This is a genomic window from Pseudomonas graminis (assembly GCF_013201545.1).
GTDB lineage: Bacteria > Pseudomonadota > Gammaproteobacteria > Pseudomonadales > Pseudomonadaceae > Aquipseudomonas.
This window is the reverse complement of sequence record NZ_CP053746.1, coordinates 3,535,514-3,648,744: the sequence shown is the minus strand read 5'-3', so window position 1 is coordinate 3,648,744 and position 113,231 is coordinate 3,535,514. Positions and strand designations below refer to the sequence as shown.

Below are 113,231 nucleotides of genomic sequence, written 5' to 3'. Positions count from 1 at the left end.
CCAAGTGACCGAGCTCGGCGATGATTTCAAAATAGGTCAGGTCACGCAGGTCCATATATCAACCAAAGTTATCAATTCATGATTATTAGAAAATAGACTTGATCGATTGCGCTGTCGATACTGGGCGTCATTGGAAAACACCTATCAGGAAACGCCAATGCTCTGGAGATCCGCGTTGCCACGCCCCACCTCGTTCGCCCTCGCCCGCCAGCACCCGCTCATCCAATGGTTGCTGCTCATCCTCATGGCCGGTAGCGCCGGCCAACTGTTCAAATACTTTCACGTACCCGCCGCGCTGTTTCTCGGGCCCATGCTGGTGGCGATCGGCTTCGGCGTCGCCGGGGCCAGCATTCGCCTGAACAAGCACGTGTTCCGTCTCGGTCAGGGCACGGTCGGGGTGCTGGTCGCCCATTCCATGACGGTCGGCGTACTGCTGGCGGCGATGCAGTCGTGGCATGTGATGGTCTTCGCCACCTTGCTCACCGTCGCGCTGAGCGCGGTGGTCGGGATTGCCATGGCGCGGTGGGGCGGCATTCAGAGCAGCACCGCGGCGTGGGGCACTTCGCCGGGCGCAGCGTCGGCGATGGTTGCGATGTCCGAGGATTACGGCGCCGATTCGCGGGTGGTCGCCACCATGCAATACGTGCGGGTGGTCTGCGTGGTAATGGTCGGCGCGCTGGTCAGTCGGCTGCTCGGCGCCGATGCTGGCGGTTCGGAGGCTCACAGCACGGACGCACTGCTGCACGGGATGAACCTGCTCAATCTGGGATTGAGCCTGCTGGTGATCGGGGTCGGCGTGACGCTCGGCAGTCGCTTGCCAGCCGGGGCGTTGCTGGTGCCCTTGTTGCTTGGCGGCGCGTTGCAGCTGAGCGGCGTGCTGCAGATCACCCTGCCCACTTGGGTACTGGCGATTGCCTACGGCGCGATCGGCAGTTACATCGGCTTGCGCTTTGATCGGGTGACCATCAGCTATGTCTGGCGGCGGCTGCCGGCGATGATCGTCGGCGCGCTGGTGCTGATTCTGCTCTGCGCCCTGTCGGCCTGGGGCATCGCGGAAATCATGGGCAAGGACTTTCTCTCGGTGTATCTGGCCACCAGCCCCGGCGGCCTTGATGCCATGGCGATCATTGCCATCGACACCCACTCGGACGTCGGTTTCGTGCTGGCGATGCAGACCCTGCGGCTGTTCGCTGTGATCGTGACGGGCGCGTACATCGCCCGGCAAGTGATTCGTGTGTCGCAACGCTTCGCCTGAATGAACCCAGGCAAATCCAGCGGCACGCACGCCGATGGAATCTTCAGCGATCCGGCGACCTCCAACGCTGCACACTCATTGGAGGGGAACGCCATGGCCAAGTTGAAAATTGCCACGTTCAACATCAACGGCATCCGCGCGCGTTTGCCCATTCTGTTGCAATGGCTGGAAAAGGAAGCGCCTGACATCGTCTGTCTGCAGGAGCTGAAAGCTGCTGACACAGCCTTCCCCGCCGACGACATCCGCAATGCCGGCTACGGCGTGATCTGGCAGGGCGAGCCGTCATGGAACGGCGTGGCGATTCTGTCCCGGGACAGTGAGCCGCTCGAGATCCGCCGGGGCTTGCCGGGCAATGAGAAGGACAAACACAGCCGCTATCTGGAAGCGGCCGTGCAGGGCGTGATCGTCGGTTGCCTGTACCTGCCCAACGGCAATCCGCAGCCGGGGCCGAAGTTCGACTACAAACTGGAATGGTTCGAGCACTTCATCACCCACGCCGACTCGCTGCTCAAGAGCGAGCATCCGGTGGTGCTGGCCGGTGACTACAACGTCATCCCCACCGACAACGACATCTACAACACCCGCTCATGGCTAAAGGACGCCTTGCTGCAACCGGAAAGCCGCGCGTGCTTCGAGCGTTTGCTGGAGCAAGGCTGGACTGACGCCCTGCGCACGAAATTCCCGGACGAGCGGATTTACACGTTCTGGGATTACTTCCGCAACCACTGGAAGACCAACTCCGGGCTGCGCATTGACCACCTGCTGTTGAGCAAGGATCTGGCGCCCAAGCTTAAAAACGCTGGGGTGGACCGCTGGGTCAGGGACCTGCCCCACGCCAGCGACCATGCACCGACGTGGATTGAGTTGAAGGTTTGACCGAGATGCGCAAATCCTCAAACAACACATAACCTGCAGGAGTGACCGGGGTGGGGCTCCACCTTGCTCGCGAAGAGGCCGGGACATGCGCTACATCTTCAGCGGCTGAGACACCGCGTTCGCGAGCAAGCTCGGCTCCCACATGGAACTGCGCCTGATCCAGTAGCGGCGGTGGTGCGCACCACCGGTTTTGTGGCGGACGCACAACAGAAAGCACACGCACAAACCTGTGGGAGTGAGCTTGCTCGCGAAGACGGCAGTTCAGACGCTAAAGATATAGCGGATGTACTGGCGTCTTTGCGAGCAAGGTGGAGCGCCACCCCGGTCGCTCCCACAAGGGATGTATTTGCCGGCCGAGGGCGCAAACGCTGCGGGCTAGGCCCGGCTCGCCAACGCCGTCGCCAGGCTTTGCTCCAGCGGTAGCAACGGCAGCAGCGTCGCCTGATAGGCATGGTACAGATCCGGCTTGCCGGCCCAGATATCGGCGCTGGGCTGGTTTTGCGGGTTGAGTTCGTGGCGCCAGCTGCCGTTTTCGTAGTCGATGAACATCGTCTCGCTGAATTCCCAGAACGTCCGGTACCAGTCTTCGTATTGCTGCTCGTGGGTGCGTTGCAGCAGCGCGGCGGAGGCAGCGGCCGCTTCGGCGTGGGTCCAGTGCAAACGATGGCGAACCACCGGACTGTTTTCCCAGTCGAGGGTGTAAACGATCCCCGGCGCGCCATCGACGTCCCAGCCATAGCGGCAGGCGTTTTCGAACAGCCTGCGCGCGTCTTCCAGCAGCCAGGCGGGCGTTTCCAGCCGGGCTTTGCGCCGTGCCGCTTCCAGGTGCAAGACCAGCCGCGCCCATTCGAATGCGTGGCCAGGCGTGGTGCCGTAGGGGCGGAAGCCGTCGTTGGGCTTGTCGACGTTGTAGTCGGGAATCGGCTGCCACTGCAGGGTGAAATGCTCGATCACTTGATGGTTATTGCCCGCGGCGTGCTGATGGATGACCCGCTCGACGATGCTCAGCGCCCGATCCAGCCAGTGCGCATCGCCGGTGACGTCGGCCAGGGCGAGGAACGCCTCGGTGCTGTGCATGTTGCTGTTGGCGCCGCGATAGCTTTCTTCGTTACGCCAGTCGCGGTCGAAGGACTCGCGCATGGCGCCTTCTTCCTCGCTCCAGAAACGCCCGGTGATCACCTGAATCGCGTCTTCCAGCAGCGCCTGTGCGCCGGGGCGTCGAGCGACGACTGCCGAGCTGGCCGCCAATGCAACGAAGGCATGCAGGTAGGCGTTCTTGCCCGTTTCGGCGCTGTGCTCCAGGGGTCTGGCGAACCAGCCGCCATGCTCGGCATCGCGCAACGGCCCGGCCAGCGCCGCGATGCCGTGATCGACCAGCGCGGCGCAACCGGGAATACCGTTGATGTGGGCCATGGCAAAACTGTGGGTCATGCGTGCGGTGTTCATGGTTTCGGCGACGGCATCGGCGGGGAGCCGGCCGAGGTCATCCAGATTGCCGAAGCCCTGGGGCAGTTTCGAGGCCTTGGCAAACGCCAGCAGCCGATTGCCCTCCTGCATCAGCCAGGCCGTGTGACCCGGGGAGCGCAGCCAACTGCTGAAATCGCGATTCACGTCATCCATTGCCCTTCACCTATCTCGTCGGCAGGTTCGGCCCGCCAGGAATTATTAGTCGGGGCGAATCATGCAAGCCGAGGGCAGCGACAGGCAAGTGAATGAGGTGAAAGGGTTGGCCAGCTACAAGCTGCAAGCGCCAAGCAGCAAGCAGCAAGCAGCAAGCAGCAAGCAGCCATAGTTTTGCAATCAGACCCGAAAGCGCGTGACCACCTGATTCAACTCCGCCGCCAGCCGGGACAGCTCGTTGCTCGACGCGCTGATCTGGTTGGCGCCGGACGACGATTGCATCGACAGGTCACGGATGTTGACGATGTTGCGGTCCACTTCCCGCGCCACCTGGGCCTGCTCTTCAGCCGCGCTGGCGATCACCAGATTGCGCTCGGAGATCTCGTTGATCGACGTGGTGATCCGGTTCAGCGACTCGCCGGCGCCCTGGGCCAGTCCCAGGGTTTCGGTCGCGCGAGTGCGGCTGATCGACATCGATTCCAGCGCCTCGGTAGAACCTCTGCGCATGGTCGTGACCATCTTGTCGATTTCCAGGGTCGACTGCTGGGTGCGGTGGGCCAGTGCGCGCACTTCATCGGCGACCACGGCAAAGCCGCGTCCGGACTCACCCGCCCGCGCCGCTTCGATGGCGGCGTTCAGCGCCAGCAGGTTGGTCTGCTCGGCGATGGAGCGAATCACGTCCAGCACCTTGCCGATGTCCTGGGACTGATCGGCGAGGTTCTGCACCAGTTCCGAGGTGTGCTGCACGTTGCCGGACAGGGTCTGGATCGAATTGACTGTGTCGATGACCCGGCTCTGGCCGTCGCGCGCCGCGGTGTTCGATTCGCTGGACGCCTGGGACGTCGACACGGCGTTACGCGCGACTTCCTCGACGGCCGAGGTCATCTCGTTCACCGCCGTGGCGGCCTGTTCGATTTCGGCGTTCTGCTGATGCAGGCCGCGATGGCTGTCTTCGGTCACCGAATTCAGCTCTGTGGCGGCCGACGCCAGTTGGCTTGCCGAGTTACCGATCAGGCTCAGGGTCGAGCGCAGATTGGCTTGCATCTGCTGCAACGCGCTCTGCAAGCGAGTGACTTCGTCATTGCCCTCGACGCGAATGTCATGGGTCAGATCGCCCTTGGCGACGTATTCGGCGGCATTAACCGCTTCCTGCAGCGGGCGAACGATGCTGCGGGTCAGCCACACCGCGAGGACCACCGTGGCCAGTGCCGCGATCAGCACGAACACCAGCACCACGTTTCGGGAGTTGCCGTATTGCGTTTCTGCGGCGGCGCCTTCGAGCTCGACCTGATGGGAGTAGAAGTCACCGAGTTCGCCCAATTGCGCGCCGGAGTTGTCGACCGCCGTCTTCATGTCCACCAGCAACAGCTTGTTCAGCGCCTTGAGGTCTCCGCTCTCGGCGAGCACAAAAGACTGGGTCAACCCCCGCTGATAGTCGACCAGGGTCGCGCGGAATTTGCCGTACAGCGCCTTCTCTTCCGGGGTGTCGATAAAGGCGTCGAGGCTGGTAAGTTTCTCGTCGAGGATCTTGGCGCGCGCGTCCATCTGACCCTTGTAGACGCTGACGTTTTTCGGATCGGCATCAAGAGCAACCCGCAGCGAGATCGTGCGAATGCGCAGCATGGCCTCGCGGATGTCGTTGACCAGACGCATGCTCGGCATCCAGTTGCTTTCAACGGCCACTTCGCTCTGGCGGATCGTCGACATCTGGCTCAGGGCGAACCAGCCGAGCAACGCGACCAACAGGGAAATCAGGGTAAACCCAAGGCCGGCGCGGCGGGCGATGGTCAGGTTGCGTAGGCTCATAACGGTCGGCTCATTCTTGTAGGGGCGGGACGCGAAGTCGTCATATGACTACCGCTTATCGACTTCGCCGCAGGCTTCTTGAGGCGCTGGCCCGTGAAGAATCCGAACACCTGTTCGAGAAAACATCGAACCCCGCCCGCTTGAGCGGTCTAGACCCTTATGCCCGACATCACATTCAAGCGGAGGTGAATCATGCATCTGGAAGGCTCCTGCCATTGCGGCGCCGTCGAATTCAGCCTGACAAGCGCCCATCCCTACCCTTATCAACGCTGCTACTGCTCGATCTGCCGCAAGACCCAAGGCGGCGGTGGCTACGCAATCAACCTGGGCGGCGATGCCAAAAGCCTCAAGGTCAAAGGCAAGGACAACATCGCCATCTACCACGCGAAGATGCGCGACGATAAGGGTCACCAGACCCACATCAGCAGCGCCGAACGGCATTTCTGCAAACGGTGCGGCAGCGGGCTGTGGTTGTTCAGCCCCGAGTGGCCTGAGCTGATTCATCCCTTCGCATCGGCCATCGACACTCCGTTGCCGGTCCCGCCAGAGCACACGCACTTGCTGCTGAACTCCAAGGCGCCCTGGGTGGAAGTCGCCGCAGGGCCGAATGACCAGCAGTTCGAGGAATTCCCTGAAGAGTCGATCGCCGACTGGCATGAGCGGCTGAAATTGACCCGGTAGCCTGGCCGGGTGAAGTCACCGCGGCCTCTGGGCGTTCCTTCTGCAATTAATGCGGACAGAGCGCCCGCCCAACCGACCGCTCGATAATTCCCTGAACCTCTCCCCTGACTGCCGACTCCGAACTAAAAGCCCATAAGCCCAATAAAAAAGCCCACAAGGAAGCGCACATGCCTCTGCATCGAGTCGCCAGCCTGACCGACATTAAGCGAGATCGCGGTCTCCAGGTCGAGTTTGGCGAAACCAAGGCGCTGCTGGTTCTGCACGGCGACGAAGTCCGCGCGTTTCAAGCCTTCTGCCCCCATGCCGGCGCGCCATTGGCGGACGGCGCCATCTGCAACGGTCATCTCATCTGTCCTTGGCACAAGGCCGAATTTTCCATCGACGACGGCCATTTGTGCGAACCGCCTGCACTGGACGCGCTTATCCGTTACCCCGTTCAGGTCATCGACGGCCATGTGCATGTCGAGGACCAACCCATCACCGTTCATGCGCCGGTCCTGGCCGAAGACAGCCGCTGCTTCGTCGTCATTGGCGCCGGCGCGGCGGGCACGGCTGCCGCTTGCGCGCTCAGGGAAAAGGGCTTCAACGGTCGGTTACTGCTTATCGACAGAGACGCCGCGCCCGGCTACGACCGCACGGCGCTGAGCAAATTTGTGCTGTCCGCCGAAATGGAAACCGATGAGATCCCTGCCCTGCGCGACGACGGGTTCTATCTGAACAACCGAATCGAGCGGGTTCATGGCGAAGTGATGAAGCTGGATGTGGTCAACAAGCGCGTGACACTTGCGGACGGGCGGCGCTATGACTACGACGCGGCGCTGGTGACCACCGGTGGCGAGCCGCGTGGGTTGCCCCTGGAAGGCGCCGATCTGCCGCAAGTGGTGACCTTGCGCAGCCGTGATGACGCGCGCCGAATTCTGGCAGCAGTCCATCCCGGCAGCCACGCGCTGATCGTCGGTGACAGTTTTATCGGGCTGGAAGCGGCGTCGGCGTTGCGCACTCAGGGTGTCGACGTGACCGTTCTGGCCCATCACGAGGTGCCGTTTGCCAGCCAGTTGGGCGAGCGCGTCGGCAAAGCCTTGCGCGCGCTGCATGAGCAAAACGGCGTGCTGTTCCGCACCCATGTCGACGTCAGCCGTTTCGAGGGCGATGAACAAGATGGCCAGCAGGTGCTGCGAACAGCCGTACTCAGCAATGGCGAACGGGTGGAAGTGGACCTGGCCCTGGTTGGCGTCGGCGTGAGCCCGGTAACGCATTTCATCGACGGCCTTCAGTTGGAGGACGATGGCTCACTGGCGGTCGACGACGGCATGCGCGCGGGCAAGGATCTGTGGGCGGCGGGTGACATTGCCACCTTCCCCCTCAGTCAGCAGCCACGGCGCATCGAGCACTGGCGCCTTGCCCAACAACAGGCACGCATCGCGGCAGGCAACATGCTCGGCGATGACCTGCACTACGCCGACGTGCCGTATTTCTGGACCTACCATTTCGAAAAGCGTCTGGACTATCTCGGCCACGCCGAAGACTGGGACGACATCGTTTACCTCGGCGAGCCGGAGCGATTTGATTTCCTGGCACTCATCTGCAAGCAGGGCGTCGTCGCGGCCGTGGTCAGCTGTGAACGTGAACGGCCGATGGCGATGCTGGCCGAACGCATGAAACAACCGCTGTTCAAAGACGAAGCGCTCATGCTGATTAGTCAGATCGACGATTGAGATGCACGACAAACATCCCTTATTCAACCGCGCACTGGAGGTGCACCATGCCTGATAAAGAGTCCAACCGCGAAGACCTCGACCACAAGCCTGAAAACGCAGGCAAGGTCGGTGAGGAACACAAACAAGCCAATCAAAGTGGTGAACAACAGCGACCACCGGAAACGGAGCACCCGGCAGACCCTACGGATGCCAAACCTTGAGGCAGCCGCTCTAGCCTTGGCTGGTGGCCTGCTGGCGACCGTGCCGCTGTTTAGCGCAGCGGCCTGCCGCCGGCTCGGCAGCCTTGTCCACTTTCAGCCACCACGCCTCGCCTCGGCTGGGGTACTGAACGTAAAACGGCTGGCCCATTTCTGGCGTGGTGATGGAGATGCTGCGGTCCCACGCCAGCGCGAGAATCCGGTCGAACGGCTCATGCCAGGCGTGCATCGCCAGGTCGAAGGTGCCGTTGTGGATCGGCAGCAGCCACCTGCCGCGCAGGTCGATGTGCGCTTGCAGCGTCTCTTCAGGCTGCATGTGCACGTCCGGCCAATCTTCGTTGTACGCGCCGGTTTCCATCAGGGTCAGGTCGAACGGGCCGTACTGCTCACCGATTAACTTGAAACCGTCGTGATAGCCGGTGTCGCCGCTGAAGAAGATCCGCTGCTCGCCATCGAGGATGACCCACGACGCCCACAGGGTCTGGTTGCCGTCCCGCAGCGTGCGGCCTGAAAAATGCTGCGCCGGGGTCGCTACAAAGCGAATGCCGTGAATGTCTGTCGACTGCCACCAGTTCAATTGCTGAACCTTGGCCGCCGGCACTCCCCACTCGATCAGCGTGTCCCCTACCCCCAGCGGTGTAATGAAATGCTCGGCCTTGTCCTTGAGCACCTGAATGGTCATGTGATCAAGATGGTCGTAGTGGTTGTGGGAAAGGATCACCGCCTTGAGCGGTGGCAGGTCTTGCAGAAGGATCGGCGGCTGGTGAAAGCGCTGCGGTCCGGCCCACTGCACCGGCGACGCCCGCTCGGCAAATACGGGGTCGGTCAGGAAATAGGCGCCACGCAGTTTCAGCAGCACCGTGGAATGGCCGAGGCGGTAGACCGTGTTGTCAGGCGCGGCAAACAGTTGCTGGCGTGACAGCGGCTGCACCGGGATCTCCCCGGCCGGGCGGGTGTGATGGGGTTTATTGAACAGAGCGTTCCAGAAGATACGCAAGGTCTTGCCAACGCTTGAGCGCGCCATTGGCTTGATATTGAAATAGCGACCTTCTCGCCGAGTCAGGACAGGCAGCGCAGGATTTGAATCCAGGTTTTTTTCGATCGAGGCCATGGGGGCTGACTCCATAAAACGGGTGAAGGTGGCGCTGCGCAAGCTGCAAGCTGCAAGCTGCAAGCTGCAAGCTGCAAGCTGCAAGAGCATGGCGTACGCTTTGATTTCGCTGTGGCTTTAGCTTGGAGCTCAAAACTTGAAGCTTCCAGCTGCTCTTACACTACACAGTGTAGTTTCAAGCTTGCACGATGCGCAAAGAGAAGTAAACTTCCCGGTGTAATTTTCTTGTCGGGCGGTTGAGTCGTCCGCGCCACCTCACAGAAGCGAATCCATGACTGCCCCACTGCGACTGACCGACCGTAAACGCGAAGCCATTGTTCAGGCGGCGATCGCCGAGTTCCGCGACAACGGTTTCGAGGTCACGAGCATGGACCGGATTGCCGCCCGGGCCGAGGTCTCCAAGCGCACGGTCTACAACCACTTCCCCAGCAAGGAAGAACTGTTCTCCGAAATGCTCCATCGCCTGTGGTCCTCCGCCGCGACGCAGACCGATGCAGTGTACAAACCCGGCGTGCCCCTGCGCGATCAACTGCGCGAATTACTCGACGCGAAGATGAAGACCCTCGGCGACAGTAACTTCATTGACCTGGCTCGCGTGGCCATCGGCGCGACCATCCACTCTCCCGACCGCGCGCAGGTCTGGGTCAGCCGGCTCAATCAACGGGAAGAAACCTTCACCGTCTGGGTCCGCGGCGCCCAGCAGGACGGCCGCCTCAAGGCCGTCGAGCCGGTGTTCGCCGCGTCGCAGATTCATGCGCTGCTCAAGGCCTTTGCTTTCTGGCCGCAAGTCACCCTCAACGAACCCCTGCTCGCGCCGGACAAGCAGCGCGAAGTGGTCGAGTCTGCGCTGGACCTGTTCCTCTGCTGGTATGAAATCCCGCTCGATAAATCCTCGATCTAAACCCGTCCGTTATCCATGGCCGCCGTGACGCGCTCGACAATCTGCCGACGTGCGAGCAAGCCCTGCATGGCGCGATCAGTGGCGACGGCAAGGATATTGGCGGGTGCCGAGTCCGGGCGGCCCGAATCGTAGGGCGGTGCCGGCGCGTACTCCAGCTGCAGCTGGATGGTCCGGGCGGTATCGGCGTCGAACACTTCGCTGATCAGCGTCAGGGCAAAATCAATCCCCGCCGTCACGCCGCCGCCGGTCATCAGGTTGCCGTCGCGCACCACGCGCTCGCGTACCGGAATCGCGCCGAACTGCTCCAGCAACGAATGGGACGCCCAGTGAGTGGTGGCGCGGCGGCCTTTCAACAGCCCTGCCGCACCGAGCACCAGCGCGCCGGTGCAGACCGACGTCACGTATTGCGCCGTGGCGGCCTGATGCTGAATGAACGCCAGGGTTTGCGCATCTTCCATCAATACGTCGACGCCTACCCCGCCCGGCACGCAGATCACATCGAGGTCAATGCAGTCGGCGAAGGTCGCGGTCGGTACCAGGGTCAGGCCGGTGCTGGACTGCAGCGGCTCGAGGTGCTTCCAGACCAGATGCACGACCACGCCAGGCATGGTGGCAAAAACATCGTAAGGGCCAGTGAGGTCCAGTTGCTGGACGTTGGGGAATACCAGCAGGCCGATATGCAGGGTCATGGTGTGTTTCCTTGTACGAGAAGTGATTCATCTGACGGTATGAAGTGACGCTGCCGATGGGACTCGGGCCAGCGCCTGGACGAAACCACTGTAGCGAGCTAGCCTCTGGCGGATACGCCATAAAGCCAACAATTCACGCCAATTTTTACAGCGAGGGCGTTATGCCTCATCAGCCCCGGTCGGTTCATGTTCTGGCCTTTCCCAACGTTCAGTTGCTCGACGTCACCGGACCGCTGCAGGTGTTTGCCTCGGCCAACGTCATGGCGCACGAAGCCGGCCTGAAAAAAATTCCCTACCGGCCCGAAGTCATTGCCAGCGAACCCGGCAGCATCGTGTCTTCCGCCGGGCTGGGCCTGCTCACTCACCCGCTGCCGTCCACGCCCTCGGACACGCTGATCATCGCCGGTGGCGGCGGGGTCCATGCCGCGCTGCTGGACCCGGTTCTGGTGGCCTGGGTGCGAACGCAATCCCTCAGTGCCCGGCGCGTAGCGTCGGTGTGCACCGGCGCATTTTTGCTGGCGGCCGCCGGCGTGCTGGACGGCCATCGGGTGGTCACCCACTGGGACAGTTGCGATGAACTGGCGCGGCGTTTTCCGCACCTGCGCGTCGATCCGGACCCGATCTTCATCAACGAGGACAAACTGTGGACGTCCGCCGGGGTGACGGCGGGGATTGATCTGGCACTGGCGATGGTTGAAGCGGACCTGGGGCGGGACATCGCGCTGGCGGTCGCGCGGGATCTGGTGGTGTTTCTCAAGCGCCCGGGCGGGCAATCGCAGTTCAGCACGGCATTGTCGATGCAGCACCAGACCCGCGATCAAGGCAGCCGCTTTGGCGACCTGCACGCCTGGATTCTCGACAATCTGGCCAGTGACCTGTCGGTTGCCACACTGGCGGCGCAGGTGGGCATGAGCGAGCGCAGTTTCGTCCGCCACTACCGCGCCCACACCGGCAACACGCCGGCGCGGGCCATCGAGCAATTGCGCGTCGAAGCGGCGCGGCGTTTGTTGGGAGACAGCGCGCTGCCGATCAAGCGCATCGCCGACCGCTGCGGGTTTGGCACGGAAGAGACGTTGCGGCGCAGCTTCATGCGCGCGGTATCAGTGACGCCCCAGGCGTATCGGGAGCGGTTCACTGCGGCATGAGCCCCTGATGTCAGTGGGACCGGCTTTAGCCGGGAAGAGGCCGGTGCAGGCGTTCGCAACAAGCCGGCACGGAATGCGTAGCGAGCAACATACTGAGATACGCAGAACGAAATTAATTTTCATAGATTGATATTTTTATCCTGTTTCGTGTAATTTAATTTTCATCACGAAATCAGAGATAACAATAATGACTGCCTGTGATCGTCCCGCCCCCGCTTCTCTATCGCCGATGATGGCGCTTGCAACACCCACTGCCGAGTTTGTCTTCACCGCCTGGTGGCGCACGGGTTAATCCGCTGGGATTGACCCCGTCTAGCGGGCCAGCCCCGTCGCCACCAAGCCCTGACCTCCTCATTCTCAGCAAGGAATCCGTTGCATGCCTCCTTCAACCGGCCTGTCTCTCTTGGTCTACGCCGCTGTCGCGATCATCGCCCTGATCGTGCTCATCGCGCGCTTTCGTCTCAATCCGTTCATCGTCATCACCCTGGTGTCCGTCGGCCTCGCGCTGGTAGCCGGCATGCCGGCCAATGCCGTCGTCGCGTCCTATGAGGGCGGCGTCGGCAAGACGCTGGGGCATATCGCGCTGGTCGTGGCGCTGGGCACCATGCTCGGCAAAATGATGGCCGAGTCCGGCGGCGCCGAGCAGGTCGCGCGCACCTTGATCGACCGCTTCGGCGAACGCAACGCGCACTGGGCGATGGTCTGCATCGCATTTCTGGTGGGGCTGCCGCTGTTCTTCGAAGTGGGTTTCGTGCTGCTGGTGCCGATAGCATTCACTGTGGCGCGCAGGGTCGGCGTGTCGATTCTGATGGTCGGCCTGCCGATGGTCGCCGGCCTCTCAGTGGTCCACGCCCTGGTGCCGCCGCACCCGGCCGCGATGCTGGCGGTACAGGCCTATCAGGCGTCGGTCGGCCAGACACTGTTCTACGCCATCCTCATCGGCATACCCACCGCGATCATTGCCGGCCCGATCTACGCGCGCTTCATCGTGCCGCATATCCATTTGCCCGATGAAAACCCGCTCGCCAAACAATTTCTCGACCGTGAACCCCGCGCCCAACTGCCGAGCTTCGGCATTACCATGGCGACCATTCTGCTGCCAGTGGTGCTGATGCTGCTGGGTGGCTGGGCCAACCTGATTTCCACGCCGGGCAGCGGTTTCAACAGCTTTCTCCTGTTCATCGGCAACTCGGTGATCGCGCTGCTGCTGGCCACGTTGCTAAGCTTCTGGACGTTAGGCATTGCCCAAGGCTTCTCCCGCGATTCGATCCTGAAATTCACCCAGGAATGCCTGGCGCCCACGGCCAGCATTACGTTGCTGGTCGGCGCAGGCGGCGGTCTGAACCGGATTCTCGTCGACAGCGGCGTGACCAACGAGATCGTCGGCCTGGCGCAGGACTTTCACCTGTCGCCGCTGCTGATGGGCTGGCTGTTTGCGGCACTGATGCGCGTCGCCACCGGGTCGGCCACCGTGGCAATGACCACTGCTTCCGGCATCGTGGCCCCCGTGGCGCTGGGCCTGGGCTATCCCCATCCGGAGCTGCTGGTGCTGGCGACCGGCGCCGGCTCGGTGATTTTTTCCCACGTCAACGACGGCGGGTTCTGGCTGATCAAGGAGTACTTCAACATGACCGTGGCACAGACCTTCAAGACCTGGACGGTGCTGGAAACGCTGATTTCGGTGATCGCTTTCGTCCTGACCCTCGGGCTGGCGCAGGTGATCTGAGTGGACATTCTTTACCAGATCCGCGCCCGTCAGGAGTCGTTCAGCGCCGGCGAAGGCCGCATCGCCAGACTGGTGCTCAGCGACGTGGCGTTTGCCGCCAGCGCCAGCCTCGACGACCTCGCCGCCCGCGCCGAAGTCAGCAGCGCCACGCTGTCGCGTTTCGCCCGCACGGTGGGCTGCAAGGACCTGCGCGACCTGCGCCTGCAACTGGCCCAGGCCAGCGCCGTGGGCAACCGCTTCCTGACCGCGGAGCAGGCGCCGGAACAGTCGGCGTTTTTCACCCAGATCGTCGGCGACATCGAGTCCACCCTGCGTCAGCACCTGGCCGGTTTCGATGAATCACGCTTCCAGGCGGCGGTGGCCCTGCTGGCGCCGGCCCGGATGATTCATAGCTTCGGCATGGGCGGCGCGTCCAGCCTGTGCAGCGAAGAACTGCAGACCCGGCTGGTGCGCCTCAGCTACCCGATTGCCGCCAGCCGTGACCCGGTGATGATGCGCCTGATCGCCGCGACCCTGGGTCCCGAGCACAGCGTCATTGTCTGCTCACTGAGCGGGCGCACTCCTGAACTGCTCGATGCGGTGGATCTCGCCCGCAGCTATGGCGCGAAGATTCTCGCCATTACCCTGCCCGGCTCGCCGCTGGCGGAGCGGGCGGATGTCCTGCTGCCGCTGCAGATCGCCGAAACCAATTTCATCTACAAACCCACGGCCGCGCGCTACGGCATGCTGCTGACCATCGACGTGCTGGCCACCGAGCTGGCACTGACTGCGCCCGACGCCAACCGCGAACGGCTGCGACGGATCAAGCTCGCGCTGGATGACTACCGCGGCGGCGACGACGGCCTGCCCCTTGGAGACTGACCCCATGCTTTACGACCTGATCATTCGCGACGCGCTGGTGATCGACGGCAGCGATACGCCCGGCTACCGCGCTGATGTAGCCCTCCGCGACGGCCGCATCCAGCGCATCGGTGACCTCCACGACGTCTCCGCCCGCGAAGAAATCAACGCCGCCGGCCGCGTGCTGGCGCCGGGTTTCATCGACGTGCACACCCACGACGACACCGTGGTGATTCGTCAGCCGGCGATGCTGCCGAAAATCACCCAGGGCGTGACCACGGTGATTGTCGGCAACTGCGGCATCAGCGCCTCGCCCGTTTCGCTGGCGGGCGACCCGCCGGATCCGATGAACCTGCTGGGCCCCGCCGCTGCATTCGTTTATCCGCGCTTTATCGATTACCGCAACGCAGTGGACGCGGCGCGTCCGGCGGTCAACGTGGCGGCGCTGATCGGCCACACCGCGCTGCGCAGCAATCACATGGACGATCTTTTTCGAACGGCGCGCGCTGATGAAATCAGCGCCATGCGCGGGCAATTGCGCGACAGCCTGGCGGATGGCGCGCTGGGCCTGTCCACCGGTCTGGCCTATGCCTCGGCTTTCTCGGCCGAAACCGACGAAGTGAAACAGCTGGCCGAGGAGCTGACGGCGTGCGGCGCGGTGTACACGACGCACCTGCGCAGCGAGTTCGAGCCGGTGCTGGAGGCCATGGACGAGGCGTTCGCGATCGGCCGTCACGCCAGATCCCCGGTGGTGATCTCCCACATGAAATGCGCAGGCGCAGGCAACTGGGGTCGCAGTCCGCAGCTGCTGGCCTCATTGGAAAACGCCGCGCTGAGCCACCCGGTGGGCTGCGATTGCTACCCCTATGCGGCCAGTTCTTCGACGCTGGATTTGAAACAGGTCACGGACGCATTTCCGATCACCATCACCTGGTCGACGCCGCACCCGGAACAGGGCGGCCGCGAGTTGAAAGACATTGCCGCCGACTGGGGGCTTTCACTGGGGGACGCCGCCCGAAAACTGCAGCCGGCCGGCGCCGTGTATTACGGCATGGATGAGAATGACGTGCAGCGGATCATGAAGCACCCGCTGTCGATGATCGGTTCCGACGGCCTGCCGGAAGACCCGTTTCCGCACCCGCGCCTGTGGGGTGCATTTCCACGGGTGCTGGGGCATTTCAGTCGGGATCTGGGGCTGTTCCCGCTGCACACCGCCGTGCACAAGATGACCGGACTGACCGCCACACGCTTCGGGCTGCATGATCGTGGCTTCGTGCGAGAAGGGTATTGCGCGGACCTGGTGCTGTTCAACGCCGACACCGTGCGCGATGTGGCGGATTTCAAAGAGCCAAAGCGCGCGGCCGAGGGGATCGATGCGGTCTGGGTGAACGGGCATTTGAGTTACGCGGAAGGCAAACCGCAGGGGGAGCGGCAAGGGAGGTTCTTGCCGCGCAGTGGATCTCTGGTGGGTGGGTTTGGTTAATTTCTGTAGGACTGGCTTTAAACGGGAAGACGTAAGCGGCCATAGCTCAAAATTGATGGCGCACACACTGGCCTATTCCCGGCTGAAGCCGGTCCTACTAAGACATGGGATGCGGCTTTAGCCCACCACCACCCCACGGCACTCGCCAAAGCCGATACTCACTTCGCCCTCCTTACGGCAGCGCGCTTTGAGGATCACCTCATCGCCGGCCTCCAGAAAGGTTCGCGTCTCGCCGTTGGGCAATTCTACGGCGCGCTTTCCGCCTTCGGTCATTTCCAGCAGGCTGCCAAGCTGGCCGGGCTGCGGGCCTGACAAGGTGCCGGTGCCGAACAGATCGCCGGCTTGCAGCTTGCAGCCGTTGACGCTGTGGTGGGCCACCATCTGCGCAACGGTCCAGTACATGTTCAACGTGTTGCTCAGGGACAGACGCTGGGGCGCGATACCCTGCTCTTTCATCCGCGCGGTGAGCAGCAGCACTTCCAGCTCGATGTCCAGCGCGCCGCCGGCCTGATCCTGCTCGTCGAACAGATAAGCCATCGGCGGCGGGTCACCCTCGGGACGCGCTGGCTGGGCCGCACTAAATGGCGCCAGCGCCTCGGCCGTGACCACCCACGGCGAAATGCTCGTCGCAAAACTCTTCGACAGAAACGGCCCCAGCGGCTGGTATTCCCAGGCTTGCAGGTCCCGGGCCGACCAATCGTTCAACAGACAGAAACCGGCGATGTGCTCGCCCGCCCTGCCGATGGGGACAGGCTCGCCCGCCTCGTTGCCCTGCCCGATCCACACGCCCACTTCCAGTTCGTAATCCAGACGTTTGCTCGGCCCGAAATCCGGCGCCTCGGCACCCGGCTTCAAGGTTTGCCCGCTGGGGCGCTTGACCGGCATCCCGGACACACCCAGGGTCGAGGCCCGCCCGTGGTAGGCAATCGGTACGTATTTGTAGTTCGGCAACAGCGGATTGTCCGGGCGGAACAGCTTGCCGACGTTCATCGCGTGATGAATGCCGACGTAGAAATCAGTGTAGTCGCCGACCTGCGCCGGCATGTGCATCTTGCAGTCAGCCATCGGCACCAGCAGACGCTCGCCCATGGCCTGCAAGCGCTCACGTTGCAGGCTTTTTTCCTCGAGCAGGTGCAGCAGTTCATGGCGCAACGCCTGCCGGGACGAACCGCCCAGGGCGAAAAAGTCGTTCAGTTGCCCCTGGCTGGCGGCTTCGACGGCCACGCGCGCGGCGCCGTTGAACAGGCTGGCCTCCAGGGCCGTTTGCAGGTCCAGAATGAAATCGCCGATCGCGACGCCGCCGCGCTTACCGAAACCGGGGCGACTGAACACGCCCAAGGGCAGGTTTTGCAGGGGAAAGTCGGGATGGTCGTTGGCGCTGGCAACCCAGCTGCGCAGGTGCTGTGAAGTGCTCATCGTTGGCTGTCCGTGTCGAAAGGCTTGAACGTTCTGGCGATGCCATCCCAACAGACATCGTAATCGCTTTGCAGCTGTGGGCTTTCCAGCGCGTGGTAGCTGGGGCGCAGGACCTTGCCGGTCTCGAACATGAACGCCATGGTCTGTTCGATCTTGTGCGGCTTGAGCTCGGCGGCCATGGCCTTCTCGGCGCTGGCGTTGTCCGGGCCGTGGGCGCTCATGCAGTTGTGCAGTGATGCGCCGCCGGGCATGAAACCTGCGGCCTTGGCGTCGTAGGCGCCATCGATCAGGCCCATGAATTCGTTCATCAGGTTGCGGTGAAACCACGGCGGCCGGAAGGTGTTTTCCGCCACCATCCAGCGCGGTGGGAAGATCACGAAATCGACGTTGGCCTGACCGTCGACAACGCCCGGCGAGGTCAGTACGGTGAAGATCGACGGATCGGGATGGTCGTAACTCACCGTGCCCAAGGTGTTGAAAAGGCGCAGGTCGTATTTGTACGGGACGTTGTTACCGTGCCACGCGACGACGTCGAAGGGGGAATGACCCAGCGTGGTCGCCCACAGTTCGCCGAGGAATTTCTGCACCAGCACGGTGGGCTGCACGCTGTCTTCAAAATAGGCGTGGGGCACCTGGAAATCCCGGGGATTGGCCAGGCCATTGCTGCCGATCGGACCCAGGTCAGGCAGACGCAGGGCGCAGCCGTGGTTCTCGCAGAGATAACCTCGCGCGGCGCCGTCGAGCAACTCGACGCTGAATTTCAGCCCCCTTGGCAGCACGGCGATTTCTTGCGGCTTAAGCTCTAGCAGGCCCAATTCGGTGATGATGCGCAGGCGACCCTGCTGGGGGACGATCAGCCATTCGCCGTCAGCGCTGAAGAACGCGCGCTGCATAGAAAGGTTGGCGGTGTAGACGTAGATGCTCACGCCCTCGGCCTGCTCGGCAGACGAGGTGCTGGCCAGCGCGTGCAGGCCGTCGATGAAATCGGTGGGTTCGGCGGGGATGTCGAACGCATTCCAGCGCAGGCGATTGGGGGTGACGGGGCCTTGCTGTTGACCGGTAATCTGCCGCTCAAGTCGCTGAAAACGAGGGTGCGCGGCAGACGGTTGAATACGGTAGAGCCAGGTGCGCCGGGCTTCGGCGCGAGGGACGGTGAATGCGGTCCCGGAGAATTGCTCGGCATACAGGCCCAGCGGGTGACGCTGGGGCGAGTTCTGCCCGCGGGGCAATCCGCCCGGCATCGCCTCGCTGCTGAATTGATTGCCGAAGCCGCACTGGTAGCGCATGGAGTCGGACCGGGGTGCTGTCGACATGACGACCTCTAATTGTTTTTATCGTAAGCGTGTTACGCATAACGTAATTTGAGTTTGCAGAAGGGTCAAGCTATAAAGCAGCCTTTCCAGACCGGGGGCCTCCCTTGCCATGACCGACGATTCCACCCCCGCCGCCGCGCCACGCCAGCAGAAAGTCCAGTCGGCTGAGGTCGGCGTCGGCATCCTCAAGGCGCTGGCCGAACTGGCCCCCGCCACGTCGCTGTCGAAACTTGCCGAGTACGTCGACATGCCGGCCAGCAAGGTGCATCGCTACCTCCAAGCGCTGGTGGACAGCGGCTTTGCCGAGCAGGACCCGGCCAACAATCATTACCGACTGGGTCGTTCGGCGTTACAGGTCGGCCTGGCCGCACTGAGCCAACTGGATGTACTGAAAACGTCTGCGCCAGCCCTGATCGCACTGCGCGATGAACTCAACGAAACCTGCTTTCTGGCCGTGTGGGGCAACAAAGGCCCGACGGTGGTGTACGTCGAGCAGGCGCTGGGGGCGGTCACCCTGGTCACACAGATCGGTTCGGTGCTGCCACTGCTCAGTTCGTCCACCGGGCTGGTGTTCGAGACCTTCTTGTCTGCGACTGAAACCGCCGGGTTGAGGGAGGCGGAATCGGCATCGTTGGACGAGGCGCAGTTGCAGGAGATTGATCGGCACCTCCAAGAGATCCTCAGCACCGGGGTGCATCAGATTCATGGGATGTTGATGGCCGGGGTCAACGCAGTGTCGTCGCCGGTGTTTGCCATGGGCAACAAGCTGGTGGGTGTGGTGACGGTGGTGGGTTCGGCATCGGTGTTTACCGATCAGCGTCAGGCCCTCGCTGCACAGAAACTGCTGCAGATGGCTCAGGCAATCAGCGCGCGGATGGGTGGGGAAATGCCGCCGCTGGCGTCAACTCGCGATCATGAATAACGTTTGGGAACATGCCTGCGCCAATAGGTCAGGGCCAGGCACTGCACCCGGCATGAACACGAGCCTGTAGGAGCCGGCTTGCTGGCGAATGCGATTAATCCCGCGCCGCTGCAGTGAATGATGCACCGAGTTCGCCAGCAAGCCGGCTCCTACAAAGCCTGTATCGAACTAAGCTTCAATCCACCGCCAACACGCCCCGGCGCACTTGATCCCGCTCGATCGACTCGAACAGCGCCTTGAAATTGCCCTCGCCGAAGCCGTCGTCACCCTTGCGCTGGATGAATTCGAAGAACACCGGCCCCATCAGGGTTTCCGAGAATATCTGCAGCAGCAGTCGCTTGCTTGCGCCGTCTGAATTGCCGTCCAGCAGAATCCCCCGCGCTTTCAGCTCGTGCTCCGGTTCGCCGTGGTTGGGCAGACGGCCTTCGAGCATTTCGTAATAGGTGTCCGGCGGCGGGGTCATGAAACGCATGCCCAGCGCCTTGAGCCGATCCCAGGTGTCGATCAGGTTTTCGGTGAAGAACGCGACGTGCTGAATGCCCTCGCCGTTGAACTTCATCAGAAACTCCTCGATCTGCCCGGCGCCTTTGGACGATTCCTCGTTCAGCGGGATGCGGATCATGCCGTCCGGCGCTGTCATCGCTTTCGAGGCCAGGCCGGTGTACTCGCCCTTGATGTCGAAGTAGCGCAGCTCACGGAAATTGAACAGCTTCTCGTAGAAGTTCGCCCAATAGGCCATCCGCCCGCGATAGACGTTGTGGGTCAGGTGGTCGATGAATTGCAGGCCGGCGCCCTTGGGGTGACGGTCGACGCCTTCGAGGTACACGAAATCGATGTCGTAGATCGAGGTGCCTTCGCCGAAACGGTCGATCAGGTACAAGGGGGCGCCGCCAATCCCCTTGATCGCCGGCAAACGCAATTCCATGGGCCCGGTGCCGATCTCGACAGGCTGCGCGCCGAGTTCCAGCGCGCGCTTGTAGGCCAGTTGCGAGTCCTTGACCCGAAATGCCATGCCGCACACGGAAGGACCATGCTCCGCCGCGAAGTAGGACGCTTCGCTATTGGGCTCGTTGTTGAGGATGATGTTAATCGCGCCCTGGCGGTACAGCGACACGTTCTTGGAACGGTGTTGGGCGACTTTGGTGAAGCCCATGATCTGGAACACAGGCTCCAGCACGTTCGGGGTCGGCGAGGCGAATTCGATGAACTCGAAGCCCATCAGGCCCATTGGATTTTCGTAGAGATCAGTCACGGTCTTGCTCCTGCTGAAAAGTGAGAGGCACAGCGGCTTGGATCACGATTCAGCGGGTGGCGCGCAGGAAATCCCCCGCACGCTGCGGGCGAGGAAGTCGCCGAAGATCAATTGCAGACCGAAGCTTTTCATGGGGGAAAGATTACTCCGGCTTGTCCGATTGCGCATCGGGATGGGCGGCCTGAAACGCCGGATGCTGCATCGCCAGCGCTTCGACCCGGCAAATGCGTGGATACGGGGTCATGTCCACGTTGAAGCGTCGCGCCGCATACACCTGAGGCAGCACATACACATCGGCGAGGCCGACCGCGCCAAAACAAAACTCAGCGTCGCCAATCAGGGCCTCCACTGCGGCGAAGCCTTCGCCGATCCAGTGGCCGATCCACGCCGTCACATCGCCTTCGTCGTGACCCATGCCGCGCAGGCGATTCAGCACCGCGACGTTGTGCAACGGATGAATGTCGCAGCCGATCAGGGCGGCAACCTGCCGATGGCCCGCCCGGGCGAGCAGCCCTTCGGGGAGCAATGGGAATTCGGGGGATAATTCTTCGAGGTATTCGATGATCGCCATGGACTGGATGATCGCCTCGCCGCCGTCCACCCTCAGAGCGGGAACGCGGCCCTGGGGGTTTATCGCCAGGTAGTCGGGCCGGTGGTGTTCACCGCCGTCGCGAATCAGGTTGACCGGCAGTGCGTCGAACGCGAGACCTTTCAGCGCCAGGGCAATGCGCACCCGGTAGCTCGAAGTCGATCGGTAGTAGGTGAAAAGATCCACGGGAATGGCCTGTTATTGTTGTTTTGGTTTTCACTACGGCGTAAGCGACTTACGCAATGCGTAAACTGCGGCAATGCGGGATGCCTGTCAAGTTCAGCTCCATCTGCTCAAGCCCAGCCCTCCAGCCGCAGAGTGGCGCGCACCAGCCGTTGCTCCTCGCTTTCGATCTCCCGCAGGTTGTCGCAGATGTTCTGGATGTGCGCCACAGCCGCCTTGCGCGCCTGCTCGGGCAAGCGCCCGGTGACCGCGTTGTACAGCCGGGCATGATGACGGTCGATCTGTCGCTTCTGGGCTTCACGGTGATAGAGGTTGTTGACCGAAGCGAACACCGTGTTGAGCAGTAGATCCGTCAACGAACGCAGGGTCTGCACCAGCACCGGGTTGTGGGACGCTTCACAGATGGCCAGATGAAACGCATGGTCGAGACGGGCGTGTTCGGACGCCGGCATCGGGTGGTCATGGCCGGCCACCAACGCGTTGTAGGCCCGGGTGATCAGCACAAAATCCGCGTCGGTGCCACGCAACGCTGCCAGCCGCGCGGACTCCCCCTCCAGCAGGCTGCGCACCTCGAACAGGTCGTAAAGCGTGCGCGGCTGAGAGGCGAACAAATGCATCAGCGGCGAGGCAGCGGTCAGCCCGAGCCCGCCCATCTGCGCGACAAACGAACCCTTGCCATGACGGGTTTCGATGATGCCCCGGGCGCGCAGCAACTGCAGACCCTCGCGCAGGGCGGTGCGCGACACCCCGAGTTTTTCGGTCAGTCGCCGCTCGGAAGGCAACAGCTGACCGACCTTGAGCACCCCGTCGACAATCAGTCGCTCAATGCGCTCGCTGACGACATCGGCGACCTGCTGCGGGCGCTGGGTTTGGGTAGTTTCCATGGCTAAGTGTTCCTCGGGTTAGCGCTGGGTCCAGTCCGTTCGGTCGAATCGATCCGTAGAAGCCGGCTTGCTGGCGAACACATTTTTTCAGTCGCATCCCAACAAACTGGATTGCCCGGTTCCCCGACAAGCCAACTGCTACAACGGGCCCCGCACTGGTATGACCGCGGATATCAACCTGAACAGCAAAGAGCGCGACCAGCGCTATCTAGTTGATATTCAAGTTTATTAGCCGAAAATTTCCTGATCCCGCATCGCGAAACTGGTTCGACCACTGCTCCAGCCGGTAGACACTAAGCCCCGCTGAGCCAATGATGCAAGCCAGCCATTCACGTTCCGCCACGGAACGGGCCTCCAATAAAAACAAGACAGGGTTGCGAACCCATCATGAATATCCTGTACGACGAACGGGTCGACGGCGTTCTGCCGGCCATCGACAAACAACAGCTGCTCCAAGCGCTGCAAACCCGCCTGCCCGATCTGGACATCCTCCATCGGGAGGAAGAATTGCGCCCCTACGAATGCGACGGCCTCTCCGCCTACCGAACGACGCCGATGCTGGTGGTGCTGCCCCAGCGCATCGAGCAGGTGCAGACGCTGCTGAAGGTCTGCCACGAGCGCGGCGTGCCGGTGGTGGCCCGTGGTGCCGGGACCGGACTGTCCGGCGGCGCACTGCCGCTGGAAAAAGGCGTGCTGCTGGTAATGGCGCGCTTCAACAAAATCCTGCACATCGACCCCGCCGGGCGTTACGCCCGCGTGCAACCCGGTGTGCGCAACCTGGCCATTTCCCAGGCCGCAGCGCCTTACGACCTTTATTACGCGCCGGACCCCTCCTCGCAAATTGCCTGTTCCATCGGCGGCAACGTCGCGGAGAACGCTGGCGGCGTGCATTGCCTGAAATACGGCCTGACCGTGCACAACTTGCTCAAGGTCGACATCCTCACGGTCGAGGGCGAGCACATGGTGCTGGGCTCCGACGCACTGGACTCGCCAGGCTTTGATCTGCTCGCACTGTTTACCGGCTCCGAAGGCATGCTCGGCGTGATCACCGAGGTCACCGTCAAACTGTTGCCCAAGCCGCAAGTCGCACGGGTGTTGCTGGCCGCCTTCGACTCGGTGGAAAAAGCCGGGCGCGCGGTCGGTGACATCATTGCCGCGGGCATCATCCCCGGCGGCCTGGAAATGATGGACAACCTCGCCATTCGCGCCGCCGAAGACTTCATTCACGCCGGCTATCCGGTGGACGCCGAAGCCATCCTGTTGTGCGAACTCGATGGCGTGGAAGCTGACGTACACGCCGATTGCGACCGGGTCCGCGCCGTGCTGGAAAACGCCGGGGCGACCGAAATCCGTCAGGCCAAGGACGAAGCCGAACGCGTGCGCTTCTGGGCCGGGCGCAAGAACGCTTTCCCGGCAGTCGGTCGGCTCTCGCCGGATTATTACTGCATGGACGGCACCATTCCGCGTCGGGAACTGCCGGGCGTGTTGAAGGGCATTTCCGCGCTGTCGGAAGAATACGGACTGCGGGTCGCCAACGTTTTCCACGCCGGCGACGGCAACATGCACCCGCTGATCCTCTTCGATGCCAATCAACCCGGTGAACTGGACCGCGCCGAAGCGTTGGGCGGGAAGATTCTGGAGCTGTGCGTGAAAGTCGGCGGCAGCATCACCGGCGAGCACGGCGTGGGCCGCGAAAAGATCAACCAGATGTGTGCGCAATTCAACAGTGACGAGCTGACGTTGTTCCATGCGGTAAAAGCCGCTTTTGACCCGGCCGGCACCCTCAATCCCGGCAAGAACATCCCGACCCTACACCGCTGCGCCGAATTCGGTGCCATGCACGTGCACATGGGCAAGCTGCCCTTCCCTGAACTGGAGCGTTTCTGATGGATGCCCAACGTCAGCCGCCCTTCGTGGCCCAAGAGCGCGATGCCAGCGATGCGCTGCTGGAGCAGGTTAATCAGGCGATTCAATCCGCCCTGCCGCTGCGCATTCAAGGTGCCAACAGCAAGGCATTTCTGGGTCGCGAGGTGGCAGGTGAAGTGCTCGACACCCGCCTCCACTGCGGCATCGTCACTTACGACCCGACCGAACTGGTGATCACCGCCCGCGCCGGCACGCCGTTGTCGGTGCTGAACGCCGCGCTGGAAGACGCCGGTCAGATGCTGCCCTGCGAGCCACCTAGCTACAGCGATGGCGGCGCAGGTGATGGAACCGTCGGCGGCATGGTCGCCGCAGGCTTGTCCGGGCCGCGCCGGCCTTGGTCGGGCTCGGTGCGGGACTTTGTGCTGGGCACGCGGGTGATTACCGGTCTGGGCAAGCATCTGCGCTTCGGCGGCGAGGTGATGAAGAACGTCGCCGGTTACGACCTGTCGCGCCTGATGGCCGGCAGTTTCGGTTGCCTGGGACTGATCACCGAAGTCTCGTTGAAAGTCCTGCCCAAACCGAGGCTGTGCACCAGCATCGCACTGGAGATGGACAGCAGCACCGCCCTTGCCCGCCTCGCGCAGTGGGGTCAGCAACCGCTGCCGATCAGCGCCGCCAGCCACGACGGCCGCGTGCTGCGCTTGCGCCTTGAAGGCGGTGAAGGTTCAGTTGCGGCGGCCCATGACCTCCTGGGCGGCGAATCCATCGACCCGGCGTACTGGCGCGAATTGAACGAACACCGTCTGGATTTCTTCACCGATGGCCGTCCGTTGTGGCGCCTGTCATTGCCTGTCAGCACTGCTGAGCTGGACCTGCCGGGGGAGCAATTGATCGACTGGGCCGGTGCGCAACGCTGGCTCAAATCCGACGCCAGCGGCAGCGAGATTCGTCGCATCGTCAGCGCCGCAGGCGGGCACGCCACCTGCTACAGCCACGGCCTCGACGACAGCCCGTTTCAGCCGTTGGCCACGCCGTTGCTGCGCTACCACCGCCAGCTCAAGGCACAACTCGATCCGCACGGAATTTTCAATCCGGGCCGAATGTACGCGGAGATCTGAACCATGCAGACGACCCTGAGCGAACACGCCAAAAGCCTGCCCCGTGGCGAAGAAGCGGAAAGCATTCTGCGCAGTTGCGTGCACTGCGGTTTCTGCAACGCGACCTGCCCGACCTATCAGCTGCTCGGCGATGAGCTGGATGGGCCACGCGGGCGCATTTACCTGATCAAGCAAGTGCTGGAAGGCAAGGAGGTCACGGAGAAAACCCAGTTGCACCTGGACCGCTGCCTGTCCTGCCGCAACTGTGAAACCACCTGCCCTTCCGGCGTCGACTACCACAACCTGCTGGACATCGGCCGGGAAGTGGTCGACGCTGCCGTGCCGCGCCCGCTGGGCCAACGATTACTGCGCGACAGCCTGCGCGCCGTTGTTCCCAATGCCGGGCTGTTCAAATCCCTGACCCAGTTGGGTAACTCCTTCAGGCCACTGCTGCCCGGCGCATTGAAGACCAAGCTGCCCGGCAACATCCGCCCGGCCAAGGCGCGGCCGACCCGGCAGCATGCGCGACAGATGTTGATTCTCGAAGGCTGCGTGCAACCCGGTTTGTCGCCCAACACCAATGCGGCCACGGCGCGTGTGCTGGATCGGCTGGGCATCAGCGTCACATCCATCGCTCAGGCCGGCTGCTGCGGCGCCGTGGATTACCACTTGAACGCCCAGGAACAAGGCCTGCAGCGGGCACGGCGGAACATTGATGCGTGGTGGCCGAGCATTCAGGCCGGTGCCGAAGCCATCGTGCAGACCGCCAGCGGCTGCGGCGCCTTCGTCAAGGATTATGGCCACCTGCTGCGCCACGACCCGGCATACGCCCAAAAAGCGGCAGCCATCAGCGAACGCACCAGGGACCTGGTCGAAGTGCTGCGCGCCGAACCCCTGGAGCAGCTCGGCGGTTGCACCCGCCAGACCCTGGCCTTCCACTGCCCGTGTACGCTGCAGCACGCGCAGAAACTCGGCGGCGCCGTCGAGTCGGTGTTGACCCGGCTGGGCTTCAATCTCACACCGGTGCCCGACAGTCACTTATGCTGCGGCTCGGCCGGCACCTATTCGATCACCCAACCGGTGCTGGCGAAACAGCTGCGGGACAACAAGATGAACGCGCTGGAAAGCGGCAACCCGGACGTGATCGCGACGGCCAACATTGGCTGTCAGACCCATCTGGCCAGCGCCAACCGCACGCCGGTCAAACACTGGATCGAACTCATCGAGGACGCCTTGCCTCCAAGTTGATTGCAGGCGCCCTGGCTCCGTATCAGACGCACACTCATGACACCCTTTGCCCTTCAGGAGAACTGCATGAAAACCAAATCCGTACTGACCCAGACCGAAGTCACCCAGATCCTCGCCGCGGCCCGCACCGAGGCGCAGAACAACGGCTGGGCAGTGTCCATCGCCGTCACCGATGACGGCGGTCACCTGCTGGGCTTCGAGCGCCTCGACGGCTGCGCGCCCATCGGTGGCTACATCGCCATCGAAAAAGCCCGCACCTCGGCGCTGGGTCGTCGCGAATCCAAGGGTTATGAGGAAATGGTCAACGGCGGGCGCACCGCATTCGTGACCGCCCCGCTGCTGACTTCGCTGGAAGGCGGCGTGCCGGTGATCATCGACGGTCAGACCATCGGCGCGGTGGGCGTGTCCGGGGTGAAAGCCGATCAGGATGCGCAAGTGGCCAAGGCCGGGGTTGCGGTGGTAAGCGCGCAGTAACGTCCGCAGCGATCGCCTGCAGCAATGCTGCAAACCCAATTCATGATGGAGACCCCAGATGACCGAGTTCGTCAATTGCCACAACCTCAAGGTGGCGGCCAACCTCAAGCGTTTCGTCGACGAGGAAGTGATCCCCGGGACAGGCCTGACCCCGGAACTGTTCTGGGCCGATTTCGATTCGCTGGTCCACGACCTCGCCCCGGTCAACCGCGAGCTGCTGAAAGAGCGTGACCGCATACAGGCTCAGTTGGACAAGTGGCACAAATCCAATCCCGGCCCGGTCACCGACATGCCGGCGTACATCGCGTTTCTCGACAGCATCGGCTATCTGAAGCAGGTGCCGGCGCAGGTTCAGGTGTCCACCCACAAAGTGGACATCGAAGTCAGCGAGCAGGCGGGTCCGCAACTGGTGGTGCCCGCTGCCAACGCCCGTTACGCCCTGAACGCCGCCAATGCGCGCTGGGGTTCGCTGTACGACGCGCTCTACGGCACCGATGCCATTTCCTCGGCCAACGGCGCCGAAATCAAGGCCGGGTACAACCCGCTGCGTGGCGAGAAAGTCATCGCCTTCGCCAGGGCCCTGCTCGATGAAGCCGCGCCCCTGGCGTCCGGCTCCCATGTCGGCGCTAAGGCCTACGCAGTGGACAGCGGCGAAATGCTGGTCACCCTCGCCGACGGCAGCCAGTCGTGCCTGGCACAGCCCGAGAAATACGTCGGCTATCAGGGCGAGCCGCGCCAGCCGAACGCAATCCTGCTGAAGAACAACGGCCTGCACATCGAAATCCAGATCGACCCCGCCAGCCCGATCGGCGCCACTGACCCGGCCGGGATCAAGGATCTGCTGCTGGAAGCCGCGCTGTCGACCATCATCGACTGCGAAGACTCGGTCGCCGCCGTCGATGCCGACGACAAGCTGGTGATCTACCGCAACTGGCTGGGCCTGATGAAAGGCGACCTGACCGAAGCGCTGGTCAAGAACGGCAAGACCATCACCCGTCGCCTGAACGCCGACCGCCAATACACTGCGGCCGACGGCAGCGCGATTACCCTGCACGGGCGCTCGCTGCTGTTCATCCGCAACGTCGGCCACCTGATGACCAACCCGGCGATCCTTTACGACGGCAATAAGGAAATCCCGGAAGGCATTCTTGATGGCGTCATCACCAGCCTGATTGCCCTGCACGACCTGCACAACCGCACCAACTCCCGCGCCGGCAGCGTCTACATCGTCAAACCGAAGATGCACGGCCCGGACGAAGTCGCGTTCGCCAACACCCTGTTCAGCCGCATCGAAGACGCGCTGAAAATCCCGCGCAACACCCTGAAGATGGGGATCATGGACGAGGAGCGGCGCACCAGCGTCAACCTAAAGGCGTGCATCGAAGCGGCATCGTCGCGGGTGGCGTTCATCAACACCGGTTTCCTTGATCGCACCGGCGACGAGATGCACAGCTCGATGGAAGCCGGGCCGATGCTGCGCAAGGGCGACATGAAAGCCACGCCGTGGATCAAGGCCTACGAGCGGAGCAACGTGCTGGTGGGCCTGGCGTGCGGGTTGCGCGGGCGTGCGCAGATCGGCAAGGGCATGTGGGCGATGCCGGACCTGATGGCCGACATGCTGGAGCAGAAGATCGCGCACCCGAAATCCGGCGCGACCACGGCGTGGGTGCCCTCGCCGACCGCCGCCACCCTGCACGTACTGCATTACCACAAGGTGGACGTGAAAGCGGTGCAGCAGGAGCTTGAACAGGTCGATCTCGACAGCATCAGCGAAGACATTCTGCTGGACCTGCTGAGCATCCCCGTCGTCGAAAAGGCGGAGTGGAACGAGGATCAGATTCGCGAAGAAGTCGAGAACAATGCTCAAGGGCTGTTGGGCTATGTGGTGCGCTGGGTGGAGCAAGGCGTTGGCTGTTCGAAGGTGCCGGACATTCACAACGTCGGCCTGATGGAAGACCGCGCGACACTGCGCATTTCCAGCCAGCACATCGCCAACTGGCTCCGCCACGGTGTGGTCTCCGAGGACTATGTGAAAGATGCCTTGAAACGTATGGCGAAGGTTGTCGACCGGCAAAACGCCGGGGACTCGGCTTACACGCCAATGGCCGGCAATTTCGAAAAGTCAGTGGCATTCCAGGCCGCCAACGCGCTGGTGTTTAAAGGCCGCGAACAGCCGAGCGGCTACACCGAACCGCTGTTGCACGAGTTCCGGTTGGCGTTCAAGAAGGAGCATTGATCGAGCGGAAGCGCTGGGGATTTTGAAGTGGGGTGACTTGCTCAGGGATGGGGTGGGTCAGCAGCACTCAGGCTGGCCGACAGAATGCCTTCGCGAGCAAGCTCGCTCCCACAGGTTCAGCGTCTGACTTTGGTTCGGGGCGGATGGAGGACTTGTGGAAATGAGCCTGCCCACGAAAGCACCTACGTGCTCTCCCGCACCACCAGTTCAAACCCCAGATCCACCTGTGCTTCGTGGACCGTGCCGTCCAGCAAGCCGAGCAACAGTTGCGCGGCGCGCTGGCCGACCTGTTCGCGCGGGGTGCGGATGGAGGTCAGGCGCGGGACCATATGGGCCGAACCCGGCAGGTCGTTGAAGCCGATCAGCGAAACCTGTTCCGGAATGCGGACGCCCCGTCGCAGGGCCTCCAATGATGCGCCCTGGGCCAGGTCGTCGTTGCAGAAGAACACCCCGTCAACATCCGGATGCGCCTCCAGCAACCGGGCGAACAACTCACTGCCCAGACCGATGGATGACGGCAGCGGCGACGCCACCTGCAGCGCTTCGTCGTACAGCCCTTCCTGCTCCAGCACGCCGCGAAAGCCGACGCCACGCTGAATCACCCGTGGATCGAGCTGAGCCGATACGTACGCCAGTCGCCTCCGGCCACGGCTCAAGAGATGCCGCGCCGCCTCGGCACCCGCCTGTTGCTGGGAAAACCCAACGCATGGCTCGGCGCGGGTCGGGTCGAGTTCCATCATGTGCACGCACGGCACACCACTGGCGGCGAGCAATTGCTGCGCCGCCACGCTGCGGTCGAAACCGGTCAGCAGAATCCCACGAGGCCGATGAGACAGATGACTGCGCAGCAGGTTCTCTTCTTCTATAGGCGAGTAGTGATAGTTACCGATCACCACTTCCAGCCCGCGCGGGCGCAAGACCGTCTGAATGGCTTCGAGGGTTTCGATAAACAGTTGGTTGGACAGCGACGGCACCAGCACTACCACCGACTGACTTTGCGAAGACGCCAGCGCCCGTGCGGCAGGATTGGCGACATAGCCTAGACTCAGCGCAGCAGCGCGGACTTTTTCCACCAACTCCGGAGCCACGGTGGTCACGCCACGCAGGGCTCGGGACGCGGTAATCGGCGAGACGGCGGCCAGTTTGGCGACTTCATTAAGGGTGGGACGACCGGTGGATCGGGAACCAATACGTGTCATGCGTTGCCAACTGATTGGAAGAAAGCTGAGGGGGTTGCGATTGTGTGGGATGGGCTCTAAGGTAGCGCTATCTCACGGAGGCCCGCAACTTTTCGATCGATTCCACGACCGGGTTTTTGCATCTCATGGATCAGCGAGATACCCATAACAATGACTACACCTGGAAACAGTCTCGCCGGACTTGCACACCATTCGGCGAAGACAGCGCTGTCTCCGGGACGAGGTTTTTATGACTACTGCTCCACATGCTATTTCCGCCATCGTGGTAATGGGTGTTTCCGGCTGCGGCAAGAGTGCCGTCGGCGAGGCCATCGCAAAAAACAGCGGCGGCCGCCTGATCGAGGGTGATGCGTTCCATCCTCAAGCCAACATCGACAAGATGAGCGCGGGCCATCCGCTTGACGACAACGATCGCGCCGGCTGGCTGACCCGCCTCGGCGAAGAAGTTGCCACCGCCTTGAAGAACGGCGAAAAACCCGTTCTTACCTGCTCCTCCCTCAAGCTCATCTACCGTGACCGTCTGCGTGCAGCCGTGCCGGGGCTGGGTTTCGTGTTTCTGGAGCTGACCAAGGAACTCGCCACCGAACGCTGCTCCCATCGCCCGGGGCACTTCATGCCGGCCAGTCTGGTCGACAGCCAGTTCGCGACCCTCGAACCTCCTTACAACGAGGACCGCACGCTGGTGGTGGACGCGACCAAATCCATCGAGACCATCGGTAAGGAAGCGGCCACCTGGTGGAGCGAGTCCAGCGCCGAGCCACAAGCCCCATCTGTCACCGCGCGCACTGGCTCTTGATCCTCGATCAGGCGTGAGCGACAAAGGTAGCGCTGTCTCTGATGACGCTGCCCTCGCTTCACAGGGCAGAGAGCAACAGCGTCAAGCAGTAGCTCCAAAAAAACAAAATACAACGGAGAGACACCCCCATGTTCGGCATGACTCAAGACACGTATCTGCTGGTCGATGCGTTGGTGACCATCATTGGCCTTGTGCTTTTGATCACCAAGTTCAAAGTCCACCCCTTTATTGCATTGACCATCGCGGCAGGTTTTCTCGGGCTGACCTCCGGGATGCCGGTCGAAAAAGTGATGAAATCATTCCAGGACGGTTTCGGCGGCGTGCTGGGTTTCGTCGGCATCATTCTTGGCCTGGGCACCATGCTCGGCAAGCTGATGGCCGATTCCGGCGGTGCTGACCAGATCGCCCAGACGTTGATCCGTCGCTTCGGCAAGGACCGCGTGCACTGGGCCATGATGTTTTCGGCGTTTCTGGTGGGCATTCCGCTGTTCTTCGAAATCGGCTTCGTGCTGCTGATCCCGCTGGTGTTCATCGTTGCCCGTCGCAGCGGCGTGTCCATCGTCAAGATCGGTATCCCGCTGCTGGCAGGTCTGTCGGCCGTACACGGCCTGGTGCCTCCGCACCCGGGTCCGTTGCTGGCCATCGGCATCTTCAACGCAGACATCGGCAAGACCATCTTCTACGGTCTGATCGTTGCGTTCCCGACCGCCATCATCGCCGGCCCGATCTACGGCAAGTGGATTGCCAAGCACATTCCGGGCAACCCGTCTAAAGAGCTGATGGATCAGATTGCCAAGGAGTCGACCAACGACAACCTGCCAAGCTTCGCCATTACCCTGGTTACGATCCTGCTGCCAGTGTTCCTGATGCTGCTCAAGACGTTTGCAGACGTGGCGCTGCCAGCCGGTCACATCTTCCGCATCTGGATGGACTTCATCGGTCACCCGATCGCTGCTCTGCTGTTTGCCCTGCTGCTGGCGTTCTACACCTTCGGTTCGGCACGTGGTTTCAGCCGCGACCACATCATCAAGCTGCTCGACCAGAGCCTGGCGCCCGTCGCCGCAATCGTGCTGATCGTCGGTGCCGGCGGTGGTTTCAAGCAGATGCTGGTGGACAGTGGCGTCGGTAACCTGATCGGCCACATGGCCGTGCAGGCACAGATCTCGCCGATTCTGCTGGCGTGGCTGGTGGCCGCAGTGATCCGCATCGCTACCGGTTCTGCAACCGTTGCCACCATCACCGGTGCCGGTATTGTTGCGCCGGTGGTCGGCATGATCCCAGGCGTGAACCGTGAGTTGCTGGTCCTGGCAACCGGGGCCGGTTCGTTGATTCTGTCCCACGTCAACGACGCGGGCTTCTGGCTGGTCAAGCAGTACTTCAACATGACCGTGTCCGAGACGCTGAAAACCTGGACCGTGATGGAAACCATCCTGTCGGTCGTGGGCATCATCCTGATCATGCTGTTATCGATGGTGGTCTGATACGTTGATCGCGGCAAATTGACGCTGCGATCCTTGCCGCTGTTCCCATGCCCACCTCCCCGGTGGGCATGTCATTTCTAACCCACTCAAACCGCTCACCGCCGCTCTGCTGATGACGCCACCTGAGTCTTCGGTGCAGCCCAGCCGGGCCTGATACAAAACCGTTCACACATCCCGTCATCAATTCGATTAAAGTTACGGCGTTTTGCCGGTACTCATTTAGGAAGTCTCCTACACTCCTCTCAGAGAACTCGTACGAGGCAATCTAATGAAAATTTCATCGCCGGCCGCTACGAGTTCTTTGCAATAAAGGGCAAAGGAGTGTGGAATAGGCGCCGCTCTGCATCTGGCTATCAATGCGATAGCCGATTTGTAGGGGAAATTACCGCCAGCATCAGGCAAGATTCCCATGCCGTTCGACCCAGGAGCCACGCTAACTGTGACGAGACGATGAACCTGGGGAATTAAAATCGTACCAATGGCGTCATACTGATGACCGCATTTGGATGCAATCGGCAATTACCATCACCCAAAGGCTCACGCCAGCCTCCCGGCAGAGGCGCTTCATGAGGCCATCAAGGAAAAGATTATGTTGATACTCACCCGTAAAGTCGGCGAAAGCATAAACATTGGTGACGACATCACCGTTACCATTCTGGGCGTTCAGGGCCTTCAGGTCCGTCTCGGGATCAACGCCCCGAAAGATGTTTCCGTACACCGCGAAGAAATCTACAAACGCATCAAGGCCGAAACTGCAACCGACCAGGATCCGCAATAAGCCCAACGGTTTATGCTTATTCGATAACTGTCAGCGGCCATCCGGTGCTGACAGATCGGCGACGGCGACTGACCAGGCGCCGTTTTTTTCGTCCGGACTTTGGATCCATCAAAGTCAGCTTCGCTGATAACTAAGCGTGAGCGAATGCAGAGAATCTGCGTATCGGACGATGCACTTCCTGATGCCGCGACAAGTTGTCAGACATCCGGTATCGCCAACTAAAACGGCCGACCTCCATAAGAGATCGGCCGTTTTTAGTTATCAACCGGTTTAACCCGATCAGCCCGCCGTGTTCAGGTGGCCGGCGATGGTGTCTTTTGCCTGCAGGCGTTTTTCCTTGAGTTTTTTCAATTCGTCATCGGGAATATCGCCCGCCTCTTCGGCGCTGACAATCTGGATGTCCAGTTCATCGTAGTGCTCGACCAGGGCATTGAGCTTCGCGTCGCCGCTTTTGAGCTTGGCGAGTTCTTCTTTGGTAACGCTCAGGTCCGCGTACAAATCGTGCTTAACCGGCATGGGATGCCTCTCCTCTGATGACTGTCGTAGGCATGTTGAGGGTAGCCCAGCCTAAAGGTTCGACGTTTTTGCCGATGTGAATATCGCATTTTGACAGGCACGATCCTGTGCAACGGGCTACGGTGTCTCTCCAGCCCCTTCACGCTGATTCAAGGATCGACCATGACCTCACCGTTTTCCCATTCTCTTCTCGCCAGCGCTCTGGCCTTCGGTATCGCCTTCTCCACGGCAGCGCCTGCCTTTGCCGAGCCCAACAAACAGGTCCAGGCGGATGCCGAGCAATACAAGGACGAAGCGCTGAAGCTGCTGGAGCAACTGGTGAATATCGATTCGGGCTCCGGCTACGAGCCGGGACTGACCCAAGTGCGTGACATCGTCGTCGCGCAGCTCAAGGCGCTTGGCGCAACCATCGAGATGATCCCCAACACCGCGCCGGACAAGAGCCAGCATGTGGTCGCGACGCTCAGGGGCACCGGCAATGCGAAGATTCTGCTGATGGCGCACATGGACACCGTATTCAAGGAAGGCTCCGCCGCCGCCCGTCCGTTCCACATCAAGGACGGTCGTGCCTACGGGCCGGGGGTGATGGACGACAAGGGCGGCATCGTTGCCGGGCTTTATGCGCTGAAGATTTTGAAGAAGCTCGACTTCAAGGACTACGCGCAGATTACCTTCCTGCTGGACGCCAGCGAGGAAACCGGGTCGGCCGCTGCGACGGCGCTGATTCAGAAGGTCGCCAAACAGCACGATGTAACCCTGAACCTGGAACCGGGACGCCCTGCCGACGGCCTGGTGATCTGGCGCAAAGGCAGCGCCACCGCAGTGGTTGAGGTCAAGGGCAAGGCATCTCACGCCGGCGTCGCGCCGGAACTGGGGCGCAACGCGGCCATGGAGGCGGCACATCAGATCCTGCAACTGGGCAAACTCGGCGATGCCGAGAAGAAAACCACGATCAACTTCACCGTGCTCAACGCCGGCGATCGCACCAACGTGATTCCCGATCAAGCCACCGCCAAGGCCGATGTCCGCGCCGCCGTGCCGGAGGAGTTTGATCGTATCGAGAAGGATCTGGCCCGTGTCTCAGCTGACAAACTGATCCCGGACACCCAAGTGACGACCCGTCTTGAGCGCGGCTTGCCGCCCATGCCGCAAACACCGGAAACCGACAAACTGGTCGATATCGCTCAGGGCATCTACGGCGAGATCGGCCGCAAGCTGACCATAGAGGGCAGCGGCGGCGCGGCCGATGCGAGCCTCTCGGCCGGGGTCGGTGTGCCGACGCTGGACGGCTTCGGCATCGTTGGCGGCAACATTCACACGCCCGAGGAATATGCCGAAGTCGACAGTGTGTCGCCGCGCATTTACCTGTTGACGCGGATGATCATGGAGCTGGCGACGCGCACTCCGGGCAAGTGACCAACGCCTGGTCGTCTCTCGGGCAAAAAAAATCCCGGACCACCCAAACAAAGGTGCGCCGGGATACAAGTGCTGCAAGGAGAGTCAGGATTGCGCGTTGGCCAGCACGGGCCAGAGGAACGGCAGACGCTCTTCGCTGCGACTGGACACCAGTCGCGGCGCCGCAGGAACAGGCTGCACGGCCGGGGTCTGCAGGCGGGTCAGGACCGAGTCGATCACGACGCCGCTGGCGTCGTGATGGAACTGCCAGACGCCGTAGATGCGGCCGTCAAACGACGCTTCGCTGCCCAGTCGCGGATCGACGCCCAGTCCTGCGCCCAGACCGAACAGGTGCAGACCATGCAAGCGCTGACCGCTGGCGTCGAGCGGACACCCCGAGGGATCGGAATCCAGCCCACCCTTGACCTCCATCAGCGTGATGGCCTCGCCACCGGCATGACTCAAGGCCGGCAACACCGGCTGGTAGCCCGTGCACTGCACGACAATCTCGGCTTCTGCCAGCGCTTGACGCGCTCGCTCGAACTGATCGGCCGGGCCCTGATGGGTTTGCAGCAACTGCACGCGCACGCCGGTCTTGCCGATCTGGCCCTTGGACAGGGCTTCACGGCCCACGTCCAGCGCCCGGTAGCGCAAACCGCCGGAGCGGTTGACCCGACCCGAAACCGGGCAGACGTCCCTCGCCGCATCGAACGCATAGCCCGCATCCAGCGCGGCCTGAGCAGTTTCGTAAAACAGACGGATCGGCGAACGGTGCACCAGCGTCACCTCCTCCAGGCCGGCAAACTCCAGCGCGTCGGCCAGGTTTTCCAGCACCGAGAACGCGCTGTGGGAGCCGCCCACGACGCATACCCGCCCTTTGGCCGCCAGGGTCGTCGCAAAAAGGTGGCGCAACTGCACGGCGTTCATTCTCAGCAGCGCGTCGGCGCTCTCGATCCGCGCCGAAGGTGGCACCGCGAGGCCTTGATCCGCCAGGCTGTCGAGCAGGTGCTGAGGGTCCTGCCAGCCGCCCAGATTGAGGACGACTGCGCGGCTGCGAATACGCCGACTGCGGCCATCTGACTCGACCCACACCTGATACTCATCGTCTTCGCGCACGATCTCGGTGATCGTCGTGCTGCTCCATAACTTCACGCCATAGCGCTCGACGATAAAGTCGAGCACCAGCTTCGAGGCTTCCGCCAGCAGTTCAGCGACGTCCGCCAACTGCGGCGCGCTTTGCGCCTGGTGTCTGATGCGCCAATAGGCGGGCGAATGTTCCAGGGGTTCAAATACATCACGCAGCGCCGGGTCGCGCAGACAATCCAGAAACACATCGCCGACCGAGTTGGCGGTGATTCGGTAATCGCCCAGACGACCCGTGCCCGGCGTGGGACTTGCGTCGACAATGATTAAACCTTCCTTGGCCAGTTCTGGCATGGCGCCGCTTTTCAATGCGTTGAACAGCAGCCCCATTCCTGCAGGTCCGGCACCTCCTACTACACAACCGCAAACGGTTTCCAGATGATCTCCTTGCATAATTGTCACTCCACGCTGGGTCGTTACCGTATCGCCGCCTGCGTCATGAACAGCCGCACTTCCGTGCGCGTTCAACCGCTATCGCTGAGACGATGTCTGAACTTTCGAGTTGAAAAAAATGAGCTGTTTACTGAATGACTAAATCTGGCAGGCATGAATACCGCAATGAGGCGCGACACGTTGGCGGCAGTGACAACAGGACCATCGACCCGGGTCAATTGATCCGGCGCAGGCTCTGGAACGCCGCTTTTACGGCGGCACCTCCTTGCTGAGGCTCCGTCGATCCGACAGTCCGCGCCGCCTGTTGTCAGCTTTCCCCAAGGGACGCTACCGCCAACTCATCGCGCACCTGAACGGATTTATCCTGGAACAAGAAGTATCGGGCGCTTGCACTAAGCGCCGTTCAGCGAAGTCGAAAACGTAAAGTGATAGTTGCAAAGAACTGACGAGGTGTCAATTTTACGAGACAAAGAGGATTACGATCGTTAGGGATCATAAACAACTGATTTGTATAGGAATTTTTATTTTGACGCCACCCATTCGGCGCTCCGTGCTGAGTCCATGGATTTATAAAATAACCGCCCCTTGCAATTTAACTGTGAATGGCGGGTCGCTGCGGCATTAACTAACTCTGCTCGCAACATGCAATGCGCCTTGAGTCGTTTATTGCTCGTACTTTTCTATGATCATTAATGTTCCCCAGCATTTATTGACGCCAGAATTACTCATCTTCTTAAGTGAATGAGCTGTCTGCAATGGCAAGAGGACCCTGCCGCATCCGATGAATGGAATACTTTCGTATGGCCAGCTGAGAACTATTCGGCCCTGCCGTACCTCCATTGTGGTGTGTTAGCACTTTCCCAAGGACAGAGAGGTGACCTATGAATGATGATAAAACCGATCAGTCCAGCATCGCCGAAATTGATTATTCGCGGGACACGCTGTTCGGACCTATTCCGATGCAGGCGACCTGCCGAGTACGTCTCGCGACGATAGAGCACGAGGGGCACAGCTTGCGCGAACTGACTATCCTTGGTGATGTGCCGGATTATTTGCCCAAGTCATCGATCATTCGCATTGCGATGGACGGCCGCATTGAGGCGGGGCCCGTTCGCGAGCACTATGCGGTTAAAGGCAACGGCGAAGAGCATTTCAAATTGCTCTTCGAGAATGAGCACCTACACCGGACGCATTGAAAACGCTCGCGCTACTGCGCGCCGTTGTGGACGTGGACGGCCTGAGCGATGCCAAGGGGTTTGCCGGATCGGGGCCCCACGTTTGCAGGAATGCCGAGGGTCGGAGGGATTAAAAGCAGCACTGCTGCAGAGGGCGGCGCTGTATCAAGCGCTGTGGCCTCCCCGCCCGCACCTTGACGTGCGGGCAGCACGTCGGCCCCGTAGCGCAGGCCGTCAACCTGAGGCTTGATTTCCAGCACCGGCTCCGGTGGCAGCAGTTGCTCTCGCTCCAGGGACGTCATCGGCGGTCGGAAGCTGGCGTTCCGCATTTCGAGCCGATCGAGCATCGTGATGATCGACGCAGCGCCAACCACAACAATGCCCAGCAGGCAGCTGACGCCGATGATGACCTTGCGACGGCGGCGCGCTGGCGCCGCTCGGTTGTGCTCTGGTACTGCATCGATCTCGGGTTGCGCGTACGCCATGCAAATCCTCAATGTCCCGCCTGGCCACCGTGGCCGATGCAGACCAACATAAGGCGGAACGGTGATTATTGCTAGAGGCCTGCGCTCAACTCGCCAGCGCGTGCGGGTAATGCCTGGCCTTCCCGAGCTCGGCCTGAAGGTCACGGATAAGTGCGCACAAGGCGTGGCTATTATCGAGCGAGTCCAGAGCAATATTGGAAGCGAACAACTCGACGCGCTCGGTGGCAGGGTCGATGACTTCAACGGTCATCCGATCCTCTATCACCGTGCAGTTGCAACGCCAAGGCAGAAACGCACTTTCTATAATGTTGCGCAGTTCAAGGTTAGAGAGCGTACAGGCAATCATTTTCCAATCCTCCGCAGGCAGGACTGGGTGACGCCTTCAGCCGCTCGCCTGACCATAAATCACCATTTACACCAAATGGGAAAACGTTTCCCGGGCCCCGTTCGCTAGTCGGCAAACAGGGATATTTAACTTATACGCCGCGCCCCAAAGTGAAGCAAATAGCCTCTGTCGCGTTCATTTCAGGTCGCCCGCCGCCGGAATGCCGAGGTAAATCGATTCACTGCGGTAGAACTCGGCCCGTTCACGCTTTAATTGGCTGAATAACCGGAGGAATGAGTGCTATATCTGCTTAGCCATCCGTCGGACATAAGTCAAAGGCCCGACGAGCGACGCCATTTACCGGTCTACGGAGTTAGCTGCGTAGCAACTTGAGATGAATAAGTGCAACGCGCGCGCCTTTCTTGTCCTGACGCTCTTCAATAGCGAAGGGTTTGAAGCCCAGCTTGGGGTAAAACAGCAATCCCGGGACGTTATGGTTGAAGCAGGAAGCAGTCAGCTCCGCCGCTTCATGTTTGCCAAAGGCCAGTTCCATCATGCAGCCGATCATGTAGCGGCCAACGCCTTTGGAGCGAAAGCGCGGATCAATGATGACGTTGCCCATCGAGCAACGGCCTCTGAAATCGTAGCGGGAGAAGTTGGCGAATCCCACGACCTGGCCGTCCAGCTCGATGACCGTGTTGTCCGAACGCTGGGCGATGGACTCGTTGAGCTGCTCCGGGGTCAGCGGGAATACCGCCTTGGGGAACATATAGAAGAGCTCATCAATGCTCTGGGGCATATCGCAGATGAAAGGGACGTCTTTTTCTTCCAGGGGGCGATGGATAAACATGGTGAGTTACCTCTCGAAGAAACAGGGGCCGTGGGCGGACTATAACTGTCATCCCGTAGAGCTGACGGTATAAGACACCATCCAGGCGTGAATGTGCCGAAATGTTACAAATGGCCTGAATCCGCCGCAGAAGATTGTCGCAAACCTCTGACAGTCATGGAAATACTCTCACCGGGCAGAACGCCTCCGCCCGTTTTCGTGACTCATGCATTTTGCACGACGACACGAGCGATCAAATTCTGCATGCCATTGATTTTATTATGTTTTTATCTGGGTGAGCGCTTGGCACAGGCAGTGCACCGTAATGGGGAGAAGCACAACATCATTCGCACGGAGCAGCACAATGAACGTCTCACCTGATTCTTATCCTGCCGCTGTAGAAGAGTCCTCCACAGTCTCGGGCGTGTCCTGGGGTGCCATCTTTGCCGGCGCTGCCGGCGCCGCTGCCTTGTCCCTGATCCTGATTTTGCTGGGCTCGGGCCTTGGTTTTTCAGCGATGTCGCCCTGGGCCAACGAAGGCGCCAGCGCGAAGACAATCGGTATCTCGACGGTCGTCTGGCTCGCGCTGACGCAAATCGTGGCGTCCGGTCTTGGCGGTTATCTCGCTGGTCGACTGCGCGTCAAATGGGCCAACATGCACGGCGACGAAGTTTATTTCCGTGACACCGCGCACGGCTTCCTGTCCTGGGCTGTCGCGACGCTGGTAGCTGCCGTGCTGGTCGTGGGCTCTGTCAGCGGCGTCGTCGGAAGCGGCGTGAAAGCCGGCGCCACTGCGGTAGCGGGCGTTGCCGGTACTGCCGCCACTGCCGCTGGTTCTGCAGCCGGCAATACCAGCAGTGATCAATACGGTTACTACATCGATTCGCTGTTCCGCGATGACCGCCCTGCTGCTGTCAGCGATGATGCGGCCCACGGTGTTGTGGTGCGTATCTTCACCAAGACAATGGCCAACGATGGTCAACTGGCTCCGGAAGACCGCACCTACCTGGCACAGCTGGTCGCTCAGCGTACCAACTTGAGTCAGGCCGATGCCCAGGCGCGCGTTGATCAGGTTTACGGTCAGGCCAAACAAGCTGTGGCCGACGCCAAGCTTAAAGCTCAGCAAGCTGCTGATGCTGCCGCCAAGGCCGCTGCAACCGCTGCGCTGTGGACTTTCGTTTCGCTGCTGTGCGGTGCGTTCGTGGCAAGCCTTGCCGCTATCTGGGGTGGTCGTCGCCGTGATGCGGTGACGTATGTCGAAACCCGTGCTTATTCCACTACTTCCAGCATTCGCTGATTAAGGAGAGTCATCATGCGTTCACTACTTCTGTGGTTCCTCGGCATTCCAATCCCGATCATTATTTTGATTGCACTGTTTGTGCATTGATTGAGTGATTAAAGATCCGCGCTGTTCTCCCCGAGGCAGCGCGGATTTTTTTCGTCTGCCACAAAGCAGTAGATCAAGAGCGTCTGCCTAAGGGCAGACATTTCGCCTTCGGCGAGTTACTTGGAAAAGCACCCCAAGTAACCAAGGGTGCTTGCTCTCGGTTTGGCCCGACTTCGTCGGGTTCCCTCACTTCGACGACGCTCCGTGGGCCCGCGCCGAACGCACATCCATGTCTTAGCGGCGCTCTCGCGGCATCCATGCCGCTCGGGCCACTCCGCGTCGTCTGCGTTCAGCCTGCGCCCAAGTCGCGATTGGCAGTGTCTGGACTTTTTGTGTACGAAGATCAAAAGCGGGTTTAAGCAGATCAAGAGCTTCCCGGCTGAAGCCGGTCCTACAATCAGCGCCGATCCCACTGACTGCGCGCGTTGCTTTTAGTGGGACCGGCTTTAGCCGGGAAGAAGCCAGTCCAGGCGCCAACAATTTTGCTGAGCGCCCCCTACCGGTGGGAGCGAGCTTGCTCGCGAATGCTGTATTCCAAACACCAAAAATCCGGTGAATGTACCGACCCCTTCGCGAGCAAGCTCACTCCTACAAGTCCTCAGCGTTTGATCTCCCTTGATCTGCCCCTGATTTGCCCTTGATCTTGATCTGCTGTTGATCTTGATCTTCATGCACAGAAAGCTCAGACGCCGCCAATCGCGACTTTGGTGCAGGCCGAACGCAGACGACGCGCAGTGGGCCGAGCGGCATGGATGCCGCGAGAGCGCCGCTAGGACAGGGATGTCCGTTCGGCGCGGGCCCACGGAGCGTCGTCGGAGTGAGGGAACCCTGAGGAACGAAGGGCCCAACCAAGAGCAGGCACCCTTGGTTACTTGGGGTGCTTTTCCAAGTAACTCGCCGAAGGCGAAACGTCTGCCCTTAGGCAGACCGCCGTAGATCTTGATCTTGATCTTGATCTTGATGTGGCTCTAAGAACGACCCCCATCTCTCATGGCATCCCCAACCAGTTCGGCAGCGCCAGCGAGATATAAGGCACGTACGTCACCAGCAACAGAAACACCAGCAGGATCGACAACCACGGCAGCGCCGCACGAATAGTCTCGCCCAACGTCAGACCCGTCACCGCAGACGTCACGAACAGGTTCAGCCCCACCGGAGGGTGGACCAACCCGATCTCCATGTTGACCACCATGACGATGCCCAGGTGAATCGGATCGATGCCGAGTTTCATCGCGATCGGGAAAAAGATCGGCGCCAGGATCAGGATGATTGCCGACGGCTCCATGAAGCTGCCCGCGACCAATAGGACAATGTTCACCATGATCAGGAAGCCGATCGGGGTGAGGCCCTCGGAGATGACCCAGGCGGTAATCTGCTGCGGAATCTGCTCCGTGGTCAGGACGTGAGCGAACAGCATGGCGTTGGCGATGATGAACATCAGCATGATCGACAGGCGCCCTGATTCCAGCAGCACCTTCGGGCAGTCCTTGAAGCTCATGTCCTTGTAGACGAACAGCGCGATGAACGCCGAGTACACCGCCGCCACCGCCGCCGCTTCGGTCGGGGTGAACATCCCGCTGTAGATCCCGCCGAGGATAATCACCAGCAGCATCAACCCCCAGAACGCCCGTTGCGCCGTGTGCAACCACTGGCGGAAGGTCACCCGTGGCTGGGCCGGAAGTTTCTTGACGCGGGCGACGATGTAGATCACCACCATCAGCGCCAGACCCAGCAGGATGCCGGGAATCACACCCGCGATGAACAGCTTGCCAACCGAGGTTTCCGTCGCGGCGGCGTACACCACCATCACGATGGAAGGCGGAATTAGAATCCCCAGCGTCCCGGCGTTGCAGATGATCCCGGCACCGAATTCTTTCGGATAACCGGAGCGCACCATGCCGGCGACGGCGATGGAACCCACGGCTGCAACGGTAGCGGGCGATGAACCGGACAGCGCCGCGAACAGCATGCACGCCAGCACCGCCGCAATCGCCAGGCCGCCGCGAATGTGGCCCACGCACGCGTTGGCGAAGTCGATCAGCCGCTGTGCCACCCCGCCGGTGGTCATGAAGGCGCCGGACAGTAGGAAGAAAGGAATTGCCAGAAAGGTGTAGCTGTCGGAGGTTTCGAACAGTTTGATCGCCAGCGAACTCAACGAGTCAGGGCTGAACAGCAGGATCGAAACGGCGCCGGACAAGCCCAGGGAAATGGCGATGGGCACGCCCAGGAACATGAAAACGAAGAGCAGCAGGAACAGGCAGATAACAGTCATCAGTGCTGCTCCTCGGCAGGGTTGGCGAGTTTGCTCGCTTCAGCCGCTTCGTCGGCCAGACCCAACCCGGTCTGCCGGTGCGTCCAAATGCGGTAGAGGATTTCCAGGTAGCGCGCGATCACCAGGCCAAAGCCGATCGGCACGATGATCGCGATGTACGCGACCTCGATGCCGAACCGGTCGAGGTCTTCGGCGCCGATGCCGGCCACGAACAGCGCCGACACCCACTTGTAACTGGCGACGAGGAACAGACCGGCGTAGGCCAGGCAGCAGGCGCAGGCCAGCATCGCCAGAATGCGCTGGACCGGCTTGCTGGTTTTCTTGACCAGCGCGTCGACGCCCAGGTGGCCCGCCGTGCGCACGCCGTAGGAAATCCCAAAGAAGATCAGCCAGCCAAACAGCGCTTTGGTCAGTGCCACGCTCCAGGTCATGCCTTGGGCGTAGCCCATCAGGTGGTCGCCAATCGCGGCGAAAAAGTCGCTGCTCACCGCCCACTGATCGCTGAGGGAATAAAACAGGGTGTAGATGTTGTTCAACGCCACGTAGACGAAAGTCACGAGGGTCATGGCAGCCAGCAGAAAGGCAATGATGCCCTCCTCCAGATGCTCCCACAGTCGCGTCAGCGGGTGCATAAGCATTCTCCGAACGAAGCCGAACCTAGCCGGGTGTAGAGACGGCCGTGAAGGGGGACCACCCACGACATGGGTGGCCGCCGGGCCGTCACGGTCTGTAGCGAGAAGGGACTGAAGGGCTCAAGGCGCCTTGTTCGAATCGTCGGCGGCCTTGATCAGGTCGGCACCGATTTCCTCGGAGAACTTGTCCCAGACCGGCTTCATGACTTCACGCCATTTCGCGCGCTGCTCAGGGGTGAGCGTCACGATTTCACTGGTTTTGGAATCGATGATTTTCTGCTTGGCCGTCTGGTTCAGCGCTTCGGCCTGCTTGTTCACTTCGACGGTGACCTGATCCATGATCTTCTGCAGTTCGTCACGCACGTCCGCCGGCAGGCCGTTCCAGAACTTGGAGTTGGTGATGACCATATAATCGATCAGGCCATGGTTGGACTCGGTGAAGAACGGCTGCACCTCGTTGACCTTCTGGCTTTCGTAGTTCGACCAGGTGTTTTCGGTGCCGTTGACGGTGCCGGTCTGCAAGCCTTGATAGACCTCGGCGAAGCTCATCTTGCGCGGGTTGGCGCGCAGGGCGACGAATTGAGCTTCCAGCACACTGGAAGCCTGTACGCGGAATTTCAGGCCACGGGCATCCTTTGGCTCAACCAGCTTTTTGTTGGCGGACAATTGCTTGAGGCCGTTGTGCCAATACGCCAGACCGTGAATGCCCTTGTCGTCCATCGCGGTCAGCAACGCCTTACCCTGCGGCCCCTGCTGGAAGCGGTCGACGGCAGCAAGATCGTTGAACAGGAACGGCAGGTCGAAGATCTGCACTTTCTTGGTGTACTGCTCGAATTTCGCCAGGGACGGCGCGAGCATCTGCACGTCGCCGAGCAGCAGGGCTTCCATTTCCTTGCCATCGCCGAACAGCGAGGAGTTCGGGTAGACCTCGACTTTGACCTTGTCTTTCAAGGCCGGATCGGCGGCAACCATCTTCTGGAACAGCAACGCACCCTGCCCCTTCGGCGTGTTTTCCGCCACCACGTGGGCGAACTTGATCGTGATGGGGTCAGCGGCCTGTGCAAGGCTGGCCACAGACACCGCGGCCGCGCAGAAAAGCGCTTTGGTCAGCTTCAACATCGATATCACCTTTTTATTTTTGTAGGAGCTTATGTTTGAAGGAGCAGGTGGAGTGCATGAGCATAGTGCACCCCCACGATGACGATGCCCCGGTGTTTAGAGAATCAGCATTTGTGTAAGCCGGCGTTCGGGCTAGCTGAACGCCCTGATGCGTTAAACCTCGAGTCAACGCGGTTCACCCCGTCGCCAACGCCAGCAGCCGCTGAGCACGCAGTAGCACCGGCGCGTCGACCATCTGCCCTTCCAGCTGAAACGCCCCTGCCCCCTTGGCCGCTGCGCTGGCATTGATCACCTTTTGCGCCCAGTTCAGGTCATCGATGCTGGGGGCTAAAGCGGCGTGGATCACCGGCACTTGCGCCGGATGGATGCACAACGCGCCGCCATATCCCATGTCGTACGCGTGGCGAATGGCGCGGTGCAAGCCTTGTGGGTCGCCGATGGCCGGGTGAACGCCGTCCAACGGTGGCAACAGGTCGGCGCCCCTCGAATGTAATTGCACCGACATCCGCGCCTGATCGAGAAACATCTGCGCGGCGTGGGTGCCGCTGTTGAGGTTCAGGTCCAGCGCCAGGTCGAGCCCGCCAAACGACAAACGCTCAACCCCCGGGGAACGGGCGATCTGCTCCAGGGCCAGCAGGCCTTTGGCGCTTTCGATGATCGGCAGGACCGGCTTGCCTGTCTGCCAGACGGCCGCGACGTGAGCAGCGCATTCGACCTTCGGCAGCAGCACCCCGGCGACGCCCGCGTATTGCTCGCAAAACGCCAGATCGTCCGCATGCTCAGCATGGGTCGGCGCATTGACCCGCACCCACACTGAGGCTTGTGTGTTGTCGCTTAAAAAGGCCGCAAGATTGTCCCGCGCCTGGCGCTTGAGGGGCTCTTCAACGGCGTCTTCGAAATCGACGATCACCGCGTCAGCGCCCGCCGCCAGCGCCTTCGCAAAACGATCGGGGCGACTGCCGGGGACGAACAGTGCGGAGCGGATGATGGTTTTTGGCATAGTTGAAGCTCCTGAAAAAGGGGGTCATCCCGACGCTGTGGGCGCTTGTTCGCAATGACTGCCCTCCATCCGCTGATGATGTGGCAGATGTTGCGGCCATTTCGCGGGCAAGCGCGCCTACAGTTGCAAGACGTGACGATAGGCCCGCGCGGCAAGGTAGAGGTTCAGACCACTCCGCCCGCTGCCATCCGCGCCTGGTCTTCAGTCGAAAACCCTAGCTCGCCGAGGATGCTGCCGGTGTGCTGGCCCAGGCCCGGCACGCCGTCCATGCGCGGCGTGAACGCGGTGTTCTGGCCCGGCGGCAGCAGCGACGGCAGCGGGCCGGACGGGCTGTCGACTTCGCGCCATCGGTCGCGCGCTTTGAGCTGCGGATGGTCCCAGACGCCTTGCATGTCGTTGACCCGCGCATTGGCGATCTGAGCGTCTTCCAGACGGGCAACCACCTCATCGACGCTCAACGAGGCGAAGCCGTCGACGATGATCTCCCGCAGCGCCTCACGGTTTTCCGAGCGCTTGAAGTTTGCCGAAAAGCGCTCGTCAGTGGCCAGCGGCGGATCAAGCAGAACCTTCTCGCAGAACAGCGCCCACTCGCGCTCATTCTGCAAACCCAGCATGATCGTGCCGCCCCCGCCGGTGGGAAACGGCCCGTAGGGATAGATCGTCGAGTGGGATGCGCCGGCCCGAGGCGGTGGCGGCGCGCCGCGGTAGGCGTAGTACATCGGATACCCCATCCACTCCACCAGGCTTTCCAGCATGCTGACGTCGATGCGGCTGCCCACCCCGGTCTTGTCCCGCAGCATCAGCGCCGACAGTATCCCGGTGTAGGCATACATGCCGGCAGCGATGTCGGCGATGGAACATCCGGCCTTGGCCATCTCGTTGTCGCCGGGGCCGCCGGTGACTGACAAAAAGCCGCCCTCGCTCTGAATCAACAGGTCGTAGGCCTTCTTCTTCTCGTAAGGCCCGCCTTCGCCGTAGCCGGAAATGTCACAGACGATCAGGCGTGGGAAGCGTTCGTGCAGGGCTTCGAACGACAAGCCCATGCGGGCCGCGGCGCCCGGCGCCAGGTTCTGTACCAGCACGTCGGCCTTGCCGAGCAGCGATTGAAGAATGTCACCGGCCTGTTCCTGCTTGAGGTCCAGGGTCAGGCTTTCCTTGGAGCGATTGGTCCAGACGAAATGCGAGGCCAGTCCGTCGACGCGCTGGTCGTAGCCACGGGCGAAATCGCCGACGCCGGGGCGCTCGATCTTGATGACCCGGGCACCGAGATCCGCCAGTTGCCGGGTGCAGAACGGCGCCGCGATGGCGTGCTCGAGGCTGACGACGGTGATGCCGTCCAGAGGACGCGGGTTTTGTTGAGTCATGTTCGTAAACCTCTTCAAATCCCCTGTAGGAGTGAGCTTGCTCGCGATAGCATTTTGTCAGTCAGGGCTGATGGGGCTGACACACTGCAATCGCGAGCAAGCTCACTCCTACAAGGGTTGGCGTTCGCCCTAGATCAAAGTGACCAAATCCTGCGCATCGCGCAGCTGCCAGACCCGCTGAATCAACGCCGTGCCCTGCTCCACCGTGCGTGCGCCGGAGAACGCCAGCAGGCGCTGAACCTTGTCCTCCAGCTCAGGCCGCGACAGGGTGTTGCCCGGGTCGCCCTTCGGCTCATCGATGCCGGCGCTAAGGGTGCGGCCATCGGTGGTGGTCACGATCACCCGACCCAGCCAGCGCGCTGGATAAGCGCTGTCAACCTCCGGGTCCAGCTCCATCGTGACCTTTTCGCGGAAGGCCGCGACGTCGGCATCGCTCAGGGCCAGGTCGCGGAATTCGATCAACTGCGCACTGCCGTGAACCGCAATCAGCCCGAGCACGGCGCCCATGGAGAACTTCGCCTGGTGCACGGTCTGCGGCACATCGACCCGACCAAGCACATCGATGGCGCCCTGATGAACCCGGGTGACGACCTTGGCGATCTGCTCGTGGCGCAGGCCATCGCGCTGCATCAGGTGCAGCAAGGCATCGGCCGCCGGATGGGTATGGCGGCACGAGGCGTGAAACTTGAACGAGGTCTCGACCAGCGCCCAGCGGCTGCCGAGGCGATCGGAGAGCTTCGCCGGATCGCTGTCGCTGGACATCCCCGCGGCCATGCCCTGATCACCTTCAAGAATGTTGCGCGCACCAGTCAGGCCGTCTTCGGTGAGGTACGCCGCTAGCAGGCCATCGGCGGCGGCCTTGGCGGTGTGCAGCTGTTTGGAATCGGCCGCGTCACGCAAAAACTCCCACAGCCCGGCGGCCTGGGTGCCCGCCGTGCCCAGCAGGTTGATGAACTGCTCTTTGTCGAAATTCAGCAGCTTGCCGACGCCCACCGCCGCAGCGAGGGTGCCGACCGTCGCGGTGGTGTGGAAGATGCGGTAGTGCGAGCGGCCCATGAATTCGCCGATGCGGATGCCCGCCTCGTAACCGGCAACCGACGCCAGCAGTAAATCCTGGCCTGTTTTGCCGAGGTCCTGAGCCGCTGCGAGCACCGCCGAGAACACCACTGTCGCGGGGTGCAGCACTGAACTGTTGTGCAGATCGTCCTGCTCGACCAAGTGCGAAGACGCGCCATTGACCAGCGCGGCGAAGTACGCCGAGGTGCCGCGACCGCTGACCAGAATCTTCGCCTTGCCCTGTTGCGGGCCCATGCGTTCGGCGTAGCGCTCGAACAACGGAATCGGCCGCGCGCCCTGGCTGGCCAGCGCCGAGCCGATCCAGTCGAGGAACAGGTCTTCGGTGCGGTCCAGCACGACGCCGGGAATCTGCTCGTAGGTCAGCTCGGCGAGGAAACCCGCCAATGCCTGGGTGTGGCTCATTTTGGCGTCCTCAGAAGCTGCGCGGCAGGTCGAGCAGGTGCTCGGCGACGTAGGAAAGAATCAGGTTGGTGGAGATCGGCGCGACCTGATACAGACGGGTCTCGCGGAATTTGCGCTCCACGTCGTACTCGCAGGCAAAGCCAAACCCGCCGTGGGTTTGCAGGCAGGCATTGGCCGCTTCCCATGACGCTTTCGCTGCGAGGTACTTGGCCATATTGGCGCTGGCACCGGCGTTCTTGCCGCTGTCGTATTCCTCGCAGGCACGCCAGCGCATCAGGTCCGCCGCTTCGATTTCGATGTGCGCTTCGGCAATGGGGAACTGCACGCCCTGGTTCTGCCCGATCGGGCGGCCAAACACCACGCGATCACGGGCGTAGGCGGCGGACTTTTCAATAAACCAGCGGCCGTCGCCGATGCACTCGGCGGCGATCAACGTACGTTCGGCATTCAGGCCGTCGAGGATGTAGCGGAAGCCTTTGCCTTCCTCGCCGATCAGGCTCTCGGCGGGCAGTTCGAGGTTGTCGAAGAACAGCTCGTTGGTTTCGTGGTTGACCATGTTGGCGATGGGCTGCACGGTCAGACCGTTGCCGATAGCATCGCGCAGGTCGACAAGGAAGATCGACATGCCTTCGGACTTCTTGGTCACCTCGGCCAGTGGCGTGGTGCGCGCCAGCAGGATCATCAGGTCGGAATGCTGGACGCGGGAGATCCAGACCTTCTGGCCATTGATCACATACTTGTCGCCCTGCTTCACCGCCGTGGTCTTGATCTTGGTGGTGTCGGTGCCGGTGCTCGGTTCGGTCACGCCCATGGATTGCAGACGCAGTTCGCCGCTGGCGAGCTTGGGCAGGTAGTAACTTTTCTGCGCGTCGCTGCCGTGACGCAAGAGGGTGAACATGTTGTACATCTGGCCGTGGACGGTGCCGGAATTACCGCCGCAGGCGTTCACTTCTTCGAGGATCACCGAAGCTTCCGCCAGGCCCAGACCGGACCCGCCGTATTCTTCCGGGATCATCGCCGACAGCCAGCCTTCATCGGTCAGCGCCTTGACGAAGGTTTCCGGGAAGCCTTTCTGTTCATCGATCTTGCGCCAGTACTCGGCCGGAAACTGCACACACAGCGCGCGCACGCCGTCACGGATGGCATTGAGGTCTTCGTTTTCGTAGGGATTCATGGTGTCCACTCGCATCGACCGGCGGCCACGGGATCGGCGCGCCGGGCTGTAAAGAAGAAAGATTCAGTCAAAAACGACTTCGGCACTCTGGGCGACGCCGGCGTCATTACCGGCCCACAGCTGCGCCTTGCCCGGCTCGACGATTCGGCCGCCGACGCGGAACGCCGCAGGCACGTTCAACGGGCGCACGCCGCGATAGGCGAAATGCCGCACACGCTTGTCGGGATGGGCGCGAATGAACGCGCGCAGGTTGAACGTGGCGATCATCGGCCCGTGCACGACCAAGCCGGAATAGCCTTCGGTGTCAGTGACGTAGGGGTGGTCGTAATGAATGCGGTGGCCGTTGAAGGTCACGGCGGAGTAGCGGAACAACAGGGTCGGCGTCGGTTCGATGACCTCGCTCCACTCGCCCTGCTCCGGCGCGTCGCCACTGTTGAGTTTCGGCGGATTGGGTTCGCGGTAGACGATGTCCTGCTCTTCACGCACGCACAATTCGCCGTGTTGCGAGTAATCGTGGCGCACCGTTACGAACAGCAGTGAGCCGGTGCGGCCGTGCTTTTCTTCGATGTGCAGAATGGTCGACAGGCGATGGGCGTCAGCGCCGACTTTCAGCGGCTGGATGAACTCGACTCGGCCACCGGCCCACATGCGATTGCGATTGTCCGCCGGAGGCAGGAAGCCGCCACGCGCTGGATGGCCGTCGCCGCCGAGTTGCGCTTCGAACACCGGCTCCTGGAAAAAACACCACTGCCACAGGGGCGGTAGCGGGTCGCCGACAGCGGGCGTGGGCTCGCCAAAGGTCGCCGCGATGCGCTTGATCAGGTTCACGCTCAGATGATCCTGGGCTTCTTCGGTGCGGCCAATCCAGGCCGTAAAATCCACGGGTGACGCTGCAGCGCTCATGGGCGTAAACCCTCTGGGTTTGTTGTTATGGCCCGATCATGGAAGTGCGCCGGCATTCTGTGAATTTGCATTTGCGTATAGCGGCGTTCGGGTATGCTGAACGCCTCCTGCAGCGTCCGGACACCCACCATGCATTTCGACCTGGCTGACTTGCGTCTCTTCATTCACATCGGCGAATCGCCGAGCCTGACCCAGGGGGCGCGCCGGGCCTTTCTCTCACCTGCCGCCGCCAGCGCGCGGATCAAAGCGCTGGAAGGCCAACTCGGCACGCGCCTGCTGTACCGCGACAGCCGCGGGGTCGAGCTGACCCCTGCCGGTCAGCGCTTGCTCAAACACGCGCGGCTGATCATGAGCCAGGTGGATTACCTGAAAAGTGAGTTCACCCGCTACGGCACCGATTCGGCCGGGCACATTCGCATCTTCGCCAACACCACTGCCGTTACCGAGTTTCTGCCGGAAGTGCTGGCAGGGTTTCTGGCGAAACGGCCAGGCGTCACGGTGGATCTGCAAGAGCGCCTGTCCCGGGACATCGTGCGCGGCGTGCTCGACGGCAGCACCGACATGGGCATCATCGCCGGCCCGGTGGAAGCGGCGGGTTTGCAGGTCATCCACTTCAGCACCGACCGCCTGGTGCTGACCGTGCCAGTGGGCCATGAGCTGGCGACTGAGAAAAAAGTCACTTTCAAGCAGACCCTGGCGTTCCAGCACATCGGCCTGCACGAAGGCAGCACGCTGCTGAGTTTTCTGCGCGATCACGTCGAGCGGCTGGGGCAGAGCCTGTCGCTGCGGATTCAGGTGTCGAGCTTCGAAGCCATCTGCCGGATGGTCGAAGCCGGGGTAGGCATCGGGGTGATCCCGGAGTCGGCAGCGTTGCGGCACAGTCGGACGATGGAGCTGGTGACCATCGAGCTCGACGAGCCGTGGGCTGTGCGCGAACGAAGCATCCTGGTCCGCGAACTGGACGCCCTGCCGGGGGTGGTCAGGGCGTTGATTGCGGTGTTGTTGCCTGCGCCCGAAGCTGAAACCGAGCCCGCGCCGCCCGAGGCGTAGTCAGATCCAGACGTCGTTCTGCGCGGTGCGCTCGTTGGTGTCGCTGCCAGTGTTGATGACGCCGCTGGGCTCGATCAGCATCAGCTTCACCTCCTTCTCGGCGTAGGGTTTGTGCTCGACGCCCTTGGGGACTACGTACAGCTCGCCCGCATTGAGTTCGACGAACCCTTCGCGGAAATCGATGCGCAAACGGCCTTCGAGCACGATGAAGGTTTCGTCGGTGTCAGCGTGGCTGTGCCAGAGAAACTCTCCTTCCAGTCGTGCCAGCTTGAACTGGTAGTCGTTCATCTGCGCAATGACTTTGGGCTGCCACTGCTCGGTGAACAGGCTGTATTTCTGGGCGAAATTGACGGGGGTGTGATGAATGTTGGACGTGGACACAAGGGCGGCTCCGAAGGGGTTGATGTGGGGCCAATCTAGAGCGCGGGGTGGGTAGGGTCTTGTACGTTATTGCACGATGGGTGCATCCGGTTTTGCGTTGTTGCAACTGACGCTTTCCCGGCTAAAGCCGGTCCTACAGGATGACCGCGTGAAATTAGTGGGACCGGCTTTAGCCGGGAAGAGGCCGGTGTGTACGCCATCCATTTTGCAGCGTGACGCCTGAAGCTTTCCCGGCTAAAGCCGGTCCCACAAGGTGTGTTTAATCCCCTTATGCGCGCGCCGCCAACATCTTCAACCACCGCCCCGGCGGGTAGCCGAAGGTCTTCACGAAATGCCGCGTCATGTGGCTCTGGTCCGAAAATCCGGCCATCACCGACGCGTCGCTGAGCGAGACGCCCAACGCTATCGAATGACGCACCAGGTCCAGCCGGCGCAGGGTCAGGTAGCGATAGGGCGTGGTGCCGAACAGCACGCGGAAATCCCGCGACAGGCGCCAGCGATCGGTGTCGCTGGCCTGTTCCAGATCGGTGAGGCTGACGCCCTGCTCCAGACTGGCCATGAGCATTTCCCGCGCACGTTGCGCGCCGGCGTAGTTGACGCTCTGGCGGCCTTTGCGCACTCCGGCGGCTGCTTGCAGAGCGATGGCGAGGTCGTAGATCGCATCGTCCAGTTCCAGAGGATCCAGCGCGGTGTTCAGGTCTGAAAGCAGCGCCTGCGTCGCCCTGAACAGGCGCGGATCATTCGACGCCCCGCCCTTGATAAACGGCAGCGGCTTGCCGCCGAGCACCTGCTGAATCATCGCCGGTTCCAGATAGAACATCCGGTAGCGAAAGCCGTCTTCGGTCCCGGCGTGGCCGTCATGGGCCTCGTCCGGGTGCAGCACCATCGTCTGCCCCGGCAGGTTGTTGACCAACGCCTTGCCGTACTGAAAGCTCTGCACCCCCGACATCGTGTGGCCGATGGCGTAGGTGTCGTGGCGGTGCATCTCGAAGCCGTGGCCATGAAAGTACGCCTCGATCCGCTCGATCTGCGGCAGCGGCGCGGCACGCAGTACCCAGTCCCGCGTGGAAGGGGTCAGGTGGGCGTCTTCGTCTGCATGGGTGTCCATCGGCAGCGCTCGCGGCAGTGGACGGCAGGTGCATTGAGAGGACACCGGCCGCCGTCGTGAAAAAGGCCTAACCGGGTTGCTTGAGCAACGCCGCCGATGCACTGGACGCATGCACCGCCGGTGGCTTCTCGTTGAGCAGGTTCTGGATCGCCTGACTGTAAGCCTGGCGCCCGAGATTCATGCTGTTGTTGTGGTTACCGCCCGGCACCATCAGCAGGTTCTTTGGCTCCTGCGCCGCTTCGAACAGCGCTTCGCTGAATTGCGGCGCGACAAACTGATCCGCCGTGCCATGCACGATCAGCACCGGCATGTGCACGTCGGCGATCTTGTCGATGGAGTCGAATTTCTGCGAGACCAGCCAGCGCACCGGCAACGAGGTGCGTTTGCTGGCGACCGAGGACGCGACGTCGGCGAGGTTAGTGAAGGTCGATTCGATGATCAGGCCTCGCGCCTGAATGGGCTCGTTACCTTTCTGCGCGTCCCGGCCCAGTTCGGCGGCGAGGTCGACGGCCACGGCCCCACCCAGCGAATGCCCGTAGATCAGGCGCTTTTGCGGGTCCGGCTGGATCTGCTTCAAGCGCTCCCAGGCAATGCGCGCGTCTTCATAGACCGACGCTTCCGAAGGCAACTGGCCCTTGCTCTGGCCGAAGCCGCGGTAATCGATGGCGAGGATGGAAAACCCCAGGGCGCGCAGTTGTTCGATGCGGAACAACTGGCCGGTGAGGTTCCAGCGCGAACCGTGCAGGTAAAGGATGGCTGGGGCGTCGTTCTTCTCCGAAGGCCACCACCAGGCATGAATGTTCTGCCCGAGGCCGAAGGTTGGCCCCTTGAGCTCAAGCTCTTGCACATCGGACGGCAGGCCGCGGTACCAGCTCGCGGTGCCGGGCTCGATCATGAAGACCAGCTCACGCTCCTTGTGCTGCAACGCCGCGCAACCGACCGGCAGACCGACGACGATCACCAGCATGCACAGCCAGAAGAACCAGCGGGCCTTGAGCCGCGACAGGGAGAATGTTTGCATTGAGAAAGGTGTCCGGTGCAGAAGTAAGTGCACCGGCAGTTTGCCACTCATTGGCGGTGTGGGGCATTCTTTCTGTCGAAAGGCCAGGACCCTGCAATGGTCAGCACCCTGCGAGGGTCAGCACCCCACCCCGCCCCCCGCAGAATCAGTAACCCGAGCCCGAGGCCGCCACACCACTGACAATCGCGATCCCGGAACTGGTGCCCAGTCGCGTTGCGCCCGCTTCGATCATCGCCACTGCGGTGGTGTAATCGCGCACGCCACCGGACGCTTTCACGCCTACGCCCTGCCCCACGACCTTGCGCATCAAGGCCACGTCTTCCACGGTTGCGCCGCTGCGGCTGAAGCCGGTGGAGGTTTTGACGAAGGCGACGTTGAGGTCACGGCAGATCTCGGCGGCGCGGGTTTTCTGCGCGTCGTCCAACAGGCAGGTTTCGAAGATGACCTTCAGCGGCACTGCACCACAGGCGTCTTTGACGGCAGCGATGTCGTCGCGTACTTCGTCGAACAGGCCGTCTTTCAGCCAGCCAATGTTCAGCACCATGTCGATCTCGCCCGCGCCGGCGGCAATGGCCTGCTTCGCTTCGAAAGCCTTGGTGTCGCTCAGCCCGGCGCCCATCGGAAAGCCAACTACGGCGCAGACCTTGACGGACGCACCTTCCAGCAACGAGGCGGCATACGGCACCTGGCCAGAGTTCACGCACACCGAATAGAATCCGTGCTCCTGAGCCTCGCGGCACAGGGTTGCGATCTGCTCGCGGCTGGCGTCAGCGGCCAGCAAGGTGTGGTCGATGTACTGGGCGAGTGCTGCGGGTTCGATCTTCATGGACAATCGTTTCCTGATAGTGAGGCGGTAACCGGCGACACGCTTTAAGCTTCATGCCTGAGCGCATCGTTTTATGTTGTAAATATAACAATGAATGTTATTTTTTTACCATATCCATTCGACAATCGGAATGCCCGTGGACAGTAAAAAATCCGACCGTATCAAGCTGATCCAGCAAGCCCTGCAAGATCAGAAGGCCATTCACCTGAAGGAAATGGCCGCCCTGCTGGACGTTTCGGAGATGACCCTGCGTCGCGACCTGACCCGGCACCCCGACAAGTTTCACCTGCTGGGCGGGCATATCACCCTGGCATTTGATCCGTCCGAGGCCAGCGATTACAAAGTCACCGAGCAAGGCACCCGCCACGTCGAGGAGAAGCGCCGGGTCGGCAAGCTCGCCGCCGCGTTCATTCAACCCGGCGATACGGTGTTTTTCGACTGCGGTACGACGATCCCTTTCGTCATCGACTTCATTCCGGACGAGCTGGAATTCACCGCCGTGTGCAACTCCCTCAACGTCTTGCTCAAGCTGCAGCAGAAGCCCAACTGTTCCATCGTGCTGTGCGGTGGCACCTTTCATCGCAAGAATCAGGTGTTTGAGCACCACAGCGAAGCGACCATTCTCGATGGCATCCGCCTGACCTGGGCGTTCGTTTCAGCGGCCGGGGTCAGCGACGAGCTTGGCGTGACCTGCTTCAATTTCAATGAAGTGGAGGTCAAGCAAAAGGTCCTGCGCCAGGCCCGGCACTGCATGTTGCTGGCCGATCACTCCAAGTTCGACGCCGTGCGCACGGCGCATTTCGCAACGCTGCAGGACTTTCATGTGGTGGTCAGCGACAAGAAGCTGCCCAAAGCCTATCGGGATTTGATTGAGGGGTATGGAGCGCGGTGGGTGGTTTGAGCAACACGCCGCCTTGTTTTGGCGAGCGCCGAATCTGTAGGAGCCGCCGGGGTGGGGCTCCACCTTGGTGGCGAACGCGACCTGTCTGTCAGCGAATGGGCAACTGACCTACCGCGTTCGCCACTGTCGTAACCTCCAGCAGCTCCTACAGTGACCGCGTACAGACCCTGCATTTGGGCACGAATAAAGGCCGTCAGCGTTTTAACCCGCTTTCCAGCTACAACACCTCTTCAGCCCCCAGATACCCCGTCGTCACGCTGAACGACGCGGTTTCCCCCGCGCCTAACTGGCGCACATTGCCTTTGGCCTTCTCCGCCAGATAACCCTCGGGCTCACAGGTCGCGGGCAACACAAACGCGGCCACCTGCTGATCAGCGTTGTGCAGAATCCACCGCGCCGCATGGTCGAACTGCGCCGGCTGGTAACGCGTGTAAAACGCCGGACCCTTAGGGTGCTTGAGCAGGAAATGCGCATTGCCTTGGGCGTCCGCGTGCACGCCGTCGAAGAAGCAGACGATCTCCGGGTCGTACAACTCAGGCGTGCTCAGGCTGTCCAGCCGCGAAGGTTCTTCTGTCAGCTCGGCCATGTACGCCGACCACGCCGGCGTCGGCTTGACGTGGGCCGGCACGCTGCTGCGAACCCGCGTGCGCGCCATGCCCAATGGCTCGACGAAACGTCCGCCGTCGACGTAGGCGTAGTTCATGTGCGCCATGTACATCAACTCCATCGGCTTGCCGGCCAGGTTGCGCACGTCCATGCCGATGTCGAACAGCGCTGAACCCGGGCGCAAGGTCACGCTGGGCCTGGCGCGATAGTGGTCGCCAAAGCCCATCACGTATTCGTACTCGCCGCCGATGCGCAGAAACCCACCGCCCGCGTCCTCGCCGATTTCCAGCCAGGCGCTGTCCATCGGCGCGCAGGGCATTTCGCCGTGTAACGGGTGATCGTCTTCCGGCGTCGGGCAGCCGTTGCGCAAAATCCCGCTGTGGAACATGAAGCAGCCGTAGGTGCCAATCACCGTCGGGCTCGGGCGCGGCTGCTCGAACATGTTGCGCATGGTCAGGTCGCAGCCATCGAACACCGCTGACCAGACCATCTGCCCCTGATACGGCAGCACCACGACCCGGCCGCGATCATTTTCCAGCGCCAAGGCTTTCACGCCGCTGGGATAGGTCCAGGCCAGCACGCGGAAGTCCGCGGATTCCAGCAACGTTTTTTCATCGCCGCTGAACAGCTCCGGGTGCAGCGAAATCGTGGTGCGCTTGTCGGCCGTCTTCATGATGCGGTCACCGCACCCGCCGGAGCCTGGGCCGGCAGCGGATCACGCATGCACTTGATGGCGTAGGCGACGATCGCCACGAAGCACAGCAGCGGAACGATATAGGCGATCTGCATGTTGCCGCCGGTGGCGTCGGAGAGCAGGCCCTGGAAGATCGGCATCACGCCGCCGCCGACAATGCTCATCACCAGCAGCGAACCGCCAACACCGGTGTCTTCACCCAAGCCGTCGATGGTCAGGCCATAGATGGTCGGCCAGCACGGACCCAGGAAAATACTCACACCCACCGCCGCATACACCGCGCTGATGTTCGGCACCAGAATCGTGTACGCCAACAGGACGATGGCCAGTACGCCGTAGATTGCCAGCACCTTGGCCGGGGACATCTTGCGCATCAACAGGTTGGCGACCATCTTGCCGACGAAGTACGCGGCGAAGGTGGTCAGCAAGAACCACGAGGCGCTGCGCTCGTTCATCCCGCCCATCTGCATCGCCAGGCGAATGGTGAAACTCCACACGCCGACTTGCGCACCGACATACAGAAACTGCGCCAGCACGCCGAACGTGAAGCGCGGGTTGCGCCACAGACGCGACAGGCTCTAGCCAATGCTGCTCGATTTGACGTTGGCCGTGACCTTGCCCTTGCACGCCGGGAACTTGGTGAACGCGATCAGCACGAACATCAGCACCAGCACCGCGATCATCCATTTGTACGGCAGCAGCGTCGACTGGATCATCTGCAGTTGCTGGACTGCGGCTTCCGAGGCGCTCATCTGCGTCAACTGCTCGCGGGTGGCGTCGGTGTCCTTGAACATCACGAAGCTGCCGACGTACACCCCGGTCATCGCGCCGAACGGGTGGAAGGTCTGGGAAATGTTCAGGCGGCGGGTCCCGGTTTCACGCGGCCCCATCAGCGTCGAGTAGGTGTTGCAGGCGGTTTCGAGGAAGGCCAGGCCGGCCGCAATGACGAACAGCGCCATCAGGAACATGCCGTATTTGGCCATCGACGCTGCGGGGAAGAACAGCGAGCAGCCCGCCATGTACAGCACCAGACCGATGAGGATGGTGGTCTTGTAGCTGAAACGTCTGACGACCATCGCCGCCGGAATCGCCACGAAGAAGTAACCGAGGTAGAACGCCGATTGCACGAACGAGGTCTGCACATCGCTGAGCAGGAAGGCTTTCTTGAAGTGCGCGATAAGCACGTCGTTCATGCTCGCGGCCGCCGCCCACAGTGCGAAACAGCAGCACAGCAGCAGGAAGGCGAACCACGGCGTGCGGTTCAGGTAGAACCCGTCCGGTGATTGTTGGAGCGCGGGCTTTGTCATTGTTGTTCTCCGGGAAGTACAGGGAATACCCCGCCCCGCCGATCAGGCGATCGGCAAGACGCGGCGGCTCAAAGGGTGTCGAGAAAGTGGCTGAACGCGGCAGCGTCCGGGTAGGAACTCTGGGTGCCAAGGCCGGTGACCGAGCAAGCCGAATAGGCCACGGCGCGGGTCATGGCGTTGCGCATGTCGCCGTCTTCGCTCCAGTGGCGAGCGAAGCAACCGATAAAGGCGTCGCCGGCGCCGGTGGTGTCGCGGGCATCGACCTTGATGCCTTCAACGCGAAACTCACCCTCTTCGCCGACGTACAGCGCGCCCTTTTCACCCAGGGTGACAATGACGTGGCGAATCCCGTCCTGCACCAGTTGCAGGGCGGCCGCGCGGGCCGAATCCACCGAGTTGATAACCAGCCCGGTGACCAGCGCCAGTTCGGTTTCGTTCGGGATGAAGAAGTCCAGCTGCGACAAGTGCTCGCGGCTCAAGCCCTTCACCGCTGGGGCGGGATTGAGCAGCACCGGAATGCCGTTGGCCTTGGCGAATTCGATGGCGTAGTAGACGGTTTCCAGCTCGATTTCCAGTTGCAGCACGATGAGCGTGCAGTCGCGCAACGCGGCCTGGGCAGCGTCGATGTCAGCAGGTTTCAGGTGCGCGTTGGCGCCTTTGACGATGAGGATGCTGTTGTGGGAATCGCTCTGCACGAAGATCGGCGCCACGCCACTGGAAACACCTGGGACGCGCTGCACGAACTGGGTGTCGATACCGTAACGCTTGAAGTTGCCCAGCGTGTTGTCGGCGAACATGTCGTCGCCGACCTTGCTCAGCATCAACACGTCAGCGCCCAGTTTGGCCGCGGCAACGGCCTGATTGGCGCCCTTGCCGCCGCAGCCCATGGCGAAATTCGGTGCTTCGAGGGTCTCGCCCTGCGCCGGCATCCGGTCGATGTAGGTGATCAAATCCACCATGTTGCTGCCGATGACCGCGATCTTGTTCATGTGTGAGTACCTTGTTCACGCGCTGGGCCCGAAGAATGAGCCACCGTCGCGGTTTTATTTTTGTTATTTAAATAACATTTTGTGTGACTATTCAACCTATTTCTTCCAAGGAAGACATGCGGCTTGGTATCGGGCGCACACGGCGTTCGCGGGAAGCGGGTCGGAAGCCCTGAGGCAGAGGGATTGCAGCCACTGGTCGTACAGACCATGGATTCGCGCAAACGTTTGCGATGGAGATGAAACATCATCGAACTTTGCGCAGTTGAACGAGCTGAGGGAGGGGTTTGCCCGCAAAAAGCTGCCCGCAGGAGCCTGCGGGCGAGGCGCTGCATCTACATCAGGAAATACAGCAGCAGAATATTCGCCACCAGCATCGCCAGCGCGGTGGGGATTTGCGCTTTGATCACGGCGTATTTGTCGGGCAGTTCCAGCAACGCTGCGGGAATCAGATTGTAGTTGGCCGCCATCGGGGTCATCAGCGTGCCGCAGTAGCCCGAGAACATGCCGATGGCAGCCATCACCGCCGGATTGGCGCCGTACATGCCCACCAGCACCGGCACGCCGATCCCGCCGGTCATCACCGGAAACGCGGCAAAGCCGTTGCCCATGACGATGGTGAACAGCGCCATGCCGAGGACATACACCATCACCGCGACCAGGCGGAAATCCAGGTTGATGTACGCCGTCGCCAGGTGCGCCACGGCCTTGCCAACGCCCGCGTCGTTGAACACCAGGCCGAGCATCGCCAGCATCTGCGGCAGCACCAGCGCCCAACCCAGCGCTTCGGTCAAGCGCCGCGATTCGCGCATGGCCTGCACCGGCGTGTCGCGGGTCAGCCAGCAGGCCAGGGCCAGCGCCACCAAGCTGCCAATCCCCAGCGACACGAAGGTACTGTTGGCCGGGTCCAGCAGAAAAACTTCGCCGAACTTGATGTTCTTCAGCAGCACCGCGCCAATCACCGTGACCAGAGGAATCGCCAGCGCCGGAATGAACAGCTTGTTCTTCAAGCGCCCTGCACTCTCCCGCCGCGCCCGGTCGTTGAGGTTCTCATGCTGACCGAAACCCACGCCGCCGAACCCGGCGATGACCGCCATGACGATCACGCCGATGCCCACCCACACCGGTGGCAGCTTCTCGCCAACCAGAAACGCGATGGCGAACAGGCCCCAGAACAGCCCGGTGGTCCAGCGCTTGGGGTTGGTCCGGTCGGTCGCGGTCATGAACGCCGTGATCGCCAGAATCACGCCCGCCAGCCAGTACAGGTATTGAATGGAAATGATCATTGCGTTAGCTCCCTATCCACTGCGGAGGCCGGCGGCAGCACCGTCAATTCACGGTTCAGGCGCTGATCGAAACGGTGCAGGCGGATGGCGTGGATGACGAACGCGCAGATCGCTGTCGGAATCCCCCAGAAGGCGATGTGCATCGGGTCGACATCAATACCGGAGCCGAGCAGGAAGGTGTGCATCAGCGCAATCGCACCGAACGCGACGAAGATGTCTTCGCCGAAAAACAGGCCAACGTTGTCGGTCGCCGCGCACAACGCCAGCAGCTTGATGCGCAACGCCTCGGGCAACTTACCGAAACGGGATTCGGCAGCGCCCTCGGCCATGGGCGCTAGCAACGGCCGCACCATTTGCGGGTGGCCGCCGAGGCTGGTCAGCCCCAGCGCTGCAGTGGTTTCCCGCACGAAGAGGTACGCGATCAGGAGGCGTCCGGCCGTGGCGCCGGTGAACCGGGCGATCCAGTTCTGCGCGTGCAGACGCAGGCCGTGGCGTTCCAGCAAACCGATCACCGCCAGCGGCAGAAGGATGATCAGCGGCAGCGTGCGGGTTTTGATAAAGCCGGTACCGATGGTCGCCAGGATGGTTTCCAGCGGCATGCTGGCAGCAAGGCCGGTGGCCAGGGCGGCTAGCGCCACGACCAGCATCGGGTTGAAACGCAGGACGAAGCCCAGAACGATGACCAGCACGCCAAGCAGCGGCCAGAGGTTGATAGCGGTTTGCATGTTGGGGTTCTCGTTGGCAGTGGCGGTACCTTGCTGGGGCACGAATGAGGAACGTGTTTGAGAAACAAGCGGACGCCAGCACTTATGCTCAGGCCAGGCCCAACGGAGTCACAGCGCCGTTGCCCCATGGCACCGCAGTCGCGCCGGGGCGTCCAACGGGAAAAACCCGCTATGGGCCATAAGATTTTCTGTTGCCGGAGTGGCATGTAACCTGCTGTTCCAGTGCTGTCTTTGCACAGGCCGTGCCGCCCCGGGTGTGCCGTCTGCACCTCATCCTGTGCCTGCAGTGGCGCTCAATTGCTCAAGGAAATCCCACGGTGAATCTCAAGTTTCTGGAAACCTTCGTCTGGGTCGCACGACTGAAAAGCTTTCGCCTGACGGCGGAAAAACTGTTCAGCACCCAGGCCTCCATCTCCAGCCGCATTGCCGCGCTGGAGGACGAAATGGGCGTGCGCCTGTTCGTCCGGGATTCCAGAGGCGTGTCACTGACCCAAGAGGGCGCGCGCGTGCTGGAATACGCCGAGCACATCATGGACACGATGCAAAGCATGAAGGCGGCGATCAAGGACCCGAGCCAAGTGCGCGGCCGCATCCGCATCGGCGCCATGGATACGGTGATACACACCTGGCTCAGCCCCTTGGTAACACGCCTGATGAAGTGTTACCCGAACCTGGAAATCGAGCTCACCGCCGAGACCGCCAGCAACCTCTGCTCGCAACTGGAAAAGGGTTATCAGGACATCATTTTCCAGACCGACGTGCTGCGTTTCGACAGCGTGCGCAACGCGGTGCTGGCGCGCTACCCCCTGCGCTGGGTGGTGCCGACCGGCTCGGCGTTCGACCGTCCGGACGTGACCCTGGAGGAGATCGCCGAGGCGCGCATCGTCACGTTCTCGCGCAACTCGCGGCCGCACCAGGACATCCTCAACATGCTGCACACCGCCAACATCGTCACGCCACGGATCAACTGCGTGAACTCGGCCTCGGCCATTACCCGCCTGGTGCGCGATGGCTTCGGCATCGGCGCGCTGCCGGTGACACTGGTGCATGGCGAACTGGCCCAAGGCGTGCTGACGCTGATCGAGAACGTGCCGCTGCCGCCGCTGATGGACATCGTCGCCAGCTGGCGCACCGGCGCGGGCATGGAACTGGTGGAAGACATCGTCGGCCTGACTCGCGAGGTGGTGAACGCCTTCGCCCAGGAAATGCCGGAGGGGTTTGTTTTGGAGGGCGGACCGGAGTGAGCCGGATCAATAGCCTCCCCGACCCTCCAGCAGCGTATCCAGCAACCAGGTCCCCGCCGGGCCCAGGCTTTTTTGCCGGGACCAGATCACGTCGACCGCTGAACTGCGCGGCCAGCCCGGCACCTTGAGTTCCTTCAACCGGCCCTGACCGCAGGTGCTGACCAACCAGCGCGGCAGCGCCGACCAGCCGAATCCGAAGATCGCCATGTCCATCAACAGCAGGTAATTGGGCGCTGACCAGCTGCGTCGCGCGCCGCTGGGCAGGTCGTCGGTGGGCACGCTCTCGTCAACGATGGTGTTCAGGCGCAACGCCCGATGCTGCGCCAGATGGTGGTAATCAACGGCCTCCTCAGCCGCCAGCGGGTGGTTGTGGGAAACGAAGATGCCGAAGTCAGCGCGCTCGACGATGGTCGCGTAGCCCACTTCCGGCGGGTACGAGGCCTGGGCCGACAGCAGTCCCAGGGACGCCCGACCGCTCTGGATCAAGTTAATCGCGTCACCGTGTTCGGCAAACACACACTCCAGTTCCAGCTCCGGAAAGCGCTGATCGAGTTCGGTCATGCGCGCCTGAAATTCAGCGAACTGGTTGGCATCGGACAGCACCAGCGTCAGGCGCGGCTCCATGCCTTCCGCCAGACGCCCCGCCGCGCGACGCAGCGTATCGGACGCCGCAAGTACATCCTCGATGCGCCCTTCCAGCGCCCTGCCCGCTTCGGTCAGCGCCGGATGGCGGGTCGAGCGATCAAACAGTTCCAGGCCCAGATCAATTTCCAGCCGCGAAATGGCCTCGCTGATGGTCGACTGGCTCTTGCCCAGGCGGCGGGCGGCGGCACTGAACGAGCCCAGCGCGATGGTCTGCGCGAAGGCTTCAAGGGCTTCGGGGGAATAGCTCACGGAAGGACACCTCTGAAGTGCATGTGACGTCCCCATCGGTTTTTCCGATGGGACCGATTTTCACTCTAGTCTATTGCGCCCCGACAATGCACACCTGCCCGCGAGAAAGTGATCATCGACATGCCTCTGAACCCCCTCATGCCCCATAAGACCGCGAAGCCGGTCGTTTCACGAAAGTCACTCAAAGAGCGCGCCCTGCATGCGCTGCTGTTCGAGCTGATCGGCGTGCTGATGTTCGCGCCCGGGCTGGCCTGGGTGCTCGGCCAGTCCATCGGCAAGATGGGCGCGATGACGGTGATGATTTCCACGGTCGCCATGCTCTGGAACATGGTCTTCAACGCCGGGTTCGACCGTCTGCGCGCCCGGTTGGGTCTTGCCCTGAATCTCAAGGCGCGGGCACTGCATGCCATCAGCTTTGAAGTGGGGCTGGTGTTCATGGTGGTACCGATGGTGGCGTGGTGGCTGTCGATCAGCCTGCTGGAAGCCTTTGTGCTGGACATCGGCCTGTTGCTGCTGTTTCTGCCGTACACGATGCTGTTCAACCTGGCGTACGACCGGATTCGCGAGCGTCTGCTCGACCGCCCGCAACCGTGCGCCGCAGATCGATAGCGGCGTGATTGGTCTCCTCTAAACCTCCTTCATTGGCTATTCGACGGGCCGCAGCGCGGGCGTAACATTTCGCCACATCCAGCGGCTTGCGCCGGTCACTTTGAAGAGAGCACTCAACATGAACAACCGAATCAACTGGGCCCAGAAATCGCCGGAAGCCTATAAAGCCATGCTCGGCCTGGAGACGGCGCTGAGCAAATCCGGGCTGGATCATTCGCTGCTGGAGCTGATCCGTCTGCGTGCCTCCCAGCTCAACGGCTGTGCGTATTGCGTCAACATGCACGCCAATGACGCACGCAAGGCCGGCGAAACCGAGGCCCGTCTGCAGACCCTAAGCGTGTGGGAAGAAACCGAATTCTTCACCGAGAAGGAAAAAGTCGTACTCGCCTGGGTCGAAAGCCTGACCCTGCTGCCCGTGCACCGCGCGCCGCAGCATCAGTACGAAGCGTTGCTCAAGCACTACAGCGAAGCCGAGGTGGTCAACATCACCCTGGCCGTCGCCACCATCAACGCCTGGAACCGTTTCGGCGTCGGCTTTGCGATGATGCCGAGCTGATTCCCGTTACTGGCATCACACCCGCAGGAACCGTCCGCTGACCGCCACACCCAGCAGCATCAAGGCGATGATCATGAACGCCGCGCCGAGGCTGCTGAGGTGGGCGACGAACCCGATCCCCGCCGGGCCCATCAAAATGCCGATGTAACCCAATGTGGTGATCGCCGGCACTGCCACGTTTTCCGGCATGGTCTTCTGCCGACCGACCGCGCTGTAAAACACCGGCACGATGTTGGAACAGCCGATGCCCACCAGCGCGTACCCGCACAACGCCGCCTGCCAGACCGGGATCAACGTCGCGACGGTCATCCCGGCCGCCGCGCACAGCCCGCCAAACAGAATGATCTTGTGCACACCGAGGCGCCGGACAATCGGATCGCCGCACAGGCGCCCGATTGCCATGAACAGCGCGAACACCGCATAACCGAATCCCGCGTAAGACGGTTCAACCCCGCGCTGGGCGCTGAGGAACACCGCGCTCCAATCGAGCATCGCGCCTTCCGTGAGGAACACCGTGAAGCACATCAAACCGATGAACAACACCACGCCCCGGGGAATCGCAAACGCCGGCCCGCCCGGCTCGCTGCCATAGGGCAACAAATGGGGCGCGGCTTTATAAAGCGCCAAGGCAATGAACAGCGCAACGAAGGCCATCGCCAGCCATGGCCAGACGCCGACACTCAGCAACGCCGACACCCCCGCCGCCCCTAGAATCCCGCCGCAACTGAACAGCCCGTGAAACCCGGACATCATGGTCTTGCCGCTCGCCCGCTCGACGATGATCGCCTGAATGTTGGTCACGCAACCCAGCGCACCCATGCTCGCGCCGTAGACAAACAGCGTGGCGACCATCAGCGGCACCGAGCTGAGGGTCGCCAATAAAGGCAGGCACACACAGGCGATGGCGCCCGTTATCACGATCAGACGCCGACAGCCATAACGCACCGTCATCGCCCCGGCCAGTGGCATCGACACAATCGAGCCAATGCCCAGGCACAACAGCAACAACCCGAGGCCGGCGTCGTCCAGGCCGAGACGGCTTTTCGCATAAGGCACCAGCGGCGCCCAGGCCGACATGCTGAACCCGGTGACAAAAAAAGCGATACGCGTCGAAAACTGCTCCAGCCGCCCCGGAACCACAGGCGCTGCGGTGCTGATGGAAGTCATTGCCGCTCCGTTGAATGCTTGGACGGAGGCGGATCCATTTACGGTGAAGCGATGTAAATGAAATCAGCCCCCTCGAAAGAGGGACCAGCCTAACAAAGCTTGAAACAATGCCGAAGAAGGGATGTTGAAGGCAGCAGCCTCATAAACGCCTCACTCGCCCTCGAAGACACGGACGCGGAGCGTCAAAGGGTGCATTCCCACGCGGAGCGTGGGAACGATCGATTGCTTCAGTGGGACCGGCTTCAGCCGGGAAAGAGGCCTGTGCGTACACCCATCATTTTGCAGCGCGGCGCCCGACGCCTTCCCGGCTAAAGCCGGTCCTACGAAAAGCGCTGCGTACATTCTGTAGGACCGGCTTCAGCCGGGAAGCCTTTGATCTGCTTTTGATCTGCTTTTGCTCTTCAAACACAAAAGGCCCAGACGACACCCATCGCGACTTTGGTGCAGGCTGAACGCAGGTCTCGCTCCGTGGGCCGAGCGGCATGGATGCCGCGAGAGCCGCCCCCCGCCATGGATGGCGGATGGCGGCGGGCCCACGGAGCGGGACCGGAGTGAAGGCACCCTGACGAAGGAAGGGCCCAACCAGGAGCAGGCACTTTTGCTTACTTTTGGTGCTTTTCAAAAGTAAGTCGCCGAAGGCGAAACCCGAGGCCGTTAGGCCGACGCCCTTGATCGTGATGAAGGATCACGCCTTCCAGGCCGACTGCCGAATAATCTCCACAAAATTCAGCGGCTTGAACGACGGGTCTTCGTCCACCAGTACATCCGCGTTAACGGTGCCGAAGGTGGTGTCGGGCTTATGCCGAAACCCATCCGCAAACGCACACAAAATGCATTCCTTGAAGTCTTCACCGCGCGGGTGAGCATGGGTCACCACCTCCCGCTGCTCATCACTGAACTGCCCGTAATTGATGCCCAGCACATCCATCTCCACGCCCGCCGTCACCAGCGCCACGTTCGGCCGCAAATGCTCAGGCACGCCCGGCGTCGTGTGCAACGCAATCGACAACCAGACCTGCTCCACATCCCCCTCCGACAACCCGAACGGCTGCATGAACGCCCGCGCCGCATTGGCCGAATCCACCTCGAAACGCAGGTCCGCGCTGCGATGCTGCGCCACCAGACCCAAATCATGAAACATCGCCCCGACGTAAAGCTGCTCGGCGTCGTAGGCCAGCCCCTTGCGCTCACCGGTCAGCGCGCCCCACAAAAACACCCGGCGCGAGTGATTGAACAGCAGGTCATCTTCCTGCTCGCGGATGTACTCGGTGGTGGCGCGGGCCAGCGCGCTGTCGGGGATCTTGATACCAGCAATCGATTGAGTCATGGGAATCTCTCCAGCGGCCGCACCGGGGTGGCGCGTTGAAGAGAAGTCTGGGCGACGGCGCATCTCGGCTCAATCGGCGCGCGGTCTCGTTCTCTGCCAAACGTGCATCGTTTACTGCCAGCCCACCTGCGGTTTACCAGATTGCTGCGGACCGACTGCCACACCTCGGATAAACTCTGCGCCTTTGCAGCGCGCCATGCCTCAAAAAGCGCCTCATAAAGTGCCGTCAAAGCGTGTCGTCAGAGCGCGCCGATAAAGCATTCCTGCATCCCACACCTGATGAATCGAAAACAAGGAGCCCCTGTGTACAAGGGCGTTGCGTTATCGGTCATGGCCTCCTGCCTGTTCGCGGTCATGTACTACTACACCTCACTCCTCACGCCATTGAGCGGTGAAGAAATCTTCGGTTGGCGCATGCTGCTGACCCTGCCATGCGTGACGCTGTTCATGCTCTCCAGCGGAGACTGGAAGCTGGCCCGCGCCCTTGCCCTCCGGGTGCGACAGGCGCCTGCCCTGCTGGCAGGCATGGCGCTGTCGGCGACGTTGATGGGCGTGCAGTTGTGGCTGTTCATGTGGGCGCCGCTGCATGGCCGCAGCCTGGAGGTGTCGCTGGGGTATTTTCTGCTGCCGCTGACCATGATCCTCACCGGGCGTGTGGTGTACGGCGAGCACCTGTCGCACCTGCAGAAGATCGCCGCCTGCTGCGCGCTGATCGGTGTGGGGAACGAGCTGCTGCGCCTGGGCAGTTTTTCCTGGGAAACCCTGCTCGTCTGCCTGGGTTATCCGCTGTACTTCGTGTTGCGGCGCAAGCTCAAGACCGACAACCTCGGCGGTCTGTGGTGGGACATGTTGCTGATCCTGCCCGTCGCGGTGCTGTTCATCTGCCAGGGCAACCCTTCGGTCGTGGAACAATTCCCACGCTTCTATGTGCTGATTCCGGTGCTGGGGGCGATCAGTGCGTCGGCCCTCGTCAGCTACATTCGCGCCAGCCGCCTGCTGGCGTTCAGCGTGTTTGGCTTGCTGAGCTACGTCGAGCCGGTGCTGCTGGTGGGCGTTGCGCTGCTGCTGGGCGAATCCATCGGCCGCGATGAATGGATGACCTACTTGCCGATCTGGCTGGCGGTCATGGTGCTGGTGGGAGAAGGCGCCAAGCATGTATTGGCCCAGCGACGACGCCACCGCGCTTGAATGGCTCTCGGCAAGTGACCAGTGCCACTCCGGCTCGGCTGAATGTAAGCCTTCGCGAGCAAGCTCGCTCCCACGGAATCGTCAGTTGACTCCGCATCTTCTGTTGCCGCCAGACCTGTGGGAGTGAGCTTGCTCACGAAGAGGACCTTTCGTCCAGCGAACCGCTATGACCATCAACACCAAACCGCGCCAGCTGCATTTCCTGCAACCGGCTCAGCGTGCGCCGAAACGCAAACGCCAGATAGCCTTCGGTGTACAGCTCGGCCATCGGCATCGCGGCTTCGACGTACAGCGGTACCTTGCGGTCATAGCACTCGTCGACCAGCGCAATGAAACGCCGCACGCCATCGTCATAGGGCGACAGTTGCGGCAGCTCGCGGTCCCCCGCCGTGACCTGTTCAACGCCATCCTCGGTGCCACGGGCAATGCGTCCCTCGCGCTGGGGTGCGCTCAGCGCTGGCACCTCACTCAACAAGACCGCTTTGTAGCGATCGCACAGCTCGATGAAATCCATCGCCGCCAGCGGTTGCTCGCACAAGTCGGCATAGCGGCACCAGATCACCGGTCGGCTGCTGCGCACCACCGGCACATGGCGACGGCCCAGCGGCACAGGCTGAATCGACACCGACTCGCCGCTGCTCAGCGCCTCGAACACCTCCACCAACGCGCTCGGCCCCTGCTCGGCCACCACCCAGTAACGCTGCTGCGCCTGACCGGGGTGCAGCCGGTGGTCCTCGCCGCCGTCGACCGACACAACCTCCATAAAGTGGTTGATCGCCGTAATCGCAGGCACGAAGCGCTCGCGGTTATGCCCGGTGGCGTACAGTTGCTCGGGCAATTGATTGGAGGTGCACACCAGCACCACGCCCTCGTCGAACATCGCGCGCAACAGGCCGCCGAGAATCACCGCATCGCCGATGTCGTTGACGAACAACTCGTCGAAGCACAGCACGCGCACGTCTTGGGCCAGTTCCCGGGCCAGCACCTGCAGCGGCTGGGCCACGCCGGTGAGCTGGAACAGGCGCTGATGCACCCAGCGCATGAAATGATGAAAATGCTGGCGGCGGGCCGGGACCTGCAGGCTGTCGTAAAAACGGTCCATGAGCCAGGTCTTGCCGCGCCCCACCGGGCCCCACAGATAAACGCCTTTGACCGCGCCGCCGCGCTTGCCGTCGTTCAGCGCCTGCCAACACGCCTGCAAATGCAGTGCGGCATTGCGCTGGGCTTCGTCAGGCTGAAAACCCTGGCCATCAACGGCCTGCTGCCAGGCCTCAAGTGGAGACAAAACGGTCATCGAAACGCTTCACTGCGCAGTGGAGTTTTGGTCGTGGCGTCTGGAATACGAGGCGCCCAGTAGATAGAAACAGCCGCCGGCAATGATGAACGCCGCCAACACAAAGCCGCACAACACCGGCCCCAGGGCGCCGCCGAGGTTGGAGAGGTTCTGCGCGCCGTAATACATGCCGCGCAAATGGGGGGGTGCGATGCGGTCGATAAACATGTACTCGGCCGGGAACACGATGATCTCGCCGAGGGTGAACACCGCCACCGCCAGCGACCAGTGCAGCACCGTCGTCGACAAGGCAAACCCGACCACGCCCATCAGGAACAGGCTGAAACCTGCAGTCAGCCACTGATTGAGGTACTGATGGCTGATGCGTTTGCCGACCAGGTACTGCAAGCAGATCACCACTGCCGCGTTCACCGCGACCACCGAGCTGATCACCTGATAAGTGAATTCCGGCGTGGTCGTGGTGACCAGGTATTGCGACAGGTAGGCCGTGAACTGCCCGAACACCACCGCGCTGAGCACGCCGCCGACGGTGAAGCACACCAGCCGGTAATCCTTGAGCAGGATGCGTCCGACGGCGATGAAGGAAATCGGTGCGTTGGCAGGGTCCGCCGAGCTCAGCTTGCGGTCTCCGTACATCGCGTAAACCAGGAAAAAACCCAGGCCCAGAGTGGCCGACATCACGAACGGCAGCTTCATGTTCCAGTGCGCCAATCCTGCGCCAATGAATGGCCCGACGGCATAGCCGATATTGATCAGGGTGTAGCGCACCGAGAACACTTTGCTTTGATCGGCCACTGGCAATAGCTTGCCAAACGCCGCCTTGACCACGATATCGATGACCGAATACGCGAAATTGAAGGACACCAGAAACAGGAAGAACAGCCACAGCTTGCCGGTCACGCACATGCCGATGAAACCGGCGACGAAGAACCCGGTGAAGCTGAGGATCAACCGATAACTGGACAGTTTGTCGGTGAGATAGCCGCCATACAGGCTCAGCAACGAGCCGACGATCAGCGCGCCACCGACGACCAGGCCGATGTCGCTCATGCTCAAAACGAAATTCGAAGAAAGGTAAATCACCAGATACGGCAAGGTAATTGCCCTGCCCAGCGTCAGAAACAGCGACGAAGAAAGCAGGAGATTGACTGAAGCCGGGTAGTGTCTGAGCGCAGCGAGCATCCGTGTTCTGTCCTTCATGACGTGCCGAGCCTTGATGACGGGAATCGGCGTGCTGTTCGAGGGAAACATCCTTACACAATCAGGGGTAACGGGACACATGAAGAATGAGTAAAACGCGGCAGGGTGTGGCATCCCACCGACTGGCCGTCTGCGTTCACATTCCGTAACATCCCCTCCCTTTGCACCCCGCCCTTCAGGAATTTCATGAAACCCGCCCGTCTTCGCGCCGATGTCCTCGCCGGACTCACCACTTCTTTCGCCCTGGTGCCCGAGTGCATCGCCTTCGCGCTGGTCGCGCACCTTAACCCGCTGATGGGCCTGTATGGCGCGTTCATTATCTGCACGCTGACTGCGCTGTTCGGCGGGCGTCCCGGCATGGTTTCCGGCGCGGCGGGTTCGATGGCCGTGGTCATCGTGGCGCTGGTGGTGCAGCACGGCGTGCAATACCTGCTGGCGACGGTGTTGCTGGGCGGGTTGGTGATGATCGCGTTCGGGCTGCTGCGTCTGGGCAAGCTGGTGCGGATGGTGCCGTATCCGGTCATGCTCGGGTTCGTCAACGGCCTCGCGATCGTCATCGCCATGGCGCAGCTGGAACATTTCAAAATCGGCGAAAGCTGGCTCAGCGGCACGCCGCTCTATCTGATGATTGGCCTGGTGGCCCTGACCATGGCCGTGGTGTACCTGCTGCCGCGGCTGACCCGCTCGGTGCCGCCCGCACTCGTTGCCATTCTCGGCGTCGGCCTGCTGGTGTACCTGTTCGACCTGCCGACGCGCACCCTCGGCGACATGGCGCACATCGCCGGCGGTCTGCCGGGCCTGTCGCTGCCGGACGTGCCGTGGAATCTGGAAACCCTGCGGATCATCGCGCCCTACGCGATCCTGATGGCGCTGGTCGGTCTGCTGGAAACCCTGCTGACCCTGAACCTCACCGACGAAATCACCGAGAGCCGCGGCTACCCCGACCGCGAATGTGTCGCCCTCGGCGTCGCCAACCTGGCGTCCGGCCTGTGCGGCGGCATGGGCGGCTGCGCAATGATCGGCCAGACGGTGATCAACCTGAGTTCCGGCGGCCGCGGTCGTCTGTCAGGCATCGTCGCCGGCGTGATGATTCTGATGTTCGTGCTGTTCCTCTCGCCCCTCATCGAACGCATTCCGCTGGCGGCGCTGGTCGGCGTGATGTTCGTGGTGGCCCAGCAGACCTTCGCCTGGGCCTCCCTGCGCGTGCTGCGCAAAGTCCCGCTCAACGATGTCTTCGCGATTATCGCCGTGACCATCGTCACCGTCCTCACCGATCTCGCCACCGCCGTGCTGTTCGGCATCCTCATCGCGGCGCTGAACTTCGCCTGGCAACAGGCCCGCGAGCTGTACGCCGACAGCCATATCGAGCCCGACGGCAGCAAGATGTATCACCTGCACGGCACGCTGTTCTTCGCCTCCACCACGCCGTTCCTGGATCAGTTCGATCACCTCAACGATCCGCAGCACGTCACGCTGGACTGCCGCCACTTGATCTTCGTGGACTATTCCGCCATCGCGGCGCTGAAAACCCTGCGCGAGCGCTACCAGAAGGCGGGCAAACACCTGCGCGTGGTGCATCTGTCGGAACGCTGCAAAAAACTGCTCAAGCGTGCGGGTGTGCAGCACGCTTGAGATGAGCATCGAGCCTCAAGCGCGGCTTAGCTGATAGCACGCAAAATAGCCTCGGTCGCCACCACCTGCGCGTACTCACCGTGCAGGTTGGCCAGCGACATGGCGTGGATGTCCTCGGCACTGCGTGGCTGACCGAAGAAGTCCGCGCCGTCGAAGGTGAAGCAGGCATCGTGGGGCACGATGACCTCGAAGCCGAGATTGCCGCCAGTGCGCGCGGTCGACTCCACGGAGTTGTTGGTCACCACACCAACGATCACCACCTGATTGATCCCGTCCGCACGCAGCCAACCTTCCAGCGCCGAATGGCAGAACGCATCGGGCACCTGTTTGTGCAACTCGCCTTCGTCGTCCCACGGCATAAACGCCGGTTGAAACTCGACACCTGATTGCTGCGGCCAGAACACAGAATCCGGTGAGCGGGAGAAATGCCGCACATGAATCACCGTGCGGCCGCTGTCGCGCCAGGCGCTCAGCAGTTTCAGCATGCGCTGCTCGGCGTCAGGGTTGTTGCGCCGGCCCAGCTTGGGGTGGTTGATGCCCTGCTGCATGTCGATGAGGACCAGCGCCGCTTTGTGATGGATATCCACTGCTCTTCCTTTCATGACTGTAGGGGCGTACCCCGCTTTGCTGATTGTCTGACGCTGAATTCAATGGGACCGCACGCTCTCAGGCGCTGCGTCAGCAGCTAGCGTTTGCATAATCAAACAGCGCTGAAATGCCGCGCCCATTGCTGTTCGGCGAACTGTTCGATGATGAAGTCGACGAACGCGCGGGTTTTGCCCGGCAGTAATTTGTGCCCACTGTAATAGATGGAAATGTTGCCGTCCTCGACATACCACTCCGGCAGCACCCGTTGCAGCGCACCGCTGCGCAGGTGTGGCAGCGCGAACGGCATGCTCACCAGCGCGACGCCCAGACCCTGGCTCGCCGCGCGGCAGGCAGCCTCGGAATCGCTCAGGGTCATGCGCACCTTCATGCGCAGCGGGCTTTGCTCTTGGCTGCGATGGCTCAACGGCCAGGAACGGATCCGCCCGGTTTGCGGCGAACGGATCAGAATGCCGTCACAGTCGTGCAAGTCGTCCGGATGCGTGATGCCTTCGTGGGCTTCCAGCCATTGCGGCGACGCGACCAGTACGCGGTGAGCGGGCGCCAGCTTGCGGGCGACAACGCCCTGGGGCAGATCGAAGCCACCGCCGATGGCTGCGTCGAAGCCCTGCCCGATGAGGTCAACCTGCCGGTTATCGAAATGCCAGTCGGGGGTGATGGCCGGATAGCGGCGCAGGAATTCACCCAGCAGCGGCACCACGTACAGGCATCCGAACACGGTGCCGACGCTGACTTTCAACGTGCCGGCGGGACTGCCTTCGGCGCTGGCCAGGTTGGCGACAGCGTTCTGGATGGTGTTGAGGCTGGCACTGACTTCGCCGAGAAACCGCTGGCCGGCCTCGGTCAGCGTCAACTTGCGCGTGCTGCGCTGGAACAGTCTCACGCCCAGCTTCGCCTCAAGCTTGGCGACGCTCTTGCCCACCGCGGCGGGTGTCAGGCTCAGCCGGCGTGCAGCCTCGGCAAAGCTGCCGACCTCGGCACTGCGCACGAAGCATTCAATGCTGCTGAAGTTTTCCATCGCATTCACTCACAACTTCCGGTTTACACAGACTATCTCGATTACCGGCTACCGCGCGGGTAATCGCCGGCGGATACTCATGTCCATCAACCCACTCTTCACCTCTATCGGAGATCGACATGACGCACCCCACTAATCTGATCGGTAAAACGGCATTGGTACAAGGCGGCTCCCGCGGTATCGGCGCCGCGATCGTCAAACGGCTGGTGGAACAAGGCGCATCAGTGGCCTTCACCTTCGTCAGCTCGGAAGCCAAAGCACAGGAACTGCAAGACAGCATCACCGCAGCCGGCGGCAAAGCCTTGGCCATCAAGGCCGACAGCGCCAACGCCGAGGACATTCGCGGCGCCGTCGCCAAGACCGTTGAGACGTTCGGCGGCCTCGACATCCTCGTCAACAACGCCGGCGTGCTGGCCATTGCGCCGCTCGAAGAATTCACCCTTGAGGATTTCGACCGAACCCTTGCCATCAACGTACGCAGCGTGTTCATCGTCAGTCAGGAAGCTGCACGGCACATGAAAGAAGGCGGTCGCATCATCAACATCGGCAGCACCAACGCTGATCGCATGCCCTTCGCCGGTGGCGGCGTCTACGCCATGAGCAAGTCGGCGCTGGTCGGCCTGACCAAAGGCCTGGCCCGCGACCTCGGCCCACGCGGCATCACCATCAACAATGTCCAGCCCGGCCCGGTCGACACCGACATGAACCCGGCCGACAGCGACTTCGCCGACACACTGATGGGCCTGATGGCCATCCCGCGCTACGGCAAATCCGAAGAAATCGCCGCCATGGTCGCCTACCTCGCCGGTCCCGAAGCGGGCTACGTCACCGGGGCCAGCCTGACCATCGACGGCGGCTTCGGCGCCTGATCCACGCGCCCTCGCCGTCGACGCAAAGCCCCGGACGCTGGTAAGGAGCCGGGGCTTCGCGCTTTTTGCTTAAGCGCATGAAAATTCTGAAAAAAAGTTTTGCCTTCAACAAAGCTTTCGACTACATTAGCGCGCCTCGACAGACTGAACGTCTGAAGAGATACGGTGAAGTGTCCGAGTGGCTTAAGGAGCACGCCTGGAAAGTGTGTATACAAGAAATTGTATCGAGAGTTCGAATCTCTCCTTCACCGCCACATTAAAAAGATCCCCGCAACGCTCATGGCGTGCGGGGATTTTTGTTTCTGGCCCTTGGTAAACACTGTTCATGCAAGAGTGAACAGTGCTCACGAAGACGGCATGTCTACCGTCCGATCTTCTCAGGCCACAACGTCTCTTCGCGAGCAGGCTCGTTCCCACTGCGCCCTCATTGACTGGTAGGGCGGTGTGGTATCTGCCCCTGCTGGCAACATTCCACCCTGCAAACCGTTGCGTGACCCAACCCACCTGAATAACTAGAATCGCCCCGCGTTTATTTTTCCACGCAAAGCGTCGGAAAAATCGCCATTTGGGTGTTTTAGCAGCTAAGGTCTACCCGTCGTACTGTGAATGACTCCAATTCCCGTACACGGATAGCGCTACCCCAAAAGAAAACAGTCCGTATTCCGGCCCCCATTGCGCACCCGCGAGAGACACATGCAGGGTGCGAATTCGCAGGAGAAGGTAAATGAATGGCATCGGTAAACGTTTGCGCCAAGAAAGAAAACGTTTGAAATTGACTCAAAGCGCGCTGGGCGCCATCGGTGGTGTGGAAGCCAACGCTCAGGGACATTACGAAAGCGGGCAGCGGTTGCCCAGGGCAGATTATCTGTTCAAGATCGCCGCCGCGGGAGTGGACATCAACCGCGTTGTCACTGGGGTAGACGCCTCTGCCCGCGCTGAAATACCCACGTTTTCGACGGTGGTGACGAATCAGGACAGGGAGAGCGCAGCCGATCTCGACAGCTCGGAAAGCATGGTGAAAATCATCAGCCAGTTGCGCCAGAGCCTGTGGATCACGGCGAATGCATTGTGCGAAGTGACCCGACTGGTTGACTCCGAAGCACCGCGCTCGAGCGCCGACCATGTCGAAGATCACCTCAAGGTGCTGCAAGGTGACGCCGACATGTTCGCAGCACTCGCGCTGGCGAAAGTCCAGAAAGCCGCCCACGAAACCCACTGATCCCCATCAGCGTGACTGACAGCCGAACCTCTCAGATGGTAGCCTTGCGCCATCCAGGGAGGTTCCGATGATCAGAATTCCAGCACTGTCCGCCGCTGTCATGACGTTGCTCTTGTGCGACATGGCAAACGGCGACGTCTTCAAGTGCGTCGCCGCAAACGGCGCTATCAGTTTCGCCCAAAGCCCTTGCCCGACCTACGTGGGCGAATCAAGCGTTCAGCGGCCGCCTCCGTCCCGGCTTTCCAGCGAGTGGGAGGAGACCGATTTCCCCTACCGTCTCAACAAGAACGCCACCGAAATTCTACAAGTGAGCCGACGCAGAAAGCTGATCATCACCAACGAGCGAGAAATTGCCGATCGCCTGCAAAGCATCCGCCCCCCGCCACCCGCGCTGCCTTCCACCTGCACCGCGCCGCGATACGACAGCGCCTGCTTCGATCCTTCGGGTGGCCGGGTTCGTCAGCCCGTCAAAAGCGGCCTGATGAGATCCTCAGGTAACTGACAGCGCCGTCTGCTTACTGATTACCCGCGGCTTGTCGCTTGAGGCTTGCCGCTCACCATTACTTCTCAATTCTCTGAACTAAGTTTTTACCGGCGCCGATGTGATGCCCCGTGAGAGCTGCTTAAAGTCGGACCCCATCGCCAGAATCACAAAAACGAGCCGGCCATGACCTCCACCGACACCCGCCACGACGCCGTTCAGCACGCGGCAAAAACGCTCATCGACGCGTTCGCCAGCAACGACACGGACGCCTACTTTGCGGCATTCGCTGAAGACGCCACCTTCCTCTTCCACACGCTGCCCGCGCCCTTGCTGTCCCGCGCCGCTTACAGCGATGTGTGGGCGGGATGGCAAGCCGATGGCTTTGCCGTTCTGGGTTGCCAATCGCGCAACGCGCACATCAGTCTGCAAGGCGATGTGGCCATTTTCATGCATGACGTCGACACCCACGTTCGCTTCGGCGATGAAGAAAGCCATTTCAGCGAGCGTGAAACCATCGTCTTTCGGCGATATGGCGCGCGCTGGCTGGCGTGCCACGAACACCTGTCGGTGAAGACGGGCTAGCGCGCACGCGCGCTCAGTGGCGAGTAGCCCCTCAGAGGCTGCCCCACCTGCAACACGCTGCTCAATCTGATTCATGGTCGCAATGCCGACCACTGCCAATGCCACGATCGGGTTCACCGGTCGAGATAACGCGCCAGCGCTTTTGCGTCGGCCCCATAACAACACGACAGCGCGCAGGAACATCCCATGGGCCACCCCACCACCACGATCGAAACCTTCGGGGTCGAACAGATCCCTGACCATCAGCGCGACGCTGCGCCCCTCGACTTGTTTCGTTTGACTTTCGGCGGCGCCAACACCTTCGCCACCGCCGTGCTCGGGAGTTTTCCGGTGCTGTTCGGCCTGTCATTCCAGGCCGGCGTCTGGGCCATCCTGCTGGGCGTTGTGCTCGGGTCGATCATCCTCGCGCCGATGGGCCTGTTCGGTGCCCTCAACGGCACCAACAACGCGGTCTCGTCCGGCGCGCATTTTGGCGTTCACGGGCGCATCGTCGGCTCGTTTCTGTCGCTGCTCACAGCGGTGGCGTTCTTCTCGCTGTCGGTCTGGAGTTCGGGGGATGCGTTGATCGGCGGCGCCAAACGCATGGTCGGCCTGCCGGAAAACGACTTCACTCTGGCGCTGGCCTATGGCGTTTTCGCCGTGCTGGTGTTGGTGGTGTGCATCTACGGTTTCCGCTTCATGCTGTGGGTCAACAAGATCGCGGTGTTCGCTTCAAGCCTGTTGTTCCTGCTGGGTATCCTTGCCTTCAGCGGCAGCTTCGATGCGGGCTTCGCCGGTACGCTCAATCGTGGCAGCGAGGGATTCTGGGCGGCGTTCATAGGCGCTGCGCTTCTGGCGATGAGCAATCCGGTGTCCTTCGGTGCCTTTCTCGGCGACTGGTCGCGCTATATCCCACGCCAGACATCGAAAAAACGCATCATGGCGTCGGTGTTTCTGGCACAGATCTGCACGCTGATTCCGTTTCTGTTCGGCCTGTGCACGGCGACCATCGTGGCCACCCAGGCGCCGCAATACATCGAGGACAACAACTACGTCGGCGGCCTGCTGGCGGTCTCGCCCAGCTGGTTCTTTCTGCCGGTGTGCCTGATCGCGATCATCGGCGGGATGTCGACCGGCACAACGTCGCTCTATGGCACCGGGCTGGACATGTCGAGCATGTTTCCGCGCCTGCTCAACCGGGCTCAGGCAACGATTCTGATCGGCATCGCGGCCATCGCCTTCATCTTCATCGGCCGTTTCGCCTTCAATCTTGTGCAAAGCGTGTCGACCTTCGCGGTGCTGATCGTCACCTGCACCTCGCCGTGGATCGTCATCATGGTGCTGGGCCTGATCGTTCGCCGTGGCTTCTATCACCCGGCAGACCTGCAGGTGTTCACCCGTGGCCAGAGCGGCGGTCATTACTGGTTCGAGCACGGCTGGAACTGGCGCGGACTGGGCGCGTGGCTTCCGAGCGCGGCGGTGGGCCTGTGCTTCGTCAATTTGCCGGGGCAGTTTATCGGTCCGCTTGGCAATCTCGCGGGCGGCATCGACATCAGTCTGCCGATCACCCTTGGCCTGGCGGCGCTGTTGTACATCACGCTGCTGCGCACCTTCCCGGAACCGGTCGGCGTGTACGGCGCCATGGGTCCGCACCCGTTACTCGGCAATAACGCACATCGCAACGTAAAGAAGCCGATGGCGATCGGTTGACAGTCCGACGCCATTGACCCAGGGCTCGCTGCAAAGCGGGCCCTTTTCGTTGAGAACCTACCCGCGAGGCTACCCCGACCGACGGGTCGCGTGCCGCTGGCGCCAGTGATTCACATCACGCACAATCGCGACTCACCTCAGCATCCCACCCACAGCAACACGTCAGCTCGACCCACAGGAGATCACCCCCGCATGAACGCAAACGACTGGACCGAAGCTGCCTTGGCGAAGTACATCGTGACCAATCCGATGTTGCAGGCTGAAATCCAGGATTTGAGTCCGAAAGAGCAGCAACAGCAGACCCTCTGGGCCTTCGAAGACGAAGCCGAAAATCTGGGCATCCCGACCTGGGAGCTGGCGCTGACCTTCATTGCCGAAACCCCGGAGCAACTGAAGGAACTGCGCCTTGCTGCGCACAAAGAAGCGGCCGAGGCACTGGACATGGACTGGGAAGAGTACTGCGAACTGAACGAAGTCGAGGTTTAACCGCGCCCTCTCCGCTTGATCTCAGGGTCGCCAGGCCTGGCGACCCGCCCCCTGACTTGCCAGTCATCCTTTGCGCTTTACCTTGCCCTGCCGGGTGGGTAACGTCTGCGCCACTTCAAAACAAAAAAGGACTCGCTCCATGAGTGATTTGGTCGCCTATCAACTGGATGACGGCGTTGCGACGCTGACCCTGGCCAACGGCAAGGTCAACGCTATCAGCAACGAGGTGGTCGCCGCGTTCAATGCCGCACTCGACCGCGCCGAGCAGGACCGCGCCGTGGTGATCATCACCGGCCAGCCGGGGATTCTCTCGGGCGGGTACGATCTAAAAATCATGACCTCGTCGCCGGAAGCCGCCATGGCCCTGGTCGCCGAAGGCTCCACGCTGGCGCGGCGCATGCTGTCGTTCCCGTTCCCCATCGTGGTCGCGTGCGGCGGCCATGCTGTCGCGAAAGGTGCCTTCCTGCTGCTGTCGGCGGATTACCGCATCGGCGTCGAGGGTCCGTTCAGCATTGGTCTGAACGAGGTGCAAATCGGCATGACCATGCACCACGCCGGCATCGAACTGGCCCGTGACCGCCTGCGCAAAAGTGCCTTCGGTCGCTCGGTGATCTGCGGCGAAATGTTCGACCCCAAGGGCGCGCTGCAAGCCGGCTTCTTCGACAAAGTAGTCGCCCCGGAAGAACTCACCGAAGCCGCGCGCACCGTGGCGCTGCAGATGAAGAAGATCAACATGCGCGCCCACAAGCAGACCAAGCTAAAAGTGCGCAAGGAATTCCTCGAGACCCTCGACCGGGCGATCGAGCTGGATCGTCATATCCCGCTCTGAGGCATCACCGACAACGCGCTGCATTCCCCTGCAGCGCATTCCCCCGAAACATCCCGTTAAATTCCTGACCCTCCGCCCGGCCCGTGGCCGATTGCCGATTCCAGTGCACATCCGTACACTGCGCGGCTTTTCGCCTACCGGGTGGTTTTTGCATGCTGTTCGTATTGCGTATGTTGTTGATGGGCCTGCACTTTCTTGTCGCTGGCGCGCTAGGTCTTTTGCTTGGCTTGTGCCGCCCGTTCAACCCTGACAACAGCCGCCTGTGTGCTCGCCTCTACGCCCTCCCCGCCATGGGAATTCTCGGGCTGCGCCTGAATGCGCAGCTCAGCCCGCAGTTCGAGCACGCCAGGCCTTGCGTGATCATCTGTAATCACCAGTCCAATTACGATCTGTTTGTCCTCGGCAACATCGTGCCGCCGCGCACGGTCTGCATCGGCAAGAAGAGCCTCAAGTGGGTGCCGTTCTTTGGCCAGCTATTCTGGCTGGCGGGCAACGTGCTGATCGATCGCGGCAACCCGCAGCGGGCACGCCGCGCCATTCTCCAGACCACCGAAACCCTGCAGCACAAAGACACTTCAATCTGGGTGTTCCCCGAAGGCACACGCAACAAGGGTCAGGGGTTGCTGGCGTTCAAGCGTGGAGCGTTTCAGATGGCGATCGAGGCCGGTGTGCCTATCGTGCCCGTGTGCGTGAGCACCTACGTGCGCAGCATGAATTTGAATCGATGGGACAGTGGTGAGGTGATCATCCGCACGCTGCCCGCGATCCCGACAGCGGGCCTGACGAGCGAAGACATCCCGCAGCTCATCGCACGCTGTCATGGCCAGATGCAGGCCGGCATCGCCAGCATGGACGCTCAACTCCGAGGGTTCACGGCCGCCATCCAAACGGACGCTGAACAGCACTGAAAAAACCTGCGAACTCGTTTAAATCCGCCGACTCTGATCAGGGAGCGCGCTAAGCTGCGCGTCAGTTCTCCCTAAAAGAAGAAGCAGACATTATGGGTCGAGTGGTTGCCGCTGCCGTTTACAGTGCCGGAAAGAAAGTCACCAATATCTCCCTCGACGAAGGCGCGACCTGGGCGGCGAAACCGGGGCATTTCGTCTGGATCGGCCTGGAGCACCCGGGCCTGGAAGAACTGACCACGCTGCAACGGCAGTTCAACCTGCACGAGCTGGCCATCGAAGACGCCCTGGAGGTCCACAGCCGGCCTAAGCTGGAAACCTTCGGCGACGCGTTGTTCATCGTGACCTACGCGCCCATCCGCGAGAACGGCAAGCTGATCTTCATCGAAACCCACATCTTCGCCGGCAAGGGCTACGTCATCACCTCGCGCAACGGTGATTCGAAGTCCTACGGGGCGGTGCGCCAACGTTGCGAGGCGCGGCCGTTGCTGCTGGAGCACGGAGAAGATTTCGTGCTTTATGCGCTGCTGGACTTCGTCACCGAGAACTACCAGCCGGTCACCGAGGCCATTCACTGCGAGCTCGAAGAGCTTGAGCACAACGTGCTGCGCAAGGACCTCAACGAGTCCGACATCCACCGCATCCACGCTCTGCGTCGCGATCTGCTGCGCCTGCGCCGCTATGTAGCGCCGATGGTCGAGATCGGTGAGGAGCTGCAGAAGCTCAGCTTCCCCTTCATCGACAAGAACATGCGCCCGTACTTCCGTGACGTGGAAATCCACGTCAAACGGCAGATGGAAGACCTGTCCAACCTGCGCGACATCGCCAGCCAGACCATCGAAATCAGCCTGCTGCTGGAGTCTTCCCGGCAGAGCCTGACCCAGCGCAAGTTTGCCGCCTGGGCCGCGATTCTGGCATTCCCCACTGCCATCGCCGGCATTTACGGGATGAACTTCGAGAACATGCCGGAGCTGACCTGGCACTACGGGTATTACATGGTGTTGGGTGTCATTGTCGGCGGGTGCGGGGTGTTGTTCGCGAGCTTCAAGCGGTCGGGGTGGCTTTGACGGGTTGGCGCGCCATGGTATTGAATCTTCAATGACTCACCGGGTGCTCCCTCCGGGCTCGGCGTGGGGACTGACGAACTCTCAATCTGTGGGAGCGAGCTTGCTCGCGAAGGCGGCGTTTCAGCCGCCGTAGATGTAGCGGATGTTCCAGCCCCTTCGCGAGCAAGCTCGCTCCCACAATTGATCGTTCAGCAGATGCACCTGCGTGGTTGCAAAATGAGCACAACCACGCTGTCAGTTTACCGGTCGCTTGTTCGCCACAAACCGCATCATCCATTCCGCCACCGCCGTGCCATGGTGGTCTTCTTCCAGGCTGGCGATGCCCTTGCCGTAGACCTGTTCGCCCAGCGCGTCCTGGCGAATATCGAGCAGCGTGCGCGAATAGTCGTGGATGAATTCCGGGTGCCCCTGAAAGCACAGCACCTGGTCGTTGATGTGATACGCGGCGAACGGGCAGAAATCGCTGGTGGCAATGACCGTCGCGCCTTCAGGGAGTGCGGTGACCTGATCCTGATGGCTGATCAGCAGCGTGAGTTTGTCCAGCGCCGGCGTCATCCACGGCTGGGTCGGTGTGAGGTTGTAGTGATGGATCCCGACGCCCCACCCCTGTGGCGCGCGTTCGGTCTTGCCACCCAGGAGCAGCGCCAGCAACTGATGGCCGAAACAAACCCCCAGCAACTTGTCGCCGCGCTTGTAGCGTTCCAGAAGGTAGGTTTTCAGGGTTTCGATCCACGGATCGGTACCGAAGGAATCGGCCTTGGAGCCGGTGATCAGATACGCGTCGAACTGCTCGTCATCCGGCGGGTAGTCGCCCTGCATGACGTTGTAGACGACAAATTCCGCAGGCACCGGTTGGCGGGCGAAGAGCTTCTCGAACATCCGCCCGTACCCCTGGTATTGATCGACCAGCTCCGGGCGAAGAACGTCGGTTTCCAGAATGCAGATGCGTAACGACATAAAAATTCCTGAAGCGACAAAGCGAAAATGCGTGGGACCAAGCCTGCCTTGAAGGCCAGGGCAAGGCAAGGCCCAGTTGTGGCCGCACGCTGTCGTCAGCTGAACCCCGGCTGTCGCAGCACTTCATACGCCACAACCGGGAGCCGGCGCTAGAACAGCGAGCCCTCCTCGGCTTTCTCCAGCAGCAACGCTGGCGGTTGAAAGCGTTCGCCATAGCGCTCGGCCAAGGCGCGAGCACGGGTAATGAACGGCTTGAGCCCATACTGGTTGATGAACTGCAACGCCCCGCCGGTCCAGGCCGGAAAGCCGATACCCAGCATTGACCCGACGTTGGCGTCCGCGGTTGATCGCAACACACCCTCTTCCATGCAGCGCACGGTTTCGAGCGCCTGAATGAACAGCAAGCGGTCACGAATATCCTGGCCGCTGATCTGTGCGTCGGGCTTCTCGAATCGGGTCTTCAACTCCGGCCACAAATGCTTGGGCGCGGCGTCGGGGTAGTCGTAAAACCCGCCGCCGGAGGCTTTTCCTGCGCGATCGAATTCATTCAACAGCTGCTCGATGACGGCGTCGGCCGGATGCCCGGCAAGGTCGACGCCCTGCTCGGCCAGATCCTTGCGCGCCTGCTGGCGAATCTGGTGCATCAGCCGCAGCGACACTTCATCAGACACCGCCAACGGCCCCACAGGCATACCGGCCTTGCGCGCCTCGGTCTCGATCATCGGCGCACTGACACCTTCGCCGAGCATGGCAATGCCTTCGTCAGCGAAAGTGGCGAACACCCGCGAGGTGAAGAAACCGCGGGAGTCATTGACCAGAATCGCGGTCTTGCCGATCTGCTGAACGAAGTCAAAAGCCCGCGCCAGGGTCATGTCGTTGGTGCGCGCGCCCTTGATGATTTCCACCAGGCGCATCTTCTCCACCGGGCTGAAAAAATGCAGGCCGATGAAGCGCTCCTGCCGGCTGATGGCGCTGGCCAGTCCGGTGATCGGCAGCGTCGAGGTGTTGGACGCGATGACCGCATTGGGCACCACCACTTGCTCGGCAGCGGCGCTGACCTGGGCTTTTAGCTCGCGATTTTCGAACACCGCCTCGATGATCAGATCGCAGCCTTCCAGATCGCTGTCGCGGCCGGTCGGCTTGATCCGGCCCAGCACGGCGTCGCGCTGGGCCTCGGTGATGCGGCCACTGGCAACCTGCTTGTTCAGCAACCGCACAGAGTAATCCTTGCCCTTCTGCGCGGCCGCCAGGTTGACGTCCTTGAGGATAACGCTGACGCCCGCCACCGCCGAAACATAGGCAATGCCGCCGCCCATCAGCCCTGCGCCGAGGATGCCGACCTTGCGCATGTTGAACACCGGCGGCGCCTTGGGCCGCGCCTCGGCGGCCTTGACCCGGTTGAGCTGAAACCAGCTGCCGATCATGTTTTTGGCGATGGGTCCGGTAGCCAGCTCGGTGAAGTAACGCGCTTCGATTTTTTCTGCCGTGTGGAAATCCACCTGGGCGCCTTCCACAGCGGCCGCCAGAATTTTCTCCGGCGCCGGATAGCATCCCCAGGTTTTGCTGCGCAGGATTGACGGCGCGATGGCCAGCATCTGTGCCACGTTCGGGTGCGCAGGCGTGCCGCCAGGCAACTGAAACCCTGGTTGATCCCACGCTTTGATCGGTACCGGATTGGCCAGAATCCACGCGCGCGCCTTGGCCATCAGGTCCTCGGCATCGCTGGCCAGCTGATCGATCACACCGGTCTTCAAGGCATGGTCAACGCCCATCGTCCGGCCTTGCATCAGCAACGGCAGCGCTTTTTCCAGCCCCAACATGCGCACCAGCCGCACCGTGCCGCCCCCGCCCGGAAGCAAACCGAGGGTGACTTCCGGCAAGCCCAATTTTATGTGGCCGCCATTCAGTGCAATGCGATGGTGACAGGCCAGGCACAGCTCCAGGCCACCGCCCAGAGCCGAGCCCTCAATGGCCGCCACCACCGGCTTGCCGTAGGTTTCCAGCGTCCGAAGCTGAGCCTTGAGGTCCATGGTCATCTGGTAGAAGGCGGCCGCGCGGGCGGCGTCGACCTGGCTCAGCTCGTTGAGGTCGCCGCCGGCAACGAACGTCTTCTTCGCCGAACGAATGATCACACCGACGATGGCGTCTTTGTCTGACTGCAGGCGCTCGAGGGTGTCGGCCATGGCCTGGCGGTACGCCGCGTTCAGGGTATTGGCCTGCTGGCCGGGCATGTCCAGGGTCAGCGTGACGATCTGATCCTGGCCGGTTTCATAGCGAATGGCATCGGTCATGCGGTCGTTCTTCCTGAAACGGTTGTCGGATAAAGGCGGTCGGCGAAGTGGTTATCGTGCTTCACGCTCACACCCGCTCAATGATCGTCGCGATGCCCATGCCGCCGCCGACGCACAGGGTCGCCAGGCCGTAGCGCAATTGCCGGGCTTCCAGCTCATCGAGCAGTGTTCCGAGAATGATGCAGCCCGTGGCACCCAGTGGATGGCCGAGGGCGATCGAGCCGCCGTTCACGTTGACCTTGTCGGGGTCGATGTCCAAGTCCTTGATGAACTTGAGCACCACCGAGGCAAAGGCCTCGTTGACCTCGAACAGATCGATGTCATCGATGGTCAGCCCCGCTCGCGCCAGGGCTTTGCGCGTGGCGGGCGCGGGACCTGTGAGCATGATGGTCGGATCGGTGCTGGTCACCGCCGTCATCACAATGCGTGCCCGGGGCCGCAGCCCCAGCGCCTGACCTTTTTGCGCGGTGCCGAGCAGCATCAAGGCGGCGCCATCGACGATGCCGGAGCTGTTGCCCGGCGTGTGCACGTGCTCAATGCGCTCAACGTGGCTGTAGACGCGCAGCGCCGTGGCGTCATAGCCCATTTTGCCGATCGCCTCAAAACTGGGGCGCAGTTTGCCCAACGCCTCCCGTGTCGTGTCGGGGCGGATGAACTCGTCATGGTCGAGCAAGAGCAGGCCATTCTGGTCCCTGACCGGCACCAGCGAACGGCGGAATGCGCCCCGCTCCCGGGCCAGCGCCGCTTTGTGCTGGGATTGCACGGCGAACATATCCACGTCATCGCGGCTGAAGCCTTCAAGGGTTGCGATCAGGTCGGCGCCGATCCCCTGGGGCGTGTAGTGAGTGTGCAGGCTGGTTTGCGGGTCCAGCATCCAGGCGCCGCCGTCACTGGCCATCGGCACCCGCGACATCGATTCCACGCCGCCGACCACCAACAGATCCTCGAACCCGGAGCGGATCTTCATCGCCCCCAGATTCACCGCCTCAAGCCCGGATGCGCAAAACCGGTTGATCTGGACCCCGGCCACGCTGGCGGCCCAATCGGCGACCAGCGCTGCGGTTTTGGCAATATCGGCGCCTTGATCGCCGATGGGCGTCACGCAGCCCAGCACAATGTCATCAACGTGGTGGGTGTCGAGGTGATTGCGCACTTGCAGTTCTTTCAGCAGCCCCGCCACCAGATCCACCGGTTTGACACTGTACAAGGCGCCATCCGGCTTGCCCCTGCCCCGCGGCGTGCGCAAGGCATCGTAAATAAACGCTTCGGTCATCCTGTCCTCGTTAACCCGATGAACTGTCTTTTTATTGGCGCGATCGACAGTCGAACTGTCATGGGAGCACTGTCTATCATAAGCGGTATCACACAGCGCGATCTTTCGCCTGATCGGTTGACAGGGTAGCTGGTTGTGGGAAGTTTCGGACTCTGACGAACGGTAGCGAGCTATTGAACCAGGGCGGTTTGGTACGCAGGTGTCTAGCAAGCGAATATCTGAGTGATAGCTATTCGCCAAATGTGGTAAAGCAATAAAAATCGAGTGGGTTAATCCTTAACGATCTAAGCCGCACAGCACGTGGGCTCTAAGGTTTAGTCAGTAGCAGTGGCGCCACAACAAAAACGATTCACCCAGCGCCTGCCGCTTGCGATCTGCTGATCGGGGCACCTGCTCTTTTGCCTCACCTTTGCCAACCCTCGCTTTGGTTATACCCAAGGCCCATGGGTTTCTGTCGCTCAGGAATAACAAGAAAGGCATCCACTATGTTCAAATTCAAACGCTCGAAAATACGCCAGGCTGGATTAATTGTTTTCGCCACTACGCTGCTGCTCATCCTGCCCAACATGACCCGCCTGTTTGGCTGAGCATCCTGCCGCTTGCAAGCGCAGCCCCGACCCCCGACTTGCCTGTGTCCTGCAGGTCACCGGCGGCCGTGCGGGTATCGCGTATTGAACTCGCGAAGTTTTGGGATCTTGGGGGTGGCATTCAGGCGCACCGAGTAGCGCGCCGTTCGGCTGATGGCCGCCGAGCGTTCTTCTGAACGCTCGACCGCTACGGGTTGATCAGCCCTGGCGTTGCACCTGAATCATCGGCGCCGGCGCTGGCTTTTTCGCAGCCGCCGGCATAGCGATCGGCGCCGAGGGCGACACCACCACCTTGGCGTGCATCTGCTCGCAACCACCGCCACGGCGCATGCCGCGCACCGGGCAGGCGTCCAGGTAATCCAGGCCGACGGCGAGCTTCAGATGCCGCTCCGGGATCGCCAATTGATTGGTCACGTCGAAGCTGTACCAGGCGTCGTCAATCCACGCCTCCGCCCACGCATGGCTGGACAGATGCTCGCTGCTGTCGCTGCAGAGATAACCCGACACATAGCGCGCCGGCACCCCCAGACTGCGGGCGCAGGCCAGAAACGCATGGGTGTGGTCCTGACACACGCCGACGCGATTGGCGAACGCTTGTGCGGCGCTCGTGTCGACGGCTGTCGAGCCTGGCGTGTAGGTGATGTGCTCGTTGAGCGCGTGCATCATATCGATCAGCGCGGTGCGGTCGGTGCGCTTGTGGGTCTGCGCGATGGCAAAGGCGCGAATCGCTTCGTCAGCCTCGGTCAGGCGGGTAAAGCGCAGGAACGGCAACGCAGACTGGCTTTCATGTTCCGCCTCGCGCTTCTCGTCGATCTCGACCTGGCCACGCGCGCCAATGACGATGGCTTCATGGGGTTCGTCCAGCGTCAGGACGTGGAGAATATTGCCGAAGGGATCGATCTGAGCACGCACCGGGCGCGGCAATGCCAATTGCCAGCTCAGCACCTGCTGGCGCTCGCTGTCATGGGGAGTCAGACGCAAATACTGGATGCTGGCGCGGACCTGATCGTCGTAGTGATAGGTGGTCTCGTGGCTAATTGAGAGTCTCATGCAGCCTCCAGGTAAGAAGTGTGAATGACGCTACCCAGTTGGGCCAGAAGTGGGATGAATTCGTTCAACCACTCATGCAGGCCTTCATCGAGGATCTCGTCGATGCCGGTGTAGCGCAGGCGAGCGTCCAGCTCGGCGGCCAGACGCTGGGCGGGACGGCCATTGGCCCCCGGCAGACTGGCGAGAATGATGTCCAGCTCCTCCAGACACGCACGCAATGAGCGCGGAATGTCCGCACGCAACAGCAGCAATTCGGCGACCTGACGGGCACCCGGTGCATCGCGATAAACCTCCGTGTACGCCTCGAATGACGACAACGCGCGCAACAGCGCACTCCATTGGTAATAGCCGGCGGCGGAACTGTCTGCCGCCGCGTTGGCGGACGGGCCGCGCAATTCGAGCATTTCATATCGCGCATCGAGCATGCGCAGGGTGTTGTCGGCGCGCTCGATGAATGTGCCCAGACGAATGAAACGGAAGGCGTCGTTGCGCATGATGGTGCCATAGGTGGCGCCGCGGAACAGGTGCGAACGCTCCTTGACCCACTCACAGAAACGGCTCATTCCGTAGCGACTCAACCCCTGTTCGGCGATGCCGCGAATTTCCAGGTAGGTGGCGTTGATGTTTTCCCACATGTCCGCAGTAATACGCCCGCGTACTGCGTGGGCACTGGCCCGCGCCGCACCCAGACAGCTGAAGATGCTGGCCGGGTTTTCGGCGTCCAGCGCGAAAAAGTGCAGCAAGCGCTCGGCGTGCAGGTCGCCGTGGCGCTCCAGGTAATCGTCCAGGGTTCCAGTGATCAGCAGTGGCATGGCGATTTCATTGAGGCCATCCCCGCGTCCGTCCTGTGGCATCAGCGACAGCGAGTAACTGACGTCGAGCATCCGCGCGAGGTTTTCGGCGCGCTCCAGGTACCGCGACATCCAATATAAATCCGAGGCAGTTCTACTTAGCATTGGCAGGCATCCTTAATCCTCGACCACCCAGGTGTCCTTGGTTCCACCACCCTGCGACGAATTCACCACCAGCGAGCCTTCGCGCAGGGCAACGCGCGTGAGACCGCCGGGCACTACACGGGTTTCGCGGCCAGCCAGGACGAACGGGCGAAGGTCGATGTGGCGTGGGGCGATGCCGTTCTCGACGAAGGTCGGACAGGTCGACAGGCACAAGGTCGGCTGGGCGATGTACGCGTGGGGCTTGGCCTTGAGCCGCGCCCGGAACGACTCGATTTCGGCGGCAGTGGCGGCGGGACCGACGAGCATGCCGTAACCGCCGGAGCCTTGGGTTTCCTTGACCACCAGATCGCCCAGGTTGGCGAGCACGTGGGACAGCTCTTCGGGCTTGCGGCACTGCCAGGTCGGCACGTTCTTGAGGATCGGCTCTTCGTCGAGGTAGAAACGGATCATGTCGGTCACGAAGGGGTAGACCGACTTGTCGTCCGCCACGCCGGTGCCGATGGCATTGGCCAGCACAACATTGCCGGAGCGGTAGGCGGCCAGCAGGCCCGGCACGCCGAGCATCGAATCCGGATTGAACGCCAGCGGATCAAGGAATGCGTCGTCGAGCCTGCGGTAAATCACGTCGACCGCTTTCGGCCCGTCCGTGGTGCGCATGAAGACGCGGTCATCGCGCACGAACAGATCGGCGCCTTCGACCAGTTCGACGCCCATTTCACGGGCGAGAAACGCATGCTCGAAAAACGCGCTGTTGAAGCGCCCGGGAGTCAGCACGACGACGCTGGGGTTATCCAGCGGACTCGAGCTTTTCAGGGTGTCCAGCAGCAGATTCGGATAGTGATCGATGGGCGCGATGCGTTGCGCGGCGAACAGCTCGGGGAACAGCCGCATCATCATCTTGCGGTCTTCGAGCATGTAGCTCACGCCGCTGGGGGTGCGCAGGTTGTCTTCGAGCACGTAATACGTGCCATCGCCATCACGCACCAGATCGACGCCGGAGATATGCGAATACAGGTCGCGATGAAGATTCAGTCCCTGCATCGCCAACTGGTATTGCTCATTGGCGAGGACCTGTTCGGCGGGAATGATCCCGGCCTTGATGATGCGCTGATCATGATAAAGGTCAGCGAGAAACATGTTCAGCGCCTTGACGCGCTGAATGCAACCGCGCTCCACCACCCGCCATTCGCTGGCCGGGATACTGCGCGGAATCGTATCGAAGGGGATGAGCCGCTCGGTGCCCTGCTCGTCGCCGTACAGCGTGAACGTGATCCCGGCGCGATGAAACAACAAATCGGCCTCACGCCGGCGCTGAGCGAGCAACTCAGGCGGCGCTTCGCCCAGCCAGCGGGCGAATTCCCGATAATGCGGACGGACTATGCCGCCCGCATCGTACATCTCGTCATAAAAGGTGCGGATCATGCCGTACTCCTTGTCACCATGGACACCAGAGCCTTCGCAAGGCCCGTGCCATCGGCATAAACGCTTGAAAATCAACGGGTTGATTTAAAGAGCCGGAGCGCTCGCACCATTCCTGTGCGCGATGCGCCCTGACCTGTTACCTGACGCTCCATGGCGAAGCGTCCCGCGCTTGGAAAAACTATCGCGCGCATAGCCAGAGTTCATTTCCGCGCGGTACGTGAGCTGAGCATAATCGCCCCATACCGCAGACCAACCCGCCGGATCACACAAGGCGATTGGCTACAAAACCTTATTCGCAGCATCGCTGCAGACAACCGATATTCCCTTTCCGCCGCTCCCAAGAGAGCGGCTTTTTTTTGCCTGTGATTCAGCTCGGTGCATCTCCCGCCCCACTTTTGTCGTGGAGCCGGGAGACAGCGTTTGAAGATCGGCGCAATGGCGTCAGCGCCTCAATGTCAATGAAGGCGCTGGAGTACCTGTTTGACGCCCCAGCCTTCGACCTCCCCGTCCAGGCCGACAATCGCGGTCTGGAAATCCTGCTCGAAATCGCCTATCCCGTCGTAGGTGGCGTACATCACTTTGCTCAGTTCCAGGTGCCAGGCACCGTCTTCCAGTGCATTGAGCTGGACATTGACTGACTCGCCACGAAATTTTTCCGCAGCCTGACGCGCCCGGTCCTCATCCGGAAAGGTGGCATAGAACTCAATGGGGTGAATGCGTGCGAAGTCGAAACCGCCTTCTTTCATGCAGCGCAGAACATGGCTGCTGACGTCTTCTTGATAGGCTGTGCTCATGAAACGTCCTCCTATGCAACGATAGATAGAGTTTCAACTATCCCGAAACACCCCTCGAGGGCGAGGCGTGTAGCGGCAGGTCATCTGCCGCCCGGGACTCAAGCATGTCGCTGACAAGGCCGGTGCGCTTTACAAAACGGGCATACGTACGCGAGCGGACTCGGGTAGATGCATCACCGACCTCGCTGGCAGAGTACGCCCATTGATAGCGCGTTGCCAATTGGCAGGATGCCGTGAAATGCAGGCTTCTTACGAAGCCTCGACGATGGAGATGATCTGTACCGCGTTCTGCTCTTTGAGTGTCTTCACGGTGGGCTCGGCAGTGCGACCGTCGAGGTCGATCAGATCAAGATCACTGGCGACCGGAAACAGGATCGGACGGAGTTGCTGCGCAGCCTCTTCTTCACTGGGACGGTGATCGGATTCAAGATCGAGGGTTTGCTGCACACCGTCTTTGTCCAGAAACGAAATAGTCCACACTTTCATCAATGTCTCCTCAGTAAAGGCCTGACTACAGCCTGTTGATCTTGACCCTTGCGGCGCAACGACGTTCAACCCGAATCGTCAGCGCACGCCGGAGCTTCATAGCTTCAACTCATAATGCGCGGCCCCAAAAAAACGCCCCGGTCTCGGGGCGTTTTTCATGTGGCTGCCGTTATTGTGGCTTGGCGTCTTTGACCCCTGCCGTGTTGTCCAGCAGGCTCCTGGTCGCGGTCTGCAGGAAGCTGTCGAGCTTCTTGCGCAACTCGGTGACGTCGGGCGCATTCGGCATCAGCTCGGCGTGGGGCTTGGTGCCCAACTCGTAGCTGTAGACCTTCGGCTCCATTTCCTTGGGTTCGATCAGGATCCGGTTGCCGGTGACCAGCGCCACGGTCTGCTCGCTGCCCGATGGCTTGATCACACCGAAGCCCTCGTCTCCCGCCGGCAGATTGAGCAAGTCGCGGCCCCAGCACTGGTGCACGGTGTCGCCACCCAGGCGGCCCATGATAGTCGGCACGATGTCGATCTGCGTGCCGACGATGCTGTTGCGCTTGCCGAACTTGTCTTGCAGGCCCGGGGCGATCATCAGCATCGGCACGTTGAAGCGGCCCAGGTCCATCTCGGTGATCTGCTCGTTGTTGCCGAAGCCGTGGTCACCGACGACCACAAACAGCGTGTCTTTGTAGTACGGCTCTTTCTTGGCCTTCTCGAAGAACTGACCCAGCGCCCAGTCCGAATAACGCATGGCGGTGAGGTGTTCATCCAGGGTGCCATGCCCGGTCACGCGCTCGACCGGCAGATTGGCCGGCAGTGCGTACGGCGTGTGGTTGGACAGGGTTTGCAGTAAGGCATAGAACGGCTTGCCTTTGGCTTCGCGGGCTTTCAGTTCTTCGGCGCCACGGTCGAACATGTCCTGGTCGGACACACCCCAGGTCGGGTCCGAGAACACCGGATTCACGAAGTCATTGCGGCCAATGAAGTTGGTCATGCCCTGGTTGCTGAAGAAGCCGGACTGGTTATCCCAGGCGAAGTCACCGTTGTAGACGTAAACGTCGTCATACTTGCGCGCGCTGAGCAGCTGCGGCAGACCGGACAGCTTGTGACTGCCTTCCGGCGTCTGCATCAGGTACTCGAAGCCCGGCAGGTTCGGGAAGCATGCCATGGTCGCGAACATGCCCTGATGGGTGTGCGTGCCATTGGAGAAGAAACGATCGAACAGCAGACCTTCCTGGGACAGTTTGTCGAAGTAAGGTGTGATGTTTGATTCATCACCCAGCGCCCCCACGGAATGGCCAGCGAAACTTTCCATCAGGATCACGACGACGTTCTTGATCGGCAGCGTGTTGGCCGCCGGCGGCGTGAAATCGCGACGCACCGCAGCTTTTTCTGGATCGATCAGCTTGTCGTTGGCGGTCAGCAGCATGTCGCGGACGATCTGCTGGGCTTCGGCCTGAGGCAAGGTCGCTTTCCAGATGTTGTCACGGTCCTCGGACATCCGGCTCTTGGCCGCCGCGATCAGCGTCAACGTGCCGTTCAGGCCCAGGGTGTTGGCGAAGTTGGATTCAGTGGTGTAAGCATCGCCCCAACGCAGCGGCGGGCCCTGACGCAGGGTGCCGCGAGCGGCGATGACGGCCACCACCAGACACAGCAGAAAAACCACGGCGCGCTTGTACAGCGGCGCGACCACGCGGTTGTCGGCGCTGGCAACGTTGAAGCCGCCACGGGGCCGGGTCAGGCGATCAACCCCTTTGAAGACCAGGCTCAGCAGCCAGGTCAGCAGTGCCCAGGCCAGCAGATAGCGAACCACCGGATAGCCGTACCAGATCATGCTCAGAACGGTTTTCGGGTCTTCTTTGACATACTGGAAAACCAGGCCATTCAGGCGCTGGTGGAATTCACGGTAGAAATCCATCTCCATCAGGCCGAAGAACGCGGTCAGGCTTGCAACCAGCGTCAGCCAGAAGCGAAACACCCCACGGGCCGCCATCATGCGCGCGCTGAACAGCGACAGCAGAAGGGGAATCAGGATGTACACGACCAGACGCAGATCGAATCGCAGGCCATTGCCGAACGCCTCGACGAACGTCGAAGCCGGCGTCGCGCCGATGCCTTCGCGGTTATAGACCAGCAGCGCAACGCGCAAAAGGGTGTACAGGACCATCAGCACCAGGCCGCTCAGGAGCGTATAGGCCAGGTGCGATTTGACGGTAGGTTGCGGCGCGCGCGCCGGGGCGTCCGTTTTGGCCATGTGTTGTGGGATCCGTTGGATTCAGGTTTAGGTTCAAAAAGCTGTGCGCCCGACCGCATCGAAAATGCCGGTCCGGGCTGCGGGGGCCAAATATTACGTGAACCTCCGCGGTTTACCACCGATGCCGCGCATTCTTCATGACGGATCGGTACAAACATTTACCTCAATCAGGTGCCGGGCTTGAGACGGCGCGAATCTTCCCGAAGAAACGGTGAAAATTCCGTTCATTAATGCCGCCTCTCATATTTTCTTACAAAGCCCTCAATGGCGCTCAAACCTTGAATGTCTGGGCATACCGCTCGACGGCGTGTTCGATGGCTTCGAAAACATGAGGTGCATGGGTGCTGAGCGAGGCGTTGTCCTGCAGCGACGCCTGCACTGCCGCGATCAGCCGCGCGATGCGCAGGTTCGGTTTGCGGATGTCACAGGTCGACGCCAGGGTCAGGATGCCTAGCCTTGAACCGAACAGGCTTTTCGAGCCATCCAGGCGCAGGGCAAGCGCGTCATCCTTTATATACGCGGTGGTATTGACGATGTCGTAGGCCGGGGCCAGTCGTGCGTCTGCCCCCAAAGGATCGCGGTACAGCACCCCGAAGTTCTTCAGGTGCGCATCGCCGTTGCCGACCATGCAACTGAGCGCAACGATGTCGAAGAACTGGTCCAGCGAATCACGCACCTGCTCCGGCGCGCAAAACAGGCGAATGGCCTTGGCGATGTTTTCGTAGCTCGAATCGTATTTCTGTTCCGTGCCCAGGCCCATCAGCACGGCCATGTCCTCGAAGCCGATGGCGCGTTGCTCAGCGTCCCGATCAAAACGGCGCATCACGAACAGCTGGCGATTATCCGACAGATAAAATTCCGGTACCGGTATGCCGGCTCTGCGCGCAGCGTCCATGCACACGTACTCATTGACGGCCAGCCCTGGGAAGTCCGCCCTCCCCGACTTGACGATCAATTCGGGCATCAACAGCGTGGCTTTCGGGTCCGTGACAAAGTCCGAGTCGGGCACGATGACCTTGGGCTGAACGCCTGAAATCCCCGTGCGCAAAATGTACTGATCGACCAGTTCGGCAAACAGATCCTGCGTCCCGTCCCAGCTGAGTATCTGGCCCAGGCTTTTGCCTGCGACCGGGCCCGCACCACCCAGCAAGTCGTCGATCATGGGCGAAGCCACGGCCACGCGGCCGACCGGCGAACCGCTGCCGGTCAATGCCATCAGCAGCATGGGATTGATGGGTGTGGTTTTGGCGAGGCGATTGCGCAACTGTTCCAGCACGAAGCCTTCGGGCAGGTTCATCTGGAAAACCGGGTGCAGGCTGCGCGATACGTAGGCCGCATCGCGCACGCCCATGGTCAGGCTGATCTGCGCCGCCGGACTCGCGTCCAGGCCGTAGCGAAACAGGTAGTCGCCTGACTCCGCTGCCGACAGCTCACCGCTCTCACCCTCCGGGGTAAAAATGCGTACGCGATCCAGCGGTTTCACTGGAACACCTCGCGCAGCTCTTCAAAGGTCGGGCGTCGGGCGGAGACGACTTTTATCTCGGCATTCAACGCGGCCAGGACCTTGGCGTAGAAATTCACCGCCACGGTCGGGCTGCCTTTTTCAACTTCGGCGAGCTTTTGCCGAGTCATGCCCGACTGGTAGGCCAGCTGAACCTGAGTAAGGCCGCGGGATTTGCGCATTTCCTCGATCTGACGGCCCAGACGTTCGAGCAATAACGTCGCGTCCATTTGTCACGCCTGCATAACATTCAAGAATGAATGGAAGGTATACGTGACATGAGTGACGAGCAAGTAAAAGTTACGCAAACCTGACATTGAGGCGGGGATGTCAGGTTTACGTAACACCAGCAGCCGTCAGGCGTTGCTAGGTTTGCTGATCGCCTGAAGCACATACTGCGGCAATGCGAAGGCCCCGATGTGGACCTCAGGGTTGTAGTAACGGGTGACGATGCCGCTGCCGGCGAATCGCTGATGCAAGGTATCCAGTGAAATCTTGCGATGCTGGGAATCCGTCGAGCCCCAGGCGAACGTCATTGCGCCGCCAATATAGGTGGGCACCGCTGCCTGATAGAAATGCCAGTCGGCAAACAGGCCATTCATACGCCCTGCCGTGGTCTGCACTTCGCTCAGCTGCATGAACGGCGTGCCATTCTGCGTGACCAGAATGCCGCCTTCGTTGAGGCAGCGATGGCAGGCTTGATAGAAGTTCTCCGAGAACAGCACTTCGCCCGGCCCGATCGGGTCAGTCGAATCGGAAATGATGACGTCGAATTTTTCCTCGGTGTTGGCGACAAAGCGCATGCCGTCGTCGATCACCAGGTTCAGACGCGAATCATCGAAAGCGCCTTTGGAGTGATTCGGCAGGTATTCCTTGCACATCTCGACCACGGTGCCGTCGATCTCGACCATGGTGATGTGCTCGACCGTCGCGTGCTTGGCGACTTCGCGCAGCATGCCGCCATCGCCACCGCCGATGATCAGGACGCGTTTGGCGCGGCCGTGGGCCAGGATCGGTACGTGGGTGAGCATCTCGTGATAGATGAACTCGTCGGCTTCAGTGGTCTGAATCACGCCGTCCAGCGCCATGACGCGGCCCATGCGCGGGTTCTGGAAAATCACCAGATGCTGATGCTCGGTGCGCACTTCATGCAGCATTTTTTCCATGCGAAAGCGCTGACCGTAGCCTTCGTACAACGTTTCTTGATAATCGCTCATGGAGGGAGTCCCCGATAACTACTGATGACAGGACGGCAGGCCGCCCACAAGAAGGCGCGCATTCTACGTCGCGGAGCATGACAGGTCGAATGTCGTGGTGGCGCGAGGGTGATCCGCCCAGACAAAAACGCCCGACTGGCCAGGCCAGTCGGGCGTCATGTGTTCTGAAGCCTAGCTGCGCTTCTAGAGATGCATGTTACTAGATACGCACGTTGCCACGCGGGCCGGCGATTGCCCAGATAATCAGGCCCAGCACTGGCAGGATGACAATCAGCAAAATCCAGAGAATTTTCTTCCCGGTTTCCGCGCCGCTTTTCAGCACGTTGATGATGGCCCAGATATCCAGCGCCAGAATAATGAGGCCAATCAGACCGTTGAAGGTAGAACCCATGGTGTTGCTCCTTATTGAAGGCTTGCCCACTTGAGAGTGGTGGCCTGCAATGAGGGTTCCGTGGGTTGGCAGGGATATTTAGCGGCGCAGCAAAGGCCGCTGGCGAAGATCAAATCTGCGCCTTGAGCGCCTCCAGCGCAGGCTCTATCAATATCCCGAGCTCGACGCCAAGGGCCATGACCCGCTCAACGTCGGTGCCGTAGACCAGCACTGTTTGCAACACATGGTCCAGAGGCTCGCTGATGTCCATCAGCACATAACCGCCCATGTCCTTGTTCATGCTGGAAAGCTGCACCTGAATGCGGTTCAACGCCACCAGCGGCTCGGCCTTGACCAGTTGCTTGGGCTTGATATTGAACGGAACGTTCGGGCCGAACGACGCCATGATCTCGGTGAGCAGGTCAGGATAGGTATCGGCCTGAAGCAAGACGGTGTCGGGGAGGCTGCCGATGACAACCCACTCTCCCAGCGGGATCGGGAACGTGTCGTCAAAATTGATATCGGGATTGGCGGTCAGGAATGCATCGGGGTCGGCGTAAGCCTGGGCGGCCTCGTCGGCGATTTTTCCGATTTCTTCATCGCTCATGCAGCCGGAGCTGATCTTGCTGATGAATTCGATGAGTGAAGCGTTCATGGCAGATCGTCCGAGGGCAGGAAACAGGCGCGCAGGATAGCTGGAAATGCTGCGCGCCTCTATCGCTTACGCCCCCAGACGGGTGAGCTGCTCGGCGGTCTCGGTCGCGCCCATCGTTTGCGCGGCCATCAAGGGAGTAACGCCCTTGGCATCCTGAATGTGAGGATTGGCACCCTTTGAGATCAGGTAGTCGACGATGGCCGTACGGTTGAACATCGCCGCCATCATCAATGCTGTCCGACCATCGGCCGATGCGCCTTCGACATCTGCGCCGCCTTCGACAAGGATCTTCACGGTTTCCAGATCGCCCTTGAAAGCAGCCCCTGCGATCGGGCTCTGACCGTTGTCATTGCGCAACTCGGGGTCAGCCTTGTGCTTGAGCAGTACACGCACGGCGTCTTGATGACCGTGATAGCTGGCCAGCATCAACAGCGTGTCGCCTTTGTGATTACGAAGGTTGGGGGTCAAGCCGTTTTCCAGCAGCCGGTCGAGCATCGGGGCGTCGCCGGCACGGGCCCGGTCGAATACCTGCTCGGCAAACTCCAGTGCTTCTTCGTCTGTCATGCGCGTGGCAGAACCGGGCGTGTTGGGGGCTTCAGACATTACATAACTCCAGTAGCGCAAGGCATTGCGCGGGATCAATCAACGGGTGCGGCGATCTAAGGCCAGGCACTCTAGGAGCCCTGGACAAAGCGTCTAGTTCCACTGATGGCGCCACCGCACAATGGGCATCCACAATGTCAGCTTCAGTTTCGGGCGCCCAGTCAGCGGTTTCAATCAGACCGATAGGGGCGGCCAACGGTGTGCTGCGAAAATTTCAGCAACGTAGTGAAATAAATCCGGGATACCGCTGTCTCAGTTATGTCCGCAATGGGCAAGCGCTCCCCTCGCCACACCCATCCCCTACTCCCCACTCCGGTAAATTGCAGGATGCACGAGCGGCATTCATGCATATTGCACGAGGCAATATTTTTCAGAAATCTGTAAACCGTTGATTTAATTGATATTTATTTAAGCTCAAAAGCTGGCACAGTCACTGCACTAGTCATTCCAAGCTTGTTATCCCATGAGCAATGGAGCCTCTAGACATGACTTTCATCCAAGAAAAATTCGCATCCGTATTTTCCGATTTCGAAGTCACCACCCAGCCGCGTCCGGACGGTGGCGTTCTGTTGACTCTGCGCAACGAAGAAGGCACCAACATCCGCCGCTGCGTGTCCTACGCTCAACTGCACACCCCCGTGCAGCTGGAATGGGTGATCAGCGCGATTCGTCGCGACCTGGCCGCTCAAGCCAGTGAGCTGCCCGCTATCTCGATGTTGCAAAGCCAGCACCGCTTTGACTTGCCTACTTATCACACCCGATAAGTAGTACGCCGCAACCTAGCGTTCCGGCAGCAACACGTTTCACTCTCATCGAAGCATCCCTTGTAGATTCCCGCGATAGTTGATGCTATCGCGGTTTTTTTTTAGGCTTTTTCTGCCAGGCTTACCTCAAGCGCTGGCGGATACCGAGTCAGGTGCTACTGAATGATCCCCCGACACAACGCCTCGCCCACCGCCTGAGCGCGGTTGGTTACCCCGAGCTTGGCGTAGATGCTCTTGAAGTGATGCTTGACGGTTGCCTCCGAGACTTCTTTTATCAGTCCGATCTCCCACGCCGTCTTGCCTTCCCGCGCCCATTTGAGAATCTCCAGCTCTTTTGGAGACAGCGCCCGCGTCTGCAACTGACGCCCCTTCCCTGCCACATGAAGCATCGGCACCAGACTTGTCAGCAGATAGCGATCGTTGTGGGACAGCGGGCGCTCCATGCCGTTGAGCGTGCAGATGGTGATGACGCCCTGATTGGCTCGGGTCTGGCTGCTGTAGCCGTAGGAAAACGCTGGTAAAAGATCGCAGTCCTCCACCGCCGCCATATAGGCCGCAGAGGGCGGGTACGTCTTGAACGCCTCTTCCCAATTCAGAAAGCCCATGGTGTGACGGTAGCAGCGGATGACCGGGTCTTCGATCATCAGGCGTCCCTGGCAATAAAGATCCTTCCAGTAACTGTCGACGTTCGACGTGATACAGCTCAGCAGCACGCCATTGCGATACTGATAAAGCATGGCCCGCTCGCTGCGACATTCGGCCCGCAGCCAGTCAAGCGCGTTGGCGATGGCCGCATCGCCATCCTGTTCAGTGATGCTGCTGACCATTTGTTGGATCAACGGACTCAGCGTCCCTGTCTGCACGTTTTTCATTTCCCCTCCCGTATAAACAACTAAATGCGCGGCCCTGATGCCCCTTGGATTTTTTATGCATGGCAGCTCGAAAACAGCGCCAGGTACTGTCGTCAGCACGACCGCACGCGGCGCATTCAAAAGCTGTCAGGGTCCGACAGGCGAAGGGTTACACAGTCGAGATGGGTTAAACACAGCGTCGAAAACAAACAGGCATGCCTGACCGTGAAACAAGCAACTTCCCACAAAAGAACAAAAACCTACTTACAGTTTTCCGCATTTAGAAACAAAAACGGCCAATGTCAAAGACATCAGCCGTCATTTGCAGTACGCCCGAAACGTCAGAAAACGCTGGGCTCGATCGACGCAAAACTGCTGACGGTGAGGTGGCCGCTCAGCTTTCCACCGTCGCGCGCTACCCCGCAGGTGGCCATGCCAGCCAGTTGCGCCGCATCGAGCTCTTCGACGATATCGGACAGGAACAGAACGGACTGCGCCGGGAGGCCGATACTCGATGCAATTGATCGATAGGACGCCTCCTCGCGCTTGGGCCCGGAGGTGGTGTCGAAGAAGCCGCTGAACAGCTCGGACAGATCGCCCGCCTCCGAGCAACCAAAAATCAGCTTCTGCGCCTGGATCGAGCCCGACGAGTAGACGTAAAGCGCGTACCCCGCTTGATGCCAGCGTTTCAACGCTTCAACCGCATCCGGGTAAACGTGCCCCTTGAGTTGCCCGGCCTGGTAACCCTGCTGCCAGACCATGCCTTGCAACGCCTTGAGCGGTGTGGCTTTGCGATCTTCGGCGATCCATTGCAGCAGGATCTCGACCACGCGATCAACACTCGCGTCAGGTTCGCCGCTGTCGTGACGCACGGCCTGCAGCTGGGCGGCGACGTCGGGTTCGTCGGCATGCGCGCGAACGAACTCGGGCAAATGCTGTTTGGCATACGGAAAGAGCACGTCGAAGACGAAGCTCACCGCGCTGGTGGTGCCTTCGATGTCGGTCAGGATCGCTTTGATGGTCATGTTGATCAGTCTTCCAGACGCGGGAACTGGCTGGCGATGCTTTCGCCGGTGAACTTGGCGACCCAGCCTTCCGGGTTGTTGAACAGGCGAATGGCGACGAAGTGCGGATTCTCGCCCATGTCGAACCAGTGTCGGGTGCCGGCCGGCACTGAAATCAGGTCGTTTTTCTCGCACAGCACGGCGTAAACGTAATCGTCGATATGCAACGTAAACAGCCCACGGCCGGCGACGAAGAAACGCACTTCATCTTCGCCATGCTGGTGCTCGTCAAGGAACTTGGCGCGCAGCTCGGCTTTTTGCGGGTGATCGCTGTTGAGGCTGATCACATCGACGGTCACGTAACCGCGCTCGGTCATCAGCCGGTCGATCTGGGTACGGTAGGCAGCGATCACTTCCTCCTGACTGGCGCCGGGGGTGATCGGCGTCGCCGCCTGCCAGCGGTCGAACCCAACGCCATGCTCGGCCAGGGTCGAGGCGATGTCTTCCAGATGGGTCAGGACCTTGTTGGGCAGCTCGGGGGATGACACGTGGTAAACGGACAGACTGCTCATTTCGGGGCTTCCTCGGTTCAGTCCGCGTCTGCCGGCTCTGGGGCCGATCCGACGCGTTGATTCAGGCATTGGGGAACGCTGGGTGCATTGATCGGTGCGTAGAACAGGGATCAGCGGTTGAGGACGGACAGCGTCTTGAGCTCGCATTCGAACAGGAATTCGAAGGCTTCGATCTGGCGCAAGGCGTCGCTCATCTTCGCGCCCCAGGTGTACAAACCATGACCGCGAATCAGGTAGCCGGCGCAGTCAGGATGTTGATCCAGCCAGGGCTGAACCTTGGCGGCGAGCCGGGCGATGTCCTGATCGTTGTCGAAAATCGGCACCACCACTTTTGATTCGTGGGTGGAAACTCCGCTGAAGGCCTTCTGCAGCTCGTAGTCCTCGAACACCAGATGATCACCGGCAGTGAGCCGGGACAGGACGGTGGCGTTGACCGAATGGGTGTGCAGCACAGCGCCCACCCCCGGCTTGCAGCTATAAAGCTGTGTGTGCAGCAGGGTTTCAGCCGACGGCTTTTTGCCCGGTTCCAGGCTGTTGCCGGCCAGGTCGGTGGCCAGCACGTCGTCGATGCCCAACTGACCCTTGTGCTTGCCGGAGACGGTCAGCAGCGCTTCGGTCGGCGACAGGCGCACGGAATAATTGCTGCTGGTGGCGGGCGACCAGCCCCGGGCGTACAGAAACTGCCCCGCTTCGATGATTTCCCGAGCCAGTGCTTCGCGACTCATACGCGCTCCTCTTTCATACATGTGGCGGTCAGAACAGCAGCGGCCACGGCCGCCAGACTCGCAATGGCAAAGGTCCAACTGGCGCCCAGCGCGTTCCAGCTGTACCCGGCATACAAAGCGCCCATTGCCCCGCCGGTGCCGGAAAGGGCGGCGTACAACGCCTGACCCTGCCCCTGCTGGCGCGGGCCGAAGCTGCGTTGCACGAAATGCACGGCCGAGGCATGGAAACTGCCGAACGTGGCCGCGTGCATCAGTTGGGCAACGATCAGAATCGCCAGATGATCGGCCAGATTACCCAGCAAAAGCCAGCGCAAGGCGGCGATCACGAAACTGGTCATCAGCACCTGCCGGACGCTGAACCGTTGCAACACACGGCTCATCAGCATGAACATCAACACCTCGGCGATCACCCCCAGCGCCCACAGCAGGCCAATCATGCCGCGGGTGTAACCGAGGTGTTCCAGGTGCAGCGTGAGAAAGGTGTTATACGGCCCGTGGCTCAGCTGTATCAACGCGACGCTGACATAAAACGCCAGCACCCCCGGCCTGATCAGTTGCCTGAGAAACCCGTCGCCCGCGACCCGAACGCCAGAGGCAACCGGCTGAGCATTCGGCACCCACCAACTGCTGGCGACAATGCCGATCAGAATAACCAGCAGCAATTGCGGGTAGTCATCCAGGCTGAACCACTCCAGCATCCGGCCCAGCACGACCACCGAGAGGATGAAACCAATCGATCCCCACAGCCGGATCTGGCTGTAGCGTGAAGTCTGGCCCTGCAAATGCGTCAGCGTGATGACTTCAAACTGCGGCAGCACCGCGTGCCAGAAAAACGCATAGAGCGCCATGACCATCGCCACCCAGGCGTAGGACGTGTCGACGAGAATCAGGCTGAAACAGGCCAGTCCGCAGAGGGCGCCAAAACGCACGATGGCCAGACGTCGGCCGGTGTAATCGCCGAGCCAGCCCCAGACGTTGGGTGCGACGCAGCGCATCAGCATCGGGATCGCGACCAGTTCGCCGATACGCGCGGCGGAAAAACCCAGATGGCTGAAATACAGCGCCATGTAAGGCGCCGTGGCCCCAAGCAGGGCGAAATAAAAGAGGTAGAAGCTGGCGAGCCGCCAGTAAGGAAGCGCCGCCACGCTCAGATGACCGCGGCAGCAGCGCCCGGCTCAGGCATTACAGCTGACCCAGAATCGGCGTCGTGACACGCACGTCGCTGTTTTGCCCGCGATGGCGCAGCAGGTGGTCAACCAGCACGATCGCCATCATTGCCTCGGCAATCGGCGTGGCGCGGATACCGACGCACGGGTCGTGGCGGCCCTTGGTGATGACTTCGACGGAGTTGCCGTCGACGTCGATCGAGTGCCCCGGCGTGGTGATGCTGGAGGTCGCTTTCAGGGCCAGGTGCGCAACGATCGGCTGCCCGGACGAAATCCCGCCGAGGATGCCGCCCGCGTTGTTCGATAGAAAGCCTTCGGGGCTCATTTCGTCGCGATGCTCGGTGCCGCGCTGGGCAACGCAGGCAAAGCCGGCGCCGATCTCGACGCCCTTAACCGCGTTGATGCTCATCAGCGCGTGGGCCAGTTCGGCATCGAGACGGTCGAAAATCGGCTCGCCCAGGCCCGGCATCACGCCTTCGGCCACGACGGTGATTCTCGCACCCACCGAGTCCTGGTCGCGACGCAGCTGGTCCATGTAGGCTTCCAGCTCCGGCACCTTGCTCGGGTCGGGACTGAAGAAGGCGTTGTCTTCCACCGAATCCCAGGTCTTGAAGGGGATTTCGATAGGGCCGAGCTGGCTCATGTAGCCGCGGACGGTAATGCCCTGGGTGGCGAGAAACTTCTTGGCGATGGCCCCGGCGGCGACGCGCATGGCGGTCTCCCGCGCAGAGCTGCGGCCGCCGCCACGGTAATCGCGAATGCCGTATTTGTGGTGGTAGGTGTAATCGGCGTGGGCGGGCCGGAACAGGTCCTTGATCGCCGAATAGTCCTTGGACTTCTGATCGGTGTTGCGGATCAGCAAGCCGATGGACGCACCGGTGGTCTTGCCTTCGAAGACGCCGGAGAGAATCTCGACCTCGTCGGGCTCCTGACGCTGGGTGGTATGACGGCTGGTCCCCGGCTTGCGTCGGTCGAGGTCACGCTGCAGGTCTTCCAGCGACAGCTCGATGCCGGGCGGGCAGCCGTCAACGATGGCAACCAGCGCCGGACCGTGGCTTTCGCCGGCAGTGGTGACAGTGAACAGCTTGCCGTAGGTATTGCCGGACATGCGGGAGGCTCCGAGGACGTTCAAAAACTCAAGCGCGCCAGTATACGCAGGCTTATGGCGCAGTTCATCCTCGAACCTTATTCATTTGCCCGCGTCCAATTGACACTTTATTGATGACGGTCCTGCAATGCTAAGCGCCTTACCCCTGATTCGCGGCTTCTGGCCGCTGCGAGCGATCATCTTGAGCCTGACCCTGCTGTCATCCATCGCCCACGCCGGCACGCCCGTCGTGCTGCAGCGCCCCATCAGCCTGGACACCGGCAGCGGCGAGCTATTCGGCACGCTGCTGCTGCCCAAATCCGCGAAACCGGTGCCGGTGGTGTTGATCATCGCCGGATCAGGGCCGACCGACCGTGACGGCAACAACTCCGACGGCGGACGCAATGACAGCATGAAGCGTCTCGCCCTGATCCTTGCCAAGCACAACATCGCCAGCGTGCGTTACGACAAGCGCGGGGTAGCGGCCAGTCGCCCTGCCACCCCGGACGAGCGCGATCTGAGCATCGAGAAGTACGTCGACGACGCGGTCGCCTGGGCCGCCAAACTCAAGACTGACTCGCGCTTGGGGCCATTGATTCTGATGGGTCACAGCGAGGGCGCACTGGTTGCCACCCTGGCAGCAGAACGTGCGGGCGCCGTGGCGTTGATCTCCGTGGCGGGCACCGGTCGCCCGGTGGATCAAGTGGTCCGCGAGCAACTGCAGGATCGACTCCCTCCCCCCCTGCTGGAACGCAGCGAACAACTGATCGAAGAGATCAAAGCCGGCAAGACCGACAACGACGTGCCCGAGCCCCTTCAAGTGGTGTTCCGCCCCAGCGTGCAGCCTTATCTGATTTCACTGTTCCGGCAGAATCCGACGGCGGCGTTCGGGCAATTGAAAATCCCGACCCTGATCATTCAGGGGCGCAACGACATGCAGGTCGGGGTGGGCGACGCCGAATTGCTGCACAAGGCCAAGCCCGACTCGCAACTGGCGATTATCGACGGCATGAACCATGTGCTGCGTATCGTGCCCATGGACATCAAGCGTCAGTTGGCGTCCTACAAGGATCCGCAGTTGCCGTTGGCCAGTGAAGTGACTGACCGCATCCTGAAATTCCTCGACTCGATCCCGGCCGCCTGAGGCCGGTTTCCTTCCGCGCGCGAGTCGACCCACGATCCCTTCAGCTTCGTCACAAACGGCCGATAGCAGTCTGCTGGCATCGTGTGCCGGTGCCATGTGCCAGGCAATGTCGATAACAGGATCGCCGTGATGACAGAAGCAACCATGCAAACCGACGCGGTCGAGCCGACCGATGCCCAAGAAGGCGAAGTCGCCGCGCCTGTCTTGTGGGAAGAAGTACACGCCGAGCACTTCTCGATGCTGCGTCTGGCGCCGCTCCCAACCGATCGCGCAACCGGCGCACGCCCGCTACGCTTCGTCGAGTTCGGCAAGGCCGAGCGCCACAGCAAGGAATTCAGCCTGCTGCGCATGAGCTACCAATTGCCGGGGCAGAAGACCCGCAAAGAACAGAATTGTCTGGATATCTGGGTGGATCACGCCAATCGCAGCGTTCGCGTGGGCCCGGCGTCCGGCCTGCAGATCGATCCATGGAACCGTGGCCTGGGCCGCTTCATGCTGGCTCAAGGCATTGCCTGGGCGCAAAAACGATGCGCCGAGTACAAGATTGAAGGTGTCGCGCTGGCGAACAAGGATGCACTCAACGAAGACACGCGCCTGCGTCGCGATCACTTCCTCAAGACCCAGGGTTTCGAAGTCGCCTACGCCGATGCCCAGCACCTGAAAGGCACCCTCAAGGACGCCAAGGTCGGCAACCTCAATAACACCTGGAATGCCGACAAAATCCAGATCGTGCAGATCCTCGACGCCGCGCAGATGCTGCAACAGGCCGAACAGCGAATTCAGGAACAGGACGTCACGATCAAGAAGTCCGAAGACAAGGTCAGCAAATACCGCCGGGACGACAGCGGCTTGCGCTTCACCATCGCCTGCCTGGTCACGTTTGCCGTGTTTCAGGCCGGCCTGCTGATCTGGATTGCGACGCATCGGTGACCCGGCTTTAAGACGGGAAAGGCCTGTGTGCTCGCCATCAGATTTGCTGTGTGAATACCGACGCCTTCCCGGCTGAAGCCGGTCCTACAATTCCGCGCGGTGAGTAGGACCGGCTTCAGCCGGGAACAGGCCCGCCGACTGCCTGACTAGATCCGCGCTGCAAACAGATCCTGATGATTGCGGCACTGCTCTGCCGTCAGCATGAACACGCCGTGGCCGCCACGCTCGAATTCCAGCCAGGCGAAATCCACTTCCGGGTACAGCGCTTCGACGTGAACCTGGCTATTGCCGACTTCCACGATCAACAAGCCCTTCTCGTTCAGATGGTCCGCCGCCTGGGCCAGCATGCGCCGCACCAGATTCAAGCCGTCTTCACCGCAGGCCAGCGCCAGCTCGGGCTCGTGCTGGTATTCGTCGGGCATGTCGGCGAAATCTTCGGCATCGACGTACGGCGGGTTGGACACGATCAGGTCAAAACGCTGACCCGGCAAGCCGTCGAACCCATCGCCCTGCACCGTGTAAACGCGCTGATCCACGCCATGGCGCTCGATGTTCTGATTCGCCACCTCCAACGCTTCGAACGACAGGTCGGCCAACACGACTTCAGCGTCGGGGAACACGTCGGCGCAGGCGATGCCAATGCAACCGGAACCGGTGCAGAGATCGAGGATCCGCGCAGGATCATCAGCCAGCCAGGGTGCGAAACGCTGCTCGATCAGTTCACCGATGGGCGAGCGCGGAATCAGCACGCGTTCGTCGACGATGAATGACATCCCGCAGAACCACGCCTCACCCAGCAGATACGCCGTCGGCACGCGCTCCTCGATGCGTCGCTTGATCAGGTGCTGAACCGCCACCAGCTCTTCCTCTTCGAGGTTGCAGTCCAGATAGCTGTCGGCAATTTCCCACGGCAGATGCAGGGCGCCGAGCACCAATTGGCGAGCTTCGTCCCACGCATTGTCGGTGCCATGGCCGAAGAACAGGTCTTCCCCGTGGAAACGGCTGACAGCCCAACGGATATGATCGCGCAGGGTGCGCAGGCGGGAAGTGATCACGGCAGACTCCTTGAAAAAACGACGGGCGATTCTATCAGCCCTCCACGCAACAAACGATCCCGCACCGGGCGCGGCGGCCACGCGCAAAATTTTCCTCAGTCTTTGCCTCGTTTTGCAGGCACTATGACAGCAACCGCGACCTGCTCGACGGCTTGAAGCCCGGCAAAAAAGCGAGGCCTGTGAGCATGGCGATTCACAGAATCGCTCTGCCAGTGGACAATGTGGCAAAAGCCCCACTCGAAGGAGCCCCCCGATGTCTGTTCCAAACACTGGTCCGAAGACCATGTTTCAACTCAGTGGCCGCGAATACGCGGCGGCCACCTTGAGTAATGCCACACTGATCATCATCGATGCGCAGAAGGAATACCTCAGCGGCCCCCTCGCCCTGACCGGTGTTCAGGACGCCATCAATAACATCGTCAAACTGGTCGCCGCAGCCCGTGCAGCGAAGTCGCCGATCATTCACGTCCGTCATTTGGGCACCGTCGGCGGCATGTTCGATCCTCAGGGCGAGCGCGGGCAGTTCGTCCCCGAATTGCAGCCGCAGGGCGATGAAATCATCATTGAAAAACGCCTGCCCAATGCGCTGAATGGCACCGTTTCCACCGACGACCGCACCACCCTGCACAGCCTGCTGGAAAGCCGCGGCCGGCTGGATCTGGTGGTGTGCGGTTTCATGAGCCATTCCAGCGTCAGCACCACTGTGCGCGCGGCCAAGGATTACGGGTTTCGCTGCACGCTGGTTGAAGACGCCTGCGCCACCCGCGACCTGCCGACCCCAAGCGGCGTCATCAAGGCCGAGCTGGTGCAGCAGGCGGAGATGGCAATCATGAACGACAATTTCGCCAAACTGGCGCTCACCAAAGACCTGATCTGATTCCTCCCTCGACAGGAGCTGTTGCGACCGAGCTGACTGTGTGTGCCCTCGCACCGATCATTTTCCGGCAGTTCCTGTAGAAAAGGCGTACAAATGCAGTCGTCAGGCGGGGTTAACCCGTTCACCAGACCGCCTATCCGTAATCTACCCGTGATGCCCCTGAAACCTGGCCAGGCGGGAACCACCCCACCCTGTGCTGGTCAGAGCGCCGATACCCATAGAGGAAATCGGAATGAAAATATCCGATGGTTTTGATGCCCGTCGCCTGCGCTCCAAGGGCCAGGGTAGCTGGCGGATGCGCATTATTGCTGCGATTTCGGCCGTCCTGGCCACCGCTGGCGTGCTGCTGGCAATGGCCGGTGTCGCCAGCCTGATCGGCAACCCTGTCGCACTGGGCGAACTCAATGCCAGTCCGGCGGGCGCCGTGGTCACGGTCATCGTCGGTTTGCTGATGCTGTACGTAGGCATCTGGTTCTGGCGCCGCAGTCGTCGTCGCCGTCGTCGTGCCGGCGAGCTGAACATGTCTCCCCACCTGATGAAGAAACACGACTGACCTTCGCGTCATCCGCTGCCGTTTAATCCCCGATAGTCTTAATCGTCGATAGTCGCGCCGATTCCGGCGTGACGCGGTTAAACTGGCCCCCTTCGCGGAGACCACCATGCAAGACGACGATTTTTCCCTGTTCAGAAGTGAGATTCGCGGCGTAAAGCCGATCAAGACTGAACATGCGGACGTAGGAAAACCCAAAACCGACCGTAAGAACCTGGCCAAGCTGCGTCAGGCGGCCACCGTGCGCTCCGATGCGACGATTACCGTTGATGGTTTGTCAGACCAGTTCGTGATCGACGTCGGCCCTGAAGACACGCTGTACTGGGCGCGTGACGGGGTGCAGGAAGGCCAGATGCGCAAGCTCAAGCTTGGGCAGATCAGCTTCGAAGGCAGCCTGGACCTGCATGGCATGAGCGTCGAAATGGCACGCGAGACGATGTGGGAGTTTCTGGCGGAGGCGGCCAAGCTGGAAGTACGTTGCGTGCGTATCACCCACGGCAAGGCGATGCGGCTGGATGGCAAGCGGCCGATGATCAAGAGCCACGTCAACACATGGCTGCGTCAGCATCAGCAGGTTCTGGGGTTTGCGTCGTGCATTGCCAAGCATGGCGGGGCCGGCGCGGTGTACGTCATCCTCAAGCGGACCATGATGGAAGGGCGTGACGAGTAAGGCAGGCCTTGCTGTTGTGCTCAGGTTGCCGCGGGTGGTTTGCCTGAGCGGATTATTCCTGTGGGAGCCGGCTTGCTGGCGAACGCGTTGAATCAGAAACGCAAATATCGACTGACCCCACGCGTTCGCCAGCAAGCCGGCTCCTACGGATTCTGCAGTGCTCATTCAACCAGTTGCTCAGCCGAGTGAAGAGCGACATCACAATTAGCGCGGGCCTGGACCGCCGCCACCGCCGCCGCCACCAGGGCTGCCGCCTTCATAGTGACCACCGCCGCCACCGCCTCCGTGCCCCCCATGGCCTCCCCCGCCCGGGCCCCAGAATGGCCAGCATCCGGACATGGCCGACATCACCGCGATGACCATCGCGACTTTCGCTATACGACTCAACATTTCGATTTCTCTCTTAACGCGGGCTTGATCACAGGTATTCATCACCTGCTGCTTGAGACAGCACGCGCCCGTAAATCCGCGTCGCGGTTTGGTACCGATCGCGTATCGAAACTGATACGCAGAGCTGTGCTTTCTCAAGGGACCGAGCGCGAGCTTTTGGCACGGCGGCGCCATGCCGCAGGCCTCTCGGCCGCCTGCCGTACCCCTGCGCGCCCAGCTACGCTACTATGTGCGCCTTTGCAGGCCCGCAACCCTGCGTTTTTTGAACCCACACGGAACACACTCTGTGACTCTGGAACAGAACTACACCGCCATCCTCGGCCAACTCGGCGAAGACGTCTCCCGCGAAGGCCTGCGCGACACACCGAAACGCGCAGCCAAAGCCATGCAGTACCTTTGCCGCGGCTATGAGCAAACCCTCGAAGAAGTCACCAACGGTGCGCTGTTCAGCTCCGACAACAGCGAAATGGTGGTGGTCAAGGACATCGAGTTGTACTCGCTGTGCGAACACCATTTGCTGCCCTTCATCGGCAAGGCCCACGTCGCCTATATCCCGAGCGGCAAAGTGCTGGGCCTGTCGAAGGTCGCGCGCATCGTCGACATGTACGCCCGTCGCCTGCAGATCCAGGAAAACCTCAGCCGCCAGATCGCCGAAGCCATTCAGCAGGTCACCGGCGCGATGGGTGTGGCGGTTGTCATCGAAGCCAAGCACATGTGCATGATGATGCGCGGCGTCGAGAAGCAGAATTCATCGATGATCACGTCGGTGATGCTGGGCGAGTTCCGTGAAAACGCCGCGACCCGCACCGAGTTTCTCAGCCTGATCAAGTGATCCCGGCATCCTGAAGGCCGCAGCATCAGGCTGCGGCTGTCTGGCGGCGCGTGCCGCCGAGTGAGGTTTTAGCGTGTTGATGAAAGCAGTGAGAGTCGGTCTCGGCCAGCTCGTGATCGCGGGCGATTTCCTGACCCGGCCGAGCAAGAAGAAGCGTTCTCCCGAAGCCCAGGCTGCCGTCGATGCGTCGGCCAAAGCGCTGACGCTGTATCAGTTCCACGCCTGCCCGTTTTGTGTGAAAACCCGCCGGGCAATGCGCCGTTTGAACGTGCCCGTGGCCCTTCGTGACGCAAAGAACAACGAGCCGGATCGCCAGGCACTGCTCAGCGGCGGCGGCCGGATCAAGGTGCCTTGCCTGCGGATTGAGGAAGAAGGTCAGACGGTGTGGATGTATGAATCGAAAGTGATCATCGATTATCTGGAGAAGCGATTCTCAGCGGTTTGACGCAATCCACTTGTGAGAGCGGGGATCACCCACGCTCTCAGCCATCCCGCAAAGCCTGTGGGAGCGAGCTTGCTCGCGAAGGTGGCGTGTCTGCTGGTGGAGATTCAGCGAAAGCCACGGCCTCTTCCGCCTTTACTTCGGGCACCCTTCCTGACGACACGCCGTATACGCCTTCAACTGCTCAACCCGCACTTTGGTCTGGGCTGACAGGCACTGCGCCTGAACCAGCGGCCACATGCTTCCGCCGTCCTCCCGCTTGCCGGCCTGATACTGGCAATCGGCGTCACGAAACGCGATCCACTTCTTCTGCGCACCCTGCAGCGCTTTCTTGCGTGCCGGCGTCTTCAGATAGCCCATCTGCGTGTTGTATTGCGTGTTCAACTCCGCGTCCAGCGCGGCGTACTCTTTGCTCGCGCACTGATTCATCGACGCCTGATTGGCGTCGCATTCCTGAGCCTGGGCCGAGCAGCCGATGCCCAGCGCCATCAGCATGCCGACCGCGATCATCCTGTACTGCATGTCTCATCTCCTTTTAATGAACAACGCCAATCGTCAATCCAGCATGCCGACGTAACCCGGTTGCTGCTTGACCCGCGCGAGCCAGGCTTGAATCGCCGGGAACTGCGCCAGGTCGAA

At 61.4% G+C, this 113,231-nt stretch carries 108 protein-coding genes, 1 tRNA gene and 3 pseudogenes (2 of these 112 running past the window's edge); 47 read left to right on the top strand and 65 right to left on the bottom strand.

Annotated features, from left to right (window positions below; all coding sequences use genetic code 11):
- Nucleotides 1-55: the start of a LysR substrate-binding domain-containing protein gene (locus FX982_RS16270; RefSeq protein WP_172611632.1), read on the bottom strand. Its footprint begins 848 nt before the window's first position; the window shows 55 of its 903 coding nt (coding positions 1-55); the start codon lies at nt 53-55; its stop codon lies beyond the left edge, outside the window.
- 102 nt (nt 56-157) lie between these two features.
- Here FX982_RS16270 and FX982_RS16265 point away from each other — a divergent pair, with 102 nt between their 5' ends.
- Together FX982_RS16265 and FX982_RS16260 are read left to right on the top strand one after the other, a co-directional pair.
- On the top strand, nt 158-1,255 hold the full coding sequence (locus FX982_RS16265) for an AbrB family transcriptional regulator (RefSeq protein WP_172611631.1): 1,098 nt from the start codon (nt 158-160) through the stop codon (nt 1,253-1,255).
- A gap of 93 nt (nt 1,256-1,348) precedes the next feature.
- Complete coding sequence (locus tag FX982_RS16260; RefSeq protein ID WP_172611630.1) at nt 1,349-2,131, top strand: exodeoxyribonuclease III; 783 nt, start codon at nt 1,349-1,351, stop codon at nt 2,129-2,131.
- Nucleotides 2,132-2,506: 375 nt separating this feature from the next.
- On the opposite strand, the gene FX982_RS16255 is transcribed toward FX982_RS16260, so the two are convergent.
- The 3 genes and pseudogenes from FX982_RS16255 to FX982_RS24845 form a co-directional block, all read right to left on the bottom strand.
- Nucleotides 2,507-3,751, bottom strand: coding sequence for a D-mannose isomerase (locus FX982_RS16255; RefSeq protein WP_172611629.1), 1,245 nt, complete (start codon nt 3,749-3,751; stop codon nt 2,507-2,509).
- A 180-nt stretch (nt 3,752-3,931) separates the two neighbouring features.
- Nucleotides 3,932-4,528, bottom strand: a pseudogene (locus FX982_RS24850) (methyl-accepting chemotaxis protein); the annotation flags it as partial.
- Between the two features lie 309 nt (nt 4,529-4,837).
- Nucleotides 4,838-5,557: pseudogene (locus FX982_RS24845) on the bottom strand (MCP four helix bundle domain-containing protein); the annotation flags it as partial.
- Nucleotides 5,558-5,749: 192 nt separating this feature from the next.
- Between FX982_RS24845 and FX982_RS16245 the strand changes: the two are divergent.
- The 3 genes from FX982_RS16245 (at nt 5,750) to FX982_RS16235 (ending at nt 8,156) form a co-directional block, all read left to right on the top strand.
- Entirely contained in the window at nt 5,750-6,238 is a 489-nt protein-coding gene (locus FX982_RS16245; protein WP_172611627.1) for a GFA family protein, read from the top strand.
- Nucleotides 6,239-6,405: 167 nt separating this feature from the next.
- Nucleotides 6,406-7,953 (top strand): FAD-dependent oxidoreductase, encoded by a 1,548-nt coding sequence (locus FX982_RS16240; RefSeq protein ID WP_172611626.1) that lies wholly within the window; start codon nt 6,406-6,408, stop codon nt 7,951-7,953.
- Between the two features lie 47 nt (nt 7,954-8,000).
- Nucleotides 8,001-8,156, top strand: coding sequence for a hypothetical protein (locus tag FX982_RS16235; RefSeq protein ID WP_163022187.1), 156 nt, complete (start codon nt 8,001-8,003; stop codon nt 8,154-8,156).
- Nucleotides 8,157-8,166: 10 nt separating this feature from the next.
- Here the strand turns inward: FX982_RS16235 and FX982_RS16230 are convergent, their stop codons facing one another.
- Nucleotides 8,167-9,264 carry an MBL fold metallo-hydrolase gene (locus FX982_RS16230; RefSeq protein WP_172611625.1) on the bottom strand — a complete coding sequence of 366 codons (1,098 nt, stop codon included), beginning with the start codon at nt 9,262-9,264 and terminating at the stop codon, nt 8,167-8,169.
- A 271-nt stretch (nt 9,265-9,535) separates the two neighbouring features.
- Between FX982_RS16230 and FX982_RS16225 the strand changes: the two genes are divergently transcribed.
- Nucleotides 9,536-10,165, top strand: a complete 630-nt coding sequence (locus FX982_RS16225) for a TetR/AcrR family transcriptional regulator (protein WP_172611624.1) — start codon at nt 9,536-9,538, stop codon at nt 10,163-10,165.
- Here the strand turns inward: FX982_RS16225 and FX982_RS16220 are convergent.
- Nucleotides 10,162-10,854: a DJ-1/PfpI family protein gene (locus FX982_RS16220; protein WP_172611623.1), complete on the bottom strand. Its 693-nt coding sequence runs from the start codon at nt 10,852-10,854 to the stop codon at nt 10,162-10,164. The genes FX982_RS16225 and FX982_RS16220 overlap by 4 nt on opposite strands.
- A 161-nt stretch (nt 10,855-11,015) precedes the next feature.
- Between FX982_RS16220 and FX982_RS16215 the strand changes: the two genes are divergently transcribed.
- The 4 genes from FX982_RS16215 (at nt 11,016) to FX982_RS16200 (ending at nt 16,048) form a co-directional block, all read left to right on the top strand.
- Nucleotides 11,016-11,999: a GlxA family transcriptional regulator gene (locus FX982_RS16215; protein WP_172611622.1), complete on the top strand. Its 984-nt coding sequence runs from the start codon at nt 11,016-11,018 to the stop codon at nt 11,997-11,999.
- Nucleotides 12,000-12,375: 376 nt separating this feature from the next.
- Entirely contained in the window at nt 12,376-13,725 is a 1,350-nt protein-coding gene (locus FX982_RS16210; protein ID WP_172611621.1) for a GntT/GntP/DsdX family permease, read from the top strand.
- Nucleotides 13,726-14,586, top strand: a complete 861-nt coding sequence (locus FX982_RS16205; RefSeq protein ID WP_172611620.1) for a MurR/RpiR family transcriptional regulator — start codon at nt 13,726-13,728, stop codon at nt 14,584-14,586.
- Nucleotides 14,587-14,590: 4 nt separating this feature from the next.
- A complete protein-coding gene (locus tag FX982_RS16200; protein WP_172611619.1) occupies nt 14,591-16,048 on the top strand; it encodes an N-acyl-D-amino-acid deacylase family protein in 1,458 nt (485 codons plus the stop codon).
- Between the two features lie 117 nt (nt 16,049-16,165).
- Here FX982_RS16200 and fahA read toward each other — a convergent pair whose 3' ends face one another.
- Together fahA and hmgA are read right to left on the bottom strand one after the other, a co-directional pair.
- Nucleotides 16,166-17,464, bottom strand: coding sequence for a fumarylacetoacetase (fahA, locus tag FX982_RS16195; protein WP_172611618.1), 1,299 nt, complete (start codon nt 17,462-17,464; stop codon nt 16,166-16,168).
- Nucleotides 17,461-18,777 carry a homogentisate 1,2-dioxygenase gene (gene hmgA / locus FX982_RS16190; RefSeq protein ID WP_172611617.1) on the bottom strand — a complete coding sequence of 439 codons (1,317 nt, stop codon included), beginning with the start codon at nt 18,775-18,777 and terminating at the stop codon, nt 17,461-17,463. Before hmgA ends, fahA begins: the two co-directional genes overlap by 4 nt.
- Before the next feature lie 109 nt (nt 18,778-18,886).
- Here hmgA and FX982_RS16185 point away from each other — a divergent pair, with 109 nt between their 5' ends.
- Nucleotides 18,887-19,699: an IclR family transcriptional regulator gene (locus tag FX982_RS16185; RefSeq protein ID WP_172611616.1), complete on the top strand. Its 813-nt coding sequence runs from the start codon at nt 18,887-18,889 to the stop codon at nt 19,697-19,699.
- 175 nt (nt 19,700-19,874) lie between these two features.
- Here FX982_RS16185 and hppD read toward each other — a convergent pair whose 3' ends face one another.
- The 3 genes from hppD to glcC form a co-directional block, all read right to left on the bottom strand.
- Nucleotides 19,875-20,951: a 4-hydroxyphenylpyruvate dioxygenase gene (gene hppD / locus FX982_RS16180; RefSeq protein WP_172611615.1), complete on the bottom strand. Its 1,077-nt coding sequence runs from the start codon at nt 20,949-20,951 to the stop codon at nt 19,875-19,877.
- A gap of 142 nt (nt 20,952-21,093) precedes the next feature.
- Nucleotides 21,094-21,726: a maleylacetoacetate isomerase gene (gene maiA, locus FX982_RS16175; protein WP_172611614.1), complete on the bottom strand. Its 633-nt coding sequence runs from the start codon at nt 21,724-21,726 to the stop codon at nt 21,094-21,096.
- A gap of 107 nt (nt 21,727-21,833) precedes the next feature.
- Entirely contained in the window at nt 21,834-22,607 is a 774-nt protein-coding gene (glcC, locus tag FX982_RS16170; protein WP_172611613.1) for a transcriptional regulator GlcC, read from the bottom strand.
- Nucleotides 22,608-22,994: 387 nt separating this feature from the next.
- Between glcC and glcD the strand changes: the two genes are divergently transcribed.
- The 5 genes from glcD (at nt 22,995) to FX982_RS16145 (ending at nt 29,528) form a co-directional block, all read left to right on the top strand.
- The gene (gene glcD, locus FX982_RS16165; RefSeq protein WP_172611612.1) at nt 22,995-24,494 is read left to right on the top strand and encodes a glycolate oxidase subunit GlcD; all 1,500 of its coding nucleotides are present in this window, start codon (nt 22,995-22,997) and stop codon (nt 24,492-24,494) included.
- The gene (glcE, locus tag FX982_RS16160) at nt 24,494-25,591 is read left to right on the top strand and encodes a glycolate oxidase subunit GlcE (protein WP_172611611.1); all 1,098 of its coding nucleotides are present in this window, start codon (nt 24,494-24,496) and stop codon (nt 25,589-25,591) included. The genes glcD and glcE overlap by 1 nt, the downstream gene beginning before the upstream one ends.
- A gap of 3 nt (nt 25,592-25,594) precedes the next feature.
- Complete coding sequence (glcF, locus tag FX982_RS16155) at nt 25,595-26,818, top strand: glycolate oxidase subunit GlcF (protein ID WP_172611610.1); 1,224 nt, start codon at nt 25,595-25,597, stop codon at nt 26,816-26,818.
- A 66-nt stretch (nt 26,819-26,884) separates the two neighbouring features.
- Nucleotides 26,885-27,292 (top strand): heme-binding protein, encoded by a 408-nt coding sequence (locus FX982_RS16150; protein WP_172611609.1) that lies wholly within the window; start codon nt 26,885-26,887, stop codon nt 27,290-27,292.
- Nucleotides 27,293-27,350: 58 nt separating this feature from the next.
- Nucleotides 27,351-29,528, top strand: a complete 2,178-nt coding sequence (locus tag FX982_RS16145) for a malate synthase G (RefSeq protein WP_172611608.1) — start codon at nt 27,351-27,353, stop codon at nt 29,526-29,528.
- A 182-nt stretch (nt 29,529-29,710) separates the two neighbouring features.
- Here FX982_RS16145 and FX982_RS16140 read toward each other — a convergent pair whose 3' ends face one another.
- Nucleotides 29,711-30,727: a LacI family DNA-binding transcriptional regulator gene (locus tag FX982_RS16140; protein WP_172611607.1), complete on the bottom strand. Its 1,017-nt coding sequence runs from the start codon at nt 30,725-30,727 to the stop codon at nt 29,711-29,713.
- A gap of 268 nt (nt 30,728-30,995) precedes the next feature.
- Between FX982_RS16140 and FX982_RS16135 the strand changes: the two genes are divergently transcribed.
- The 3 genes from FX982_RS16135 (at nt 30,996) to csrA (ending at nt 33,782) form a co-directional block, all read left to right on the top strand.
- Nucleotides 30,996-31,523, top strand: a complete 528-nt coding sequence (locus tag FX982_RS16135) for a gluconokinase (protein WP_172613078.1) — start codon at nt 30,996-30,998, stop codon at nt 31,521-31,523.
- 128 nt (nt 31,524-31,651) lie between these two features.
- Nucleotides 31,652-33,004 carry a GntP family permease gene (locus tag FX982_RS16130; RefSeq protein WP_172611606.1) on the top strand — a complete coding sequence of 451 codons (1,353 nt, stop codon included), beginning with the start codon at nt 31,652-31,654 and terminating at the stop codon, nt 33,002-33,004.
- A gap of 589 nt (nt 33,005-33,593) precedes the next feature.
- Complete coding sequence (csrA, locus tag FX982_RS16125; protein ID WP_122537958.1) at nt 33,594-33,782, top strand: carbon storage regulator CsrA; 189 nt, start codon at nt 33,594-33,596, stop codon at nt 33,780-33,782.
- A 279-nt stretch (nt 33,783-34,061) separates the two neighbouring features.
- Here the strand turns inward: csrA and FX982_RS16120 are convergent, their stop codons facing one another.
- Nucleotides 34,062-34,298, bottom strand: a complete 237-nt coding sequence (locus tag FX982_RS16120; protein ID WP_172611605.1) for a YdcH family protein — start codon at nt 34,296-34,298, stop codon at nt 34,062-34,064.
- A gap of 162 nt (nt 34,299-34,460) precedes the next feature.
- On the opposite strand from FX982_RS16120, the gene FX982_RS16115 reads away from it, so the two are divergent.
- Entirely contained in the window at nt 34,461-35,714 is a 1,254-nt protein-coding gene (locus FX982_RS16115; RefSeq protein WP_172611604.1) for a M20/M25/M40 family metallo-hydrolase, read from the top strand.
- A gap of 84 nt (nt 35,715-35,798) precedes the next feature.
- Here FX982_RS16115 and FX982_RS16110 read toward each other — a convergent pair whose 3' ends face one another.
- Nucleotides 35,799-37,166: a pyridine nucleotide-disulfide oxidoreductase gene (locus FX982_RS16110; protein ID WP_438826286.1), complete on the bottom strand. Its 1,368-nt coding sequence runs from the start codon at nt 37,164-37,166 to the stop codon at nt 35,799-35,801.
- A gap of 944 nt (nt 37,167-38,110) precedes the next feature.
- On the opposite strand from FX982_RS16110, the gene FX982_RS16105 reads away from it, so the two are divergent.
- A complete protein-coding gene (locus tag FX982_RS16105; protein WP_172611602.1) occupies nt 38,111-38,425 on the top strand; it encodes a hypothetical protein in 315 nt (104 codons plus the stop codon).
- Between the two features lie 11 nt (nt 38,426-38,436).
- Here the strand turns inward: FX982_RS16105 and FX982_RS16100 are convergent, their stop codons facing one another.
- The 3 genes from FX982_RS16100 to FX982_RS16090 form a co-directional block, all read right to left on the bottom strand.
- Nucleotides 38,437-38,889: a hypothetical protein gene (locus tag FX982_RS16100; protein WP_172611601.1), complete on the bottom strand. Its 453-nt coding sequence runs from the start codon at nt 38,887-38,889 to the stop codon at nt 38,437-38,439.
- 85 nt (nt 38,890-38,974) lie between these two features.
- Nucleotides 38,975-39,235, bottom strand: coding sequence for a DUF1652 domain-containing protein (locus tag FX982_RS16095; RefSeq protein WP_172611600.1), 261 nt, complete (start codon nt 39,233-39,235; stop codon nt 38,975-38,977).
- A 352-nt stretch (nt 39,236-39,587) separates the two neighbouring features.
- Complete coding sequence (locus tag FX982_RS16090; protein ID WP_172611599.1) at nt 39,588-40,064, bottom strand: GNAT family N-acetyltransferase; 477 nt, start codon at nt 40,062-40,064, stop codon at nt 39,588-39,590.
- Between the two features lie 343 nt (nt 40,065-40,407).
- Between FX982_RS16090 and FX982_RS16085 the strand changes: the two genes are divergently transcribed.
- Nucleotides 40,408-41,340 carry a hypothetical protein gene (locus FX982_RS16085; protein ID WP_172611598.1) on the top strand — a complete coding sequence of 311 codons (933 nt, stop codon included), beginning with the start codon at nt 40,408-40,410 and terminating at the stop codon, nt 41,338-41,340.
- A gap of 1,078 nt (nt 41,341-42,418) precedes the next feature.
- Here FX982_RS16085 and dctM read toward each other — a convergent pair.
- From dctM to FX982_RS16045, 8 genes are all read right to left on the bottom strand, one after another.
- The gene (gene dctM / locus FX982_RS16080; RefSeq protein WP_172611597.1) at nt 42,419-43,702 is read right to left on the bottom strand and encodes a C4-dicarboxylate TRAP transporter large permease protein DctM; all 1,284 of its coding nucleotides are present in this window, start codon (nt 43,700-43,702) and stop codon (nt 42,419-42,421) included.
- Nucleotides 43,702-44,334 carry a TRAP transporter small permease gene (locus FX982_RS16075; RefSeq protein WP_172611596.1) on the bottom strand — a complete coding sequence of 211 codons (633 nt, stop codon included), beginning with the start codon at nt 44,332-44,334 and terminating at the stop codon, nt 43,702-43,704. Before FX982_RS16075 ends, dctM begins: the two co-directional genes overlap by 1 nt.
- A gap of 120 nt (nt 44,335-44,454) precedes the next feature.
- A complete protein-coding gene (locus FX982_RS16070) occupies nt 44,455-45,453 on the bottom strand; it encodes a TRAP transporter substrate-binding protein (protein WP_122537934.1) in 999 nt (332 codons plus the stop codon).
- A 175-nt stretch (nt 45,454-45,628) separates the two neighbouring features.
- Nucleotides 45,629-46,453, bottom strand: coding sequence for an HpcH/HpaI aldolase/citrate lyase family protein (locus FX982_RS16065; RefSeq protein WP_172611595.1), 825 nt, complete (start codon nt 46,451-46,453; stop codon nt 45,629-45,631).
- A gap of 164 nt (nt 46,454-46,617) precedes the next feature.
- Nucleotides 46,618-47,817, bottom strand: coding sequence for a CaiB/BaiF CoA transferase family protein (locus FX982_RS16060; protein ID WP_172611594.1), 1,200 nt, complete (start codon nt 47,815-47,817; stop codon nt 46,618-46,620).
- A 129-nt stretch (nt 47,818-47,946) separates the two neighbouring features.
- Nucleotides 47,947-49,296 (bottom strand): MmgE/PrpD family protein, encoded by a 1,350-nt coding sequence (locus FX982_RS16055; protein ID WP_172611593.1) that lies wholly within the window; start codon nt 49,294-49,296, stop codon nt 47,947-47,949.
- Nucleotides 49,297-49,306: 10 nt separating this feature from the next.
- On the bottom strand, nt 49,307-50,470 hold the full coding sequence (locus tag FX982_RS16050; protein WP_172611592.1) for an acyl-CoA dehydrogenase family protein: 1,164 nt from the start codon (nt 50,468-50,470) through the stop codon (nt 49,307-49,309).
- Between the two features lie 63 nt (nt 50,471-50,533).
- Nucleotides 50,534-51,373 (bottom strand): FAS1-like dehydratase domain-containing protein, encoded by an 840-nt coding sequence (locus tag FX982_RS16045; protein WP_172611591.1) that lies wholly within the window; start codon nt 51,371-51,373, stop codon nt 50,534-50,536.
- Between the two features lie 129 nt (nt 51,374-51,502).
- Between FX982_RS16045 and FX982_RS16040 the strand changes: the two genes are divergently transcribed.
- Nucleotides 51,503-52,423: a LysR family transcriptional regulator gene (locus tag FX982_RS16040; protein ID WP_172611590.1), complete on the top strand. Its 921-nt coding sequence runs from the start codon at nt 51,503-51,505 to the stop codon at nt 52,421-52,423.
- Here FX982_RS16040 and FX982_RS16035 read toward each other — a convergent pair whose 3' ends face one another.
- From FX982_RS16035 to deoC, 4 genes are all read right to left on the bottom strand, one after another.
- Complete coding sequence (locus FX982_RS16035; RefSeq protein WP_254074808.1) at nt 52,424-52,804, bottom strand: cupin domain-containing protein; 381 nt, start codon at nt 52,802-52,804, stop codon at nt 52,424-52,426.
- Nucleotides 52,805-53,072: 268 nt separating this feature from the next.
- Nucleotides 53,073-53,912, bottom strand: coding sequence for an AraC family transcriptional regulator (locus tag FX982_RS16030; protein WP_172611589.1), 840 nt, complete (start codon nt 53,910-53,912; stop codon nt 53,073-53,075).
- 67 nt (nt 53,913-53,979) lie between these two features.
- Complete coding sequence (locus FX982_RS16025; protein WP_254074807.1) at nt 53,980-54,933, bottom strand: alpha/beta hydrolase; 954 nt, start codon at nt 54,931-54,933, stop codon at nt 53,980-53,982.
- A gap of 145 nt (nt 54,934-55,078) precedes the next feature.
- A complete protein-coding gene (gene deoC, locus FX982_RS16020) occupies nt 55,079-55,759 on the bottom strand; it encodes a deoxyribose-phosphate aldolase (protein WP_172611588.1) in 681 nt (226 codons plus the stop codon).
- Nucleotides 55,760-55,889: 130 nt separating this feature from the next.
- Between deoC and deoR the strand changes: the two genes are divergently transcribed.
- Nucleotides 55,890-56,660, top strand: a complete 771-nt coding sequence (gene deoR / locus FX982_RS16015; RefSeq protein ID WP_172611587.1) for a DNA-binding transcriptional repressor DeoR — start codon at nt 55,890-55,892, stop codon at nt 56,658-56,660.
- A gap of 217 nt (nt 56,661-56,877) precedes the next feature.
- On the opposite strand, the gene FX982_RS16010 is transcribed toward deoR, so the two are convergent.
- The 5 genes and pseudogenes from FX982_RS16010 to FX982_RS15990 form a co-directional block, all read right to left on the bottom strand.
- Nucleotides 56,878-57,939, bottom strand: a complete 1,062-nt coding sequence (locus FX982_RS16010) for an aldose 1-epimerase family protein (RefSeq protein WP_172611586.1) — start codon at nt 57,937-57,939, stop codon at nt 56,878-56,880.
- Nucleotides 57,936-59,267: pseudogene (fucP, locus tag FX982_RS16005) on the bottom strand (L-fucose:H+ symporter permease). The gene FX982_RS16010 and the pseudogene fucP overlap by 4 nt, the downstream one beginning before the upstream one ends.
- Before the next feature lie 68 nt (nt 59,268-59,335).
- Nucleotides 59,336-60,256 carry a ribokinase gene (gene rbsK / locus FX982_RS16000; protein ID WP_172611585.1) on the bottom strand — a complete coding sequence of 307 codons (921 nt, stop codon included), beginning with the start codon at nt 60,254-60,256 and terminating at the stop codon, nt 59,336-59,338.
- 332 nt (nt 60,257-60,588) lie between these two features.
- Nucleotides 60,589-61,539 carry a DUF979 domain-containing protein gene (locus FX982_RS15995; protein ID WP_172611584.1) on the bottom strand — a complete coding sequence of 317 codons (951 nt, stop codon included), beginning with the start codon at nt 61,537-61,539 and terminating at the stop codon, nt 60,589-60,591.
- Nucleotides 61,536-62,264, bottom strand: coding sequence for a DUF969 domain-containing protein (locus FX982_RS15990; RefSeq protein ID WP_172611583.1), 729 nt, complete (start codon nt 62,262-62,264; stop codon nt 61,536-61,538). Before FX982_RS15990 ends, FX982_RS15995 begins: the two co-directional genes overlap by 4 nt.
- Before the next feature lie 317 nt (nt 62,265-62,581).
- On the opposite strand from FX982_RS15990, the gene FX982_RS15985 reads away from it, so the two are divergent.
- Nucleotides 62,582-63,508 carry a LysR family transcriptional regulator gene (locus tag FX982_RS15985; protein ID WP_172611582.1) on the top strand — a complete coding sequence of 309 codons (927 nt, stop codon included), beginning with the start codon at nt 62,582-62,584 and terminating at the stop codon, nt 63,506-63,508.
- 6 nt (nt 63,509-63,514) lie between these two features.
- Here FX982_RS15985 and FX982_RS15980 read toward each other — a convergent pair whose 3' ends face one another.
- Nucleotides 63,515-64,402, bottom strand: a complete 888-nt coding sequence (locus tag FX982_RS15980; RefSeq protein WP_172611581.1) for a LysR family transcriptional regulator — start codon at nt 64,400-64,402, stop codon at nt 63,515-63,517.
- A gap of 120 nt (nt 64,403-64,522) precedes the next feature.
- Between FX982_RS15980 and FX982_RS15975 the strand changes: the two genes are divergently transcribed.
- Together FX982_RS15975 and FX982_RS15970 are read left to right on the top strand one after the other, a co-directional pair.
- The gene (locus FX982_RS15975) at nt 64,523-65,011 is read left to right on the top strand and encodes a multidrug/biocide efflux PACE transporter (protein WP_254074806.1); all 489 of its coding nucleotides are present in this window, start codon (nt 64,523-64,525) and stop codon (nt 65,009-65,011) included.
- A 118-nt stretch (nt 65,012-65,129) separates the two neighbouring features.
- Nucleotides 65,130-65,567, top strand: a complete 438-nt coding sequence (locus tag FX982_RS15970) for a carboxymuconolactone decarboxylase family protein (protein ID WP_172611580.1) — start codon at nt 65,130-65,132, stop codon at nt 65,565-65,567.
- A gap of 15 nt (nt 65,568-65,582) precedes the next feature.
- Here the strand turns inward: FX982_RS15970 and FX982_RS15965 are convergent, their stop codons facing one another.
- A complete protein-coding gene (locus tag FX982_RS15965) occupies nt 65,583-66,734 on the bottom strand; it encodes an MFS transporter (protein WP_172611579.1) in 1,152 nt (383 codons plus the stop codon).
- A gap of 685 nt (nt 66,735-67,419) precedes the next feature.
- Nucleotides 67,420-68,061: an HD domain-containing protein gene (locus tag FX982_RS15960; protein ID WP_172611578.1), complete on the bottom strand. Its 642-nt coding sequence runs from the start codon at nt 68,059-68,061 to the stop codon at nt 67,420-67,422.
- Nucleotides 68,062-68,364: 303 nt separating this feature from the next.
- On the opposite strand from FX982_RS15960, the gene rarD reads away from it, so the two are divergent.
- On the top strand, nt 68,365-69,249 hold the full coding sequence (gene rarD, locus FX982_RS15955; protein WP_172611577.1) for an EamA family transporter RarD: 885 nt from the start codon (nt 68,365-68,367) through the stop codon (nt 69,247-69,249).
- Between the two features lie 133 nt (nt 69,250-69,382).
- Here rarD and zapE read toward each other — a convergent pair whose 3' ends face one another.
- On the bottom strand, nt 69,383-70,543 hold the full coding sequence (gene zapE, locus FX982_RS15950) for a cell division protein ZapE (protein WP_172611576.1): 1,161 nt from the start codon (nt 70,541-70,543) through the stop codon (nt 69,383-69,385).
- Between the two features lie 9 nt (nt 70,544-70,552).
- The gene (locus FX982_RS15945; protein WP_172613074.1) at nt 70,553-71,725 is read right to left on the bottom strand and encodes an MFS transporter; all 1,173 of its coding nucleotides are present in this window, start codon (nt 71,723-71,725) and stop codon (nt 70,553-70,555) included.
- A 204-nt stretch (nt 71,726-71,929) separates the two neighbouring features.
- Between FX982_RS15945 and FX982_RS15940 the strand changes: the two genes are divergently transcribed.
- Nucleotides 71,930-73,375, top strand: coding sequence for a SulP family inorganic anion transporter (locus FX982_RS15940; RefSeq protein WP_172611575.1), 1,446 nt, complete (start codon nt 71,930-71,932; stop codon nt 73,373-73,375).
- A 26-nt stretch (nt 73,376-73,401) separates the two neighbouring features.
- Here FX982_RS15940 and FX982_RS15935 read toward each other — a convergent pair whose 3' ends face one another.
- Together FX982_RS15935 and FX982_RS15930 are read right to left on the bottom strand one after the other, a co-directional pair.
- Nucleotides 73,402-73,962 (bottom strand): cysteine hydrolase family protein, encoded by a 561-nt coding sequence (locus tag FX982_RS15935; protein WP_172611574.1) that lies wholly within the window; start codon nt 73,960-73,962, stop codon nt 73,402-73,404.
- A gap of 113 nt (nt 73,963-74,075) precedes the next feature.
- On the bottom strand, nt 74,076-74,999 hold the full coding sequence (locus FX982_RS15930) for a LysR family transcriptional regulator (RefSeq protein ID WP_172613073.1): 924 nt from the start codon (nt 74,997-74,999) through the stop codon (nt 74,076-74,078).
- Between the two features lie 119 nt (nt 75,000-75,118).
- On the opposite strand from FX982_RS15930, the gene FX982_RS15925 reads away from it, so the two are divergent.
- From FX982_RS15925 to FX982_RS15880, 10 genes are all read left to right on the top strand, one after another.
- Nucleotides 75,119-75,868, top strand: a complete 750-nt coding sequence (locus FX982_RS15925) for a 3-oxoacyl-ACP reductase family protein (protein ID WP_172611573.1) — start codon at nt 75,119-75,121, stop codon at nt 75,866-75,868.
- A 164-nt stretch (nt 75,869-76,032) separates the two neighbouring features.
- A tRNA-Ser gene (locus tag FX982_RS15920) sits at nt 76,033-76,122 on the top strand.
- 470 nt (nt 76,123-76,592) lie between these two features.
- Nucleotides 76,593-77,087, top strand: coding sequence for a helix-turn-helix domain-containing protein (locus tag FX982_RS15915; RefSeq protein WP_122537879.1), 495 nt, complete (start codon nt 76,593-76,595; stop codon nt 77,085-77,087).
- 100 nt (nt 77,088-77,187) lie between these two features.
- A complete protein-coding gene (locus FX982_RS15910; protein ID WP_172611572.1) occupies nt 77,188-77,589 on the top strand; it encodes a DUF4124 domain-containing protein in 402 nt (133 codons plus the stop codon).
- Between the two features lie 165 nt (nt 77,590-77,754).
- Nucleotides 77,755-78,153: a YybH family protein gene (locus FX982_RS15905; RefSeq protein ID WP_172611571.1), complete on the top strand. Its 399-nt coding sequence runs from the start codon at nt 77,755-77,757 to the stop codon at nt 78,151-78,153.
- A gap of 186 nt (nt 78,154-78,339) precedes the next feature.
- Nucleotides 78,340-79,842, top strand: coding sequence for a purine-cytosine permease family protein (locus tag FX982_RS15900; RefSeq protein ID WP_172611570.1), 1,503 nt, complete (start codon nt 78,340-78,342; stop codon nt 79,840-79,842).
- Between the two features lie 192 nt (nt 79,843-80,034).
- Nucleotides 80,035-80,328 (top strand): DUF6388 family protein, encoded by a 294-nt coding sequence (locus tag FX982_RS15895; protein ID WP_122537871.1) that lies wholly within the window; start codon nt 80,035-80,037, stop codon nt 80,326-80,328.
- 139 nt (nt 80,329-80,467) lie between these two features.
- Nucleotides 80,468-81,157 carry a crotonase/enoyl-CoA hydratase family protein gene (locus tag FX982_RS15890; RefSeq protein WP_172611569.1) on the top strand — a complete coding sequence of 230 codons (690 nt, stop codon included), beginning with the start codon at nt 80,468-80,470 and terminating at the stop codon, nt 81,155-81,157.
- A 152-nt stretch (nt 81,158-81,309) separates the two neighbouring features.
- Nucleotides 81,310-82,065 carry a lysophospholipid acyltransferase family protein gene (locus tag FX982_RS15885; RefSeq protein WP_172611568.1) on the top strand — a complete coding sequence of 252 codons (756 nt, stop codon included), beginning with the start codon at nt 81,310-81,312 and terminating at the stop codon, nt 82,063-82,065.
- Nucleotides 82,066-82,157: 92 nt separating this feature from the next.
- A complete protein-coding gene (locus FX982_RS15880) occupies nt 82,158-83,129 on the top strand; it encodes a magnesium and cobalt transport protein CorA (protein ID WP_172611567.1) in 972 nt (323 codons plus the stop codon).
- Nucleotides 83,130-83,363: 234 nt separating this feature from the next.
- Here FX982_RS15880 and FX982_RS15875 read toward each other — a convergent pair whose 3' ends face one another.
- From FX982_RS15875 to FX982_RS15805, 15 genes are all read right to left on the bottom strand, one after another.
- Nucleotides 83,364-84,086: an amidotransferase gene (locus tag FX982_RS15875; protein ID WP_172611566.1), complete on the bottom strand. Its 723-nt coding sequence runs from the start codon at nt 84,084-84,086 to the stop codon at nt 83,364-83,366.
- Nucleotides 84,087-84,235: 149 nt separating this feature from the next.
- The gene (locus FX982_RS15870; protein WP_172611565.1) at nt 84,236-86,377 is read right to left on the bottom strand and encodes a 3-hydroxyacyl-CoA dehydrogenase NAD-binding domain-containing protein; all 2,142 of its coding nucleotides are present in this window, start codon (nt 86,375-86,377) and stop codon (nt 84,236-84,238) included.
- Between the two features lie 67 nt (nt 86,378-86,444).
- Nucleotides 86,445-87,650, bottom strand: a complete 1,206-nt coding sequence (locus tag FX982_RS15865; RefSeq protein WP_172611564.1) for an acetyl-CoA C-acetyltransferase — start codon at nt 87,648-87,650, stop codon at nt 86,445-86,447.
- Nucleotides 87,651-88,435: 785 nt separating this feature from the next.
- The gene (locus FX982_RS15860) at nt 88,436-89,287 is read right to left on the bottom strand and encodes a transglutaminase family protein (RefSeq protein WP_172611563.1); all 852 of its coding nucleotides are present in this window, start codon (nt 89,285-89,287) and stop codon (nt 88,436-88,438) included.
- Nucleotides 89,284-90,243 (bottom strand): alpha-E domain-containing protein, encoded by a 960-nt coding sequence (locus tag FX982_RS15855; protein WP_065989404.1) that lies wholly within the window; start codon nt 90,241-90,243, stop codon nt 89,284-89,286. Before FX982_RS15855 ends, FX982_RS15860 begins: the two co-directional genes overlap by 4 nt.
- Before the next feature lie 12 nt (nt 90,244-90,255).
- Nucleotides 90,256-91,665, bottom strand: a complete 1,410-nt coding sequence (locus FX982_RS15850) for a circularly permuted type 2 ATP-grasp protein (protein ID WP_074891898.1) — start codon at nt 91,663-91,665, stop codon at nt 90,256-90,258.
- A gap of 455 nt (nt 91,666-92,120) precedes the next feature.
- Nucleotides 92,121-92,459, bottom strand: coding sequence for a ribonuclease E inhibitor RraB (locus FX982_RS15845; protein ID WP_122535171.1), 339 nt, complete (start codon nt 92,457-92,459; stop codon nt 92,121-92,123).
- A 249-nt stretch (nt 92,460-92,708) separates the two neighbouring features.
- Nucleotides 92,709-92,945 (bottom strand): hypothetical protein, encoded by a 237-nt coding sequence (locus FX982_RS15840; RefSeq protein WP_172611562.1) that lies wholly within the window; start codon nt 92,943-92,945, stop codon nt 92,709-92,711.
- Between the two features lie 169 nt (nt 92,946-93,114).
- Nucleotides 93,115-95,187 (bottom strand): LTA synthase family protein, encoded by a 2,073-nt coding sequence (locus FX982_RS15835; RefSeq protein WP_172611561.1) that lies wholly within the window; start codon nt 95,185-95,187, stop codon nt 93,115-93,117.
- A gap of 271 nt (nt 95,188-95,458) precedes the next feature.
- A complete protein-coding gene (locus tag FX982_RS15830) occupies nt 95,459-96,661 on the bottom strand; it encodes a type II toxin-antitoxin system HipA family toxin (RefSeq protein ID WP_172613072.1) in 1,203 nt (400 codons plus the stop codon).
- Nucleotides 96,662-96,666: 5 nt separating this feature from the next.
- The gene (locus tag FX982_RS15825) at nt 96,667-96,918 is read right to left on the bottom strand and encodes a helix-turn-helix domain-containing protein (protein ID WP_122624154.1); all 252 of its coding nucleotides are present in this window, start codon (nt 96,916-96,918) and stop codon (nt 96,667-96,669) included.
- A gap of 126 nt (nt 96,919-97,044) precedes the next feature.
- Nucleotides 97,045-97,905 carry a polyamine aminopropyltransferase gene (gene speE / locus FX982_RS15820; protein ID WP_065989394.1) on the bottom strand — a complete coding sequence of 287 codons (861 nt, stop codon included), beginning with the start codon at nt 97,903-97,905 and terminating at the stop codon, nt 97,045-97,047.
- A gap of 199 nt (nt 97,906-98,104) precedes the next feature.
- Nucleotides 98,105-98,296 carry a PLDc N-terminal domain-containing protein gene (locus tag FX982_RS15815; RefSeq protein WP_037009073.1) on the bottom strand — a complete coding sequence of 64 codons (192 nt, stop codon included), beginning with the start codon at nt 98,294-98,296 and terminating at the stop codon, nt 98,105-98,107.
- Between the two features lie 109 nt (nt 98,297-98,405).
- Nucleotides 98,406-98,930: a hypothetical protein gene (locus FX982_RS15810; RefSeq protein ID WP_122624152.1), complete on the bottom strand. Its 525-nt coding sequence runs from the start codon at nt 98,928-98,930 to the stop codon at nt 98,406-98,408.
- A gap of 66 nt (nt 98,931-98,996) precedes the next feature.
- A complete protein-coding gene (locus tag FX982_RS15805) occupies nt 98,997-99,533 on the bottom strand; it encodes an ankyrin repeat domain-containing protein (protein ID WP_163023067.1) in 537 nt (178 codons plus the stop codon).
- A gap of 485 nt (nt 99,534-100,018) precedes the next feature.
- Between FX982_RS15805 and FX982_RS15800 the strand changes: the two genes are divergently transcribed.
- Nucleotides 100,019-100,297, top strand: a complete 279-nt coding sequence (locus tag FX982_RS15800) for a DUF3509 domain-containing protein (RefSeq protein WP_074891912.1) — start codon at nt 100,019-100,021, stop codon at nt 100,295-100,297.
- A 155-nt stretch (nt 100,298-100,452) separates the two neighbouring features.
- On the opposite strand, the gene FX982_RS15795 is transcribed toward FX982_RS15800, so the two are convergent.
- The 6 genes from FX982_RS15795 to aroC all read right to left on the bottom strand — a co-directional run bounded on the left by FX982_RS15795 (nt 100,453) and on the right by aroC (nt 105,723).
- Nucleotides 100,453-101,169, bottom strand: a complete 717-nt coding sequence (locus tag FX982_RS15795) for a helix-turn-helix transcriptional regulator (RefSeq protein WP_172611560.1) — start codon at nt 101,167-101,169, stop codon at nt 100,453-100,455.
- A gap of 320 nt (nt 101,170-101,489) precedes the next feature.
- Entirely contained in the window at nt 101,490-102,173 is a 684-nt protein-coding gene (gene mtnC, locus FX982_RS15790) for an acireductone synthase (RefSeq protein WP_172611559.1), read from the bottom strand.
- A gap of 5 nt (nt 102,174-102,178) precedes the next feature.
- Nucleotides 102,179-102,724 (bottom strand): 1,2-dihydroxy-3-keto-5-methylthiopentene dioxygenase, encoded by a 546-nt coding sequence (locus FX982_RS15785; protein ID WP_172611558.1) that lies wholly within the window; start codon nt 102,722-102,724, stop codon nt 102,179-102,181.
- Between the two features lie 110 nt (nt 102,725-102,834).
- A complete protein-coding gene (locus FX982_RS15780; RefSeq protein ID WP_172611557.1) occupies nt 102,835-103,449 on the bottom strand; it encodes a methylthioribulose 1-phosphate dehydratase in 615 nt (204 codons plus the stop codon).
- The gene (locus FX982_RS15775) at nt 103,446-104,600 is read right to left on the bottom strand and encodes an MFS transporter (protein ID WP_172613071.1); all 1,155 of its coding nucleotides are present in this window, start codon (nt 104,598-104,600) and stop codon (nt 103,446-103,448) included. The genes FX982_RS15780 and FX982_RS15775 overlap by 4 nt, the downstream gene beginning before the upstream one ends.
- A gap of 31 nt (nt 104,601-104,631) precedes the next feature.
- Nucleotides 104,632-105,723 carry a chorismate synthase gene (gene aroC / locus FX982_RS15770; protein WP_172611556.1) on the bottom strand — a complete coding sequence of 364 codons (1,092 nt, stop codon included), beginning with the start codon at nt 105,721-105,723 and terminating at the stop codon, nt 104,632-104,634.
- Nucleotides 105,724-105,850: 127 nt separating this feature from the next.
- Between aroC and FX982_RS15765 the strand changes: the two genes are divergently transcribed.
- Both FX982_RS15765 and FX982_RS15760 read left to right on the top strand, forming a co-directional pair.
- Nucleotides 105,851-106,846, top strand: coding sequence for an alpha/beta hydrolase (locus FX982_RS15765; RefSeq protein WP_172611555.1), 996 nt, complete (start codon nt 105,851-105,853; stop codon nt 106,844-106,846).
- 129 nt (nt 106,847-106,975) lie between these two features.
- Nucleotides 106,976-107,776 carry a hypothetical protein gene (locus FX982_RS15760; RefSeq protein ID WP_172611554.1) on the top strand — a complete coding sequence of 267 codons (801 nt, stop codon included), beginning with the start codon at nt 106,976-106,978 and terminating at the stop codon, nt 107,774-107,776.
- Between the two features lie 146 nt (nt 107,777-107,922).
- Here the strand turns inward: FX982_RS15760 and prmB are convergent, their stop codons facing one another.
- Entirely contained in the window at nt 107,923-108,831 is a 909-nt protein-coding gene (prmB, locus tag FX982_RS15755; RefSeq protein ID WP_172611553.1) for a 50S ribosomal protein L3 N(5)-glutamine methyltransferase, read from the bottom strand.
- A 253-nt stretch (nt 108,832-109,084) separates the two neighbouring features.
- Between prmB and FX982_RS15750 the strand changes: the two genes are divergently transcribed.
- The 5 genes from FX982_RS15750 (at nt 109,085) to FX982_RS15730 (ending at nt 112,595) form a co-directional block, all read left to right on the top strand.
- Complete coding sequence (locus tag FX982_RS15750; RefSeq protein ID WP_122535153.1) at nt 109,085-109,708, top strand: cysteine hydrolase family protein; 624 nt, start codon at nt 109,085-109,087, stop codon at nt 109,706-109,708.
- 232 nt (nt 109,709-109,940) lie between these two features.
- Complete coding sequence (locus tag FX982_RS15745; protein ID WP_122535152.1) at nt 109,941-110,261, top strand: hypothetical protein; 321 nt, start codon at nt 109,941-109,943, stop codon at nt 110,259-110,261.
- Between the two features lie 106 nt (nt 110,262-110,367).
- Nucleotides 110,368-110,928, top strand: a complete 561-nt coding sequence (locus FX982_RS15740) for a Smr/MutS family protein (RefSeq protein ID WP_172611552.1) — start codon at nt 110,368-110,370, stop codon at nt 110,926-110,928.
- 676 nt (nt 110,929-111,604) lie between these two features.
- Nucleotides 111,605-112,150, top strand: a complete 546-nt coding sequence (folE, locus tag FX982_RS15735; protein ID WP_122535150.1) for a GTP cyclohydrolase I FolE — start codon at nt 111,605-111,607, stop codon at nt 112,148-112,150.
- A 79-nt stretch (nt 112,151-112,229) separates the two neighbouring features.
- Complete coding sequence (locus tag FX982_RS15730) at nt 112,230-112,595, top strand: glutathione S-transferase N-terminal domain-containing protein (protein WP_172611551.1); 366 nt, start codon at nt 112,230-112,232, stop codon at nt 112,593-112,595.
- A 132-nt stretch (nt 112,596-112,727) separates the two neighbouring features.
- On the opposite strand, the gene FX982_RS15725 is transcribed toward FX982_RS15730, so the two are convergent.
- Together FX982_RS15725 and FX982_RS15720 are read right to left on the bottom strand one after the other, a co-directional pair.
- On the bottom strand, nt 112,728-113,114 hold the full coding sequence (locus FX982_RS15725; protein WP_172611550.1) for a lysozyme inhibitor LprI family protein: 387 nt from the start codon (nt 113,112-113,114) through the stop codon (nt 112,728-112,730).
- Between the two features lie 33 nt (nt 113,115-113,147).
- A protein-coding gene (locus FX982_RS15720) for a glutathione S-transferase family protein (RefSeq protein WP_122535146.1) crosses the window boundary here: on the bottom strand, nt 113,148-113,231 show its 3' end. It continues 519 nt past the right edge of the window; only the last 84 of its 603 coding nucleotides appear in the window; its start codon lies beyond the right edge, outside the window — the gene reads right to left on this strand; the stop codon is at nt 113,148-113,150.

Bases quoted from the DNA above. Each gene is read 5' to 3' on its own strand.
- FX982_RS15725 (WP_172611550.1), bottom strand. From the start codon at position 113,114: ATGCAGTACAGGATGATCGCGGTCGGCATGCTGATGGCGCTGGGCATC.
- FX982_RS16130 (WP_172611606.1), top strand. From the start codon at position 31,652: ATGTTCGGCATGACTCAAGACACGTATCTGCTGGTCGATGCGTTGGTG.
- fahA (WP_172611618.1), bottom strand. From the start codon at position 17,464: ATGAGCACTTCACAGCACCTGCGCAGCTGGGTTGCCAGCGCCAACGAC.
- FX982_RS16220 (WP_172611623.1), bottom strand. From the start codon at position 10,854: ATGACCCTGCATATCGGCCTGCTGGTATTCCCCAACGTCCAGCAACTG.
- FX982_RS15995 (WP_172611584.1), bottom strand. From the start codon at position 61,539: ATGATCATTTCCATTCAATACCTGTACTGGCTGGCGGGCGTGATTCTG.
- FX982_RS15815 (WP_037009073.1), bottom strand. From the start codon at position 98,296: ATGGGTTCTACCTTCAACGGTCTGATTGGCCTCATTATTCTGGCGCTG.
- dctM (WP_172611597.1), bottom strand. From the start codon at position 43,702: ATGACTGTTATCTGCCTGTTCCTGCTGCTCTTCGTTTTCATGTTCCTG.
- FX982_RS16075 (WP_172611596.1), bottom strand. From the start codon at position 44,334: ATGCACCCGCTGACGCGACTGTGGGAGCATCTGGAGGAGGGCATCATT.
- FX982_RS15795 (WP_172611560.1), bottom strand. From the start codon at position 101,169: ATGAAAAACGTGCAGACAGGGACGCTGAGTCCGTTGATCCAACAAATG.
- FX982_RS15740 (WP_172611552.1), top strand. From the start codon at position 110,368: ATGCAAGACGACGATTTTTCCCTGTTCAGAAGTGAGATTCGCGGCGTA.
- FX982_RS16045 (WP_172611591.1), bottom strand. From the start codon at position 51,373: ATGAGCGCTGCAGCGTCACCCGTGGATTTTACGGCCTGGATTGGCCGC.
- FX982_RS16010 (WP_172611586.1), bottom strand. From the start codon at position 57,939: ATGAAGACGGCCGACAAGCGCACCACGATTTCGCTGCACCCGGAGCTG.
- FX982_RS15800 (WP_074891912.1), top strand. From the start codon at position 100,019: ATGACTTTCATCCAAGAAAAATTCGCATCCGTATTTTCCGATTTCGAA.
- FX982_RS15840 (WP_172611562.1), bottom strand. From the start codon at position 92,945: ATGAAAGTGTGGACTATTTCGTTTCTGGACAAAGACGGTGTGCAGCAA.
- FX982_RS16110 (WP_438826286.1), bottom strand. From the start codon at position 37,166: ATGGGGCTGCTGTTCAACGCATTGAAAAGCGGCGCCATGCCAGAACTG.
- FX982_RS16145 (WP_172611608.1), top strand. From the start codon at position 27,351: ATGACCGAGTTCGTCAATTGCCACAACCTCAAGGTGGCGGCCAACCTC.
- FX982_RS15845 (WP_122535171.1), bottom strand. From the start codon at position 92,459: ATGAGCACAGCCTATCAAGAAGACGTCAGCAGCCATGTTCTGCGCTGC.
- FX982_RS15960 (WP_172611578.1), bottom strand. From the start codon at position 68,061: ATGACTCAATCGATTGCTGGTATCAAGATCCCCGACAGCGCGCTGGCC.
- FX982_RS16235 (WP_163022187.1), top strand. From the start codon at position 8,001: ATGCCTGATAAAGAGTCCAACCGCGAAGACCTCGACCACAAGCCTGAA.
- FX982_RS15900 (WP_172611570.1), top strand. From the start codon at position 78,340: ATGGGCCACCCCACCACCACGATCGAAACCTTCGGGGTCGAACAGATC.
- FX982_RS16255 (WP_172611629.1), bottom strand. From the start codon at position 3,751: ATGGATGACGTGAATCGCGATTTCAGCAGTTGGCTGCGCTCCCCGGGT.
- FX982_RS16185 (WP_172611616.1), top strand. From the start codon at position 18,887: ATGACCGACGATTCCACCCCCGCCGCCGCGCCACGCCAGCAGAAAGTC.
- csrA (WP_122537958.1), top strand. From the start codon at position 33,594: ATGTTGATACTCACCCGTAAAGTCGGCGAAAGCATAAACATTGGTGAC.
- FX982_RS16115 (WP_172611604.1), top strand. From the start codon at position 34,461: ATGACCTCACCGTTTTCCCATTCTCTTCTCGCCAGCGCTCTGGCCTTC.
- FX982_RS15765 (WP_172611555.1), top strand. From the start codon at position 105,851: ATGCTAAGCGCCTTACCCCTGATTCGCGGCTTCTGGCCGCTGCGAGCG.
- FX982_RS15990 (WP_172611583.1), bottom strand. From the start codon at position 62,264: ATGCAAACCGCTATCAACCTCTGGCCGCTGCTTGGCGTGCTGGTCATC.
- FX982_RS16040 (WP_172611590.1), top strand. From the start codon at position 51,503: ATGCATTTCGACCTGGCTGACTTGCGTCTCTTCATTCACATCGGCGAA.
- FX982_RS16265 (WP_172611631.1), top strand. From the start codon at position 158: ATGCTCTGGAGATCCGCGTTGCCACGCCCCACCTCGTTCGCCCTCGCC.
- FX982_RS15835 (WP_172611561.1), bottom strand. From the start codon at position 95,187: ATGGCCAAAACGGACGCCCCGGCGCGCGCGCCGCAACCTACCGTCAAA.
- FX982_RS16030 (WP_172611589.1), bottom strand. From the start codon at position 53,912: ATGGACACCCATGCAGACGAAGACGCCCACCTGACCCCTTCCACGCGG.
- glcE (WP_172611611.1), top strand. From the start codon at position 24,494: ATGGATGCCCAACGTCAGCCGCCCTTCGTGGCCCAAGAGCGCGATGCC.
- FX982_RS15825 (WP_122624154.1), bottom strand. From the start codon at position 96,918: ATGGACGCGACGTTATTGCTCGAACGTCTGGGCCGTCAGATCGAGGAA.
- FX982_RS15945 (WP_172613074.1), bottom strand. From the start codon at position 71,725: ATGCTCGCTGCGCTCAGACACTACCCGGCTTCAGTCAATCTCCTGCTT.
- FX982_RS15925 (WP_172611573.1), top strand. From the start codon at position 75,119: ATGACGCACCCCACTAATCTGATCGGTAAAACGGCATTGGTACAAGGC.
- FX982_RS15885 (WP_172611568.1), top strand. From the start codon at position 81,310: ATGCTGTTCGTATTGCGTATGTTGTTGATGGGCCTGCACTTTCTTGTC.
- FX982_RS16095 (WP_172611600.1), bottom strand. From the start codon at position 39,235: ATGATTGCCTGTACGCTCTCTAACCTTGAACTGCGCAACATTATAGAA.
- FX982_RS15785 (WP_172611558.1), bottom strand. From the start codon at position 102,724: ATGAGCAGTCTGTCCGTTTACCACGTGTCATCCCCCGAGCTGCCCAAC.
- FX982_RS15860 (WP_172611563.1), bottom strand. From the start codon at position 89,287: ATGAGACTCTCAATTAGCCACGAGACCACCTATCACTACGACGATCAG.
- glcF (WP_172611610.1), top strand. From the start codon at position 25,595: ATGCAGACGACCCTGAGCGAACACGCCAAAAGCCTGCCCCGTGGCGAA.
- FX982_RS15730 (WP_172611551.1), top strand. From the start codon at position 112,230: ATGAAAGCAGTGAGAGTCGGTCTCGGCCAGCTCGTGATCGCGGGCGAT.
- FX982_RS15850 (WP_074891898.1), bottom strand. From the start codon at position 91,665: ATGATCCGCACCTTTTATGACGAGATGTACGATGCGGGCGGCATAGTC.
- rbsK (WP_172611585.1), bottom strand. From the start codon at position 60,256: ATGAACAAGATCGCGGTCATCGGCAGCAACATGGTGGATTTGATCACC.
- FX982_RS15760 (WP_172611554.1), top strand. From the start codon at position 106,976: ATGACAGAAGCAACCATGCAAACCGACGCGGTCGAGCCGACCGATGCC.
- FX982_RS15780 (WP_172611557.1), bottom strand. From the start codon at position 103,449: ATGAGTCGCGAAGCACTGGCTCGGGAAATCATCGAAGCGGGGCAGTTT.
- FX982_RS16200 (WP_172611619.1), top strand. From the start codon at position 14,591: ATGCTTTACGACCTGATCATTCGCGACGCGCTGGTGATCGACGGCAGC.
- FX982_RS16225 (WP_172611624.1), top strand. From the start codon at position 9,536: ATGACTGCCCCACTGCGACTGACCGACCGTAAACGCGAAGCCATTGTT.
- FX982_RS16025 (WP_254074807.1), bottom strand. From the start codon at position 54,933: ATGCAAACATTCTCCCTGTCGCGGCTCAAGGCCCGCTGGTTCTTCTGG.
- FX982_RS16210 (WP_172611621.1), top strand. From the start codon at position 12,376: ATGCCTCCTTCAACCGGCCTGTCTCTCTTGGTCTACGCCGCTGTCGCG.
- FX982_RS15905 (WP_172611571.1), top strand. From the start codon at position 77,755: ATGACCTCCACCGACACCCGCCACGACGCCGTTCAGCACGCGGCAAAA.
- FX982_RS16245 (WP_172611627.1), top strand. From the start codon at position 5,750: ATGCATCTGGAAGGCTCCTGCCATTGCGGCGCCGTCGAATTCAGCCTG.
- FX982_RS15940 (WP_172611575.1), top strand. From the start codon at position 71,930: ATGAAACCCGCCCGTCTTCGCGCCGATGTCCTCGCCGGACTCACCACT.
- FX982_RS15975 (WP_254074806.1), top strand. From the start codon at position 64,523: ATGCCTCTGAACCCCCTCATGCCCCATAAGACCGCGAAGCCGGTCGTT.
- FX982_RS16105 (WP_172611602.1), top strand. From the start codon at position 38,111: ATGAATGATGATAAAACCGATCAGTCCAGCATCGCCGAAATTGATTAT.
- FX982_RS16055 (WP_172611593.1), bottom strand. From the start codon at position 49,296: ATGAGCCACACCCAGGCATTGGCGGGTTTCCTCGCCGAGCTGACCTAC.
- FX982_RS15970 (WP_172611580.1), top strand. From the start codon at position 65,130: ATGAACAACCGAATCAACTGGGCCCAGAAATCGCCGGAAGCCTATAAA.
- speE (WP_065989394.1), bottom strand. From the start codon at position 97,905: ATGAGCGATTATCAAGAAACGTTGTACGAAGGCTACGGTCAGCGCTTT.
- FX982_RS15870 (WP_172611565.1), bottom strand. From the start codon at position 86,377: ATGACCGATGCCATTCGCTATGAAACCGGCCAGGATCAGATCGTCACG.
- deoC (WP_172611588.1), bottom strand. From the start codon at position 55,759: ATGAAGATCGAACCCGCAGCACTCGCCCAGTACATCGACCACACCTTG.
- FX982_RS15890 (WP_172611569.1), top strand. From the start codon at position 80,468: ATGAGTGATTTGGTCGCCTATCAACTGGATGACGGCGTTGCGACGCTG.
- FX982_RS15930 (WP_172613073.1), bottom strand. From the start codon at position 74,999: ATGGAAAACTTCAGCAGCATTGAATGCTTCGTGCGCAGTGCCGAGGTC.
- glcD (WP_172611612.1), top strand. From the start codon at position 22,995: ATGAATATCCTGTACGACGAACGGGTCGACGGCGTTCTGCCGGCCATC.
- FX982_RS16065 (WP_172611595.1), bottom strand. From the start codon at position 46,453: ATGCCAAAAACCATCATCCGCTCCGCACTGTTCGTCCCCGGCAGTCGC.
- FX982_RS16240 (WP_172611626.1), top strand. From the start codon at position 6,406: ATGCCTCTGCATCGAGTCGCCAGCCTGACCGACATTAAGCGAGATCGC.
- FX982_RS16085 (WP_172611598.1), top strand. From the start codon at position 40,408: ATGAACGTCTCACCTGATTCTTATCCTGCCGCTGTAGAAGAGTCCTCC.
- FX982_RS15855 (WP_065989404.1), bottom strand. From the start codon at position 90,243: ATGCTAAGTAGAACTGCCTCGGATTTATATTGGATGTCGCGGTACCTG.
- FX982_RS16090 (WP_172611599.1), bottom strand. From the start codon at position 40,064: ATGTTTATCCATCGCCCCCTGGAAGAAAAAGACGTCCCTTTCATCTGC.
- FX982_RS16135 (WP_172613078.1), top strand. From the start codon at position 30,996: ATGGGTGTTTCCGGCTGCGGCAAGAGTGCCGTCGGCGAGGCCATCGCA.
- FX982_RS15865 (WP_172611564.1), bottom strand. From the start codon at position 87,650: ATGACCGAAGCGTTTATTTACGATGCCTTGCGCACGCCGCGGGGCAGG.
- FX982_RS15895 (WP_122537871.1), top strand. From the start codon at position 80,035: ATGAACGCAAACGACTGGACCGAAGCTGCCTTGGCGAAGTACATCGTG.
- FX982_RS16050 (WP_172611592.1), bottom strand. From the start codon at position 50,470: ATGAATCCCTACGAAAACGAAGACCTCAATGCCATCCGTGACGGCGTG.
- FX982_RS16150 (WP_172611609.1), top strand. From the start codon at position 26,885: ATGAAAACCAAATCCGTACTGACCCAGACCGAAGTCACCCAGATCCTC.
- FX982_RS15810 (WP_122624152.1), bottom strand. From the start codon at position 98,930: ATGAACGCTTCACTCATCGAATTCATCAGCAAGATCAGCTCCGGCTGC.
- hmgA (WP_172611617.1), bottom strand. From the start codon at position 18,777: ATGTCGACAGCACCCCGGTCCGACTCCATGCGCTACCAGTGCGGCTTC.
- FX982_RS15750 (WP_122535153.1), top strand. From the start codon at position 109,085: ATGTCTGTTCCAAACACTGGTCCGAAGACCATGTTTCAACTCAGTGGC.
- FX982_RS16060 (WP_172611594.1), bottom strand. From the start codon at position 47,817: ATGACTCAACAAAACCCGCGTCCTCTGGACGGCATCACCGTCGTCAGC.
- FX982_RS15915 (WP_122537879.1), top strand. From the start codon at position 76,593: ATGAATGGCATCGGTAAACGTTTGCGCCAAGAAAGAAAACGTTTGAAA.
- FX982_RS16100 (WP_172611601.1), bottom strand. From the start codon at position 38,889: ATGGCGTACGCGCAACCCGAGATCGATGCAGTACCAGAGCACAACCGA.
- FX982_RS16140 (WP_172611607.1), bottom strand. From the start codon at position 30,727: ATGACACGTATTGGTTCCCGATCCACCGGTCGTCCCACCCTTAATGAA.
- FX982_RS15875 (WP_172611566.1), bottom strand. From the start codon at position 84,086: ATGTCGTTACGCATCTGCATTCTGGAAACCGACGTTCTTCGCCCGGAG.
- aroC (WP_172611556.1), bottom strand. From the start codon at position 105,723: ATGTCCGGCAATACCTACGGCAAGCTGTTCACTGTCACCACTGCCGGC.
- FX982_RS15805 (WP_163023067.1), bottom strand. From the start codon at position 99,533: ATGTCTGAAGCCCCCAACACGCCCGGTTCTGCCACGCGCATGACAGAC.
- zapE (WP_172611576.1), bottom strand. From the start codon at position 70,543: ATGACCGTTTTGTCTCCACTTGAGGCCTGGCAGCAGGCCGTTGATGGC.
- FX982_RS15965 (WP_172611579.1), bottom strand. From the start codon at position 66,734: ATGACTTCCATCAGCACCGCAGCGCCTGTGGTTCCGGGGCGGCTGGAG.
- FX982_RS16215 (WP_172611622.1), top strand. From the start codon at position 11,016: ATGCCTCATCAGCCCCGGTCGGTTCATGTTCTGGCCTTTCCCAACGTT.
- FX982_RS15910 (WP_172611572.1), top strand. From the start codon at position 77,188: ATGACGTTGCTCTTGTGCGACATGGCAAACGGCGACGTCTTCAAGTGC.
- mtnC (WP_172611559.1), bottom strand. From the start codon at position 102,173: ATGACCATCAAAGCGATCCTGACCGACATCGAAGGCACCACCAGCGCG.
- FX982_RS15745 (WP_122535152.1), top strand. From the start codon at position 109,941: ATGAAAATATCCGATGGTTTTGATGCCCGTCGCCTGCGCTCCAAGGGC.
- FX982_RS16260 (WP_172611630.1), top strand. From the start codon at position 1,349: ATGGCCAAGTTGAAAATTGCCACGTTCAACATCAACGGCATCCGCGCG.
- FX982_RS16230 (WP_172611625.1), bottom strand. From the start codon at position 9,264: ATGGCCTCGATCGAAAAAAACCTGGATTCAAATCCTGCGCTGCCTGTC.
- deoR (WP_172611587.1), top strand. From the start codon at position 55,890: ATGCCCGTGGACAGTAAAAAATCCGACCGTATCAAGCTGATCCAGCAA.
- glcC (WP_172611613.1), bottom strand. From the start codon at position 22,607: ATGGAAACTACCCAAACCCAGCGCCCGCAGCAGGTCGCCGATGTCGTC.
- FX982_RS16120 (WP_172611605.1), bottom strand. From the start codon at position 34,298: ATGCCGGTTAAGCACGATTTGTACGCGGACCTGAGCGTTACCAAAGAA.
- FX982_RS15880 (WP_172611567.1), top strand. From the start codon at position 82,158: ATGGGTCGAGTGGTTGCCGCTGCCGTTTACAGTGCCGGAAAGAAAGTC.
- FX982_RS16070 (WP_122537934.1), bottom strand. From the start codon at position 45,453: ATGTTGAAGCTGACCAAAGCGCTTTTCTGCGCGGCCGCGGTGTCTGTG.